At 68.7% G+C, this 114,040-nt stretch carries 109 protein-coding genes, 2 tRNA genes, 5 pseudogenes and 1 other annotated feature (2 of these 117 running past the window's edge); of the genes and pseudogenes, 68 read left to right on the top strand and 48 right to left on the bottom strand.

What is annotated here, in order from left to right:
* Positions 1-1,025, top strand: the 3' end of a protein-coding gene (locus tag OCU_RS43285; RefSeq protein ID WP_014380785.1) for an acyl-CoA dehydrogenase. Its footprint begins 1,153 nt before the window's first position; only the last 1,025 of its 2,178 coding nucleotides appear in the window; the start codon falls outside the window, past its left edge; the stop codon is at positions 1,023-1,025.
* Positions 1,026-1,034: 9 nt separating this feature from the next.
* Here OCU_RS43285 and OCU_RS43280 read toward each other — a convergent pair whose 3' ends face one another.
* Positions 1,035-1,370 carry a Zn-ribbon domain-containing OB-fold protein gene (locus OCU_RS43280; protein WP_014380784.1) on the bottom strand — a complete coding sequence of 112 codons (336 nt, stop codon included), beginning with the start codon at positions 1,368-1,370 and terminating at the stop codon, positions 1,035-1,037.
* A 62-nt stretch (positions 1,371-1,432) separates the two neighbouring features.
* Here OCU_RS43280 and OCU_RS43275 point away from each other — a divergent pair, with 62 nt between their 5' ends.
* The 3 genes from OCU_RS43275 to OCU_RS43265 all read left to right on the top strand — a co-directional run bounded on the left by OCU_RS43275 (position 1,433) and on the right by OCU_RS43265 (position 5,223).
* Positions 1,433-2,626, top strand: coding sequence for a thiolase family protein (locus OCU_RS43275; protein WP_026071258.1), 1,194 nt, complete (start codon positions 1,433-1,435; stop codon positions 2,624-2,626).
* Positions 2,627-2,644: 18 nt separating this feature from the next.
* Positions 2,645-4,102, top strand: coding sequence for a FadR/GntR family transcriptional regulator (locus OCU_RS43270; RefSeq protein WP_014380782.1), 1,458 nt, complete (start codon positions 2,645-2,647; stop codon positions 4,100-4,102).
* A 128-nt stretch (positions 4,103-4,230) separates the two neighbouring features.
* Positions 4,231-5,223, top strand: a complete 993-nt coding sequence (locus tag OCU_RS43265; protein ID WP_014380781.1) for a sensor histidine kinase — start codon at positions 4,231-4,233, stop codon at positions 5,221-5,223.
* A gap of 49 nt (positions 5,224-5,272) precedes the next feature.
* On the opposite strand, the gene OCU_RS50635 is transcribed toward OCU_RS43265, so the two are convergent.
* Positions 5,273-5,473 (bottom strand): hypothetical protein, encoded by a 201-nt coding sequence (locus OCU_RS50635; RefSeq protein ID WP_008259198.1) that lies wholly within the window; start codon positions 5,471-5,473, stop codon positions 5,273-5,275.
* Positions 5,474-6,186: 713 nt separating this feature from the next.
* On the opposite strand from OCU_RS50635, the gene OCU_RS43260 reads away from it, so the two are divergent.
* Positions 6,187-6,681, top strand: a complete 495-nt coding sequence (locus OCU_RS43260) for a 2-isopropylmalate synthase (RefSeq protein ID WP_009954729.1) — start codon at positions 6,187-6,189, stop codon at positions 6,679-6,681.
* Between the two features lie 119 nt (positions 6,682-6,800).
* On the opposite strand, the gene OCU_RS43255 is transcribed toward OCU_RS43260, so the two are convergent.
* Positions 6,801-8,279 carry a cytochrome P450 gene (locus OCU_RS43255; protein WP_009954730.1) on the bottom strand — a complete coding sequence of 493 codons (1,479 nt, stop codon included), beginning with the start codon at positions 8,277-8,279 and terminating at the stop codon, positions 6,801-6,803.
* 113 nt (positions 8,280-8,392) lie between these two features.
* Between OCU_RS43255 and OCU_RS43250 the strand changes: the two genes are divergently transcribed.
* Positions 8,393-9,028, top strand: a complete 636-nt coding sequence (locus OCU_RS43250; RefSeq protein WP_008259189.1) for a TetR/AcrR family transcriptional regulator — start codon at positions 8,393-8,395, stop codon at positions 9,026-9,028.
* 37 nt (positions 9,029-9,065) lie between these two features.
* Positions 9,066-10,007, top strand: coding sequence for an SDR family oxidoreductase (locus OCU_RS43245; RefSeq protein WP_009954732.1), 942 nt, complete (start codon positions 9,066-9,068; stop codon positions 10,005-10,007).
* Here the strand turns inward: OCU_RS43245 and OCU_RS43240 are convergent.
* Positions 9,942-10,985, bottom strand: coding sequence for a DNA polymerase IV (locus OCU_RS43240; RefSeq protein WP_009954734.1), 1,044 nt, complete (start codon positions 10,983-10,985; stop codon positions 9,942-9,944). The two genes, OCU_RS43245 and OCU_RS43240, sit on opposite strands and share 66 nt — an antisense overlap.
* Positions 10,986-10,993: 8 nt before the next feature.
* A complete protein-coding gene (locus OCU_RS43235; RefSeq protein WP_009954736.1) occupies positions 10,994-11,608 on the bottom strand; it encodes a TetR/AcrR family transcriptional regulator in 615 nt (204 codons plus the stop codon).
* Between the two features lie 91 nt (positions 11,609-11,699).
* Between OCU_RS43235 and OCU_RS43230 the strand changes: the two genes are divergently transcribed.
* From OCU_RS43230 to OCU_RS43200, 8 genes and pseudogenes are all read left to right on the top strand, one after another.
* Complete coding sequence (locus OCU_RS43230) at positions 11,700-12,254, top strand: NAD(P)H-dependent oxidoreductase (protein WP_008259185.1); 555 nt, start codon at positions 11,700-11,702, stop codon at positions 12,252-12,254.
* Positions 12,255-12,782: 528 nt separating this feature from the next.
* Positions 12,783-13,022: a redoxin NrdH gene (locus OCU_RS43225; protein WP_008259184.1), complete on the top strand. Its 240-nt coding sequence runs from the start codon at positions 12,783-12,785 to the stop codon at positions 13,020-13,022.
* A 31-nt stretch (positions 13,023-13,053) separates the two neighbouring features.
* Positions 13,054-13,506: a class Ib ribonucleoside-diphosphate reductase assembly flavoprotein NrdI gene (nrdI, locus tag OCU_RS43220; RefSeq protein WP_008259183.1), complete on the top strand. Its 453-nt coding sequence runs from the start codon at positions 13,054-13,056 to the stop codon at positions 13,504-13,506.
* A 17-nt stretch (positions 13,507-13,523) separates the two neighbouring features.
* Entirely contained in the window at positions 13,524-15,641 is a 2,118-nt protein-coding gene (gene nrdE / locus OCU_RS43215) for a class 1b ribonucleoside-diphosphate reductase subunit alpha (protein WP_014380779.1), read from the top strand.
* Positions 15,642-15,685: 44 nt separating this feature from the next.
* Positions 15,686-15,850: pseudogene (locus OCU_RS50625) on the top strand (helix-turn-helix domain-containing protein); the annotation flags it as partial.
* Positions 15,851-15,924: 74 nt separating this feature from the next.
* On the top strand, positions 15,925-16,653 hold the full coding sequence (locus OCU_RS43210; protein WP_008259177.1) for a TetR/AcrR family transcriptional regulator: 729 nt from the start codon (positions 15,925-15,927) through the stop codon (positions 16,651-16,653).
* 155 nt (positions 16,654-16,808) lie between these two features.
* On the top strand, positions 16,809-18,362 hold the full coding sequence (locus tag OCU_RS43205) for a flavin-containing monooxygenase (protein WP_014380776.1): 1,554 nt from the start codon (positions 16,809-16,811) through the stop codon (positions 18,360-18,362).
* Between the two features lie 51 nt (positions 18,363-18,413).
* Positions 18,414-18,872 (top strand): universal stress protein, encoded by a 459-nt coding sequence (locus OCU_RS43200; RefSeq protein ID WP_008259174.1) that lies wholly within the window; start codon positions 18,414-18,416, stop codon positions 18,870-18,872.
* A 14-nt stretch (positions 18,873-18,886) separates the two neighbouring features.
* Here OCU_RS43200 and OCU_RS43195 read toward each other — a convergent pair whose 3' ends face one another.
* Both OCU_RS43195 and OCU_RS43190 read right to left on the bottom strand, forming a co-directional pair.
* The gene (locus OCU_RS43195; protein ID WP_008259171.1) at positions 18,887-19,423 is read right to left on the bottom strand and encodes a TetR/AcrR family transcriptional regulator; all 537 of its coding nucleotides are present in this window, start codon (positions 19,421-19,423) and stop codon (positions 18,887-18,889) included.
* Complete coding sequence (locus OCU_RS43190) at positions 19,407-19,853, bottom strand: SRPBCC family protein (protein ID WP_009954742.1); 447 nt, start codon at positions 19,851-19,853, stop codon at positions 19,407-19,409. The genes OCU_RS43195 and OCU_RS43190 overlap by 17 nt, the downstream gene beginning before the upstream one ends.
* A gap of 208 nt (positions 19,854-20,061) precedes the next feature.
* Between OCU_RS43190 and nrdF the strand changes: the two genes are divergently transcribed.
* Positions 20,062-21,036 (top strand): class 1b ribonucleoside-diphosphate reductase subunit beta, encoded by a 975-nt coding sequence (gene nrdF, locus OCU_RS43185; RefSeq protein WP_009954743.1) that lies wholly within the window; start codon positions 20,062-20,064, stop codon positions 21,034-21,036.
* A 143-nt stretch (positions 21,037-21,179) separates the two neighbouring features.
* Complete coding sequence (locus tag OCU_RS43180; protein ID WP_008259162.1) at positions 21,180-21,530, top strand: DUF3349 domain-containing protein; 351 nt, start codon at positions 21,180-21,182, stop codon at positions 21,528-21,530.
* A gap of 4 nt (positions 21,531-21,534) precedes the next feature.
* Here the strand turns inward: OCU_RS43180 and OCU_RS43175 are convergent, their stop codons facing one another.
* Together OCU_RS43175 and OCU_RS43170 are read right to left on the bottom strand one after the other, a co-directional pair.
* Complete coding sequence (locus OCU_RS43175) at positions 21,535-22,575, bottom strand: NAD(P)-dependent alcohol dehydrogenase (RefSeq protein WP_008259160.1); 1,041 nt, start codon at positions 22,573-22,575, stop codon at positions 21,535-21,537.
* Positions 22,576-22,676: 101 nt separating this feature from the next.
* Positions 22,677-23,795, bottom strand: a complete 1,119-nt coding sequence (locus OCU_RS43170; RefSeq protein ID WP_008259159.1) for an iron-siderophore ABC transporter substrate-binding protein — start codon at positions 23,793-23,795, stop codon at positions 22,677-22,679.
* A gap of 286 nt (positions 23,796-24,081) precedes the next feature.
* On the opposite strand from OCU_RS43170, the gene ctaD reads away from it, so the two are divergent.
* From ctaD to OCU_RS43130, 8 genes are all read left to right on the top strand, one after another.
* Positions 24,082-25,827, top strand: a complete 1,746-nt coding sequence (gene ctaD / locus OCU_RS43165) for an aa3-type cytochrome oxidase subunit I (RefSeq protein WP_008259158.1) — start codon at positions 24,082-24,084, stop codon at positions 25,825-25,827.
* 24 nt (positions 25,828-25,851) lie between these two features.
* Positions 25,852-27,087 carry a phosphoserine phosphatase SerB gene (serB, locus tag OCU_RS43160; protein WP_008259156.1) on the top strand — a complete coding sequence of 412 codons (1,236 nt, stop codon included), beginning with the start codon at positions 25,852-25,854 and terminating at the stop codon, positions 27,085-27,087.
* 24 nt (positions 27,088-27,111) lie between these two features.
* Positions 27,112-27,972, top strand: a complete 861-nt coding sequence (locus OCU_RS43155; RefSeq protein ID WP_026071262.1) for an ABC transporter ATP-binding protein — start codon at positions 27,112-27,114, stop codon at positions 27,970-27,972.
* Positions 27,969-28,799, top strand: coding sequence for an NUDIX hydrolase (locus tag OCU_RS43150; RefSeq protein ID WP_014380772.1), 831 nt, complete (start codon positions 27,969-27,971; stop codon positions 28,797-28,799). The genes OCU_RS43155 and OCU_RS43150 overlap by 4 nt, the downstream gene beginning before the upstream one ends.
* The gene (locus tag OCU_RS43145) at positions 28,796-29,560 is read left to right on the top strand and encodes an enoyl-CoA hydratase (protein WP_026071263.1); all 765 of its coding nucleotides are present in this window, start codon (positions 28,796-28,798) and stop codon (positions 29,558-29,560) included. The genes OCU_RS43150 and OCU_RS43145 overlap by 4 nt, the downstream gene beginning before the upstream one ends.
* A gap of 10 nt (positions 29,561-29,570) precedes the next feature.
* On the top strand, positions 29,571-30,542 hold the full coding sequence (locus tag OCU_RS43140) for a class I SAM-dependent methyltransferase (RefSeq protein ID WP_014380770.1): 972 nt from the start codon (positions 29,571-29,573) through the stop codon (positions 30,540-30,542).
* Entirely contained in the window at positions 30,500-31,738 is a 1,239-nt protein-coding gene (locus OCU_RS43135) for a THUMP-like domain-containing protein (RefSeq protein ID WP_193375157.1), read from the top strand. Before OCU_RS43140 ends, OCU_RS43135 begins: the two co-directional genes overlap by 43 nt.
* 74 nt (positions 31,739-31,812) lie before the next feature.
* The gene (locus OCU_RS43130) at positions 31,813-32,496 is read left to right on the top strand and encodes an esterase (RefSeq protein ID WP_014380768.1); all 684 of its coding nucleotides are present in this window, start codon (positions 31,813-31,815) and stop codon (positions 32,494-32,496) included.
* A gap of 7 nt (positions 32,497-32,503) precedes the next feature.
* On the opposite strand, the gene OCU_RS43125 is transcribed toward OCU_RS43130, so the two are convergent.
* Complete coding sequence (locus OCU_RS43125; RefSeq protein ID WP_014380767.1) at positions 32,504-32,890, bottom strand: DUF6264 family protein; 387 nt, start codon at positions 32,888-32,890, stop codon at positions 32,504-32,506.
* Positions 32,891-32,908: 18 nt separating this feature from the next.
* Positions 32,909-34,243 carry an outer membrane protein assembly factor BamB family protein gene (locus OCU_RS43120; protein ID WP_014380766.1) on the bottom strand — a complete coding sequence of 445 codons (1,335 nt, stop codon included), beginning with the start codon at positions 34,241-34,243 and terminating at the stop codon, positions 32,909-32,911.
* A gap of 82 nt (positions 34,244-34,325) precedes the next feature.
* On the opposite strand from OCU_RS43120, the gene OCU_RS43115 reads away from it, so the two are divergent.
* Entirely contained in the window at positions 34,326-35,063 is a 738-nt protein-coding gene (locus OCU_RS43115) for an acyltransferase (protein WP_008259129.1), read from the top strand.
* Here OCU_RS43115 and OCU_RS43110 read toward each other — a convergent pair.
* The 4 genes from OCU_RS43110 to OCU_RS43095 all read right to left on the bottom strand — a co-directional run bounded on the left by OCU_RS43110 (position 35,060) and on the right by OCU_RS43095 (position 39,618).
* Positions 35,060-35,605 carry an anti-apoptotic protein gene (locus tag OCU_RS43110; protein ID WP_014380765.1) on the bottom strand — a complete coding sequence of 182 codons (546 nt, stop codon included), beginning with the start codon at positions 35,603-35,605 and terminating at the stop codon, positions 35,060-35,062. The genes OCU_RS43115 and OCU_RS43110 overlap by 4 nt on opposite strands.
* A 92-nt stretch (positions 35,606-35,697) precedes the next feature.
* A complete protein-coding gene (locus OCU_RS43105; RefSeq protein WP_014380764.1) occupies positions 35,698-37,026 on the bottom strand; it encodes a cryptochrome/photolyase family protein in 1,329 nt (442 codons plus the stop codon).
* A gap of 10 nt (positions 37,027-37,036) precedes the next feature.
* The gene (locus tag OCU_RS43100; protein WP_014380763.1) at positions 37,037-37,516 is read right to left on the bottom strand and encodes a TspO/MBR family protein; all 480 of its coding nucleotides are present in this window, start codon (positions 37,514-37,516) and stop codon (positions 37,037-37,039) included.
* Positions 37,513-39,618 (bottom strand): MMPL family transporter, encoded by a 2,106-nt coding sequence (locus OCU_RS43095; RefSeq protein WP_233425190.1) that lies wholly within the window; start codon positions 39,616-39,618, stop codon positions 37,513-37,515. The genes OCU_RS43100 and OCU_RS43095 overlap by 4 nt, the downstream gene beginning before the upstream one ends.
* A gap of 144 nt (positions 39,619-39,762) precedes the next feature.
* Here OCU_RS43095 and fni point away from each other — a divergent pair, with 144 nt between their 5' ends.
* Together fni and OCU_RS43085 are read left to right on the top strand one after the other, a co-directional pair.
* Positions 39,763-40,809, top strand: a complete 1,047-nt coding sequence (gene fni, locus OCU_RS43090) for a type 2 isopentenyl-diphosphate Delta-isomerase (RefSeq protein WP_014383022.1) — start codon at positions 39,763-39,765, stop codon at positions 40,807-40,809.
* 11 nt (positions 40,810-40,820) lie between these two features.
* Entirely contained in the window at positions 40,821-42,071 is a 1,251-nt protein-coding gene (locus OCU_RS43085) for a glycosyltransferase (RefSeq protein WP_008259121.1), read from the top strand.
* A gap of 15 nt (positions 42,072-42,086) precedes the next feature.
* Here the strand turns inward: OCU_RS43085 and OCU_RS43080 are convergent, their stop codons facing one another.
* From OCU_RS43080 to OCU_RS43070, 4 genes and pseudogenes are all read right to left on the bottom strand, one after another.
* A complete protein-coding gene (locus tag OCU_RS43080) occupies positions 42,087-42,653 on the bottom strand; it encodes a MarR family winged helix-turn-helix transcriptional regulator (protein ID WP_008259120.1) in 567 nt (188 codons plus the stop codon).
* A 135-nt stretch (positions 42,654-42,788) separates the two neighbouring features.
* Positions 42,789-43,121 (bottom strand): DUF3140 domain-containing protein, encoded by a 333-nt coding sequence (locus tag OCU_RS43075; RefSeq protein WP_014380760.1) that lies wholly within the window; start codon positions 43,119-43,121, stop codon positions 42,789-42,791.
* 20 nt (positions 43,122-43,141) lie between these two features.
* Positions 43,142-43,326 (bottom strand): annotated as a pseudogene (locus OCU_RS50615) (DUF2945 domain-containing protein).
* Complete coding sequence (locus OCU_RS43070; RefSeq protein WP_008259117.1) at positions 43,323-43,754, bottom strand: hypothetical protein; 432 nt, start codon at positions 43,752-43,754, stop codon at positions 43,323-43,325. The pseudogene OCU_RS50615 and the gene OCU_RS43070 overlap by 4 nt, the downstream one beginning before the upstream one ends.
* A gap of 153 nt (positions 43,755-43,907) precedes the next feature.
* Here OCU_RS43070 and OCU_RS43065 point away from each other — a divergent pair, with 153 nt between their 5' ends.
* Positions 43,908-44,129, top strand: a complete 222-nt coding sequence (locus OCU_RS43065) for a hypothetical protein (protein ID WP_014380759.1) — start codon at positions 43,908-43,910, stop codon at positions 44,127-44,129.
* Here OCU_RS43065 and OCU_RS50610 read toward each other — a convergent pair.
* The 10 genes from OCU_RS50610 to OCU_RS43015 form a co-directional block, all read right to left on the bottom strand.
* Positions 44,064-44,387 carry a DUF2784 domain-containing protein gene (locus tag OCU_RS50610; protein ID WP_373368556.1) on the bottom strand — a complete coding sequence of 108 codons (324 nt, stop codon included), beginning with the start codon at positions 44,385-44,387 and terminating at the stop codon, positions 44,064-44,066. The two genes, OCU_RS43065 and OCU_RS50610, sit on opposite strands and share 66 nt — an antisense overlap.
* Positions 44,388-44,514: 127 nt before the next feature.
* Complete coding sequence (locus OCU_RS43055) at positions 44,515-45,519, bottom strand: DUF5914 domain-containing protein (protein ID WP_014380758.1); 1,005 nt, start codon at positions 45,517-45,519, stop codon at positions 44,515-44,517.
* Positions 45,516-47,048, bottom strand: a complete 1,533-nt coding sequence (locus OCU_RS43050) for an FAD-dependent oxidoreductase (RefSeq protein WP_014380757.1) — start codon at positions 47,046-47,048, stop codon at positions 45,516-45,518. Before OCU_RS43050 ends, OCU_RS43055 begins: the two co-directional genes overlap by 4 nt.
* On the bottom strand, positions 47,045-47,770 hold the full coding sequence (locus OCU_RS43045) for a class I SAM-dependent methyltransferase (RefSeq protein WP_014380756.1): 726 nt from the start codon (positions 47,768-47,770) through the stop codon (positions 47,045-47,047). The genes OCU_RS43050 and OCU_RS43045 overlap by 4 nt, the downstream gene beginning before the upstream one ends.
* Positions 47,757-48,068, bottom strand: coding sequence for a lycopene cyclase domain-containing protein (locus OCU_RS43040; RefSeq protein ID WP_014380755.1), 312 nt, complete (start codon positions 48,066-48,068; stop codon positions 47,757-47,759). Before OCU_RS43040 ends, OCU_RS43045 begins: the two co-directional genes overlap by 14 nt.
* The gene (locus OCU_RS43035; protein WP_014380754.1) at positions 48,065-48,388 is read right to left on the bottom strand and encodes a lycopene cyclase domain-containing protein; all 324 of its coding nucleotides are present in this window, start codon (positions 48,386-48,388) and stop codon (positions 48,065-48,067) included. Before OCU_RS43035 ends, OCU_RS43040 begins: the two co-directional genes overlap by 4 nt.
* A complete protein-coding gene (locus tag OCU_RS43030; RefSeq protein WP_014380753.1) occupies positions 48,385-49,338 on the bottom strand; it encodes a phytoene/squalene synthase family protein in 954 nt (317 codons plus the stop codon). The genes OCU_RS43035 and OCU_RS43030 overlap by 4 nt, the downstream gene beginning before the upstream one ends.
* A complete protein-coding gene (gene crtI / locus OCU_RS43025; protein ID WP_036390014.1) occupies positions 49,335-50,855 on the bottom strand; it encodes a phytoene desaturase family protein in 1,521 nt (506 codons plus the stop codon). The genes OCU_RS43030 and crtI overlap by 4 nt, the downstream gene beginning before the upstream one ends.
* Before the next feature lie 28 nt (positions 50,856-50,883).
* Positions 50,884-52,005, bottom strand: coding sequence for a polyprenyl synthetase family protein (locus tag OCU_RS43020; protein ID WP_179300674.1), 1,122 nt, complete (start codon positions 52,003-52,005; stop codon positions 50,884-50,886).
* 268 nt (positions 52,006-52,273) lie between these two features.
* On the bottom strand, positions 52,274-52,705 hold the full coding sequence (locus OCU_RS43015; RefSeq protein ID WP_009955839.1) for an STAS domain-containing protein: 432 nt from the start codon (positions 52,703-52,705) through the stop codon (positions 52,274-52,276).
* Between the two features lie 329 nt (positions 52,706-53,034).
* Here OCU_RS43015 and OCU_RS43010 point away from each other — a divergent pair, with 329 nt between their 5' ends.
* The 3 genes from OCU_RS43010 (at position 53,035) to OCU_RS43000 (ending at position 55,633) form a co-directional block, all read left to right on the top strand.
* The gene (locus OCU_RS43010) at positions 53,035-53,775 is read left to right on the top strand and encodes an Rv1815 family serine proteinase (RefSeq protein WP_014380751.1); all 741 of its coding nucleotides are present in this window, start codon (positions 53,035-53,037) and stop codon (positions 53,773-53,775) included.
* 69 nt (positions 53,776-53,844) lie between these two features.
* On the top strand, positions 53,845-54,528 hold the full coding sequence (locus OCU_RS43005) for a hypothetical protein (protein WP_014380750.1): 684 nt from the start codon (positions 53,845-53,847) through the stop codon (positions 54,526-54,528).
* Between the two features lie 25 nt (positions 54,529-54,553).
* Positions 54,554-55,633 (top strand): NAD-dependent epimerase/dehydratase family protein, encoded by a 1,080-nt coding sequence (locus tag OCU_RS43000; RefSeq protein ID WP_009955841.1) that lies wholly within the window; start codon positions 54,554-54,556, stop codon positions 55,631-55,633.
* Here the strand turns inward: OCU_RS43000 and OCU_RS42995 are convergent.
* The 4 genes from OCU_RS42995 to OCU_RS42980 are packed head-to-tail and all read right to left on the bottom strand — an operon-like array spanning position 55,611 to position 60,675.
* Complete coding sequence (locus OCU_RS42995) at positions 55,611-56,993, bottom strand: TIGR01777 family oxidoreductase (RefSeq protein ID WP_009955842.1); 1,383 nt, start codon at positions 56,991-56,993, stop codon at positions 55,611-55,613. The genes OCU_RS43000 and OCU_RS42995 overlap by 23 nt on opposite strands.
* 22 nt (positions 56,994-57,015) lie before the next feature.
* On the bottom strand, positions 57,016-58,260 hold the full coding sequence (locus OCU_RS42990) for a glycosyltransferase family 4 protein (RefSeq protein WP_009955843.1): 1,245 nt from the start codon (positions 58,258-58,260) through the stop codon (positions 57,016-57,018).
* A gap of 13 nt (positions 58,261-58,273) precedes the next feature.
* Positions 58,274-59,854, bottom strand: a complete 1,581-nt coding sequence (locus OCU_RS42985; RefSeq protein ID WP_009955845.1) for a 1,4-alpha-glucan branching protein domain-containing protein — start codon at positions 59,852-59,854, stop codon at positions 58,274-58,276.
* Positions 59,851-60,675, bottom strand: coding sequence for a class I SAM-dependent methyltransferase (locus tag OCU_RS42980; RefSeq protein ID WP_014385494.1), 825 nt, complete (start codon positions 60,673-60,675; stop codon positions 59,851-59,853). The genes OCU_RS42985 and OCU_RS42980 overlap by 4 nt, the downstream gene beginning before the upstream one ends.
* A gap of 229 nt (positions 60,676-60,904) precedes the next feature.
* Between OCU_RS42980 and OCU_RS42975 the strand changes: the two genes are divergently transcribed.
* The 6 genes from OCU_RS42975 (at position 60,905) to mnmA (ending at position 67,010) form a co-directional block, all read left to right on the top strand.
* Positions 60,905-61,705 (top strand): electron transfer flavoprotein subunit beta/FixA family protein, encoded by an 801-nt coding sequence (locus tag OCU_RS42975; RefSeq protein WP_008259088.1) that lies wholly within the window; start codon positions 60,905-60,907, stop codon positions 61,703-61,705.
* 51 nt (positions 61,706-61,756) lie between these two features.
* Positions 61,757-62,713 (top strand): electron transfer flavoprotein subunit alpha/FixB family protein, encoded by a 957-nt coding sequence (locus OCU_RS42970; RefSeq protein WP_009955847.1) that lies wholly within the window; start codon positions 61,757-61,759, stop codon positions 62,711-62,713.
* Between the two features lie 332 nt (positions 62,714-63,045).
* Positions 63,046-63,888 carry a GNAT family N-acetyltransferase gene (locus tag OCU_RS42965; RefSeq protein ID WP_014380749.1) on the top strand — a complete coding sequence of 281 codons (843 nt, stop codon included), beginning with the start codon at positions 63,046-63,048 and terminating at the stop codon, positions 63,886-63,888.
* Complete coding sequence (locus OCU_RS42960; RefSeq protein ID WP_014380748.1) at positions 63,885-64,721, top strand: lysophospholipid acyltransferase family protein; 837 nt, start codon at positions 63,885-63,887, stop codon at positions 64,719-64,721. The genes OCU_RS42965 and OCU_RS42960 overlap by 4 nt, the downstream gene beginning before the upstream one ends.
* Positions 64,722-64,754: 33 nt before the next feature.
* A complete protein-coding gene (locus OCU_RS42955; RefSeq protein ID WP_009954359.1) occupies positions 64,755-65,933 on the top strand; it encodes a cysteine desulfurase family protein in 1,179 nt (392 codons plus the stop codon).
* Positions 65,934-67,010, top strand: coding sequence for a tRNA 2-thiouridine(34) synthase MnmA (mnmA, locus tag OCU_RS42950; RefSeq protein ID WP_009954358.1), 1,077 nt, complete (start codon positions 65,934-65,936; stop codon positions 67,008-67,010).
* Positions 67,011-67,017: 7 nt separating this feature from the next.
* Here mnmA and OCU_RS42945 read toward each other — a convergent pair whose 3' ends face one another.
* The gene (locus OCU_RS42945; RefSeq protein WP_179293501.1) at positions 67,018-67,608 is read right to left on the bottom strand and encodes a sensor domain-containing protein; all 591 of its coding nucleotides are present in this window, start codon (positions 67,606-67,608) and stop codon (positions 67,018-67,020) included.
* A gap of 153 nt (positions 67,609-67,761) precedes the next feature.
* Between OCU_RS42945 and OCU_RS42940 the strand changes: the two genes are divergently transcribed.
* From OCU_RS42940 to OCU_RS42915, 6 genes are all read left to right on the top strand, one after another.
* Complete coding sequence (locus OCU_RS42940) at positions 67,762-68,778, top strand: uroporphyrinogen decarboxylase/cobalamine-independent methonine synthase family protein (protein ID WP_009954356.1); 1,017 nt, start codon at positions 67,762-67,764, stop codon at positions 68,776-68,778.
* Between the two features lie 64 nt (positions 68,779-68,842).
* Positions 68,843-69,325 (top strand): SRPBCC family protein, encoded by a 483-nt coding sequence (locus tag OCU_RS42935; RefSeq protein ID WP_009954355.1) that lies wholly within the window; start codon positions 68,843-68,845, stop codon positions 69,323-69,325.
* Positions 69,322-69,657: an ArsR/SmtB family transcription factor gene (locus OCU_RS42930; RefSeq protein WP_008259061.1), complete on the top strand. Its 336-nt coding sequence runs from the start codon at positions 69,322-69,324 to the stop codon at positions 69,655-69,657. Before OCU_RS42935 ends, OCU_RS42930 begins: the two co-directional genes overlap by 4 nt.
* A 48-nt stretch (positions 69,658-69,705) precedes the next feature.
* On the top strand, positions 69,706-71,787 hold the full coding sequence (gene ligA / locus OCU_RS42925) for an NAD-dependent DNA ligase LigA (protein WP_009954354.1): 2,082 nt from the start codon (positions 69,706-69,708) through the stop codon (positions 71,785-71,787).
* A gap of 3 nt (positions 71,788-71,790) precedes the next feature.
* Entirely contained in the window at positions 71,791-72,897 is a 1,107-nt protein-coding gene (locus tag OCU_RS42920) for a cystathionine gamma-lyase (RefSeq protein WP_009954352.1), read from the top strand.
* Positions 72,898-72,931: 34 nt separating this feature from the next.
* Positions 72,932-73,543, top strand: coding sequence for a TetR/AcrR family transcriptional regulator (locus OCU_RS42915; protein WP_029384610.1), 612 nt, complete (start codon positions 72,932-72,934; stop codon positions 73,541-73,543).
* Here the strand turns inward: OCU_RS42915 and OCU_RS42910 are convergent.
* Positions 73,540-74,058, bottom strand: a complete 519-nt coding sequence (locus OCU_RS42910) for a pyridoxamine 5'-phosphate oxidase family protein (protein ID WP_009954350.1) — start codon at positions 74,056-74,058, stop codon at positions 73,540-73,542. The genes OCU_RS42915 and OCU_RS42910 overlap by 4 nt on opposite strands.
* 245 nt (positions 74,059-74,303) lie before the next feature.
* Between OCU_RS42910 and OCU_RS42905 the strand changes: the two genes are divergently transcribed.
* The 3 genes and pseudogenes from OCU_RS42905 to OCU_RS42895 all read left to right on the top strand — a co-directional run.
* A complete protein-coding gene (locus OCU_RS42905) occupies positions 74,304-74,708 on the top strand; it encodes an MmpS family transport accessory protein (RefSeq protein ID WP_009954349.1) in 405 nt (134 codons plus the stop codon).
* Positions 74,705-77,610: pseudogene (locus OCU_RS51535) on the top strand (MMPL/RND family transporter). The gene OCU_RS42905 and the pseudogene OCU_RS51535 overlap by 4 nt, the downstream one beginning before the upstream one ends.
* Before the next feature lie 80 nt (positions 77,611-77,690).
* Positions 77,691-77,933 (top strand): annotated as a pseudogene (locus OCU_RS42895) (DUF222 domain-containing protein); the annotation flags it as partial.
* Positions 77,934-77,955: 22 nt separating this feature from the next.
* Here OCU_RS42895 and OCU_RS42890 read toward each other — a convergent pair.
* Positions 77,956-79,196, bottom strand: a protein-coding gene (locus tag OCU_RS42890; protein ID WP_371286260.1) for an IS3 family transposase whose coding sequence is annotated in 2 segments (ribosomal slippage) — positions 77,956-78,909 and positions 78,912-79,196 — 1,239 coding nt in all. Because the reading frame shifts where the segments join, the coding sequence is not laid out codon by codon here.
* Positions 78,804-78,921: a sequence feature (AL1L pseudoknot), on the bottom strand. Its footprint overlaps the gene before it by 118 nt.
* Before the next feature lie 48 nt (positions 79,197-79,244).
* Between OCU_RS42890 and OCU_RS42880 the strand changes: the two are divergent.
* A pseudogene (locus OCU_RS42880) lies at positions 79,245-80,261 on the top strand (DUF222 domain-containing protein); the annotation flags it as partial.
* Between the two features lie 116 nt (positions 80,262-80,377).
* Here the strand turns inward: OCU_RS42880 and OCU_RS42875 are convergent.
* Complete coding sequence (locus OCU_RS42875; RefSeq protein ID WP_085977602.1) at positions 80,378-81,034, bottom strand: ACT domain-containing protein; 657 nt, start codon at positions 81,032-81,034, stop codon at positions 80,378-80,380.
* Positions 81,035-81,133: 99 nt separating this feature from the next.
* On the opposite strand from OCU_RS42875, the gene gatC reads away from it, so the two are divergent.
* From gatC to gatB, 5 genes are all read left to right on the top strand, one after another.
* The gene (gene gatC, locus OCU_RS42870; protein WP_009952003.1) at positions 81,134-81,433 is read left to right on the top strand and encodes an Asp-tRNA(Asn)/Glu-tRNA(Gln) amidotransferase subunit GatC; all 300 of its coding nucleotides are present in this window, start codon (positions 81,134-81,136) and stop codon (positions 81,431-81,433) included.
* Entirely contained in the window at positions 81,430-82,911 is a 1,482-nt protein-coding gene (gene gatA / locus OCU_RS42865) for an Asp-tRNA(Asn)/Glu-tRNA(Gln) amidotransferase subunit GatA (protein WP_014380741.1), read from the top strand. Before gatC ends, gatA begins: the two co-directional genes overlap by 4 nt.
* A 43-nt stretch (positions 82,912-82,954) precedes the next feature.
* Positions 82,955-83,986: an ATP-dependent 6-phosphofructokinase gene (locus OCU_RS42860; RefSeq protein WP_008259042.1), complete on the top strand. Its 1,032-nt coding sequence runs from the start codon at positions 82,955-82,957 to the stop codon at positions 83,984-83,986.
* A gap of 58 nt (positions 83,987-84,044) precedes the next feature.
* Complete coding sequence (locus OCU_RS42855) at positions 84,045-85,157, top strand: MinD/ParA family ATP-binding protein (RefSeq protein WP_225336823.1); 1,113 nt, start codon at positions 84,045-84,047, stop codon at positions 85,155-85,157.
* Between the two features lie 124 nt (positions 85,158-85,281).
* Positions 85,282-86,793, top strand: coding sequence for an Asp-tRNA(Asn)/Glu-tRNA(Gln) amidotransferase subunit GatB (gene gatB / locus OCU_RS42850; protein WP_008259040.1), 1,512 nt, complete (start codon positions 85,282-85,284; stop codon positions 86,791-86,793).
* 90 nt (positions 86,794-86,883) lie between these two features.
* Here the strand turns inward: gatB and OCU_RS42845 are convergent, their stop codons facing one another.
* Positions 86,884-88,014: a PQQ-dependent sugar dehydrogenase gene (locus OCU_RS42845; protein ID WP_080552487.1), complete on the bottom strand. Its 1,131-nt coding sequence runs from the start codon at positions 88,012-88,014 to the stop codon at positions 86,884-86,886.
* A gap of 253 nt (positions 88,015-88,267) precedes the next feature.
* Here OCU_RS42845 and OCU_RS42840 point away from each other — a divergent pair, with 253 nt between their 5' ends.
* Positions 88,268-89,128 carry a DoxX family protein gene (locus OCU_RS42840; protein WP_008259038.1) on the top strand — a complete coding sequence of 287 codons (861 nt, stop codon included), beginning with the start codon at positions 88,268-88,270 and terminating at the stop codon, positions 89,126-89,128.
* A gap of 12 nt (positions 89,129-89,140) precedes the next feature.
* Here OCU_RS42840 and OCU_RS42835 read toward each other — a convergent pair whose 3' ends face one another.
* Positions 89,141-89,497 carry a PH domain-containing protein gene (locus tag OCU_RS42835; RefSeq protein WP_008259037.1) on the bottom strand — a complete coding sequence of 119 codons (357 nt, stop codon included), beginning with the start codon at positions 89,495-89,497 and terminating at the stop codon, positions 89,141-89,143.
* A 405-nt stretch (positions 89,498-89,902) separates the two neighbouring features.
* On the opposite strand from OCU_RS42835, the gene OCU_RS42830 reads away from it, so the two are divergent.
* The 3 genes from OCU_RS42830 to ilvC are packed head-to-tail and all read left to right on the top strand — an operon-like array spanning position 89,903 to position 93,246.
* On the top strand, positions 89,903-91,705 hold the full coding sequence (locus tag OCU_RS42830) for an acetolactate synthase large subunit (protein WP_225324875.1): 1,803 nt from the start codon (positions 89,903-89,905) through the stop codon (positions 91,703-91,705).
* Entirely contained in the window at positions 91,705-92,211 is a 507-nt protein-coding gene (gene ilvN, locus OCU_RS42825; RefSeq protein ID WP_008259035.1) for an acetolactate synthase small subunit, read from the top strand. Before OCU_RS42830 ends, ilvN begins: the two co-directional genes overlap by 1 nt.
* A gap of 33 nt (positions 92,212-92,244) precedes the next feature.
* Positions 92,245-93,246 carry a ketol-acid reductoisomerase gene (gene ilvC, locus OCU_RS42820; protein WP_009952794.1) on the top strand — a complete coding sequence of 334 codons (1,002 nt, stop codon included), beginning with the start codon at positions 92,245-92,247 and terminating at the stop codon, positions 93,244-93,246.
* Between the two features lie 89 nt (positions 93,247-93,335).
* On the opposite strand, the gene wrbA is transcribed toward ilvC, so the two are convergent.
* Complete coding sequence (wrbA, locus tag OCU_RS42815; protein ID WP_009952793.1) at positions 93,336-93,938, bottom strand: NAD(P)H:quinone oxidoreductase; 603 nt, start codon at positions 93,936-93,938, stop codon at positions 93,336-93,338.
* Positions 93,935-95,362, bottom strand: a complete 1,428-nt coding sequence (locus OCU_RS42810) for a phytoene desaturase family protein (protein ID WP_014380738.1) — start codon at positions 95,360-95,362, stop codon at positions 93,935-93,937. The genes wrbA and OCU_RS42810 overlap by 4 nt, the downstream gene beginning before the upstream one ends.
* 29 nt (positions 95,363-95,391) lie before the next feature.
* Here OCU_RS42810 and serA point away from each other — a divergent pair, with 29 nt between their 5' ends.
* Both serA and OCU_RS42800 read left to right on the top strand, forming a co-directional pair.
* Positions 95,392-96,978: a phosphoglycerate dehydrogenase gene (serA, locus tag OCU_RS42805; protein WP_009952790.1), complete on the top strand. Its 1,587-nt coding sequence runs from the start codon at positions 95,392-95,394 to the stop codon at positions 96,976-96,978.
* A gap of 61 nt (positions 96,979-97,039) precedes the next feature.
* Positions 97,040-98,050, top strand: a complete 1,011-nt coding sequence (locus OCU_RS42800) for a 3-isopropylmalate dehydrogenase (RefSeq protein WP_009952789.1) — start codon at positions 97,040-97,042, stop codon at positions 98,048-98,050.
* Here the strand turns inward: OCU_RS42800 and OCU_RS42795 are convergent.
* Together OCU_RS42795 and OCU_RS42790 are read right to left on the bottom strand one after the other, a co-directional pair.
* Positions 98,047-99,237, bottom strand: a complete 1,191-nt coding sequence (locus OCU_RS42795; protein ID WP_014385483.1) for an MFS transporter — start codon at positions 99,235-99,237, stop codon at positions 98,047-98,049. The two genes, OCU_RS42800 and OCU_RS42795, sit on opposite strands and share 4 nt — an antisense overlap.
* Before the next feature lie 3 nt (positions 99,238-99,240).
* Positions 99,241-100,557 (bottom strand): MFS transporter, encoded by a 1,317-nt coding sequence (locus tag OCU_RS42790; RefSeq protein WP_009952786.1) that lies wholly within the window; start codon positions 100,555-100,557, stop codon positions 99,241-99,243.
* 286 nt (positions 100,558-100,843) lie between these two features.
* Between OCU_RS42790 and OCU_RS42785 the strand changes: the two genes are divergently transcribed.
* From OCU_RS42785 to OCU_RS42770, 4 genes are all read left to right on the top strand, one after another.
* Complete coding sequence (locus OCU_RS42785) at positions 100,844-101,650, top strand: fumarylacetoacetate hydrolase family protein (protein WP_014380735.1); 807 nt, start codon at positions 100,844-100,846, stop codon at positions 101,648-101,650.
* Positions 101,647-103,113 carry a glutamate--tRNA ligase gene (gene gltX / locus OCU_RS42780; protein WP_026071268.1) on the top strand — a complete coding sequence of 489 codons (1,467 nt, stop codon included), beginning with the start codon at positions 101,647-101,649 and terminating at the stop codon, positions 103,111-103,113. Before OCU_RS42785 ends, gltX begins: the two co-directional genes overlap by 4 nt.
* Before the next feature lie 151 nt (positions 103,114-103,264).
* Positions 103,265-103,336, top strand: a tRNA-Gln gene (locus OCU_RS42775).
* A gap of 73 nt (positions 103,337-103,409) precedes the next feature.
* Positions 103,410-103,482, top strand: a tRNA-Glu gene (locus tag OCU_RS42770).
* A gap of 15 nt (positions 103,483-103,497) precedes the next feature.
* Here the strand turns inward: OCU_RS42770 and OCU_RS42765 are convergent.
* Both OCU_RS42765 and OCU_RS42760 read right to left on the bottom strand, forming a co-directional pair.
* Positions 103,498-104,010: a pyridoxamine 5'-phosphate oxidase family protein gene (locus tag OCU_RS42765; protein ID WP_009952782.1), complete on the bottom strand. Its 513-nt coding sequence runs from the start codon at positions 104,008-104,010 to the stop codon at positions 103,498-103,500.
* Positions 104,011-104,060: 50 nt separating this feature from the next.
* Positions 104,061-104,762, bottom strand: a complete 702-nt coding sequence (locus OCU_RS42760) for an IclR family transcriptional regulator (RefSeq protein ID WP_014380734.1) — start codon at positions 104,760-104,762, stop codon at positions 104,061-104,063.
* 85 nt (positions 104,763-104,847) lie between these two features.
* Between OCU_RS42760 and leuC the strand changes: the two genes are divergently transcribed.
* The 3 genes from leuC to OCU_RS42745 all read left to right on the top strand — a co-directional run bounded on the left by leuC (position 104,848) and on the right by OCU_RS42745 (position 107,769).
* Positions 104,848-106,287: a 3-isopropylmalate dehydratase large subunit gene (leuC, locus tag OCU_RS42755; RefSeq protein WP_008259010.1), complete on the top strand. Its 1,440-nt coding sequence runs from the start codon at positions 104,848-104,850 to the stop codon at positions 106,285-106,287.
* A gap of 26 nt (positions 106,288-106,313) precedes the next feature.
* A complete protein-coding gene (gene leuD / locus OCU_RS42750) occupies positions 106,314-106,910 on the top strand; it encodes a 3-isopropylmalate dehydratase small subunit (RefSeq protein WP_008259008.1) in 597 nt (198 codons plus the stop codon).
* A gap of 211 nt (positions 106,911-107,121) precedes the next feature.
* The gene (locus OCU_RS42745) at positions 107,122-107,769 is read left to right on the top strand and encodes an HU family DNA-binding protein (protein ID WP_008259006.1); all 648 of its coding nucleotides are present in this window, start codon (positions 107,122-107,124) and stop codon (positions 107,767-107,769) included.
* Between the two features lie 113 nt (positions 107,770-107,882).
* Here the strand turns inward: OCU_RS42745 and mutT1 are convergent, their stop codons facing one another.
* From mutT1 to cofC, 3 genes are all read right to left on the bottom strand, one after another.
* On the bottom strand, positions 107,883-108,830 hold the full coding sequence (gene mutT1, locus OCU_RS42740) for an 8-oxo-(d)GTP phosphatase MutT1 (protein WP_008259004.1): 948 nt from the start codon (positions 108,828-108,830) through the stop codon (positions 107,883-107,885).
* 84 nt (positions 108,831-108,914) lie between these two features.
* On the bottom strand, positions 108,915-111,116 hold the full coding sequence (locus tag OCU_RS42735; RefSeq protein WP_014380731.1) for an RNA degradosome polyphosphate kinase: 2,202 nt from the start codon (positions 111,114-111,116) through the stop codon (positions 108,915-108,917).
* Between the two features lie 141 nt (positions 111,117-111,257).
* Positions 111,258-111,908, bottom strand: coding sequence for a 2-phospho-L-lactate guanylyltransferase (cofC, locus tag OCU_RS42730; protein WP_009952777.1), 651 nt, complete (start codon positions 111,906-111,908; stop codon positions 111,258-111,260).
* A gap of 155 nt (positions 111,909-112,063) precedes the next feature.
* Here cofC and OCU_RS42725 point away from each other — a divergent pair, with 155 nt between their 5' ends.
* Positions 112,064-113,107, top strand: a complete 1,044-nt coding sequence (locus OCU_RS42725) for an NAD(P)H-dependent glycerol-3-phosphate dehydrogenase (protein ID WP_009952776.1) — start codon at positions 112,064-112,066, stop codon at positions 113,105-113,107.
* A gap of 31 nt (positions 113,108-113,138) precedes the next feature.
* Positions 113,139-114,040, top strand: the 5' portion of a protein-coding gene (locus OCU_RS42720) for a D-alanine--D-alanine ligase family protein (RefSeq protein ID WP_014380729.1). 244 nt of this gene lie beyond the right edge of the window; only the first 902 of its 1,146 coding nucleotides appear in the window; its start codon is at positions 113,139-113,141; its stop codon lies off the right edge, out of view.

The following is a 114,040-nucleotide window of genomic DNA, read 5'->3' as shown; positions in this document are numbered from 1 at the left end:
ACGCCCAGCGCGACAAGCTGATCGAGACCGGCTACGTGATGCCCCACTGGCCCAAGCCGTGGGGACGCGCCGCCGACGCCGTCGAGCAGCTGGTCATCGAGGAGGAGTTCCGCGCGGCCGGTATCAAGCGGCCCGACTACGGGATCACCGGGTGGGTGATCCTGACCCTCATCCAGCACGGAACGCCTTGGCAGATCGAACGATTCGTGGAGAAGGCGCTGCGCAAGGACGAGATCTGGTGCCAGCTGTTCTCCGAACCCGACGCCGGCTCGGACGCCGCGTCCATCAAGACGCGGGCCACCCGCGTCGACGGTGGCTGGAAGATCAACGGCCAGAAGGTGTGGACCAGCGGGGCGCACTACTGCGCGCGTGGGCTGGCCACCGTGCGCACCGACCCCGACGCCCCCAAGCACGCCGGCATCACCACGGTGATCGTCGACATGAAAGCGCCCGAGGTCGAGGTGCGGCCCCTGCGGCAGATCACCGGCGGCTCGGACTTCAACGAGGTCTTCTTCAACGACCTGTTCGTGCCCGACGAGGACGTCGTCGGGGAGCCCAACTCCGGCTGGACGGTCGCCCGCGCCACGCTGGGCAACGAGCGGGTCAGCATCGGGGGCAGCGGGTCGTTCTACGAGGGCCTGGCCTCGCAACTGGTGCAGCTGACCCAGGAACGCCCGGATCGGTTGGCGGGCGGGCACGTTCGGGTCGGGAACTATCTGGCCGGGGAGACCGCACTGCGCCTGCTGAACCTGCGGCGCGCCGCGCGCAGCGTCGAAGGCGCGGGCCCGGGCCCCGAGGGCAACGTGACCAAGCTGAAGCTGGCCGAGCACATGGTGGAAGGCGCCGCGATCATGGCGGCGCTGCTGGGTCCCGAGGTCGCGCTGCTCGACGGCGCCGGCGCCCTGGCCGGCCGGCTGATGATGGGAGCGCGCGGCATGGCGATCGCCGGCGGCACCTCCGAGGTGACCCGCAATCAGATCGCCGAGCGAATCCTCGGCATGCCGCGCGACCCGCTGATCAACTGATTCCGCGGCTCACGCCGGCGCGAACTGCGGCGCACCGGCGGCGCCCCGCTCCGGGCGGAGCGTGACCGGCATCCCGCAGGTCACCGAATCGGGTTCGCAGTCAACGATATTGGCCGCCACCCGCAGGCCACGCTGCTCGGCCAGTTCGACGATGGCGATGACGTAGGGGGTGGGGATCTCCGGGTTGTACGGGTGGTGGTTGACCGTGTAGGTGAACACCGTGCCGCGCCCCGACACCTCGCGCGCCACCAGCGGGCCCCCGCACTCGCGGCATTCGCCGCTCGCCGGATGCACCCAGCGCGCGCAGCCGTCGCAGTACTCGATGAGCAGCGCCCCGTCTGACACGACGAATACAGTACACTCAATTGATTCGACGCGGCGACGGTGTGGTCTGACGGGCGGTGTACATGACGCATTTCGAAAAAGACGCGATCTTGTCCGGCATCGGGATCTCGCGGATCGGCCGTCGCACCGGCATTCCGGGCCTGGAGCTGACGATGGAGGCGGTGCGCGGGGCCATCGAGGACGCCGGATTGGCCGCGACCGACATCGACGGGATCGCCACGCTCGGCGACACACCCGCCGAAGACGTCAACGCGCAACTGCGCATCGACGCCGCGGACTGCGGATCCGGGTTCGGCACCGGCGGCCTGCTGTCGCCGGTGATGTCGGCCTGCCGCGCGGTCGCCGAACGCCGAGCCCGGCACGTGGTGGTGTACCGGACGATCCAGATGCTCGGCGGCACCGTCCCGGTCAAGCAGGAAGAGAACGCTCCCGCCCCTCCCTTGGCGCGGATGTTCGAGACACCCGAGGGCGAGCCGAAGCCCGCCGTCGGGGCGATGGACGACGTCAACGATCTGGTTGCGGCGCAGGCCTATTCGGCCGCCAACTGGCTGGCGCTGAACTGTCGTCGCCACATGGAGCTGTACGGGACCACCAAAGAGCAGCTGGGGTGGATAGCGCTCAACGGCAGGCGCAACGCCGCGCTGAATCCCCGTGCGGTGTACCGGGATCCGATGACGATGGCCGACTACCTGGGGGCGCGGCCGGTCTCCACCCCGCTGGGACTGCTGGACTGCGACGTCCCGATCGACGGCTCGATCGCGGTGGTGGTGTCCCACGCGGAGTACGGCGCCGACTGTCCGCACCGCGCGGTGCGGGTGGAGGCGATCGGCGGATCCGACGGCGCCGGTGGCTGGTTTCACCGCGACGACTACCCGAAGATGGCGATGTCGGACGCCACGGCGCAGATGTGGTCGCGGACGCAGCTGCGGCCCGCCGATCTGGACGTCGCCCAGTTGTACGACGGATTCACCTATCTCACGCTGGCGTGGCTGGAAGCCCTCGGTGTGTGTGGGGACGGCGAGGCCGGGCCCTTCGTCGAAGGCGGCGCGCGGATCGCCCGCGACGGCATGCTGCCGCTGAACACCTACGGCGGCCAACTCTCGGCGGGGCGCATGCACGGCTACTGGGCGTTGCACGAGGGGTGCCTGCAACTGCGCGGCGACGCGGGGGAGCGGCAGGTCGCCCGCCGCCCGGAGGTCGGCGTCGTTTCCGTCGGCGGTGGGCCCGTCGCGGGGTGCATGCTGCTCACCTGTTGAGCGTGTGATTGAGCTCAAATGAGTGAGGACCTGAAGGCCGGTCAGGCCGACAAACTGGCGTCGATCCTCGCCCGCGACATCGAGGCGGACATCGTCCGCCGCGGCTGGGCCGTCGGCGAATCGCTGGGATCCGAACTCGCCCTGCAACAACGCTTCGGCGTGAGCCGATCGGTGCTGCGCGAGGCCGTTCGCCTGGTCGAGCACCACCAGGTCGCAAGGATGCGGCGCGGCCCCAACGGCGGGCTGTACATCTGTGAGCCCGACGCCGGGCCCGCCACCCGCGCCGTCGTCATCTATCTCGAATATCTGGGCACGACGCTGGGCGATCTGCTCAACGCGCGTCTGGTGCTCGAGCCGTTGGCGGCCTCGCTCGCCGCCGAGCGCATCGACGAAGCCGGCATCGCCCGGCTGCGGGCCGTGTTAGACGCCGAGGAAAAGTGGAAGCCGGGCTTGCCGGCGCCGCGCGACGAGTTCCACATCGCGCTGGCCGAGCAATCGAAAAATCCCGTGCTGCAACTGTTTATCGACGTCCTGATGCGGCTCACCACGCGCTACGCGCTGGCGTCGCGAACGGACTCGGCGACCGAGGCCATCGAGGCCGTCGAACACCTGCACGCCCACCACTCCAAGATCGTCGCCGCGGTCACGGCCGGTGATTCCGCGCGCGCCAAGTCGCTGTCCGAGCGACACGTCGAGGCGGTGACGGGCTGGCTGCAACGGCACCATCCCGGCGAGAGGGTCCGCGGGCGCAGGCGGCGGCGGCGTCTCGATTCCGAGGTGCCCCGCGGCAAGCTGGCCGAGATGCTGGCCGTCACCATCGGCGACGACATCGCCGCCAGCGGCTGGCACGTCGGGTCGGTCTTCGGCACCGAGGCGGCCCTGCTGGAGCGCTACCGGGTGAGCCGCGCGGTGTTCCGCGAGGCGGTGCGCCTGCTCGAATACCACTCGATCGCCCACATGCGCCGCGGACCCGGGGGCGGACTCGTCATCGCCGAACCCGCGGCCCAGGCCAGCATCGACACGATCGCTTTGTACCTGCAGTACCGCGACCCGAGCCGCGAAGACCTACGGTGCGTCCGCGACGCCATCGAGATCGACAACGTCGCCAAGGTCGCCAAGCGGCTCGACGAGCCCGGGGTGGCGGCATTCCTCGCCGCGCATCGGTCACGGCTGCCGGACGCCGCGCAGCCGACGTCCGACGACGTTCGGCGGGCGATCGCGGAGGAATTCAATTTCCACGTCGGGTTGGCGCAGCTGGCCGGCAACGCGCTGCTCGACCTGTTCCTCCGGATCATCGTCGAGTTGTTCCGCCGGCATTGGTCGAGCACCGGGCAGGCGCTGCCCACCTGGTCGGACGTGCTGGCCGTGCACCACGCTCACTTGCGCATTGTCGAGGCGGTGGAGGCCGCCGACGAGAGCGTCGCCTGCTATCGCCTCCGGCGTCACCTCGATGCCGCCGCCTCCTGGTGGCTGTGATCGCGCCACCGGATGTCGCCCCGCGCGTGTGCGCGCAAATGTGATCTGTTGCGCGGCATAGCGAAGGCCCGTCTTGGGTACTGGAAGGGGGGATGGGCGACAGCCGATCCAGCAGGGGGTTGGCGCAAGTGATCGAAAGCGAGAGCGCTGAAGTGGCGGCGGATACCGAAACCAGACAATACGGTTTCGTCCACTCCGCACTGATTTATCACTCTCAGCAGGAGTTTTTGGACTTGGTGGGCCGCTTCGTCGGCGACGGTTTGGCGTCAGGCGAGGCGGTGCTGCTCGCCGTGCCTCCCGAGACCCTGGCCCTGCTGCGGGGCGAGTTGTACGACGGCGAGGCGTTGCCCGCCGACGTGTACATGACCGACGTCACCGAGGCCGCCCGGAACCCGAGCCGGTTCATGGCGATGGAGGGCGCGTTCATCGACGAGCACCCGGATCGGCGGGTGCGGATCGTCAGCCAGCTCGCGTGGCCGGGCCGGACCGAGGAGGAGTTCGTCGCCTGCATCGAGCACGAAGCACTGGTCAACACGGCGATGGACGCATACCCGGCGACAAGCCTGTGCCTCTACGACGCGAGCGCGATCGGCGACGAAGTCCTGATGGATGCCCGAGCGACGCACCCGTTGTTGTGGAAAAGCGGTGCGCTGCACCGCAGCCCGGACTACGCGCCGAACGAAGTGCTGCAGCGTTGCAACCAGCCGTTGGCCGCGAATCCCGGCGCCGTCACCTACATGGTGAGGAAGTCCGCGGATCTTCGGCCCGCCCGCTCGTTCGCCGTCGACTATGCGGGGTGGATGGGGCTTTCCCAGGAGTGCATCGAGGATCTGCAGTTGGTCGCCACCGAGTTGGCCACCAATAGCCTGATGTACACCGGGGGCGCCTGCCGGTTGGCCTTCTGGAAAGACGACGGATATCTGGTGTGCGAGGCCCGCGACACCGGACAGCTCGACGATCCGCTGGTGGGCCGCCTCGACCCGGGTCCGTGCGGCCCCGCCAGCCGCGGCCTGTACTTGGTCAACGCCATTTCGGACTTGGTGCGCACGCATACCGCCAGGACGGGAACGACAATTCAGGCGTACCTGCGGTTTGAGCCCGCACCCGAGCCGGCTGGGTAACAAACGACCCGCCGGCAAGGGGATCCGGCGGGTCGTTTGTGGTGAACGGCTAGGGGAGCAACCCGCCTACAATTCCGCCGACGTCGCCGATCACGCCACCCACCACACCGCCGACGGTGCCACCAAGGGTGCCGCCGCTGGCGGGTGCGTCGGCCGGGGTCATCGTGCATCCCGTGGGCAGCAGCAATACCGCGGCAAGCCCCGTGGCCGCCGCGGCAGTTTTAAAGGCTTTCGTCTTCAATGAGGTCATAATCGTCCCTTTCAGATGCGTTAAGGACTTATGGACACCTGTTACGTCTCACCAGTGTTAAGTGAGAAGTGGCTGGATATGTCACGAGCAGGCTGAATCGCCCGCTGCGCAATGGCATTGGAAACATGTTTCGACCGAGGCGGCGCTCGTGCGACATCGTTAGATGATGACGGCGTCGGGTGCCGGCTGCGATCGATCAAGCGTCATAGGTTGTCCCCGCTGAGGACAACGTCCGCTCGGTCCTCCCCAGCGGGCTACCCATCGTGACCCTTTAGAGCAAGCAGCCAACGACTCCATCGCAGCCAGTCGTGCTGGTGGTCGGCGCGCATCCCGTCAGTCCAAGCAAAGCTGCGGCCAGCCCGACGGCCGCGGCGACAGCTTTGAGGGTGTTCCGAGTGGGCGTTGACTTCATGATCGTGCCTTTCAGATGAGGGGATAGTTCAACAGCCGTCTAATTGACTGTTACCCGGCTTCTTACCCCCTGTCAACCCCGGCCAAACCAAACTATTCGTATTATTTCCTATATTTTTTTGTACGGTCGTATGGGAGTTGAAGGCGCGGAGCGAAGGGGGCTAATGTCAACGCTCATGCGTCTTCTCGCGCGTTTCGTAGTAGCTAGCACCCGCAGCGGGGTCTGATTCTGACCGACCCCCCGCTGTGGGTCGGAAGCTACTGCCGTCGGTCGCACCAGCTGACCAGAGAAGACCGGCACCATGACTTTTCCCGAGCGCAACCCGCTCCAACCTCTCGACCCCGCCACCGCGTGGTTCGGCGATCGTTTCGGCGTCTCGTTGCCCCGCGGGCTGCGGGAGCAGGCCGACGCCATGTCCTGGGAGACCTTCCTCGCGACCTACGGGCGCAGCACGGGACCGCTGCGGCTAGGCCAATGGGAGTGCATGGGCGCGGTGCGACCCGGCCCGCAGGCCCGCAACTTCCAGGCCGTGATCGCCCTGGGCGACCGCATCGGCACCGCGACCGTGGCCGCCAGCGGCCCGATCGCGGCCCTAACCGCGATGCTGCATCAGCGCGGGATCACCGTCGAAATCGTGAACTTTCATCAGATGCAGTCGCCCACCGGCACAGCCACTTTCATCCGCGGCAGCGACGGTGCCCGCGCCGAGTGGGCGATGGGCCTCTGGGACGATCCGACGCAGTCGGCGCTGCGCGCGGTCATCGCGTGCGCCAACCGGTTGCTCGCGGTCGACTGATGCCGCGCACCTCGCGCAACCAACTAGGGGAGTTTCATTTGCGCTAGCGCCGGTGGTAGCGCAAATGAAACTCGGTCTCTACCGCGCCGGCGGTGACGGTGACACGCCGTCGCGGAAGTTCAGAGCGGGCGCAGCACGATCGGCATGCCGTCCATCGGAATCGGCATGCCGCCGTAATCCCAGCGCGGCTGATAGCCCGGCCGGGCCAACTCGATGCGGTAGCGGCGCAGCAGCCGGTGCACCACGGTCTTGACCTCCAGCTGACCGAACACCATGCCGATGCACTTGTGCGCGCCGCCGCCGAAGGGTGCGAAGGCGTAGCGGTGATTCTTGTGCTCCGAGCGCGGTTCGGCGAACCGCTCGGGGTCGAATTTGTCTGGCTCCGTCCACAATTCGGGCAGTCGGTGGTTCATGCCGGGCCAGATGGTGATGTTGGTGCCGGCCGGGATGTAATGGCCCAGCAGCTCGGTGTCGCGCACCGCCATCCGCATGTTGAACGGCAACGGCGTCACCATACGCAGCGATTCGTTCATGATCAGTTCGAGCGTTTCCAGCTTCTCCAGCGACTCGATGTCGAGCGGCCCGTCGCCGAGCCTGGCCGACTCCTCGCGCGCCCGCTCCTGCCATTCCGGGTTGGCGGCCATGTTGTAGACCATCGTGGTGGTCGTCGACGTGGAGGTGTCGTGGGCGGCCATCATCAAGAAGATCATGTGGTTGACGATGTCTTCGTCGGTGAAGCTGTTGCCGTCGTCGTCCTCGGTGTGGCACAGCACCGTGAGCATGTCGTTGCCCGTGGCGTTGCGGCGCTCCTTGACCCGCTCGTTGAAGTAGTCCTCGAGCAGCTGGCGGGCGCGCAGGCCACGCCACCACTTGAACGGCGGAACCGGCTGCCGGATGATCGCCCCACCGGCGCGGGTCGTGGTGGTGAACGCCTGGTTGACCTTGGTGACGAGGTCGTGGTCGGACCCTGGCTCGTGCCCCATGAACACCAAGGACGCGATGTCGAGGGTGAGTTCCTTCATCGCCGGGTGGAACAGGAATCGGGCGTCGTTGGTCGGCCAGCCGGCGACGATGTCGGTCGCCACGCGGTCGATGTGCTCGACGTAGCCGGTCAGGCGGCTGCGGGTGAACGCCTCCTGCATGATGCGCCGGTGGTACATGTGCTCGTCGAAGTCCAGCATCATCAGCCCGCGGTTGAAGAACGGCCCGATCACCGGGTGCCAGCCCTTCTGCGAGAAGTCCTTGTTGCGGTTGGAGAACACGGCCTGGGTGGCGTCGGGCCCCAGCGCCGTGACCGCCGGCATGATTGGCGAATCCAGGTAGATCAGCGGGCCCTTGTTCCGGTAGAGGTACAACGCGTAGTCCGGGCCGCCGCGAAACAATTCGATGATGTGGCCGAGGATCGGGAGCCCGGCGTCGCCCATCACGGGCTTCAGGTCGCTGCCGGCGGGCGGTTCCGCCAGGACTTTCGTGTCCCACTCGTGGGCGAGCAGACGCTTCTCGATCGCCCCCATGCCGGGGATGGTGTTCAGCGTCGGGGTGAATCGGCGCCGCGCCTGATCCAGCAGGTAGTGCGGAGTGCTGATGGTGGCGGTCATAGACGCTCCTTTGCGTGCCCTCGGGGTGACAGCGGTCACTGATTATTACCTTCGCTGAAAAACTTGACGGCTGTCAAGTTTGCTTTTTGCGCGGCGTGGTGCAAGGTCAGGGAGTGAGCAGCCACCCCGCCAATCCGGAGCCGGGCGCGCGTCGGCGTGGCGACAAGCAACGCCAGGCGATCGTGGAGGCCGTGCGCGAACTGCTGCAGGAAAAACCGTTCGCCGAGTTGTCCGTCAGCACCATCAGCCTGCGCGCCGGGGTCGCCCGTTCGGGCTTCTACTTCTATTTCGACTCCAAATACGCCGTGCTGGCACAGCTGATGGCGGAGGCCACCGAAGAGCTCGAGGAACTCACCCAGTACTTCGCGCCACGCCAGGCGGGCGAGTCACCCGAGGAGTTCGCCAAGCGGATGGTCGGCAGCGCCGCCGCCGTCTACGAGCACAACGATCCGGTGGTGACCGCCTGCAACGAGGCCCGCCACACCGACGTGGAGATCCGCGACCTGCTCGACCAGCAGTTCGAGGTGGTGCTGGCGCAGATCGTCGCCATCGTCGAGGCCGAGATGAAGGCCGGGACCGCCAGGCCGATCAGCGACGATCTTCCGACGCTGATCCGCACCCTGACGGGTACCACCGCGCTGGTGTTGACCGGCGACCCGGTTCTGACCGGATCCGACAGCGATCGTGACCGACGGGTGCGCGTGCTCGAGCAGTTGTGGCTGCACGCCCTGTGGTCCGGCCGTCCCTAGCGCCGGTCTGGGTGATACCGGCGGTATCGTCACCGCCATGGCGAACAAGGCGTCCGGGCGGTATTTCGCGGGAAAGCGGTGCTTTGTCACCGGCGCGGCCAGCGGCATCGGCCGCGCGACGGCATTGCGGCTCGCCGCCCAGGGGGCCGAGCTCTATCTGACCGACCGCGACTCCGACGGCCTGGCACTGACGGTGGCCGACGCGCGCGCCCTGGGCGCGCAGGTCCGGGAGCATCGGGCGCTGGATATCGCCGACTACGACCAGGTGGCCGCGTTCGCCGCCGACATTCACGCCGCGCATCCGGCCATGGACGTGGTGCTCAACATCGCCGGCGTATCGGCCTGGGGCACCGTCGACCGGCTGACCCACGAGCAGTGGAGCAAGATGGTCGCCATCAACCTGATGGGCCCGATCCACGTCATCGAGACGTTCGTGCCGCCGATGGTGGCGGCCAAGCGGGGCGGCCATCTGGTCAACGTTTCCTCGGCGGCCGGGTTGGTCGCCCTGCCCTGGCACGCCGCCTACAGCGCCAGCAAGTACGGATTGCGTGGCGTCTCGGAGGTGCTGCGTTTCGATTTGGCCCGCCACCGCATCGGGGTGTCGCTGGTGGTGCCCGGCGCGGTGAACACCCCGCTGGTGGGGACCGTGGAGATCGCCGGTGTGGACCGCGAGGATCCCAACGTCGCCCGCTGGATACGGCGATTCGCCGGCCACGCCGTGTCGCCGGAGAAGGCCGCCGAGAAGATCCTGGCCGGGATCACCAAGAACCGATACCTGATCTACACCTCGGCCGACATCCGGGCGCTCTACGCGTTCAAAAGGCTTGCGTGGTGGCCCTATAGCGTCGCCATGCGCCAGGTGAACGTGATCTTCACCCGCGCGCTGCGGCCCGGCCCGCCCAACCCGGCGCCGCTAGTCCGGCATGAGCAACTCCAGCCGCACCCCGAGCAGGCGGACCGGCCGGTCGAGGGAGAATAAATCCAGGACGCGCAAGGCGGCGGCGACGATCGTGTCGCGATCGGTGGTGGGCGCGTCGAGTTTGCGAATCTTGGTGCGGGTGTAGAAGGTTGAGGTTCGCACGGTAACCGCCACCCGCGTCACCACCCGCGCTTCGGCCAGCACGTCGTCCAGCGCTTGTTCGGCCAAACCCGTTACGGCCGCGTTCATCTCGGCGCGATCGGTGAGGTCGCGGGGAAAGGTGACGACGTGGCTGCGCGAGCGCGGCACCCACGGCTCGGCGCTGACGTGGCTGTCACCCCCACCCTTGGCCAACAGCAGGAGCCACAGCCCGGTGCGCGCCCCGAACGTGGCCGTCAACAACTCGGCGTCGCTGCCGGCCAGTTGCCACACCGTCGTAATCTCAAGATCCGCAAGCTTTTTCGCCGTCTTGGGTCCCACGCCCCACAGCGCGTCGACCGGACGGTCGGCCATCAGCGCCATCCAATTCGCATCGGTGAGCACGAAAACGCCGTCGGGCTTGGCGAATCCGGTGGCGACCTTGGCGCGCTGCTTGTTGTCGCTGATGCCGACCGAGCAGGACAGTCCGGTTTCGGTGGAGATGACGCTGCGGATCTGTTGTGCCACCTCGCCGGGGTCCTCGGCGTGGACGGCGACGTAGGCCTCGTCCCATCCCCACACCTCCACCGGATGTCCCAGATCCCGCAGCAGGCCCATCACTTCACCGGAGGCCGCGTCGTAGGCGGCCGGGTCGGAGGGGAGGAAGGTCGCATCCGGGCAGCGGCGGGCCGCCGCGCGCAGTGGCATGCCCGCCCGCACACCGAATTCCCGGGCCTCATACGAGGCGCAGGTGACGACCTTGCGCGGTTCGCTGGGATCACCGCTGCCGCCGACGATGACGGGCAGCCCGGCCAATTCGGGGCGACGGCGCAACTCGACCGATGCCAGGAATTGGTCGAGGTCCACGTGCAGGACCCAGTCGCGTGCCGCCGCGGACATGCCGACGTTCACCTCCCACAAAGCTTGCGCGCCAAGCTTTCCCACGCGTCGCCCAACGTCTGCAGGGTGTGACCGCCGTCGTTCAGCTGATGCTCCACGTAGTCGGTGTCGAGGAGGGCGAGCAGGGCGTCGGCCTGGACCACGAGGTCGCCGGACGTCTCCGCCGAGGCCAGCAACACGCGCACGTGCCTGCGCAGGACGGCGGCCGGCGGCCCGTAGCGGGTCCGCGGGTCGCGGTTGGCCGCCGACAGCAGCGCGTGATGGGTGTGGGCGAAGCGCATCCGTTCCCGGCCGAAGGCCACCAGCCGATCCAACGGCGGGGCGTCGGGCCCCAGCGGCGGGGGACCGAACAGAAACGCCTCCTGGCTGGCGCGTTCGTCCTCGTCGAGCAGCACCATCATCAGGCCGGCCCGGCTGCCGAACCGGCGGAACAGGGTGCCCTTGCCGACGCCGGCGGCCGCGGCGACGTCGTCCATGGTGACGGCGTCGGCCCCGCGCTCGGCGACCAGGCGACGCGCCGCATCCAGCAACAGCGCGCGGTTGCGCAGGGCGTCGCCCCGCTCCTGCGCCGGCAGCTGCGGCACGCACATCGGCAACTCGCCCGACCGTTCGACGCCGCTCACCCCTGCACTTTAACGCCGGAGGAATAAATCGGACCACAGTCCGTTTAGGTCGTGCGAGGATGTATACCAACGACCGAAGGGAACTGCGAGAGTGGCAATCAAAATTTTGGCGTTAGTGGGAAGCCTGCGCGCGGCGTCGATCAACCGCCAGATCGCCGAATTGGCGGCGGCGGTCGCCTCCGACGGCGTCAGCGTCACGCTCTTCGAGGGGCTCGCCGACCTGCCGTTCTACAACGAGGAGATCGACGACGCGATGAACGCCGACGCGCCGCCACTGGCCCCGGTGGCCGCGCTGCGCGCCGCGGCGGCCGACGCCGACGCCGCCCTGGTGGTCACACCCGAGTACAACGGCAGCATCCCGGCGGTGGTCAAGAACGCGATCGACTGGCTGTCGCGCCCGTTTGGCGACGGCGCGCTGAAGGGCAAGCCGCTGGCCGTCATCGGGGGCTCCTTCGGCCAGTACGGCGGGGTGTGGGCGCACGACGAGACCCGCAAGTCCTTCGGCATCGCCGGTGCGCGGGTCGTCGATTCGATCAAACTGTCCGTGCCGTTCAAGACGCTGGAAGGCAGGCCGCCCGCCGAGCATGCCGAGCTGTCGGCGAACGTGCGCGACGTGGTGGGCAAGCTCGCCGCCGAAGCCGGCTGATTGGCGGAAGTCGACAAGCCGTCCGGGAGGTGACCAGCGGGGTTGCCGCCGACGAATAGCCAAAGCCGCCAGCACCGTCTGGCGGCTTTGCTAGCTGTCGCTGGGCCCGTCGCGGCCAGCGGTTCGAAACCGGGGTTGTCGGTGGCCGCTGCTATACCGATACCCGGAGGCGCCATGGCCTCGGCGTGTGATCTGCGACACGCCGGGGCGGGTTCCCGAATTTGTTCGACACAGGCCTTACGACCAGGGAATTTCAGAAATGTTATTCAGAACATCTTGTATCTCGACATCTTGTCAGCCACTAGGTGTAGTGTTTCGATGCACCGGCGGATCCCAGGATCGCCAAGCCAGCCAGGCTCGGTGAACCCCCCGAAATCGGCGCGAAGTGGTCGAAGACAGGTCTTCGGCACTGGTCGCCGCAGGACGGGAATCTGGGCGCCTGCCGGATCGCTGAACCTAGCAAAGACGCAGTCCAAAAGTAGTTGCCAGTCCATTGGGTCCCCCTCTTCCGCAAAGGAGCGGCATTCTATGAGCATCACCGTGTACACCAAGCCGGCATGCGTGCAGTGCAGCGCCACCTACAAGGCGCTGGACAAGCAGGGCATCGTCTACGACACGGTCGACATCACGCTGGACTCCGAGGCGCGTGATTACGTGATGGCGCTGGGCTATCTGCAGGCTCCCGTCGTGGTGGCCGGCAACGACCACTGGTCGGGTTTCCGGCCCGATCGCATCAAGGCGCTCGCCGCGGTGGAACTCAGCGCGTAAGGAAAGACGTTAGGTAAGGAGTTGCCGCACCATGGACACCACGGGGCGCAACCTGGTCTATTTCTCCTCCGTGTCGGAGAACACCCACCGCTTCGTGGAGAAGCTGGGAATTCCCGCCACGCGGATACCGCTGCACGGCCGTATCGAGGTGGACCAGCCGTACGTCCTGGTGCTGCCCACCTACGGCGGCGGGCGGGCCACTCCTGACCTCAACGCCGGCGGCTATGTCCCCAAACAGGTCATCGCCTTTTTGAACAATGAGCACAACCGTTCGTTGATCCGCGGCGTCATCGCCGCGGGCAACAACAACTTCGGCGCCGAATTCGCCTACGCGGGTGACGTGATCTCACGCAAGTGCGGCGTCCCGTACCTCTATCGCTTCGAACTCATGGGAACCCAGGACGACGTGGATGCCGTCCGCGCGGGCTTAGCCGATTTCTGGAAGGAACAGACGTGTCAACAACCGTCGCTGCAGAGCCTGTAACCACCGGAGCCCACGCGTTGCCGGGGGAGACGGATTACCACGCGCTCAACGCGATGCTGAATCTGTACGACGCGGACGGCAAGATTCAGTTCGACAAGGACCGCGAGGCCGCGCATCAGTACTTCCTGCAGCACGTCAACCAGAACACGGTGTTCTTCCACAATCAGGACGAGAAGCTCGACTACCTGATCAAGGAGAACTATTACGAGCGCGAGGTTCTCGACCAGTACAGCCGCAACTTCGTCAAGACGCTGCTGGATCGGGCCTACGCCAAGAAGTTCCGGTTCCCGACGTTCCTGGGCGCGTTCAAGTACTACACCTCCTACACGCTGAAGACGTTCGACGGGAAGCGCTACCTGGAGCGCTTCGAGGACCGCGTCGTCATGGTGGCGCTGACGCTGGCCTCCGGTGACACCATCCTCGCCGAGAAGCTCGTCGACGAGATCATCGACGGACGGTTCCAGCCGGCCACCCCGACGTTTTTGAACTCGGGCAAAAAGCAGCGCGGCGAGCCGGTGAGCTGCTTTCTGCTGCGCATCGAAGACAACATGGAGTCCATCGGGCGATCGATCAACTCCGCGCTGCAGCTGTCCAAGCGCGGCGGGGGAGTTGCGTTGCTGCTGAGCAACATCCGCGAGCACGGCGCCCCGATCAAGAACATCGAGAACCAGTCCTCGGGCGTCATCCCGATCATGAAGCTGCTCGAGGACTCGTTCTCCTACGCCAACCAGCTCGGGGCGCGCCAGGGCGCGGGCGCGGTGTACCTGCACGCGCACCACCCCGACATCTACCGATTCCTGGACACCAAGCGCGAGAACGCCGACGAGAAGATCCGCATCAAGACGCTGAGCCTGGGCGTGGTGATTCCCGACATCACCTTCGAGCTGGCCAAGAAGAACGAGGACATGTACCTGTTCTCGCCCTATGACGTCGAGCGGGTGTACGGCCTGCCGTTCGCCGACATCTCGGTCACCGAGAAGTACTACGAGATGGTCGACGACGCCCGCATTCGCAAGACCAAGATCAAGGCGCGCGAGTTCTTCCAGACGCTGGCCGAGCTGCAGTTCGAATCCGGCTACCCCTACATCATGTTCGAGGACACGGTGAACCGGGCCAACCCGATCGACGGCAAGATCACCCACTCGAACCTGTGCTCGGAGATCCTGCAGGTCTCCACGCCGTCGGTGTTCAACGATGACCTGTCGTATGCCAAAGTGGGCAAGGACATTTCGTGCAACCTGGGGTCGCTGAACATCGCCAAGACGATGGACTCGCCCGACTTCGCCCAGACCATCGAGGTGGCGATCCGCGCGCTGACGGCGGTGAGCGATCAGACGCACATCACCTCGGTGCCCTCAATCGAGCAGGGCAACAACGAGTCCCACGCGATCGGGCTCGGACAGATGAACCTGCACGGCTATTTGGCCCGCGAGCGCATCCACTACGGCTCCGAAGAGGGCGTCGACTTCACCAACATCTACTTCTACACCGTGCTCTACCACGCGCTGCGCGCGTCGAATCGCATTGCGATCGAACGGGGAAGCAAGTTCGGTGGCTTCGAGAGGTCGAAATACGCCTCGGGTGAGTTCTTCGACAAGTACACCGAGCAGGTGTGGGAGCCGGCCACCCCGCGGGTCCGCGAGATCTTCGCCGAGGCGGGCATTCGCATTCCGACGCAAGACGATTGGCGGCGGCTGAAGGAGTCGGTGCAGGAGCACGGCATCTACAATCAGAACCTGCAGGCCGTCCCGCCGACGGGGTCGATCAGCTACATCAACCACTCGACCAGCTCGATCCACCCGGTGGCGAGCAAGATCGAGATCCGCAAGGAAGGCAAGATCGGCCGCGTCTACTACCCGGCGCCGTATCTGACCAACGACAACCTGGAGTACTACCAGGACGCCTACGAGATCGGCTACGAGAAGATCATCGACACCTACGCCGCGGCCACCCAGCACGTGGATCAAGGGCTGTCGCTGACGCTGTTCTTCAAGGACACGGCCACCACCCGCGACGTGAACAAGGCGCAGATCTACGCCTGGCGCAAGGGAATCAAGACGCTGTACTACATCCGTCTTCGCCAACTGGCATTGGAGGGCACCGAGGTCGAGGGCTGCGTGTCCTGCATGCTGTAGGACACCGATTCACTCTCCGGGAGTGCTTTACAGGTTGTCGGCGCCGTTACCGCCTGCAGCAAGCTGCGTTGGCGATCGAGAGCGATCGACGCGTCGACTTCGCCGACCTGGCCGTCCGGCTCGGCTGGTATGACCAGGCGCATTTCACCAACGAGTTCCGGTCGATGCTCGGCTGCAGCCCGGGCGAGTACGCCCAGCGGCACCGTTAACCGCGGTGTCTTCGTCTGGGCCAGTCTGCCCAGGTCAGAAGCGACGACGGGGTAAAGTGCGTGAGGTGGTGAGAATGCCTCGACCTCCCAGGCCCCACCCGGCCGCCAAGCCGGGGGCCAAGGTCGACGCGCGCAGCGAACGCTGGCGCGAGCACCGCAAGAAGGTGCGCGGCGAGATCGTCGACGCGGCGTTCCGCGCCATCGACCGCCTGGGACCCGAGCTCTCCGTGCGGGAGATCGCCGAGGAGGCGGGCACCGCCAAACCGAAGATCTACCGGCATTTTCACGACAAGTCCGACCTGTTCCAGGCGATCGGGGAGCGGCTGCGCGACATGTTGTGGGCGGCGATCTTCCCGTCCATCGACCTGAAAACGGACTCGTCCCGCGAGGTGATCCGGCGCGCCGTCGAGGAGTACGTCAACCTGGTCGACAAGCACCCCAACGTGCTGCGGGTCTTCATTCAGGGCCGCTCGGCGGCGAGCCCTCAGATCCTCAACGAGGGACGCGGCATCACCCTGGCGGTGGCCGACATGTTCGACAACGAGTTGCGCGAGATGGAGCTGGACCACGCGGCCGTCGAGCTGGCCGGGAACGCGGCGTTCGGCTGCGCCGCCTCGGCCACCGAGTGGTGGCTGGGCCCCGACCCCGACAGCCCGCTTCGCATGCCGCGCGAGCAATTCGTCGCCCACCTCACGACCATCATGATGGGGGTCATCGTCGGCACCGCCGAGGCGCTCGGCATCCGCATGGACCCTGACGAGCCGATCCACAGCGTGGTCCCGGCCAACCGCGCCGCGGGCTGAGAACCTTCGGCACGTTGACATCGCCCTGGCGATCGTCAACACTCGTCCCAACCGATACCCTGGGTACTGGGTATCTGCGCCAGCCGGGCGGCTACGGCCGAGGATGCCGGCGAGCGCCGACCCGAGACTGGCCCGACTAGAAAGACCGATCGACCGTGACCGACGTCGTGACACACACCGAGACCGCCCCGGTTCCGGCGGCCAAGGCCTCCAAACCCGTCCACACCCGCGCCGTCATCATCGGGACCGGGTTCTCCGGCCTGGGGATGGCCATCGCGCTGCAGAAGCAGGGTGTGGGCTTCGTCATCCTGGAAAAGGCCGACGACATCGGCGGCACCTGGCGCGACAACAGCTACCCCGGGTGCGCCTGCGACATCCCGTCGCACCTGTATTCGTTTTCGTTCGAGCCCAAGCCGGACTGGAAGAACCCGTTCTCGTATCAGCCCGAGATCTGGGACTATCTCCAGGGCGTCACAGAGAAGTACGGGCTGTGCCGCTACATCGAGTTCAACTCGCTGGTGGATCGGGCCCACTGGGACGACGACGAGCACCGCTGGCACGTGTTCACCGCCGACGGGCGCGAATACGTCGCGCAGTTCCTGATCTCGGGCGCCGGCGCGCTGCACATCCCGTCCATGCCCGACATCGAGGGTCGCGACGAATTCGCCGGTCCCGCTTTCCATTCCGCGGAGTGGGACCACAGCGTCGACCTGACCGGCAAGCGGGTGGCGGTGATCGGTACCGGCGCCAGCGCGATCCAGATCGTGCCGGAGATCGTCGGGCAGGTCGCCGAACTTCAGCTCTACCAACGCACCCCGCCGTGGGTGGTGCCGCGCTCGAACCCCGAGATCCCGTTGGCGGTGCGCCGGGCCATGGAGAACGTGCCCGGCCTGCGCGCGCTCGTGCGACTTGTCATCTACTGGGGCCAGGAGGCTTTGGCCTTCGGCATGACCAAGCGGCCCAACCTGCTCAAGTTCATTGAGGCGTACTGCAAGTACAACATTCGCCGATCGGTCAAGGATCGGGAGTTGCGCCGCAAGCTGATTCCCAACTACCGCGTCGGGTGCAAGCGCATCCTGAACTCCTCCACCTATTACGGTGCGGTCGCCGACCCGAAGACCGAACTGGTCACCGACCACATCGCCCGGATCACCGCCGACGGCATCGACACCGTCGACGGCACGCACCGCCAGGCCGACGTGATCGTGTACGCCACCGGCTTTCACGTCACCGACTCCTACACCTACGTCCAGATCAAGGGCCTGCACGGCGAGGATCTGGTGGACCGCTGGAACCGCGAGGGCATCGGCGCCCACCGCGGGATCACCGTGGCCGACGTGCCCAACCTGTTCTTCCTGCTGGGCCCCAACACCGGGCTGGGACACAACTCGGTTGTGTTCATGATCGAGTCCCAAATCCGTTACGTCGCCGACGCGATCGCCACCTGCGACAAGCTGGGCGCGCAGGCGCTCGCCCCGACCCGGGCCGCCCAGGACGAGTTCAACGACGAGCTGCAGCGCCGGCTGGGCCCGTCGGTGTGGAACAGCGGCGGCTGCAGCAGCTGGTATCTGGACGAGCACGGCAAGAACACCGTGCTGTGGGGCGGCTACACCTGGGAGTACTGGCGGGCCACGCGCTCGGTCAGGCCCGCGGAGTATCAGTTCTTCGGGGTCGGCACGGGCAGGCACGCGGCCGCCGTGCAAAGTTGAGCCAATTCGTTTGGAGATTTGGCCGCCGCCGGGCGTTACAGTGACAGGGAAATGAGCGCCTATCAGACCGTCGTGGTCGGCACCGATGGCTCGGACTCGTCGCTGCTCGCGGTGGAGCGCGCGGCGGCGATCGCCGCGGACCACGGCGCGCGATTGATCGTGGTGACGGCGCATCTCCCCGTCCCCAAGGAACGCGGCCGCTACGCCATCCCGCCGGGGAGCGACCACGGCCAGGACTATCGGACGGTTGGGGAGGCCCCGTACTACAGGATCCTTCGCGACGCCACGGAACGGGCGCACCAAGCGGGGGCCAATAACGTGGAGGAACGGTCGATCGTCGGCGCGCCCATCAACGTGCTGGTGCAGGTCGCCGAGGAGGTCCGTGCCGACCTGATGGTCGTGGGCAACGTCGGGCTCAACAGCGTCGCCGGGCGGCTGCTGGGATCGGTGCCGTCCGAGGTCTCCCGCCGGGTCAAGACCGATGTCCTGATCGTGCACACCGCCAACTGAGGCACCGGTACGAATCAGCGGAGCAGTTCCGCAAAGGCGCGCGCGGCCGCGTCCACGCCGGCGTCATCGTCGGTGGCCACGAGATCCAGTAGCAGGCCTCGGATTACGGCCAGCCCGAGCCTCGCCAGGGCGGGGTCGACCGGGCCGTCGGCGGCCTCCTTGACCTCGCCCAGCCAGCCGTCGACGGCGCCGGGAACCATTCGCGCGAAAGGCTTTTCGCCCTGCGCGGCGCGGGCGTAACACTCGAAGAAGAGTCGCTCGAACTGTCGCAGTTCGGGCCGGCGGACATCGGCCCACATGGCGGCGAAGCCCTCGACCGGGTCGTCGGGCAACTCGGCCAGCAGTCCCATCTGGCGGCGCTCGACCTCCTCGACGATCGCTACCAGCAGTCCTTCCCGAGACCCAAAGTGGTGCAACAACATTCGGTGACTGGTGCCGACCGCGTCGGCCACCGCGCGCAGCGACCGATCGCCGACGCCGCCCGTGGCGAACTCGGTGACGAGGGCATCGAGGAGTTGGCGGCGCCGCTCGGTGTCAGGGGTGCGCGCCATCGGCGCGGCTGAGCTGCTCGGAGCGGGCCTTGAGGCCCTGGGCCTCGAGTTTGAGGTATCGCCGGGTCATCGATCGCATGAGCCGCCCGACAAGTGCGCCGAGCATGCCGTTCTGGTCGATGCGCTGGCGCACCAGGGTGCCGCCGCCGGGCTGCGCGATCACATCATGGCGGGCGCTGGCCCGCGCGCCGGGGGCGCGTTGCTCCCAGGTCCAGGACGTCCCCGGCTCGAGCTCGGTGATCTTCCAGACCAGCTTCGACATGCGTGGCTGCTTGATCGCGAACCGCTTGCCGACCGCGAGCCCGGGCCCGTCCACCGCGGCCAGCGACGTCACCGAGGCCGTCCACTCGGGCCAGCGCTCGACATCGCTGAACACCTTCCACACCACTTGCGCCGGCGCGTCGATCTCGACGCTGTCTTCGGTAATCATGTACCAAATGGTACATCCCGTCCCCGGTTGTGCCCACGAAACGCCGGCCCCGCCCGCATACTGGAGTGAAGAGGCAAATCCGGCGGCCCGCGGGCGTCCGCGACACGCAAAACACAACTTCTTGTGTTGCGCTCGGTTGTCGTACCCCAGGGGTAGTGTCTGGAGCCTGACGTCCCTCAGGCAAAACGGCGTGTGAAGCGGGGTTCTGGTGACCGAAAACATGAAGCTGATTGACCGCGTTTCGGCGATCAACTGGAACCGGCTGCAGGACGAAAAAGACGCGGAGGTGTGGGACCGGCTCACCGGCAACTTCTGGTTGCCCGAGAAGGTGCCGGTGTCCAACGACCTGCCGTCGTGGGGCACCCTGACCGCCCACGAAAAGCAGATGACCATGCGGGTGTTCACCGGCCTGACGCTGCTGGACACCATCCAGGGCACGGTCGGGGCGGTCAGCCTCATCCCCGACGCGCTGACCCCGCACGAGGAGGCCGTCTACACCAACATCGCCTTCATGGAGTCGGTGCACGCGCGCAGCTACAGCAACATCTTCTCCACGCTGTGCTCGACGGCCGAGATCGACGACGCGTTCCGCTGGTCGGAGGAGAACCCCAACCTGCAGCGCAAGGCCGAGATCGTCATGCAGTACTACAAGGGCGACGAACCGCTCAAGCGCAAGGTCGCCTCCACGCTGCTGGAAAGCTTCCTCTTCTACTCCGGCTTCTACCTGCCGATGTACTGGTCGAGCCGGGCCAAGCTGACCAACACCGCCGACATGATCCGGCTGATCATCCGCGACGAGGCCGTCCACGGCTACTACATCGGCTACAAATTCCAGCGCGGCCTGGCGCTGGTCGACGACGCACGCAAGCAGGAGCTCAAGGACTACACCTACGAGTTGCTCTTCGAGCTCTACGACAACGAGGTGGAGTACACCCAGGACCTCTACGACGAGGTCGGGCTCACCGAGGACGTCAAGAAGTTCCTGCGCTACAACGCCAACAAGGCGCTGATGAACCTCGGCTACGAGGCGCTGTTCCCGCGCGACGAGACTGACGTGAACCCGGCGATACTGTCGGCGCTCTCACCGAACGCCGACGAGAACCACGACTTCTTCTCCGGCTCGGGCTCGTCGTACGTGATCGGCAAGGCCGTCGTCACCGAGGACGAGGACTGGGACTTCTAGCAGGGCATTCAGCCAAGCGGTGTGTGAACGCCGCGTGAATTGTGGCGACCCCGCGGCGGCCCGGTGGCGCCGCCGGCCGGGTTGCCGGGAGACTGGTGGGCGTGGCGATTACCCCATCTTCTACGGCCGCTTTCTTCCGTTCAGTGATCCAGTGGCTGCAATGCGGCTACCCCGACGGCGTTCCCGGACCCGACCGTGTACCGCTGTTGGAGCTGCTGCGCAGCACCCCGCTGACCGAGGACCAGATCAAGGAAGTCGTCGACGCGATAGACGAGGAAACCAGGCCGGGCGAGGAGATCAACCGCGACGTGATCGCCGATTTCATCTCCGACATGACCCACTACGACGCCGGCCCGGAGAACATCGCGCGGGTGGCCGCCCGGCTGGCCGCGGCGGGCTGGCCGCTGGCGGGCATCACACACCCGCCCGAGGCGGCCGAAAATCCCGGCGCGGCCAACGGCAAGGCCGAGCCGGCCCCCCACACGGCGTCCTGAGCCGCTACAGCTTCGAGATGTCGATGACGAAGCGGTAGCGGACGTCGCTGGCCAGGACGCGCTCGTACGCCTCGTTGATGTAGTCGGGGTCGATGACCTCGATTTCGGGCGTCACGTTGTGTTCGGCGCAGAAGTCCAGCATTTCCTGGGTCTCGGCGATCCCGCCGATGTTCGACCCGGACAGGCTGCGGCGCGCCAGCGCCAGCGGGAACGCGCCCACCTCCATGGGGTGCTCGGGGATGCCCAATTCGACGAGGGTGCCGTCGACGTCGAGCAGGCTCAGGTAGTCGTTGAGATTCAGGTTCGCCGAGACGGTGTTGAGCATCAGGTCGAAGCTGCTGCGCAACTTCTTGAAGGTCTCGCGGTCGGCGGTGGCGTAGTAATGCTTGGCGCCCAACCGCAGCCCGTCTTCCATCTTCTTCAGCGACTGCGAGAGCACGGTGACCTCGGCGCCCATCGCCGCGCCCAGCTTGACGCCCATGTGCCCCAGGCCGCCCAGGCCGATGATCGCCAGCCGGGTGCCCGGCCCGGCCTTCCAGTGCCGCAGCGGCGAGAACAGCGTGATGCCCGCGCACAGCAGCGGCGCCGCCTTGTCCAGCGGCAGCGAGTCGGGGATGCGCAAGACGAAGTTCTCGTCGACGACGACCGCCTGGCTGTACCCGCCCTGCGTCGACGTGCCGTCCTTATCGATCGAGTTGTAGGTGAAGGTCGCGCCGTTCTTGCAGTACTGCTCGAGCCCGGCGTCGCAGCTGCTGCACCGGCCGCAGGAATTCACCATGCAACCCACGCCGACGTGGTCGCCCACCTTGAACTTGGTGACCTCGGCGCCGACCTCGGTCACGACGCCGGCGATCTCGTGGCCCACGACCACGGGGTAATTCGGCGTGCCCCATTCGCCCTTGGCGGTGTGGATGTCGGAGTGGCAGATGCCGGCGAATTTGATGTCGATCGCCACGTCGCGCGGGCCCGGGTCGCGCCGCTCGATGGTGGTCTTGGTCAGCGGTTCGGTCGCCGACGTGGCGGCGTATGCCGAAACAGTGCGCATGAATATTCCTCTTCGGTCCGATGGCTTCGACCAAAATTTTAGCTAGGGTAACGTTCTTCCGCCAACTATCGGGGCGAACATCACGTTCGACTGGCCCGGCCTCAGTTGATGGGGGCGTTCACCAGGCGCAGGTCGTCGACGATGCCGCGGGCCGCGATCAGCCCCTCGCCGGTTTGCCAGATCTCGTCGTTGACGACATAGACCCGGTTGTCGCGGTTGGCCGACAGCTTGCGCCACGGGCCGCTGTCGAGCACCGTGGCGGCACGGTCGGCGGCGGCCGGGGTGGCGCACGACAGGTACACCACGTCGGCGTCGGCGATGGACAGGTCGGGATCCTTCGCGAGGTCGGCGTCGGTGGCGCCGATCTCGACGTAGGGCTTGTCGGTGAACCGCTGCGTCGCCGGCCGGTCGACGCCGACCGAGCCGAGCACGCTGGCCGGGAAGTTGTTGGCGCCGTAGACCCGGATCGCCTCGGTGGTCAGTCGCACGATCGACGCCTGAAAGTGGGAGGCGTCGTGGCGCGCGCCTACGTCGGTCGCCCGTTTCGCGAACCCGCCGAGCAACCCGTCCATCTCGGTGCCGCGCGCGGTGGCGGCGCCGACGGCGCGCAGGTTGTCCTCCCACCCCGCGCCCGGCGCGCCGGTGAACACCGTCGGGGCGATCGCCGCCAGCTGCGGATACAGGGTGGGCGTCAACCCCTGGGAGCCCAGGATGAGATCGGGGTGGGCCGCCTCGATCGCCTTCACGTCCGGGTGGGAGCGCGTGCCGGCGCCGGGCACACCGTGCACCGCGCCACCGAGATACGCGGGCTGGGTCGGCGAGCCGTCCGGCAGCGCGGCGGCGACCACCCGCGATTGCAGGCCCAGCGCGCACAACGCGTCGAGCTGATCGCCGGAGAGCACCACGATGCGCTGCGGGTCGGCGGGCACCTGCACCACGTCCGGCTCGACGCCGGCGGCGTTGTGGACGCGCCGCTTCGCGGCCCCCGCGTCGGCCTCGGCGGCCTCGCGGGCGCACGAATCGTCGGGCCGGCGGTCGTTTCCGAGCACCCCGGCCCCCGCGATTTGCGTGGTGGGGGTGACCAGCGAACGGGCCGGGGGCGTGGCGGCGGGCCGGTGGGATCCGCAGCCGCCGCATGCCAGCACGACCGCGGCCGCCACGGCGCCGGCGACGGCGAACCCGGGGGCCAGCCGGGGGGGTCTGATCACGCCGAACGACACGCGTCAGACGCTAACATCGCCGACCCCCATGGCGATCGCGAGCGCGGCGGAGCCGGGCGAAGCGGGTCGCCACCATCGACCCGTGGCGATCGCGAGCGCGGCGGAGCCGGGCGAAGCGGGTCGCCACCATCGACCCCTCCCGGCGCCGCGACGAAGGACGCGGCGCCCCGCAGACCCATTTACGACAGTTTGTAGGACCAGCCCTGACGTCGCCATCATCGACGGCTAAGATTCGACTCAATAGTGATGTTGGGCCAGTGTCCGATCCGGATGTTTGGAGAAGCTGTTGACAGCCGAAGCGCCCCCCTTGGGAGAACTCGAGGCCGTTCGTCCGTACCCGGACCGCATGGGCCCCAAAGGGAACCTCGTCTACAAACTGATCACGACCACCGATCACAAGCTGATCGGCGTGATGTACACCGTCACCTGCTTCGCCTTCTTCTTCATAGGCGGGCTGATGGCGTTGCTGATGCGCACCGAGTTGGCCGCTCCCGGGCTGCAGTTCCTGTCCAACGAGCAGTTCAATCAGCTGTTCACCATGCACGGCACGATCATGCTGCTGCTCTACGCCACCCCGGTGGTGTTCGGTTTCGCCAACCTGGTGCTGCCGCTGCAGATCGGGGCGCCCGACGTGGCGTTCCCGCGGCTGAACGCCTTCTCGTACTGGCTGTTCTTGTTCGGCGGGCTGATCGCCGCGTCCGGCTTCATCGTCCCGGGTGGGGCCGCCGACTTCGGCTGGACCGCCTACACACCGCTGTCTGACGCCGTCCACTCGCCCGGCGCCGGGGGAGACCTGTGGATCACCGGGCTGATCCTCGCCGGTCTGGGGACCATCCTCGGGGCGGTCAACATGATCACCACCGTGGTGTGCATGCGCGCGCCCGGGATGACGATGTTCCGGATGCCGATCTTCACCTGGAACATCCTGGTGACTTCGATCCTGATCCTGATCGCGTTCCCGATCCTGACCGCCGCGCTGTTCGGACTGGCCGCCGACCGCCATCTGGGCGCCCACATCTACGACGCGTCCAACGGCGGAGTCCTGTTGTGGCAGCACCTGTTCTGGTTCTTCGGCCACCCCGAGGTCTACATCATCGCGCTGCCGTTCTTCGGCATCGTCACCGAGATCATCCCGGTGTTCTCGCGCAAGCCGGTCTTCGGCTACACCACGCTGGTGTACGCGACGCTGTCGATCGCGGCCTTGTCGGTAGCTGTGTGGGCGCACCACATGTTCGCCACCGGAGCCGTTCTGCTGCCGTTCTTCTCGTTCATGACGTACCTGATCGCGGTGCCCACCGGGATCAAGTTCTTCAACTGGATCGGCACAATGTGGAAGGGGCAGTTGACCTTTGAGACACCGATGCTGTTCTCGGTCGGCTTCCTGCTCACCTTCCTGCTCGGTGGCCTGACCGGCGTGATGCTGGCCAGCCCGCCGCTGGACTTCCACGTCACCGACAGCTACTTCGTCGTCGCCCACTTCCACTACGTGCTGTTCGGCACCATCGTGTTCGCGACGTATGCGGGCATCTACTTCTGGTTCCCGAAGATGACCGGCCGCCTGCTCGACGAGCGGCTGGGCAAGCTGCACTTCTGGTTGACGTTCATCGGGTTCCACACCACCTTCCTGGTGCAGCACTGGCTGGGCGACCTCGGCATGCCGCGGCGCTACGCCGACTACCTGCCCAGCGACGGCTTCCAGCCCTACAACATCGCGTCGACCGTGGGCGCCTTCATCCTGGGCGCGTCGATGTTCCCGTTCGTCTGGAACGTCTTCAAGAGCTGGCGCTACGGCGAGGTCGTCACGGTCGACGACCCGTGGGGCTACGGCAACTCCCTGGAGTGGGCGACCAGCTGCCCGCCGCCGCGGCACAACTTCACCGAGCTGCCCCGAATCCGTTCGGAGCGGCCGGCATTCGAGTTGCACTACCCGCACATGGTGGAACGGCTGCGCGCCGAGGCGCATGTGGGCCGGGCGCACGGGCCCGCGGACAAGGACGTCACCAGGCTGGACGACGTCCAGGTTCGCAGCTGATGGCCTGACGGGCGGCTGTCGCGAGTGAACTCACCACCCAAGGTGTCGGTGCTGATCACCGTCACCGGCGTGGACCAACCGGGTGTGACCGCGACCCTTTTCGAGGCGTTGTCGCGGCACGGGGTCGAGCTGCTCAACGTCGAACAGGTGGTGATCCGGCACCGGCTGACGCTCGGCGTGCTGGTGTGCTGCCCGGCGGCCGTCGCCGACGGCGACGAGCTTCGCCACGACGTCGAGTCGGCCATCCGCAAGGTGGGCCTGGACGTCAGCATCGAGCGCAGCGACGACGTGCCGATCATCCGGGAACCCTCGACGCACACCATCTTCGTCCTGGGCCGGCCCATCACCGCCGGCGCGTTCGGCGCGGTGGCCCGCGAGGTGGCCGCGCTGGGCGTCAACATCGACCTGATCCGCGGGGTCTCCGACTATCCGGTGACGGGGCTGGAGTTGCGTGTCTCGGTGCCGCCCGGGACCGACGGCCGGCTGCGGACCGCCCTGAACCGGGTGTCCAGCGAGGAGCACGTCGACGTCGCGGTCGAGGACTACACGCTGGAGCGGCGGGCCAAGCGGCTCATCGTGTTCGACGTGGACTCCACCCTGGTGCAGGGTGAGGTCATCGAGATGCTGGCGGCCAAGGCGGGCGCCGAGGGCAAGGTCGCCGCGATCACCGACGCCGCGATGCGCGGCGAGCTGGACTTCGCGCAGTCGCTCGAGCAGCGGGTCGCGACGCTGGCCGGCCTGCCCGCCACGGTGATCGACGAGGTCGCCGATCAGCTGGAGCTGATGCCGGGCGCGCGGACCACGCTGCGGACCCTGCGGCGGCTGGGTTACGCGTGCGGCGTGGTCTCCGGGGGCTTCCGCCGGATCATCGAGCCGCTGGCCGAGGAGCTGATGCTGGACTACGTCGCGGCCAACGAGCTCGAGATCGTCGACGGCACCCTCACCGGGCGTGTGATCGGCCCCATCGTTGACCGGGCCGGAAAAGCAACGGCGCTAAGGGAATTCGCGCAGCACGCCGGTGTTCCGATGGCGCAGACCGTCGCCGTGGGCGACGGCGCCAACGACATCGACATGCTGGCCGCCGCCGGGCTGGGGATCGCGTTCAACGCCAAGCCCGCGCTGCGCGAAGTCGCCGACGCGTCGCTGAGCCACCCGTATCTGGACACGGTGCTGTTCCTGCTGGGCATCACCCGCGGCGAGATCGAGGCGGCCGACGCGATCGACGGCGAGGTCCGCCGGGTGGAAATCCCGCCCGAGTAGGTTGCTTGTGTCGATCCGATGGGCATACGGCACCATGGTCGGGTGCCCGAAAACGGAAGCGAGGCAGCCGACCCCGATCTGCTGATCGAATTGCGCGAGGTGGCGCTGCAGCGCGGCGGCAACGTCCTGGTCGGGCCGTTGGATTGGGCGGTCGAACTCGACGAGCGCTGGGTCATCGTCGGGCCCAACGGGGCGGGCAAAACCTCGCTGCTGCGGATCGCCGCGGCCGCCGAACATCCCTCGTCCGGCGTGGCTTTCGTGCTCGGTGAGCGGCTGGGCCGGGTCGACGTGACGGAGTTGCGTTCCCGCATCGGCCTCAGTTCCTCGGCGTTGGCGCAGCGCGTCCCCGGCGACGAGGTGGTGCGCGATCTCGTGGTCTCGGCCGGCTACGCGGTCCTGGGCCGCTGGCGCGAGCGCTACGAAGACGTCGACTACCGCCGGGCGATCGACATGCTGGAGAGCCTGGGCGCGGAGCATCTGGCGGACCGCACCTACGGCACACTGTCGGAGGGCGAGCGCAAGCGGGTGCTGATTGCCCGCGCGCTAATGACCGACCCCGAACTGCTGCTGCTCGACGAACCCGCCGCCGGCCTGGACCTGGGCGGCCGCGAGGAACTGGTGGCGCGGCTGGCCGACCTGGCCGCCGACCCCGACGCCCCCGCCCTGGTGCTGGTCACGCACCACGTCGAGGAGATCCCGCCCGGGTTCAGTCACTGCATGCTGCTCGCGGAAGGTCGGGTGGTGGCCGCGGGATTGCTCACCGACGTGCTGACCGCGGAGAATCTGTCCACCGCGTTCGGCCAAGCGATCGCCCTCGACGTCGTCGACGGGCGCTACTTCGCGCGGCGAGTCCGCACCCGCGCAGCCCACCGGAGGCAACTATGACGTCACCCGAGGAAGCCCCGCTGGTCCCCAGGCCGGCGGCGACCGTGATGCTGGTCCGAGACACGGGTCCGGGACTGGGCGTCTTCCTGATGCGGCGGCACGCCAAGATGGAGTTCGCGGCCGGGACGATGGTGTTCCCCGGAGGCGGCGTCGACGACCGCGACCGCAACGCCGACATCGCCTGGGCCGGACCGCCGCCGGAGTGGTGGGCGCAGCGCTTCGGCATCGAACCCGACCTGGCCGAGGCGCTGGTCTGCGCCGCGGCCCGCGAGACGTTCGAGGAATCGGGGGTGCTGTTCGCGGGGCCGGCGGGCCGGGGCCGTTCGGCGCCGGACAGTATCGTTGGCGACGCGTCGGTGTACGGCGACGCCCGCCGGGCGCTGGCCGACGGGACGTTGTCGTTCGCGGATTTCCTGCGGCGGGAGAACCTGGAGCTGCGCTCGGACCTGTTGCGGCCGTGGGCCAACTGGGTCACCCCGGAGGCCGAGCGCACGCGGCGCTACGACACCTATTTCTTCGTGGGCGCCCTGCCGAAGGGGCAGCGCGCCGACGGCGAGAACACCGAATCCGACCGGGCGGGCTGGACGACGCCGGAGGCGGCGATCGAGGACTTCGCGGCCGGACGCAGCTTTTTGCTGCCGCCGACGTGGACGCAGCTGGACTCGCTGGCCGGGCGGACCGTCGCCGAGGTGCTGGCAGTGGAGCGCCAGATCGTGCCGGTGCAGCCGCACCTCGAAATCCAGGGCGACAACTGGGTTTTCGAGTTCTTCGATTCCGACCGCTACCACCAGGCGCGGGAAGCCGGCGGGCTGGGGTGGCGGCATTGAGCGAGTTCGTCAGCGTCGTGGTCAGCGACGGCTCGCAGGACGCCGGCCTGGCCATGCTGCTGCTGTCGCGGCCACCGACGAACGCGATGACCCGCCAGGTCTACCGGGAGGTCATCGCCGCGGTCGAGGAACTGGGGCGCCGGGACGACGTCGCCGTCGTGATCCTGTTCGGCGGCCACGAGATCTTCTCGGCCGGCGACGACATGCCCGAACTGCGGACGCTGCGGGGCGCCGAAGCCGAGACCGCGGCCCGGGTCCGGCAGGAGGCCATCGACGCGGTGGCGGCCATCCCCAAGCCGACCGTGGCCGCGATCACCGGATACGCGCTGGGCGCGGGGCTCACGCTGGCGCTGGCCGCCGATTGGCGCATCAGCGGGGACAACGTGAAGTTCGGCGCGACCGAAATCCTGGCCGGCCTGGTGCCCGGCGGCGACGCGATGGCCCGCCTGACCCGGGCCGCCGGGGTGAGCAAGGCCAAGGAACTGGTGTTCAGCGGGCGATTCTTCGACGCCGAGGAAGCCCTGGCGCTGGGCCTCATCGACGAGATGGTGGCGCCCGACGACGTCTACGACGCCGCCGCACGATGGGCGCGCCGTTTCCTCGACGGCCCCCGGCACGCGCTGGCCGCCGCCAAGGCCGGGATCAACGACGTGTTCGACCTGGAGCGCGCCGAGCGGCTCGCCGCCGAACGCCGCCGCTACGCGGAGGTGTTTTCCGCTGGTCAGGGCGGTGGCGATCGGGCGGATCCCGGCGGCCGTTAGGCTGCCCTGCATGACGAGTTCGACCGACGCCGTTCCGACGCCCCACGCCACCGCCGAGCAGGTGGAGGCCGCCCGGCACGACAGCAAGCTGGCCCAGGTGCTCTATCACGACTGGGAGGCCGAAACCTACGACGAGAAGTGGTCGATCTCCTATGACCAGCGCTGCATCGACTACGCGCGGGGCCGTTTCGACGCCATCGTGCCCGACTCGGTGCTGCGTGAGTTGCCCTACGACCGGGCCCTCGAATTGGGCTGCGGCACAGGGTTTTTCCTGCTGAATCTGATCCAGTCCGGGGTCGCTCGCCGCGGGTCGGTGACCGACCTGTCGCCGGGCATGGTCAAGGTCGCCACCCGCAACGGGCAGTCCCTGGGCCTGGACATCGACGGCCGGGTGGCCGACGCCGAGGGCATCCCGTATGAGGACAACACCTTCGATTTGGTCGTCGGGCACGCCGTGCTGCACCACATACCCGATGTCGAGCTTTCGCTGCGCGAGGTGATCCGGGTGCTGCGCCCGGGCGGGCGGTTCGTCTTCGCCGGCGAACCGACCAGCGCCGGCGACGTCTACGCCCGCGAGCTGTCCACGCTGACCTGGCGGATCGCCACCAACGTCACCAAGCTGCCGGGCCTGGGCAGCTGGCGGCGCCCGCAGGCCGAGCTCGACGAATCCTCCCGCGCCGCGGCGCTGGAGGCCATCGTCGACCTGCACACCTTCACCCCCGGTGACCTCGAGCGGATGGCCGCCAACGCCGGCGCCACCGAGGTGCGGACCGTCAGCGAGGAGTTCACCGCCGCGATGTTCGGCTGGCCGGTGCGCACCTTCGAGGCGTCGGTGCCGGCCGGGCGGCTGGGCTGGGGCTGGGCGAAATTCGCGTTCAACGGCTGGAAGGCCCTGAGCTGGGCGGATGCCAATGTGTGGCGGCGCGTGGTGCCGAAGGGCTGGTTCTACAACGTGATGGTGACCGGGGTCAAACCCTCCTGAGCGGTGGGCTGCGGTTCAGCGCCGACGACGTCGGCTACCTGCGGTCGCAAGCCGGCGCCGCGGCGCTGGCGGCCGTCGCCGAACTCGAGCTGACGGACGCCACCCGGGTCGCCGACGTCGCCGCGACCCGCGCCCGCTTCGGTGAGCGGGCGGCGGTGCTGGTGGAGACGGTCCTGTTGCGCCGCCGCGCCGCGGAGAAACTGAGCGGGCTGGGGTGCGCCGTGTCGGACTGGCTGTTCACCGACGAGGCGCTGCAGCAAGCCACCGCCGCGCCGGTGGCGGTGCACCGGGCCGGGCGGCTGGCCGAGGCCGCCGCGGACGCCGTCGTGCACGACGCGACGTGTTCGATCGGCACCGAGCTGGCCGCGCTGCGCGGCCGCGGGATCACGACGGTGGGCAGCGACGTCGACGCCGTGCGGCTGGCCATGGCCCGCCACAACGTGGGGGCGGCGGGGCTCTGCCGCGCCGACGCGCTGCACCCGGTGACCCGCGATGCCGTGCTCGTCGTCGATCCGGCGCGCCGCGCCGAGGGTCGGCGGCGCCTGCGCATCGACGACTATCAGCCCGGCCTGGCCGCGTTGCTGGACGCGTATCGAGGCCGGGATTTTGTCGTAAAGTGCGCTCCGGGAATCGATTTCGACGAGGTGCGGCGGCTGGGCTTCGACGGAGAGATCGAGGTGACGTCCTATCGCGGCTCGGTTCGGGAAGCCTGCCTGTGGTCGTCGGGATTGGCGCGGCCCGGCGTCACCCGGCGGGCGAGCGTCCTCGACCGCGGCGAACAGGTCACCGACGCCGACCCCGACGACTGCGGCGTGCGCCCGGTCGGGCGGTGGATCGTCGACCCGGACGGCGCCGTGGTCCGGGCCGGGCTGGTGCGCCACTACGGCGCGCGGCACGGGCTGTGGCAGCTCGATCCCGACATCGCCTACCTCTCGGGTGATCGGCTGCCGGCCGGGGTGCGGGGCTTCGAGGTGATCGAGCAGCTGGTCTTCGACGAACGACGGCTGCGGCAGGCGCTCTCGGCGCTGGACTGCGGGTCGCTGGAGGTATTGGTCCGCGGGGTGCGGGTCGACCCCGACGCGCTGCGCAAACGGATGCGGCTGCGGGGCCGCCGGCCGCTGTCGACGGTCATCACCCGGATCGGGTCGGGAACCTCGGGGCGCGCGACGGCGTTCGTTTGCCGGGCGTCCCGGTAGCGCCGGGTACGCTGGCGGCGGTTACTTTTCCGGTCGCACCCCCGCCCTGGCTAGTTTGCGAGGACAATTCCACGATGCGTTATCTGATAGCCGCTGCGCTGCTCGCAACGGCGGTGTTGTTGGGCTGGCCGGCCGCCGCCGAGCCGCCGTCGTGCGCGAGCCTCGGCGGCAGCGTCGAGGCCGGCCAGATGTGCCGCGTGCACGCCACCGGCCCCAACTACATGCTCACCATGACGTTTCCCACCGACTACCCGGATCAACAGGCGCTGACCGACTACATCACCCAGAACCGGGACGGCTTCGTCAACGTCGCGCAGAGTTCCGGGGGGCGCGACCAGCCGTACCAGCTGGAGGCCACCACCGACCAGCACAGCGCCGGTCAGCCGCCGCACAACACCCGCAGCGTGGTGCTCAAGTTCTTCCAGGACGTCGGGGGAACGCGGTCGTCGATCTGGTACAAGGCGTTCAACTACAACCTCGGGACGAAGCAGCCCATCACCTTCGACACCCTGTTCCCACCGGGGACGACGCCGCTGGACGCCATCTTCCCGATCGTGCAGCGCGACCTGGAACGTCAAACCCCTTTGGGCGCCGCGATTTTGCCGTCGACGGGCCATGATCCGTCGCACTATCAGAATTTCGCCATCACCGACGATCAGCTGATCTTCTACTTCGCCCCGGGCGAGATGCTGCCGGCGTTCGGGGGGCCCGCCCAGGCCCAGGTGCCGCGCAACGCGATCCCGCCGCTGGCAATCTGACCACGGCTCAGACCGGCCCGGCCCGCAATTCCATCGCCACGGCCAGCGCCGCCAGCGCCACCTGGGCGAGGCAACCGATGATCGGGACGAAGAAGGCCCTCCTCCCGCGCACCAGCAGGTACACGGCGACCACGACGTCGGCGACCAAGAGGGCGGCCCCGCCCCAGGTGCCCAGGTTCATGGCCCGGTCGATCCAGGCGGGATCGCCGCACTTCTGATAGCTGCACGGGTCGGTGCTCATCACCAGCAGGCCCAGGACCACAAAGGTCGCCCCGTAGAGGCCGCCATGGATGACCAGCAGGACGAGCGTCGCCACGATGTCCGCGGTGCTCGCGCGCCGGCCCTCCGCCGTGGTGGTCGCGGCGTCCTGCGCTGTGGGGTCGTCGATCGGCACCTAAGGAGTATGTCCCGGTCAGGCCGGCGCGAAACCGTAGACCTGGCCGTCGCTGGTGGCGGCCACCACCCGCCGGTCGGTGCCGACCGCAACCCCGAGCGGATACCCGGTGGCCGCCGGCAGCGGATAGCTGTTCAGCGTGTGGCCGTCACCGGGATCGAAGACCAGCACCGACATCCCGGGGGCGCCGTTGGCGGGCGGTCCGCCGACCACCGTGTAGCCGACCCCGGCGCCCGCGAGGCTCGACGACGACAGGGGGACGGCGTCGTCGCGGCGCCACACCTGGTCGGCGTGATCGCCGGCGTCCTTGAACGCGACGAGCCGCGTGTCGGGCCCGCCACCGGAGACGATCAGCCCCTGCGGGGTGATCGCCGGGGGAGTCTGCGCCAGAAATCCCAGCGGCGCCGACCACTTCACCTTCGCGTCCGCTGTGCGCAGCGCCCACAGGCGTTCGTCGCGGCCGTTGACGTAGACGGTCGACCCGTCGGCCGAGAGCACCGGGCTGGCGATGGCGCCGGCGCCCACGGCGTCGCTGGTCCACTCCTTGGTCAGCAGCGGCGTCTGCCCGGGGTGGTACTTCAGGCCCACCAGCACAGCGGCCGGTGCCCCCGGCTGCCAGACGCCGAGCACCGCCATCCCGTTGGCGGCCGAGAAGGCGGGGGCCGCCGCCACCGGGCAGCCCTGGCGCGCCGGCGCGCAGTCGGCGAGCCCGCGCGTCGCATCGGTGGGATCGATGCCGTCCACCAGATCGAGCGGGCTGCTCACCACCTGGCCGCGATGTGAGTCGAAAACCAGCACCTGCCCCAGGTGCGTGGCGACGAGTAACTCGCCGCTACCGAGGAACCGCGGCGTCGTGGGCATGCCGATCACCGGCTGGCGCCACCGCGTCCACTGCGTCACCGGGAACGACAGGAAGGCGCCGGGCTGGCCGACGTAGAGGTTGTCGAAGCCGTCGAGCAGCGGCCCGCCGAAGCCGCCGCCCTGGAACAACCGCACACACCAGCGCTGGCGTCCGTTGTGGTTGTTCTCCCACTCCATCAGCGAACAACCCGCCGAGGTCTGGGCGTTCAGTGCCAGATAGCCTCGCGCGCTCAGCGCCGGTCCGGCGGCCAGGCTCCCCTTGACCGACCGGGTCCACTGCAACGACAGCTTGGTGGCCCCGCCGGTGGGGGTGTAGCTGGTGTTGGCGGCGTCGGCGTATTGCGCCGGCCAGCCTTGTGCGGCCGATGCGTCCACCCACGAGTCGGTGGTGCCGCAGCCGCCGACCCCGGCCACGAGCGCCGCCGCCAGCAGCGCGGATGAGCAACGCCGAAGCCCACTGACGAGGTGTCGGGCAAGCACGTCGGTTTCCAAGTCCTTCCCCAGGGCGTGCGCAGGTGCGGCGGTCGAGTACACGTGAGGGTATCGCTTGGGCTCTCGACTAGGCTTTCCGGCCATGACGAGCATGTGGGGCGCCCCGGTCCATCGCCGCTGGCGTGGATCGAACCTGCGCGACCCGCGCCAGGCCAGGTTCCTCACGCTGGCCTCGCTGAAGTGGGTGCTGCGCAACCGCGCATACACCCCGTGGTACCTGGTGCGCTACTGGCGGTTACTGAAGTTCAAGCTGGCCAACCCGCACATCATCACCCGCGGCATGGTCTTTCTCGGCAAGGGTGTGGAAATCCATGCCACGCCCGAGCTCGCGCAGCTCGAGATCGGGCGCTGGGTCCACATCGGTGACAAGAACACCATCCGCGCGCACGAGGGTTCGCTGCGGTTCGGCGACAAGGTGGTGCTGGGCCGCGACAACGTCATCAACGCCTACCTCGACATCGAGCTCGGCGATTCGGTCCTGATGGCCGACTGGTGCTACGTCTGCGATTTCGACCACCGCATGGACAACATCGACATGCCCATCAAGGACCAGGGCATCGTCAAGTCCCCGGTGCGGATCGGCCCGGACACCTGGGTGGGGGTCAAGGTGTCGGTGCTGCGGGGCACGTCGGTCGGGCGCGGTTGCGTGCTGGGATCGCATGCGGTGGTGCGCGGGGTGATTCCGGACTACTCGATCGCGGTCGGCGCGCCGGCCAAGGTTGTCAAGAACCGCCAGCTCGCCTGGGAGAGCTCGGCCGCGCAGCGTGCCGAACTCGCCGCCGCCCTGGCCGACATCGAACGGAAAAAGGCCTCCCGCTAGCTGTCCGGTTGCGGCCGGTCGTCGACCTTGAAATGGAAGTTGACGTCGCCCGCGGCGACGTTCGTGACGGTCACCAGCACGCCGTATTTCTGGCCGCGGTCGGTGAGCTGACACCGAAGTGTCGCGCCCGCAACGCCTCTCAGATTGTCGGGGCAGGTCACCGAGTCCGGCTTTCTGCCCACCCGCTGGCCGAGCTGGGTGCTGATCGCGGCGGCGACCTGCTCCTTGCCGACCATCTCCACCATGTCGAACTTGACGTCGCCGCCCTCGACGCTGGTGACCGTGACGTTGACGCCGAACGGCCGGTTCTTGACCTTCATTTCGCAGGTCACCTGCGCGCCGAGGGTTGCGGGCAGGTCGTTCGGGCAGTTCACCGACTCGGGCTTGTTGCCCGCGGCGTCGGTCATCTTCGCGGAGATTTGGCCGGCGACCTCGCTCCTGCTCACCGCGTGCGACGAACCGATCGAGCAGGAACAGCCCGCGACGGCGGTGATGAGGCCGGCGGCAGCGCACGAAACCGGCAGCGCACAGATGACGGTCATTGTCGCCTCCCGAATGGCTTGACCAGCTGAATCGGCCGATCATGGCATGCCCATCGGCTACGGGTGCACGATTGGGCAAACGAGCGCCGAGATCAGATGCTCTGATAGCGCCGCAGCGCTTCGGCCCGTTCGGCGGCGTGGTCGACGATGGGCTGCGGGTAGTTGTCCGGCCGCCGGCCCCTGCGCAGGTGCGCGTCATCGGCCGAGCGCAGCTCGGGCACCCAGCGGCGGATGTAATCGCCTGTGGGGTCGAACTTTTCGCCCTGTGTCGTCGGGTTGAACACCCGGAAGTAGGGCGCGGCATCGGTGCCGCAGCCCGCACACCACTGCCAGCCGTGCTGGTTGTTCGCCATGTCCCCGTCCACGAGCTGGTCCAGAAACCATTCGGCGCCCCACTGCCACGGCAGATGTAGGTCCTTGACCAGAAACGACGCGACGCTCATCCGCACCCGGTTGTGCATGAACCCCGTCTCGCGCAGCTGCCGCATCCCGGCGTCGACGAAGGGAAAACCGGTCTCACCGGCCTTCCACGCCGCGAAGCGGCGCTCGGCCTCGGCGCCGGAGTCGGTCGGGATGCCGTCGAAATCTTTGTTCCAGTTGCGCCACGCGCTCGCGGGCCAGTGGTGCAGCACGTCGGCGTAGAAATCGCGGAAAGCCAACTCCCGCAGGTACGCCTGCGCCCCGCCGCCGCGCAGGTCCAGGTCGGCGGCCAGGGTGCGGGGGTGGACGGTGCCGAATTTCAGGTGCGCCGACATCCGGCTGGTGCCGCGCAGGTCGGGCCTGTTGCGGTCGTCGGCGTAGCTTCTCAATCCGTTGTCGAGGAAGGACTTCCACTGGGCGCGCGCCGCCGCCTCGCCGGCGGCGACATCGAGCGAGACACCGGGGTCGGGGATTTCGCAGGGCTCGACTCGCAGGCGCGCAGGATCGAGCCAGCGCGCGGACGCGGCGCCCGATGTGGCCGGGGCCCGCCAGCCGACTTTGTGCCACTGCCGCAGAAACGGTGTGAACACCTGGTACGGGGAGCCGTCCGGCTTGGTGACGCGTCCGGGCGAGACGAGGTACGGCGAGCCGGTCGCCACCAGCGGGACCGCGCCCAGTGCGGCGCGCACCCGTTCGTCGCGGCGCGTGCCGAACGGCGCGAAGTCCTCCGAGATGTGCACCGACGTCGCGCCGATCTCCTTGGCGATGCGGGGAATCTGGGTGTCGGGCCGCCCGCGGGTGACGAGCAGCCGCCCGTCGAGGTCCGCGCGCAGCCGCCGCAGCGAGTCACCCAGGAACTGCAGCCGGCGCTGTCCCGACGAGCTTTCCAGCCGCGGATCGAGCACAAAGCAGGCGAGCACCTCGCCCCCCTCGGCCGCGGCGAGCAGCGCCGGATGGTCACGCAACCGCAGATCGCGGCGAAACCACAACAGGGCGGGCATGATTCGACCCCTAACGGTTGAGCCGCCAGATGTGGGTGGACAGGACGGTCGCGAAGCCGCACCACATCGGGTAGGGCAGTAGCGCCGGCCCGCCCCGCGGGCCGGCTTGCGCGGTGCGCCTCACCAGGTCGGCGCTGCTGGCCGTCAGCGCCGCGGCACCGACCGCGGCCGCACCGAGCTTGTGGTACCGAAAGAAGAGCCAGCTCCACCCGGCGTTGAGGAGCAGATTCACTACCAGGGCAGCGGCGTAGCTGCGCGCCTGGTCATGGCGCCCGGTGGCGCGAAACCGGTCGATGGCCACCGCCGACGTGACCGCGATGTCCGCGTAGAGCGTGGTCCACGCGACGGGGAAGGCGGCGCGCGGCGGCTGGTACGCGGGCTTGCGAAGCCGCGCGTACCACGGCGAGGCGGCGTTGGCGCTGGCGACGCTGCCGGCGGCGGCGGCCGCGGCGACGCCCAGGGCCGTCGCACCTAAGATCGATTTGTTCACGGCGTGCTCCGTTCGCGTTGGGCCTGATCCGCTTGTTGTTCAACGGGTTCGGTATTGGCGGGGCTGGTGGGCCACCAGATTCGGTCGCCGATGAGGGCGAACAACGCCGGGATGACCAGGGTGCGCACCACGAAGGTGTCGAGCAGGATGCCCAGGCCGACGATGATCCCCAACTGCGTCAGGACGATCAACGGCAGCACCCCGAGCACGCAGAACACGGCGGCCAAAACGATTCCCGCGCTGGTGATTACGCCTCCGGTCGCCGACACCGCGCGCACCATCCCATCGCGCGCGCCGTGCCGTGCGGCCTCCTCGCGGGCGCGGGTGACCAGAAAGATGGTGTAGTCCACGCCGAGGGCGGCCAAGAACAGGAAGGCGAACAGCGGGGTGGTGTTGTCCAGTGCCGGAAAACCGAAGATATGGATGCTCGCCCAGCCGCCCATGCCCAACGCGGCCAGGGCACCCAGAATCGTCGCGGCCAGCAGGGTCGGCGGCGCGAGGGCGGATCGCAGCAACGCATACAGGACGACCAGGATGACGGCCAGGATCGCCGGGATCAGCAGCACGCGGTCATGCGCGGCCGCGTCCCGGACGTCGAGGGCCTGCGCGTCGGCGCCGCCCACCAGCGCGCCGGGGTCGGCGGCCCGGGTCGAATCCCGCAGTGCGGCAACGATGCCGAACGCCCGGTCGGACGACGGCGGTGCGTCGATCACCACCGACCACTTCGTCAGCCCCGTTTCCGAGCGGCCGGACTCGGTCACCGAGACGACGCCGGGCGTGGCCCCGATCGCCTGCCGCACCGACGACGCGTGGGCGGTGGGCGCGACAACCAGCGTCGGGTTGGCCAGGCCGGCCGGGAAGTGTTCGGCCACCACGGTGTAACCGGACACCGAATCCGCGCGCACGCGGAACTGCTCGGTCTGCGACAGCCCGATCCGGGTCCCCCACAAGCCCGTGCCCAGGGCGGCCAGCACCGCGATCGCTACCACCGCAACCAGCGCGGGACGGCGTGCGACCGATTCCGCGATGCGCCGCCAGGCACCGGAATCCCGGTCCTCGGCGTCGTCGGCGTGCGGGATGAACGGCCAGAACAATCGGCGGCCGCACACGGCCAGCATCGGCGGCAGGATGACCAGCACCGACACCGCGGCGACCACGAGGCCGCACGCCGCCAGCGCGCCCAGACTGCGTGTGCTCGGAGTGGCCGCGAACAGCAGCGTGAGCAGCGCCAGCACCACGGTGGCATTGCTGGCAACGATGGCCGGCCCCGCGCGGCGCACGGCGTGCCGCAGCGCGACGCGGTGCCCGGAATGGCGCCGTAGCTCTTGGCGATACCGGGAGATCAACAACAGCGCGTAATTGGTGCCCGCCCCGAACACCAGCACGCTGGTGATGCCCGAGGTGGCGCCGTCGAAGCTCAGCCCGGTCAGCGACGCCACCGCCGTACCGACCGCGGCGGCGACCCGGTCGGCGAATCCGACGACGAGCAAGGGGACCAGCCACAGCACCGGGGACCGGTACGTGGCGATCAGCAGCAGCGCCACCACCGACGTCGTCACGGCGAGCAAGGTGATGTTGGCGTTGGTGAAGGCGCTGGCGATGTCGGCGCCGAACGCCGGCCCGCCCGTGACGTGCACCTGCAGATCCGTGGGCAGTCCGCTCGCCGCGGCCGTGCGCAGCGCCGTGACCGTGCGGTCGAGGTCAAGCCCCGACAGGCCGCCGCTGATCGGCACGATGCCCGAGGCGGCCTTCCCGTCGGTCGACGGCAGCGCGGGCGCCGCGCCATCCCCGCCGGGCGGCGCGGCGGCCTGGGCCCGATCGCGGGCCGCGCGTGCGGCCGAAACGTCCGAGGGGCTGAGCACCGCGCCGTCGGTCCGGCTGACCACGACAATCACCGGGGCGCGGTCGCCGCCGGGGAACTGCCGCGACAGCGCGTCCACCTCGGCCGACGCGGAGTCGTCGGGCAGCGATTTCGGTGACTGGCCCGCCGCCGCGTTCTCGCCGATGAGAACCATGAAACCGACCCCCAGCAGGGCCGCGACCAGCGCGAGCAGCCACGAACGTCGACCCGTCACAGCGGTGGCCAAGGGCTCCCACACCACGAACACAACCCTTTCAGTCAGTTAAACATTAATCAACTGAAACGACGCAGCACCACGGAGTCGGCATAGCGCTGCGCGAAAGGGGGCACTATGAACATTATGGACGCGATGCGGAGACATTGATGGACGCGAGGCTTGCCGGCGATGACCGCTGACCGTGGCGCGATGAAGAATCGCAAGCGGCGGCACATCGACGTGTGCCTGAGCGAGCCGGTCGGTTATGCCGGGGTCAGCACCGGCCTGGACCGGTATCACCTGCCCTACAACGCGCTCACGCAGACCAGCCTGGGCGACATCGACATGTCCACCACGTTTTTCGGTGCCAACCTGCGCTCTCCGATCCTCATCGGCGCGATGACCGGGGGCGCAGAGTTGTCCGGGACGATCAACCGCAATCTGGCGGCCGCCGCCCAACAGCTCGGCGTCGGCATGATGCTCGGCTCGCAGCGCATCATGCTCGACAGCGCGCTGGGGGACTGCGCCGCGGACAGCTTCACGGTTCGCGACGTCGCCCCAGATGCGTTGCTGTTCGGCAACATTGGGCTATCCCAGCTGGCGAAGGCGGCCGTGCCGGACCTGGCCAAGGCCCTCGATCGGGTGGGCGCCGACGCGCTTGCCGTGCATACCAATCCGTTGCAGGAAGCGATGCAACACAACGGCGACACCGACTTCTCCGGCTCGGTGGACCGGCTGCGCGAAGCGGCCGACGCCCTCGGCTACCCCGTGTTGCTCAAGGAGGTCGGCCACGGGATCGGCGGCGCCGCGGTGGCCGAACTCCTTGGGGCCGACGGCACGCTTCCGGTTGCCGGAATCGACGTGGCGGGCGCCGGCGGCACGTCGTGGTCGCGGGTCGAACAGTTCGTGCGTTACGGCGAACTGCGCCATCCGGAGTTGGCCGACTGGGGAATCCCCACCGCGCGTGCGGTCGTGGAGGTGCGCGAGGCGCTGCCGGAGATCCCGCTGGTGGCGTCCGGTGGCATTCGAACCGGGATGGACGCGGCCAAGGCGATCGCCCTGGGGGCCGACGTCGTGGCGGTGGCCCGGCCGCTGCTGCCGGCCGCGATCGAATCCACTGCGGCGGTGGTGGATTGGCTGCAGCCGTTCATCGATGAGCTTCGGGTATGCCTGCACGGCTGCGGTGCGGCAAACCTCGCGGCGCTGCGCGACGTCGACCTCGTCCGCGAGACGTAGCTTCGCGCGACGTGGCTGTCATCCTGGCGTACGGCTCGCCGGCACTCGGACATCTGCTGCCGGTCGGCGCCCTGCTGGCCGAACTCGCCCGGCGGGGTCACGACGTTCATGTGCGCACCATGGCGGGCGGCGTCTCGACGATGCGCTCGGTTGGCGTGCACGCCGCGCCCGTCGATCCGCGAATCGAGGCGATTGCCGGGAAGGACTGGCGGGCGCGAAACGCCTTGGAGGTCTTGACCTCGTCGGTCGACGTGCTGTGCCGGCGAGCGGTGTTCGAGGTCGACGACCTGCGTCGGGCCGTGGCCGAGGTTCGGCCGGATGCGGTCATCGTGGACGCGAATTGTTGGGGCGCCTTGTCGGCCGCAGACGCCGGGGAGATTCCGTGGTCGCTGTTTTCGCCGTTCACCCCGTACCTGCGCTCCCGGGGCGTGCCGCCGTTCGGTCCCGGGCTGCGGCCTCTGCCGGGCGTCGTCGGTGACCTGCGGGACGCCACGGTACGCCCGATCGTGAGGTACCTGTTCGACCGGCCAATGCTGCCGCGCGTCAACGCAATTCGCGTGCAGCTGGCGGTGCCACCGGTAACGTCGGTGGACGGCTTCATGCGCCGCGCGCCGCTGCTGCTGGCCGTCGGAGGCGAGCCTTTCGAGTATCGGCATCCGGGATGGCCCGATGTGTTGCACCACATCGGCGCGTGCGTATTCGAGCCGACCGAAACCGTGACAGCGGGTTGGATCGATGACCTCGACCGGCCCGTCGTGCTGGTGAACACGTCGTCGTTGCGGCAGGCCGACGAACCGCTGGGGCGAATCGCCTTGCACGCGCTGGCCGATGAGGACGTGCACGTCGTGGCGACGTTTCCGGCGGGCATACCCACCGATTTGCCGCGCCCCGACAACGCGACGGTATGCCGTTTCGTGCCGCACACCGCCGTCCTGGAGAAGGCCGCCTGCGCGATCACGCATGGCGGAATGGGGACCACACTGAAGGCTCTCGACCGGGGTGTACCGGTCTGCGTCGTTCCCTTCGCCCGCGATCAGGCCGAAGTCGCCCGGCGGGTGGAGGTCGCTCACTGCGGCACCCGGCTGAGGGCGAAAAAACTCACACCGGCGCGGCTGAGAGCGAAGGTGCGTCAGGCAATGACGATGGCGGACGGTGCGCGACGGGTGGCCGCCGGGTTCGCGGCCACCGGAGGTGTGGCCCGCGGAGCGGATCTCATCGAGCAGCGGCTGTTGGGATGCACCGTCGAGCGCCCGGTGCACTAACCGGCCCGGTGCGTCTCAGCGCACGGCGCCGCCGCGGCCTTTCGCCGGGGTGCGCTTCCCCTCGGGGGTGGCGGGCCGTTTGGGAGCCGGTGCGGTGAGCGTGGATTCGAAGGCGGACATCGCCTCGATCATCGCCGTGAAAACCCGATGAGCGGCCGCCAAGTCGCGGTCGGGAAGCTCGGCGAGGGCGGTATGCAGTTCGGCGCCCAACGGCGTGAAAAATGAGCGCGCCAGCGCCATTCCAGGTTTCTCGTAGCGCAGCAGCGTCTTGCGGCGGTCCTGCGGGTCCGGTTCGCGCCGGAGGTGCCCTGCGTCGATCATGCGGTCCACGAGATAGGTGATGGCGGCGGGCGATACGTCCATGCGCCTCCGCAATTGCGCCGCCGTCAACGGCGTTCCGGCAGTCTCGGCGACCATGATGTGCAGCAGGGCGTGGAAGTCGGTGCCGCTGACCTCGTTTTGCCGCGCGAAGTGCCGGCCGATGCGGTCGGACTGCGCCGTGATCGCGCGCATGTCCGCCGACATCAACTTCTCGAGTTCGGCTCGGTCCATTCGCCGGTCAGCGGCGCCGCGCTTGGTCACTTACCCGCATCCTCTTGCAAGATAGGCCGACCAGCGTTCGGGACCGCTGCGCGCGGCCCCCGGTCCGGTCGGTGGCCATCAGCCTACGGCACCCCTACCGGATCATCGTGGCTTAGCCGGTGGGTCGAGGCGGTGTCACGACTTCGCGGGGTCGTGACCCCAGTTCATCAACGAGTAGCGCCGGGGGCTCTCGTCGATGTTGCCCTGTGGACGTTGCGCCAGATGGCGCTTGGCGTACCCGACAACCTTGCGCATGTGCGCGTAGTCGGCCTCGGTGAGGTCTTTTCGCTTCGCCCTGAGTATCTCGACGATGCGGCGCCCGCTGGCATGACCGGTCGACTCGCTCTCGCCCTGCTTTTGTCCCACGGCGTTCGACTCTTCTGTGGCGAGCCACTTTTCCAGCTCACCGGCGGTCATGTTCACCGCGTCGTGGAAGCGGGCCCAGGTGGTGTCCTTGTCCTCTGTCATCGGATGACCCTCGACACGAATCAGTCCGCGCGGCGCAGCGCGTCCGGCTTGTGCACCGCATCTGCGGCTGGTCCGCGGAGGCGCGCACCGTGCGCCCGGCGGCCTCGGTATCCGAGGTGATCTCGCCCTCGACGGTACCGCGGACCGTCGTGCCGTGGCTTTGCCACTCGACCGCGTCGCCCTTGTCGAATTCTCTGTTGCTCATAGGTTTTCACCATTCGTCGATTCGTCGTTGGGCGACGCGGTGTGGGCGGGGTGACCCGCGGTGCGCCGCTCCTCTTTCATCGCCATCTCGTAGCGGTGGCGCTGTCCGCCGGCGAGTCGCATTCGCACCAGCTGTTCGATCTCCTTGAAGCAGCGGTAGTAGCCGTCGTCGTAGTCTTCGACCACCTGAAAGCTCCAGCGCCCCGGGAGGACGTTGCGCCCGATCAGCTCGCGGCTGATGTGTTGGGCCAGACCGGCGTGCCCGAGTTCGTGCAACCGCGACACCGCCTCGTCGAGTTGGAGGTCGGCATGGCCGGTGAGTTGGTGGAAGGAGTACAGGTGTCCCCGGGCGCGCTCGATGGTTTCCAGCGCCTCGGTGACTTTTCCCACCGCCTGCGTGGCGCCCTCGCCGGTGTTGTCGAAGCTCATGGTGTTCCTTCCCCCGTATTCCGTTATGGCATTCCCGCTGAGCAGGGCGCCGAATCGCGGAGACGTTTCATGTATTCAATAGTCAAATGCTTGTGGCTACAGACCGCGGCGTCCTGCGGTTTGAACAGGTGCTCCTCGGGTATGTGATGGCGGATGACCGTGCACGAGACGTCGCAACGCCTGCGGGGCGCCCAGCGCAAAGTGCTGCGCCTGCAACGGCGTGTGTGGCTTGCCGAACTGGCCCTGTGGCCGGCCGCGATCGTGTTCGCGGCGCTGGTGCTGGGCACCGTATGGCTGCTGTGGCGGCGCTCAGCCGTTCGCGCCGACGGGCCGCCTCCGGGGATGAAGGATCCGCCGCGCCAGGACGCACCATGAGACGCCGGCCGCGCTGAACGCCAACGCCTGTGCGGCACCAATGCGCCCGGTCGGCACGAAATGACCTGCGACATAACGCTCGATGAAGCCCGCGGTCGGCAGCGGATTCATCCCCGCGCTGCGGCGGGCCCACGATTCCAGGATGGTCAACGGGCAGGGGAGTCTGAGCGTGACGACGGCGATACCCCAACCCACCGCCGGCACGTGCAGCGCCATGGTGCGCGGCCAGCGCAATGCGAGAAAGCCGCCGCTGGGCACGTAGAGCAGGTACGCAAGGTGCGCGCCGACGGTCACTGCGACCGCGACTGCGTAGTGCCTCGTGACGGCCGAGGCGGACTCGGGTGCGGAACTGATCCGACGATTCTTGCATGCGCACCGCTGTGGGTCATCCGCGTGCGGCGCGTACCTGGTAACGACGCTCGGCGTAGGCGAGGTCGTCGCGCCAGAGCCTGCTGGACGCGAAGCGCATGAGCGGCGTGATCAGCGGCGCCACCCGGGATGCCCGCTTGAACCCGGGCCGCCCCGAGTGCGCGATGGTGGCTTCCAGGACGGCAGTGCGGGGGCGGCCATCGGGGCCCAAACCGATTGGGGTGGCGTGGGTTTCGACGACGCTGCCTGCCCCCTCCCCGTCCACGATGCGCATGACGATGGTGCGGGCCTCCGGGCAGCTGAACTCCGCGACGACCGGCACCCCCAGGCGTCCCATCCGGAACGTCACGGCCACCAAGAAGCGGTCGGCGTGTTCGGTCGGTGTGGTGAGCACCTCGAGGCGGGTGAACGAGTACGGGTGAAACCAGGCGCCATGCCACGGATCGAGCCGGTTGGCGATGACGTCGATCGGCTCGCAGACGCCCTCCGTGCGGGCGACTGCGGCCAGGGTGTCGCCGGTCGGCCGGTCCGGAATCACCGGAAGCTCCAGCGGCGGCTCCCGTCCGACCGCATCGAGGCGCACCCAGACCAGGGTGCCGTCGTCGTGACCGGGCAACGGGCTCCAACCGAATTCGCGGGCGCGCCCGTCCAGGGTCAGCCCGTGCCACCGGCACACCAGCGTGCCGCGGTGCACCGTGCCGGTGGCGAGGTCGGCCCCCAGGTGCGGGCAACTGCGCGGTCCCACGCACAGGCGGTGCTGCTCGTCGCGCCAGGCGACGACCTCGACGCCGGCGACGAGCGCGCCGAACGGCCGCCCGCCGACCACCTGCCGGCTGGCGGCGAACGCGTACCAGTTGCCGGTGGGGCGGTGCTGTGAGCGGCGCAGCGCGGCGTCGATGACGGCGGGTTGTGCGTCGCGATAGGTCGGGCGCTGATCGGCCCACGACACACGTGGGATCACCTGCAGGGGCCAATCTTTGGGCCACGTCCGCAGGCTTTGCAGCTGGTCGCGGATCTTCATCGCCGGGCGGCTCCCTCGCGGGTGGCAAGCCATCGCAGCAGTGGTGAGCGGCCCCGGGTGGGCACCGTGGACAACGGGTGTCCGGCCAGTCCCCAGCGTTTCAGCAGTTGGTTCGCGGCGCACCACCCGGTGGTGGCGGCGCGCTCCATCAGCGCCACCGGCAGGTCGATCCGGATGGCGTCGCCGGCCAACACCAGGCCCGGTGTCGGGGTGATCACCGCGGGGCGGTCCGTATAGGTGCCCGGCGCGAAAAGCGGGCAGTCGCTGCGGTGCAGCAGCCTCTCGTGAACGATCTGTGCCGCCGCCGTTTCCGGGTACACCGCGTGCAGCCGGCGGAGCGCGGCGGCGCGCGACGGCGCCGAATCCAATGCGTAGGAATGCAATTCGACCACCGAACCCTGATGCGCGCACGCCCACGCGCGGGCTTCGCGTTCGTAGCGTTCCAGCACGCTGATGTTGTCCAGCGGCTTGTGCCCGGCCGTGCCCAGAAACGCCGGGCGCCGCGCCGAGACGGGGCGATCGAGCCAGAACCGATGCACGGCGAACGGCGGCGCGGTGCGCAGCCGCGAGATCCGGGCCCGCCAGTCATCGGTGCCAAGGCCGCTCGATCCCGCCACGATCCGCTGCAGACCCGCGACGTCGGTGGCCAGCACCACCGCGTCGACGTCGAGCCGCTCGCCGGAATCGGTGTGCACGCGAAAGCGCCCCGCCGAATCCCCCTCGATGCCCAGGGCGGCGGTGCCGAGCCGAAACCGCACCCCGCGCCCCTCGAGGTAGCCGCACAACGGCTGCCACAGCGCGCCGTCGTAGTTCGCGCACGGGACGTCGAAGATCAGGCCCTCGGCCGATCCCAGGAAGTAGATGTGGAACATGGTCGCCAACTCGGCCGCGGACAGCTTGGCGGGGTCGGCGAAGAAGCTGCGGGAGAACACCTCGAAGGCCAGATGCCGTGCGGCCTCGGGGAATCGGATGTTTTCGAGGAACGCCGCGGCGTCGATGTGGTCGAGGCGCTCGTAGGTGCCCGGCACCGACACCGCGGCCAGCGGCGCGGCGGCGCGGGCATCGATGCGGGTGAAGTCGCGAAGGCGGAACGTCGGGCTGCGCGCGGCGAAGGCGACGGCGTTCCACGGCGGGGTGCGCGGCAGCCCGCGGAAGCTGTCGCGCCGCCCCGCGCCGTCGATGAGCGGGTAATCCTCGACGGGAGCCAGCATCCGCAATCGCGGGTCGATCCGGGCCAGCAGGGCGCGCAGGTTGTAGTACTGCCGGAAGAACGCGTGGAAGCCGCGGTTCATCGCGAGGTCGACGCCGCCGTCGCGCTCGGTCCAGCCGCCGACCCGACCGCCGAGGTAGGGTTCGCGTTCGATGACCTCGACCGCGACGCCGCGCTCGGCGAGTCCGGTGGCGGCGGCCAGTCCGGCGATCCCGCCGCCGACGACGGCGACCCGGGGCCGCGACGGCAGCGCGCCGGCGTCCGGCAATCCCGTTGGTGCGGGCAATGTTCGGCGGCGACGGTCGGCGTGCGCGGTCATGACGGCGCGTCCGCCAGGAAGGTGTGCACGATGTTGGCTTCCCAGCCGGGCATCGTCTCGCTGTGCACGGCGGTGAAGCCGGCGTCGGCGAGGCGGGTCCGGAACCGCGCGGCGCCGTCGAATGCGAGCACGCTACGCCACAGGTAGCGATAGAGCGCGGTGTCGCGGGTGCGCCACCACCCGGACGGGATGATGATGCCCCAGCAGACCGCGTGCCAGATGCGGGTGGCGGCCCGGGAGTCGCGCACCGAATACTCGTGCACGGCCAGGGTGCCGCCGGGCCGCAACAGCGTGCGGAACTTGCGCAGTTGGTCGTCGCGGTCGGCGACGTTGCGGATCAGGTACGCGGCCAGGATGGCGTCGAAGGGCCCGGTGATCCCGTGCTCCGCCAATTGTTCGACGGGGGTGTGGACGAAGCGCACCGTGGCGGGCCAGTCCTTCGCGCGCGCCGCGTCGAGCATTCCGCGCGACGCGTCCACGGCGACGATGTCGGCGTGCGGCGCGACGGCGAGCAGTGCGGCCGTTGAGGCGCCCGTCCCGCAGCCGGCGTCGAGCAACCGTAAGCCCTTGCCGCGGGCCGGAATCCGCATCCGGCGCGCCGACAGCAGCAGTTGCGCGTGGTAGCCCGGGCTGGCGCCGACCAGCCGGTCGTAGGCCGCGGCACCCGCGTCGAACGCGGCTGCCAGGTCGGCGGGGGCGGGGCCCGCATCACTGACGCGCATGTTGCCGTTCCCACAGCAGCAGCACCGCGGTGACCAACGCGAAACCGAACAGAAAGTCTTCGACCGGAATGTCGAACGGGAAGCGCAGCCCGCTCAGCTGCCGATCGTCGTAGCTGACGATGGGCGAGCTGAGCTTTGTCAGCCATCCGTCGACCGGGATCTGGAATCCCAGGACGATCACCATCGACAGCCAGTAGGCCGGCCGGCGAAACAGCCCGGTGCGCAGCACCGCCAATTCCAGTGCGCAGACGGCCAATACCGCCAGCACGGCGGGCAGGGTGTAGCCGAGACCGCTCACCGCCGGTGCACCCTTGCCAGGATGGCGCCCACGGCGTTGTAGGTCAGCAGCGCGCACGCCGGAATGACGAGAAAGAACAGCACCTCTTCGATCGGCACCCGAAACGGGATGCTCAGGCCGCTGAGGTACGCGCCGTCGTAGGTCCACACGCGCGCGGCGACGGCGATCTCATCCCAGATCAGGAACACCGCGGCGACCGGCAGCACCGCCTTGAGGAAGCGTCGCCACTGTCGGTAGACGCCGGGGCCCAACGCCTCCAGCGGCGCCGTGATCAGCAGGCATGCGGCCAGGACCAGAAGGTATTGCCACCGATCGCTCATGCGGCCCCCGAGTTGAGATCGTCCCGCTCGCCATTTCGCGCCCGCCACGACCGTATCAGTCCCGCACCGGCGACCCGAAGCCGTCGAGCCCGGCCCACGGTGGCCCGGTGGTCGAACACCGCGAACTCGCTTCTTTCGATGCAGTCCAGGATCTCGGCGTACAGGGCGGCCGCGGTTGCCACGCACGGCCGTGAGCGACGCGCCAGCGTGGCGATCCCCGCCGCGGCGAATCGGTAAGTCTGACGCGCGATTTCGTGCTGCGCGGCCAGGGCGCGGCGCACCCGGGGGTCGGTGCGGCGATGCGCATGACACCACGTCAACAGCTCACGATCCACGCCGTCGGCCGCGAGTTCGTCGGTCGGCAGGTAGACCCGGCCGCGCACCAGATCTTCGTCGACATCGCGCAGGAAGTTGGTGAGCTGGAAGGCCCGGCCCAGCGCCGCGGCATACGGCGCGGCCTCCTCCATCGGCGTCACGGTTCCCAGGATCGGGAGTACCTGCAGCCCAATGGCTTCCGCGGAGCCCCGCATGTAGAGGTTGAGCGCTTCGCGGTCGGGATAGTCGGTGACCGTGAGATCCATCCGCATCGAGTTCAGGAAGTCCTCGAAGAGCCCGGCGCTGATCCGGTAGCGCCGCGCGGTGTGAGTCACCGCCGCCACCAACGGATCGTCGAGGTGGGCGCCGTCGGAGAAGAAGCGCTCGGACAGTTGCTGCAGCCGCCTGCCACGACTGCAAGGGTCCAGCCGCGGATCGAGATCGTCGAGGATGTCGTCGGCGTAGCGGGCGAAGCCGTACAGCGCGTGCACGGGCGGCCGTTGGTCGGGCGCGAGCAGCCGGGTCGCCAGGAAGAAGGTGCGGCCATGGGCGGCATTGAGTTCCCGGCACTGGCGATATCCCTCGCGCAGCCGCGGATCGTCGATTCCGGCCGCGGCCAATTCGCTGCGTATCATGGCAAACCGGCTTTCGTGTCGAGGACGGCGATGGCCCTCGTGGCGGCCCCGGTGATGCGGTCCGCGGCGAGCCGCCCGGAAATCAGGGTGGTCGGCACGCCGACGCCGGGCACCGTGGAGGAACCGGCGAGCACCGCGTTGTCGATGCCGCGCACCATGTTGGCCGGCCGGAACGGCCCGGTCTGACCGAACGTGTGGGCCAGCGCGAAGGGGCTGCCGGCCGCCATGCCCTGACGGGCCCAGTCGGCGGGTGTGACGACGTCGAGAACCGCTGCGTCCTCCCGCAATCCGGGGAGCAACCGGTCCGCGACGTGTGCGACGAGGCCCTCGGCGTAGGCGGCGCCGGCCCGCGACCAATCGATGGTGCCGCGCTCCAGGTTCGGCGCGGGGGCCAGGACGTAGAGCAGATCGCGGCCCTCGGGAGCCAGCGCCGGGTCGCCGGCCGTCGGGCGGGTCACCAGCAACGACGGATCGGTCATCAACCGGCCGTCGCGGATGATGTCGGTGAAGGTCTGATCCCATGCCTCGCCGAACAGGATGGTGTGGTGGGCCGTGTCGCGAGCGACCGCGGGGCAACCCAGGTGCGCCACCACCGCCGACGGGGAGGCCCGCAACCGCACGGCGCGGCGGGGTGTGCGGCCCAGCAGCGCGTAGGTCTGGGGCAGTTCGGTGGTCAGCACGATCGCGTCGCACGAGATGTGCCCGGCCTGTTCGGTGAGTACGGCCCTGACCCGGCCGCCGGATTGTTCGAGGGCGGTAACGGTTGCGCCGTAACGGAATTGGACGCCGGCGTCGGTGGCCGCCGCGGCCAGCGCGTCGGGCAGCGCGCGCACGCCGCCCCGCGGGAACACCACGCCCGCGATGGTGTCCATGTAGGCGATGACCGCGTAGACCGCCAGGGCGTCGCGCGGCGCCACCCCGGCGTACAGCGACTGGAAGGTGAAGATCCGCTGCAGCCGCTCATCGCTGATGTGCCGCTTGACCATGCGATCCCACCTGCGGAAGCCGCCGATCGCCGTCAGCTGCGCCAGCCGCGGCGTGAGCAGCGAGAGCGGGGAATCGAAATTGGCACCGATGAACCCGTCGAATTCGGTGCGGTACAACCTGGTCAGCCACGTGCGCAGCCGCCGGTAGCCCGCCGCCTGCCCGGAACCGGCGAAGTCGGCGATTGCGTCGGCCATCCGGTCTGCGTCACTGTGCACATCGAGCGCGCTGCCGTCGGCGAACACGGCGCGGTAGGCGGGATCAACCGGCGAGAGCTCCAGCCGGTTGGACCTTGTCTCGCCGACGGCCGCGAAGGTCTCGTCGATGATGTCCGGCATCGTGAGCACCGTTGGCCCGGTGTCGATCCGGTACCCGTCGATGTCGAGGCGCCCGGCCCGCCCGCCCGGCCATGGCTCACGTTCCACCACGGTGACCGCGCGCCCCCGCCCGGCCAGGTGCAGCGCCGCGGACAGGCCGGCCAGGCCGGCGCCGACCACCACGACGTGATCGGTGCGTCCGTCGATGGTCCGCATGGTCAACGCGCTCCCGACTCGGTACCGGTCATACGGCGCGATCCGTACAAGCCGCCGCCATTTCGGCCAGCGCGATGCGAACGGGCTCCTCGATCGGCAGGTCCCCGAGGTGGGCGCGCGCGGACGCGACGCGGTCGCCGATCATCTCTTCGATCAGCCCCACGGCCCCGGTCCCGATGATCAGCGCCTTCCACCTGTCGATCGCGTCACGCCCGAGGGCTTCACGATTCGCCAGCTCGGTGAGTTCACGGCGGGTCGCGGGATCGGCCAGCTGGTGGGCGGCCACCACGACGCTGGTTGCCTTGCGCTCGAGCAGGTCTATCGCGCTGGCTTTACCCGTTACCGCGGGTGAACCGAAGACGCCGAGCACGTCGTCGCGGAGCTGAAACGCCTCGCCGACGGCGCGGCCGTAGCGGCCCAGTTGGCACAGCGTGTGAGCGCCGCAGCCGGCCATGGCCGCCCCGATCTCCAGGGGTCGGCGCACGGTGTAGTTGCCCGATTTGCGCCGTGCCACATCGAGAACGAATTCCAGCCCGGGCGCCTGCCGCGCGTCGTTGATCAGGTCGGCGAACTGTCCCACGGCGAGCTCGGTGCGCATCGCGTCGTAGCGCGGCCACGCCAATTGCAGCCGCCGGGGATCGATTCCGCTGTCCCGCAGCATTTGTTCGGCCCAGATCAGGCACAGATCTCCGAGCAGGATGGCCGCGGACTCGCCGAATCGCCGTGAGGCGCCGGGCAATCCGCGTTCCCGGTGCCACCGCCCGAATTGCCGGTGCGCCGACGGGCGGCCGCGCCGCACGTCGGAGCCGTCCATGACGTCGTCTTGCAGCAGCGCGAAGGCGTGCACCAACTCAAAGCTCGCCGCGGCCCGCAACGCCGCGGGGTCGGCCGGCGCGCCGCACAGCCACCCCAGGTACACGAACGTCGACCGCAGGCATTTACCGCCGGAGACGAAGTCGGCCAGGATGTCGCCGACCGCTTCGATGCCCGCCCCGTCCAGGTCGGCGGCGCGTCGCTGCGCGACGAACTCGGCGACCTCGACCAAAACCCTCCGCCGGACCTCCGACCGCCACTCGCCGAAGTCGTCACCGCCCGAGGAGCCCGTCACGGGCGGTGATGCGCCCGCGGGCGAAAACGACAAAGCTCCCATGGTGCCCAAGCGCTCCCTCCCGGACGGCTGGGAATGGCCGGGCCTGCGCTGGCCCGGCACACGCGGTCATACCCGCCGACGAGGCGGGCAAACCACGGCACGAGCCGCCAGGCCCCGCCCCGCGCCGCCCGGTGGGAGATACCACGTTGTTCAATAACTTAAACATTCACTTGATGAAGGTGATCCGTGTTTGCCGAGTCACGCTGGGCCCGAAACCGAGCACGGAGCCGAAACGCCAACCCGTGCGGTGTTTTAACCCCCATCGGGGTCACGACGCGGCGCTGCGGGGGACCCGGCTACGCGGCTGTCTCGGGCGGGCGAGTTCGGAGACGAAACGCCGTCGCGCCGCAAGGATGTCTTCGATGGTTTGAAAGGCCTCCGGTACCGAGTCGGTGGTCGCCAACCCGTTGTCGTGCACGATCCGCAGCAGCGGCCGGATCGCCTTGCCGGTGACCACGCTGCAGTGCACGCGGGCTTTACGGAGCTCGTCGTTGACGAACAGCAGCGCCCGAAAGCCCTCGACGCTGAGGAAGCGCAGTCGGCTCAAATCGAGGACCACCGGGGTCTTGAGCCGGGCGAAGCCGCGGATGGCTTCGGTGAGGTCTCTCGCATTCGCGGCATCGATCTCGCCGTCGACGCGCACCACCGTGGCGAGGCAGCGCGCATAGACGAACACGTGCGCCCTGGCGAATTGGGCCATGTGGCGGCCGCGTGTGGGATGTTGTTGGTCCGCCGAATCCGCGGAGTGAAGAGCAGCCATTGAAGCGCCTATCGATTGTGGTGAGAAGGGAGTGACCAGTGTTTGCACACCGCTCCCGCTAAAGACGCAGCTGTGAACTCAACCTGACAGCAGCCTAGCGTCCCCGCCGTCGCGCGGTAGCAAAGTTTCGTTTTCTGGACGGTGAGCAACGACGCCGATGAACCCGGTGGTGAATGCGTGTTTGGCGGCGTAACCGCGGGGTATACGCGGGCCACGTAACAAACGCGACGAATCCCTTGACGGACGGACGCGAGGGGTGGTGCGGCCCAATGGAAAAGCTCGGCCGCCGCTGGTGCCGGTTAGCGCTTGCGCCCGCTGCCATCATGATGTTTATCGGCGCACCGGGATGGGCTGGCGCCGACCCGGGGATCACGGTGTTTCCGGGAATGGAGATTCGTCAGGGCAACACGGTATGCATGCTCGGAATGGTCGAGCCGCGGCTGCGGGTCGCGCTGACCAGCGGGCAGTGCGACGGTGGGCAGTCGATGGTGACCGACCGTGACCGCAAGCCGATCGGCGATGTGGTCCTCGGCCGTAGGCAGGTCGACACGGACTCGGCTGCGGACACGTCGATGCTGCCGGTCGAATACGAAGTCATCGCTCTTGCAGGCAATGTCACGGCCTCGGACGTGTTGCCCACGGGCCGGCAGTTGCGGTCGACGCCCGGGCTGCGCGCGCAGCCGGGCCTGCCCGTGTGTCAGCTGCGCCGCTCGACCGGGCAGCGCTGCGGGCCGGTCGGCACGGTCACCAACGGCCGTTTCGCCATCCCCGACATGGTCGTGGACGGTCGCGACTTCGGCGGCCCGGTCTACGCGCTGACCGACGACAACAAGGCCGTCATCGTGGGGCTCTACGAGGGCATGTGGAGGGCCTCACCCCAGTTCGAGTCGTGGCAGGCGGTCATGGCGCAGGTCTACATCGACAGCCACTCCTACAGCGGGCAACAACAGCTGCCCGCTCTGCGCATGATCAACTGGCGCACCGCCGCTCGCGCTGTGGCGGCGCCGTAGCCGTCCCGTCGTCACCCAGGGACGTCGCGCGGCGTGTTTCCCCCGACACAGAACGGGAATCCGCCGCCGGTGAATGTTTTCGATCTTGTGGCGCTGCCCTTCCAGTGGGGCTCCGCGATCCGGGGCAAACGGATCTTTCATCCGAGCGGGGTGCTGGCGAGGGGCTTCATCGAACGCATCGCCCCGGCGGGTCAGGGCTTGCCGATCCCCTCGTCGGAGATCGTTGCCCGGGTATCCAAGGCCAGCGGCACACCGGGCGCGCTGCCCGACTTCGTCGGCCTGGCTTTCCGGTTGACGCCCCCGGAGCCGGCGGGAAAGCCGTGGGACATCTTGCTCGTGTCCGCCGGGTCGGGGGTGCTGTCCCGGGCGGTGGCGCTGCGGCCGACCGCGTCGTGGAACGGACAGACACTGACCACCCTGATGCCGTTGCACTATCAGAACCACAATTGGTGGCTGCGGGCCCGCACCCCGAGCGACATCGACGGCCTCGGCTTGTCGCTGGCCAACGTCCGCAACCGTCTCGAACGCGGCAATATCGAGATCGCGCTCGACCAAGCCTGCGGCAGAGGGCATTTCACCCCGGTGGGCCACTTGACGCTGACCGCGGTCGTCGACGACGAACAGCATCGCGACGTGTCGTTCGATCCCGTCGTCAACACCGCGCCGGGCCTGAGCCTGCACCCGCGGTGGCTCGCCGACCTGCGCGCCCGCGCGTATCGGCAGAGCCGTGACGGCAGGGATGCCGATGAGTAACCGGGCGTAGGAAAGGGGGTAGCCGGTGCCCAAGCGCATCGTGATCACCGGGGCCAGCGGCAACGTCGGCACCGCCTTACTGCGCCGGCTCACCGCCGACGACTCGGACTATGAGATCGTCGGAATCAGCCGGAGGCGACCGCCTTCGGACGACGTGTACCGGTCCGCCCACTGGCACGAGCTGGACCTGGCCGACTCGGGCGTGGAGCTCGAGCTGCTCAAGGTCTTCCGCGGGGCCGCGTGCGTGGTCCATCTGGCGTGGGGTTTCCAGCCCACACGCAACAGGCGTTATTTGGACGCGGTCGGGGTCAACGGCAGCGCGGCGGTATTGAGCGCGGCACACAACGCGAAAGTGCCGCACCTGCTGCACATGTCGTCGGTGGGGACCTACGCCGCCGGGCGATACGGGCAGAAGGTCGACGAGACCTTCTCGACCGCGGGCATACCATCCTCCGCGTACAGCAGGGCGAAATCCGCGGTGGAGCACATGCTCGACGGCTACGAGGGGCACAACCCCGACGGGGTCGGAATCACCCGGATGAGGCCCGGTTTCATCCTGCAGCGCGACGCCGCGTTGGGCCTGCGACGCTACACCCTGCCCGCCTACGTGGACCCGCGTTGGGTGCGCTGGTTGCCGCTGCTACCGCTGGACCGCTCGCTGAGCGTGTCCATCGTGCACGCCGACGACGTCGCCGACGCGTGCGTCAAGGCGATCGAGCGCCGCGCACTCGGGCCCTTCAACCTGGCCGCCGAACCGCCGGTCGGCCGCGATGACATCGCAAAGGCGTTGCGGGCACGCCCGATTCACGTGCCCTCCCCGCTACTGGGGCTGTTGGTGGCGGCGTCGTGGCGGGCCAGGTTGCAACCCCTCGATCGTGGCTGGCTGGACATGGCGTTTTCGTTGCCGCTGCTGGGCACCGACCGCGCGCGTAACGTTCTCGGATGGTCGCCGCGGTGGAGTTCCGAGGCTGCGCTGGCCGACCTGGTCGACGGGTTCTTGCATACCTGGGGAACCCAGAGCCCCGTCCTTCGTGCGCGTTCGTGCGCCGAGGCCATCAGCCGCGACCTTCACGAAGGCCCGCTCACCGTCCGCCGGGTGCCCTAACCGTTGACTGCCCGCGGCCCAACAGGTGACGCAGCGCCTGGGTCAGGTCGGGTTGACGGAACCGGTGCCCGGCCGCGACGAGCTTGCGGGGTGCCACCCGCTGGCTCGCGCAGGCCAGTTCGCGGGCGCCCTGCCCCCCGAGCAGGAGGCGAGGCCCCAGCGACGGCACCGGCAACACGGCCGGCCGATGCAGCACCGCCGCCAGGGTCGACGTGTACTCCGCGTTGCGGACGGGTTGCGGCGCAACGGCATTCACGGGCCCCGACAGCGCCGTGTCCCACAGCGCGCGGTGATACACATCGACCAGGTCGTCGATTCCGATCCAGGACAGCCATTGCCTGCCGTCGCCCAATCGCCCCCCGAGCCCGGCGGCAAACAGCGGACGCATCAGCCTCAGCGTGCCGCCGCGCGGTGACTGGACGATGCCGGTGCGCACCCGCACCACCCGCAGCCCCGCCTCCTGCGCGGGTGCGGTCGCCTCCTCCCAGTCGGCCACCACGTCGGCCAGGAATCCCTCCCCACGGTCGCTGTCCTCGCTCAGCGTGTCGTCGCCGCGGTCGTATCCGTAATAGCCGACCGATGACGCCGAGATCAGCACGGCGGGCCGGGGGTCGGTGCGGGCCAAGAGTTCGGCGAGGCGCCGGGTGGGCCCAATCCTGCTGTCCCGGATGGCATCCCGGTGCTTGTCGGTGAACCGTCCGGCGATGGAGGCGCCAGCCAGATGGATGACCGCGTCGACTCCGGCCAACAGCTGCGGGTCGGGATCCTCGGGGTCCCAACGCCGTTCGTCGGTGTCGCGTGCGTCGCGCCTGACCAGCAGGATGACCCGGTGCCCGCCGGTGCGCAGAAACGCCGTCAGCGCCGAACCGACCAGCCCCGACGATCCGGTGACGGCGATCGTCGATCGCTTCAGACCGTTCTCGGCGGCCAACCGGTGGGCAGCCAAGTCGTCGGCCAGCTGGCGGTGCCGGTAGTCGAACATGGGCCGCAACAGCGATCCCGGCACCGCGGTCTCGACCCGGTCGATCACCCGCGTGCGGTCATCGCCGATGTCTACGAACTCGTGGGTGTGGCGCCAGCGCAACGCCATTCGCGCCGGAAGCGTGGCCAGGCCGTCACCACCGAGGGCGTCGACGAACCGGCGCGGGGGATCGTAGCCGTCCGGCTGATGCACGGCGATCCAGCGCAGGCCGCCGGGCAGCGCCAGCGTCGCCCGCCCGTCCTCGAGCGAGGATGCCTCGGCGATGAGGCGCATCGGCTGCCACGGCGGCGAGAGGCGGTGGAAGGCACCCGGCCTGGCATGCCAATCGAAGACGTCCGTGATCGGCGCGTGCACCACGCTCGAATAGTCCAGGCCCATGCCTGAAACGTTAGAAAGCTCGCTACCGGTCCGGCAAGGCGTGTTCGACGATGGGGAGTCGCGCCTGCGGCTGCCGCTCGCCGCGCTTGGCCGACAGATAGACCTGCGCGGTCTTGTCGGCCACCGTATGCCAATCGAAGTCGGACGTGAGGCGTTCGCGGGCGGCCCGGGCGCGTTGTTGCGCGGCGCGCGGATCGTCGAGGACGGTGCGAATCGCCGCGGCCAGCCGGGTCACGTCCCGGGGCGGGCACGATACGCCGGTCCGACCGTCGATCACCGCCTCGCCCAGCCCGCCGATGTTCGACGTCACCAGGGGAGTGCCGGCCGCGGCCGCCTCGAGCGCCACGATGCCGAACGGCTCGTAGTGGCTGGGCAACACCGCGGCGTCGGCGCGATGCAGTACGGCCAACAGCTCCGCGTGCTCGAGGTGCCCGACGAACCGAATCGCCTTGAACACCCGGTGTTTACGGGCTTGCTCGATGAGCCAGCCCTGCTGGGTGCCCTCGCCGGCGATGGTCAGCGTGGTGCCCGGGTGGGTGCGCCTGACCCGCGGGAGCGCGGCGATGACGTCGTGCACCCCCTTTTCGTACTCCAGCCGCCCCAGGTAAAGCAGTTCGGCCGGCCCCGTGCGCGGCCGCCGCGCCGCGAACGGCCACCGCGCCGTCTCGATGCCGTTGCAGATCACGGTGATCTCGGCCAGCCCCGGACCGAACAGTTCGGTGATCTCGTCGGCCATCGACCCCGAACAGGTGATCAGCGAATCGGATTCGCGCACCAGCCAGGACTCGACCGCGTGCACCTGACGGCTGAGCGCGCCGCTGACCCAGCCGGAATGCCGACCGGCCTCGGTCGCGTGGATCGTGGAAACCATTGGCACGTCATAGAATTGGGCCAGCGCGATCGCCGGATGGGCCACCAGCCAGTCGTGGGCGTGCACGACGTCGGGCCGCCACGCGTGGCTGCTGCCGGGTTTCTTCAGGCTCAGCCCGGCGCGGACCATGGAATGCCCCATCGCGAGCGTCCAGGCCATCATGTCGGTGCCGAAGGTGAACTCGTGCGGATCCTGCGCGGCCGCGATCACCCGAACACCCTCGCTGATCTGGTCGGACGACGGATGGCTGCGGGGATCGGTCCCGGTGGGTCGGCGTGACAGCACCACGACGTCGTGACCTGCGGCCGCCAGCGCGGTGGACAGGTGGTGGACGTGCCGGCCGAGCCCGCCGACGACCACCGGCGGGTACTCCCACGACACCATCAGGATCTTCACTTCGTGGTCCACCTCATCGGGGCAACCTGCGGGCGTCGAGGGCGCCGAAGAGTCCGTCCGCGCGGTTCCACCCCTCCGCCAGGCGCTGCGCGGTGTCGCGCCGCCCGGACGCCAGCGCCCCCGCGATCTCACGGGTGGCGTGCGCGTGCAGGTGGGCGCGGTAGCGGGCGTAGTCGGCGGCCGAATCCTTGCTCACCATGAACGGCCAGTCGCTGGAGACCGTCAGCAAGGTTTCGCGCAGGATCTGGTCGGCGACGTGGTCGCGGGGGATGGGCCCGTCCAGCGTCGCGGTTTGGGACAGCGCCTTGTCGACGGTGCTCAGCGCGGTGTCGACCACTTCGTTGTTGAGCTGCACCAGGTCGGCGACCTGGTCGCCGGCCCACACCTGCCAGTCCTTGCCCGAACCCCACGAGCTGGGCGGCAGGGCCACCGGGCTACCGACGAAGCCGTCGGCGATCGCGTCGGTCAGGGTGCCCACCCGCACGCCGGCCTCGGGCAGGGCGCGCAGCACCCGCTCCAACCAGGTCGGGCCCTCGTACCACCAGTGGCCGAACAGCTCGGTGTCGAAGGCGGCGATCACATGCGCGGGCCGCCCGATGCGCGCGGACTCGCTCGTCAGGCGGTTGCGGACCGTCTCGACGAAGTCGGCGACGTGAATGTCGACGGCGTGGTCGGCCCGCTCGGGGTCGTAGGGCGCCTTGCCTTCCGAGGGCACGTTGCGGCCGGTGACCCTGGCCGGCTTGAGCCCGGTGAGGTGGTCATAGGTGTGGAAATCGCGATAGGCGGCGTGCCCGGGGTAGCCGGACTTCGGCGACCACACCCGGTAGCTGACCTGCAGGTCGCGCCCGAACGCCACCACGTCGGTGTCGCCGACGGGCCGGCCCAGCGCAGTGTCGCCGTGCAGTGACGGGCCGTCGACCATGAAGTGCGTGACCCCGGCGGCGGCGTAGTCGTGTTCGAGCCCGGGCGCGTACGCGCATTCGGGCGCCCAGATGCCGGTGGGGGTGTGCGCCAGCCGCTGCCCGGCGTCGGCCAGCCCCTCGCGCAGGGCGAACTCGCGCAGGCGGGGGGCGAGCAGCGGTTGGAACGGGTGGGCCAGCGGCCCGCCGAGCAGCTCCACCGTGCCGGCGTCGAGCAACCCGCGCAGCGGCGCGCTGCCGCCGTGCCGCCATAGGGTGGCGAAGTCCTCAAGGGCGTTCTCGGCCTCCGCCTCCTCGCGAATCCCCAAGGCGCGCAACGCCTCCGGCGTGCACGACTGATAGCCGGCCGACTTCGATCGGGGAATCGACCGCACACTGGCCGCCTCGGCTGCGCGCAGCCGCCAGTTCGCCAGCCAATGATGCATGCCGCCAAGGCAATACGGGTCGTCGAGTTGCGCGTTCACCACCGGCGTGACGCCGAGCGTGATCAGTCCCTGGCGGTCCTCGCCGGCCAGCGTGTTCAGCACGCGCATCAGCGGCAGGTAGGCCGCCGCCCAGGATTGATACAGCCATTCCTCACCGACCGGCCAGCGGCCGTGGTGGGCCAGCCACGGAAGATGGGTGTGCAAAACCAGGGTGAACAGGCCGGGGACCCGGTCTGGCGTCGAGTTCACGGCGCTACCGCGATTGCGATCAGGTCGAGGCTGTCGTCGATGTGCCGGCCGGTCGCCGCGCCGGATCCGCTTTCTACGAGTTCGAAGTCGTCGGTGGTGACCGCGGCGACGTCCGCCGCCAGGTCGGGTGGCCACGGGGCGTCGGTTACCGCGCGCGCGATCTGCGCGTCGATGATCGAACCGCCGTGCCGGGCGTCCATCTCCTGCAGCCGCGGACCGTGGAACAGGCCGCTGATCGACACGTCCGAAAAACCGCCGGCGATGAGCAGCTCAGCCATCTCGTCGGCGTTGAGTTCGCGGGTGTGGAACGGGTTGATCGGGGTGTCGCGCCCGGGCGAGAAGGTGATCCGGTTGGGCGTCGACATCATCAGCAGCCCCGACGGTCGCAGCACCCGCGCGCACTCGGCGACGAATTGTGTTTGGTCCCACAGATGCTCGATGACCTGGAAGTTGACCACAATGTCCACCGACGAATCGGGCAGCGGGAGCCGCGCGAGGTTGGCCTGCATGACGTCCACCCGGGGGTAGCGGGCGCGGACGTGGGCCACGGCGGACTCGTCGTAGTCCACCGCGATGACGCGGCGAGCGACGCCGGCGATCAGGTCGGCGCCGTATCCCTCGCCGCAGCCCGCCTCGAGCACCTCGCGGCCCACGCAGCGCTCGGCAAGCCGCTGGTAGACCACCTCGTGGCGCCGAAACCAGTAGTTTTCGATGTCCAAACCCGGGATGGTGCGCTCGCCCGTCAGCATCATCACCGCGTCGCCCACCGACGCGGTGACGCCGGGGGTGTGCGGGGGGAGGTCAGGTACCGGTGCGCTCATTGCATAGGCAGGCTAACGCGAAGTGTCGGATTCGCGAACCACACAAGTGGGTAACCCCGCGCGCGCAGGGGGAGGCGGGCCGCAAGAACCTGCAGCACTACCAGCTATGGTGTGAAGGCATACCGCACAAAGTTACCGGGTAGTAACACGGCTGTGCGTTGCGAAAAACGCGTACCGAGGTCTCGCAGTCGAGCGCTGCGGACCCCTTCGAGGAGGACGAACCACACTCATGACGAACATCGTGGTCCTGATTAAGCAGGTCCCAGACACTTGGTCAGAGCGCAAGCTGACAGACGGCGATTACACGCTGGACCGCGAGGCCGCCGACGCGGTGCTGGACGAGATCAACGAGCGCGCGGTAGAAGAGGCCCTGCAGATCCGGGAGAAGGAAGCCGCCGACGGCGTCGAGGGGTCGGTGACCGTGCTGACCGCGGGTCCCGAGCGCGCCACCGAAGCGATCCGCAAGGCCCTGTCGATGGGCGCCGACAAGGCCGTCCACCTCAAGGACGACGGCCTGCACGGCTCCGACGTGGTGCAGACCGGGTGGGCGCTGGCCCGCGCGCTGGGCACCATCGAGGGCACCGAGCTGGTGATCGCCGGTAACGAGGCCACCGACGGCACCGGCGGGGCGGTCCCGGCCATCATCGCCGAGTACCTGGGCCTGCCGCAGCTCACCCACGTGCGCAAGCTCTCCCTCGAGGGCGACAAGGTGACCGGCGAGCGCGAGACCGACGACGGCGTCTTCAACCTCGAGGCCACGCTGCCCGCGGTCGTCAGCGTCACCGAGAAGATCAACGAGCCGCGCTTCCCGTCGTTCAAGGGCATCATGGCCGCCAAGAAGAAAGAGGTCACGGTGCTGACCTTGGCCGAGATCGGGGTCGAAAGCGACGAGGTCGGGCTGGCCAACGCCGGATCCACCGTGCTGTCGTCGACGCCGAAGCCGCCGAAGACCGCGGGTGAGAAGGTCACCGACGAGGGCGAGGGCGGCAACCAGGTCGCCCAGTACCTGGTCGCCCAGAAGATCATCTAATTCGAGCACCCCATCGAAGACCATTCCTGAGACGAGAAGAGCGATATAACCATGGCTGAAGTATTGGTGCTCGTGGAGCACGCCGAAGGTGCGCTGAAGAAGGTCACCTCCGAATTGATCACCGCCGCCCGCGCGCTGGGCGAGCCCTCCGCCGTCGTGGTCGGGGCGCCGGGGACGGCCGCCCCGCTGGCCGACGGGCTGAAGGAGGCCGGCGCCGCCAAGATCTACGTCGCCGAGTCCGACGACGTGGACAAGTACCTGATCACCCCGGTGGTCGACGTGCTTGCCGCGCTGGCCGAGTCGAACGCGCCCGCGGCCGTGCTGCTGGCCGCCAACGCCGACGGCAAGGAAATCGCCGGCCGGCTCGCGGCCCGGATCGGTTCCGGTCTGCTGGTCGACGTGGTCGAGGTCAAGGAGGGCCCCAAGGCCATCCACTCGATCTTCGGTGGCGCGTTCACCGTCGAGGCCCAGGCCAACGGCGACACCCCGGTGATCACCCTGCGCGCCGGCGCCGTCGACGCCGAGCCGTCCGCCGGAGCCGGCGAGCAGGTCACCGTCGAGGTCCCGGCCCCCGCCGAGAACGCCACCAAGATCACCGCCCGCGAGCCCGCGGTCGCCGGTGACCGCCCCGAGCTGTCCGAGGCCACCATCGTGGTCTCCGGCGGTCGCGGCGTGGGCAGCGCGGAGAACTTCAGCGTGGTCGAGGCCCTGGCCGACTCGCTCGGCGCGGCCGTCGGCGCGTCTCGTGCCGCCGTCGACTCCGGCTACTACCCGGGCCAGTTCCAGGTGGGCCAGACGGGTAAGACGGTCTCGCCGCAGCTCTACATCGCGCTGGGCATCTCCGGTGCGATCCAGCACCGCGCCGGGATGCAGACGTCCAAGACCATCGTCGCGGTCAACAAGGACGAAGAGGCACCCATCTTCGAGATCGCCGACTACGGCGTGGTGGGCGACCTGTTCAAGGTCGCCCCGCAGCTGACCGACGCGATCAAGGCACGCAAGGGCTGAGCTTCTCGGCCTCGAAGAGCCCCCGGCGCCGCGGCGCCGGGGGCTTTCTTGTGTGCCACGCCCGTCCGGTGCGTCACACCGGCCCCACCAGTCCCCGGCCCAGGGGGATGTGCCGTTGTGCCCACCTCCGAGCGACAACCGCAACGGCGGCCGTCGTTGTCGCTCGGAGGTGGGCACAAAGCTCCTCCCGCCTTCCAGTGATCCGAGTGACGGATGGGACGACGGCGCCCCCGCGTCGTCGGTTGGCTCGGTCTCATTTCGTCATCTGACGTGCACCGACACGTCACAGCGCCGATGCCGACCCGCTCACCGGCTACGCCACGTTGTGTCTCATGAGCATCGCTTCTGTCCTCATCCCCGCCGACAAGCTCAGCGGCGCGTCGACCACGCCGCGCTACTCGCTGTTGCTGTCCACCGATCCCGGCCTGATCGAAGCGGCGCAGCGACTCCGGTATGACGTCTTCACCAGCACCCCCGGCTTCGCCCTGCCGCCGGACGGCGGGCACGGATCGGACCGGCGCGACGAGGACCGCTTCGACGAGTTCTGCGACCACCTGCTGGTCCGGGACGACAACACCGGTGAGCTGGTGGGCTGCTACCGCATGCTGGCGCCGGCGGGCGCCATCGCGGCCGGCGGGCTCTACACCGCCACGGAATTCGACATCCGCGCGTTCGACCCGCTGCGGCCGTCCCTGGTCGAGATGGGGCGCGCCGTGGTGCGCGACGGGCACCGCAACGGCGGCGTGGTGCTGCTGATGTGGGCGGGCATCCTGGCTTACCTCGACCGCTACGGCTACGACCACGTCACCGGGTGCGTGTCGGTGCCCATCGGCGACGAGGCCGACGATCAACCGCCGGGCAGCCGGCTGCGCGGCGTCCGCGACGTCATCCTGGCCCGTCACGGCGCGCCCGCGCACCACCGGGTGCGGCCACACCGCCCCGTCGTCGTCGACGGGACCGCGCTCGACGACATCCCGGCGCCCGCGCGGCCCTCGGTTCCGGCGCTGCTGCGCGGCTACCTGCGGCTGGGCGCGCGGGTGTGCGGGGAGCCCGCGCACGACCCGGATTTCGGTGTCGGTGACTTCTGCGTGCTGCTGGGCAAACAGCACGCCGACACCCGATACCTGAAACGCCTCCGCTCGGTGTCGGCCGCCGCGGAGATGGCGGGGAAATGACCGGCATCGCGCACTCCTGGCTACCGCGCGCCTCGTGCGGCGCCGGCTGCGTGCGCCCCGGCGACGCGGTCGCCTGCCCGCCGCCGCTGGTGGCGCTGCGGGTCACGCTTCGCCTGCTGCTGGCGCTGCTGCTCGCGCCGGGGCTGCCGCTGCTGGCCCTGCCACTGCCGGGCCGCACCCGCGTGCAGCGCATCTATTGCCGGCTGGTGCTGCGCTGCTTCGGTGTCCGGATTGCGGTGTCGGGCAACCCGATTCGCAACCTGCGCGGTGTGCTGGTGGTCAGCCCGCACATGTCGTGGCTCGACGTCTTCGCGATCGGCTCGGTGTTGCCCGGGTCGTTCGTCGCCCGTGCCGACATGTTCAGCGGGCCGGCGACCGCGATCGTGGCCCGCGTCTGCAAGGTCATCCCGATCGAGCGGTCCAGTTTGCGGCGGCTGCCCGGCGTGGTGGACGCCGTCGCCCACCGGCTGCGCGCCGGGCAGACGGTGGTGGCGTTTCCGGAGGGCACCACGTGGTGTGGTCGCGACTGCGGGGCGTTCTATCCGGCCATGTTCCAGGCCGCGATCGATGCCGGACGGCCGGTGCAGCCCCTGCGGCTGACCTACCACCACATCGATGGCGGCCTCTCGACGGTGCCGGCCTTCGTCGGCGACGAGACCCTGCTGGGCTCGATCCGCCGGCTGCTCGCGCAGCGCCGCACGCTGGCGCGGGTGCACGTCGAGTCGCTGCAGCTCCCGGGGACCGATCGGCGTGCCCTGGCCGGCCGCTGCCAGTCGGCGGTGGGCGCCGGAACGGCCCGGGGCGCTGGTCACGGGCGCGTGCTGGTGGCCTGAGCCCACCGGTGGGCCGGTATCGTGGGTCGCGTCATGGTCTATTTGGATCACGCCGCCACCACCCCGATGCACCCCGCCGCCGTCGAGGCGATGACGGCTGTGCTGGGCACGGTGGGCAACGCCTCCTCGCTGCACACCAGCGGCCGGGCGGCGCGGCGCCGCATCGAGGAATCCCGAGAACTGATTGCCGACAAGCTGGGGGCGCGTCCCTCGGAGGTGATCTTCACCGCCGGCGGCACCGAGAGCGACAACCTGGCCGTCAAGGGCATCTACTGGGCCCGGCGCGACGCCGAGCCGCGGCACCGGCGCATCGTCACCAGCGAGGTCGAACACCACGCCGTGCTGGACTCGGTCAATTGGCTCGTCGAGCACGAGGGAGCCGAAGTGACGTGGTTGCCGACCGCGCCCGACGGCTCGGTGTCGGCGGCGGCGCTGCGCGAGGTGCTCACCCACCACGACGATGTCGCGCTGGTCTCGGTCATGTGGGCCAACAACGAGGTCGGCACCGTGCTGCCCGTCGCCGAACTCGCCGCCGTCGCAGCCGAATTCGGGGTGCCGATGCACAGCGATGCCATTCAGGCGGTGGGGCAGTTGCCGGTGGACTTCGCCGCCAGCGGGCTGTCGGCGATGAGCGTGACCGCGCACAAGTTCGGGGGCCCCGCGGCCGTGGGTGCGCTGCTGTTGCGCCGCGACGTCGCGTGCGTGCCGCTCGCACACGGCGGCGGCCAGGAGCGCGACATCCGTTCGGGGACGGCCGATGTCGCCGGTGCGGTCGGAATGGCCGCGGCGGCCCGGATCTCGATCGACGGGCTCGAGGTCAACAGCGCCCGGCTGCGGGCGCTGCGGGACCGGCTGGTCGACGGGGTGCTCGGCGGCATCGAGGACGTCAGCCTCAACGGTGCCCGCGACCCGCTGCGCCTTCCCGGCAACGCGCACTTCACGTTCCGCGGTTGCGAGGGCGATGCGCTGTTGATGCTCCTGGACGCCAACGGAATCGAGTGCTCGACCGGTTCGGCGTGCACCGCCGGTGTCGCGCAGCCCTCGCACGTGCTGATGGCCATGGGAGCCGACCCGACCAGCGCCCGCGGGTCGCTGCGACTCTCATTGGGGCACACCAGTGTTGACGCCGACGTCGATGCGGTGCTGCGGGTGCTGCCCGGGGCGGTGGAGCGGGCGCGTCGGGCGGCCCTGGCCGCGGCGGGGGCGTCCTAAGTGAAGGTGCTTGCAGCCATGAGCGGTGGCGTCGACTCGTCGGTCGCCGCGGCCCGGATGGTCGACGCCGGACACGACGTGGTGGGCGTGCACCTGGCGCTGTCGTCCTCGCCCGGCACGCTGCGCAGCGGCTCGCGCGGCTGCTGCTCGAAAGAGGACGCCTCGGACGCGCGGCGGGTCGCCGACGTGCTCGGAATACCGTTCTACGTCTGGGATTTCGCGGAAAAGTTCCAGGCGGACGTCATCGACGAATTCGTGTCGTCCTATGCGCGCGGCGAGACGCCCAACCCGTGCGTGGTGTGCAATCAGAAGATCAAGTTCTCGGCCCTGTCGGCGAGAGCCGTTGCGCTCGGGTTCGACACGGTGGCCACCGGCCACTACGCCCGGCTTTCCGGCGGTCGGCTGCGCCGCGCCGTGGACCACGACAAGGACCAGTCCTACGTGCTGGCCGTGCTGAGCGCCGAGCAGCTGCGCCACGCCGCGTTCCCGATCGGCGACACCCCCAAGTCACAGATCCGCGCCGAAGCCGCCCGCCGCGGCCTGGCCGTCGCCGAAAAGCCGGACAGTCACGACATCTGCTTCATCCCGTCGGGCGACACCCGAGCCTTTTTGGGCTCACGCATCGGGGTTCGCCGCGGTGCCGTGGTCAATGCGGACGGGACGGTGCTCGCCGAGCACGACGGCGTGCACGGCTTCACCATCGGGCAACGCAAGGGTCTCGGCATCGCCGGGCCCGGCCCCGACGGTCGCCCGCGCTACGTGACCGCGATCGACGCCGAGACCGCGACCGTGCGGGTGGGGGACGTGGCCGAACTCGAAGTGCGCGAATTGACCGGGCGGGCACCGGTATTCACCTCGGGTGTGACGCCGTCGGGGCCGATCGAGTGCGCGGTTCAGGTGCGCGCGCACGGTGAGACGGCCGACGCCGTGGCCGAACTCGTCGGCGGCGAACTCGTCGTGCGGTTGCGCGTCCCGCTGCGCGGTGTCGCGCCGGGCCAGACGCTGGTGCTGTACCGGCCCGACCCCGACGGGGACGAGGTGATCGGCAGCGCCGTCATCGCCGCGACGTCGCGCTGATCGCGAACTAGCGCGGCACGTTCGCGGCGATGTTCGTCATCACGATGTCGGACACCGATTGCGCGAAGCCGCAGAACGTGACCTCCAGCATGGCCACCGACAGGATCCGGTAGTCGCGGCCGCAACCGCCGGGCCGCAGGTGCAGCGAGGTGCCGTCGGCGTTCCACTCGCCGACGTAGAGCTGCCCACCCGAGCCGTTCGCGCAGTCCCCGACGGTGCCCACCAGGGCGTTGAAGGCGGTCCGCGCGATCTCGGCGTCGCGATAGGCCGCCGCGCCCTCCGAGATCAACGCGCCGTCGGGCGGGTCCTGAAAGGTCGTCTTGTGAAACGCCTCGAGGTCGGTCCCGAAGGTCGCGGTCTCGTCGTAGATGAACCGGCACTCCCGCGGCGCGGTCTGGGCCAGCGCGTCGATGTTCACCGGGCTGGTGCCGTCCATCGAGGGAATGATGGTCAGGTGCTCACCGGCGCCGGTGATCGCACGCATCCGCGACTGGTCCAGCAGGATCGTGTCGACGTTGATGCCCTGCACCACCCTGCGGTTGGTGTCGGGACCCGCGAGCGCCGCGCCGTCCACCACCCGGGTGCACGACACCGCCATCAGCACCGCCCCGCACCACAGCGGCAGCCTCGCCCACTTCGTCCTCTGCGACACCGTTTTTGCACCCCTCTGCGGTTGAACCTACCCGCGGGGACCCTCGGCACACAGCCCCTGCCGACCGGCGGCCCGGGCGACGTCGAATACGGTTGGCCGGTGAGTGTTTTCGCGGGGCCCAGTGGCGTCGGTTCCTGGCCGGGCATCGCGGCGCGGGAGGCCGCCGCCGTGATCGTCGGCGAATTGGCAGGGGCGCTGCCGCACATCGTCGAACTGCCCGCCCGCGGGGTGGGCGCCGACCTGCTGGGCCGGGCCGGGGCGCTGCTGGTCGACGTCGCCATCGACACGGTGCCGCGCGGGTACCGCCTCGTCGCCCGTCCGGGCGCGGTCAGCCGCCGCGCCATCAGCCTCCTCGACGAGGACATGGACGCGCTGGAAGAGGCCTGGGAGGCCGCCGGCCTGCGCAATGACGGCCGCGTGGTCAAGGTGCAGGCGCCGGGCCCCATCACGCTGGCCGCCGAGATCGAGCTGGCCAACGGGCACCGGGCGATCACCGACCCCGGCGCGCTGCGCGACCTCACGTCGTCGCTGGCCGAAGGCGTCGCCGCGCATCGTGCTCAGCTGTCGCGGCGCCTCGAGACGCCGGTGGTCGTCCAGTTCGACGAGCCGTCGCTGCCAAAAGCGTTGGGGGGCGCGTTGAGCGGGGTGACGGCGCTCAGTCCGGTCGCGCCGCTCGACGAGGCTGTGGCCGGCGGCCTGCTCGACGCCTGCGCCGAGACGGTGGGCGGCGAGGTGGCGCTGCACTGCTGTGCACCCGGCGTGCCCTGGGACCTGTTGCAGCGCAGCGCATTCAGCGCGGTCTCGGTCGATCCGGGCGCCTTGAGCGCGGCGGATCTCGACGGCATCGCCGCGTTCGTCGAGTCCGACCGCGCCGTCGTGCTGGGCGTCGTCCCCGCTAGCGCCCCGGCGCGGCGGCTGTCGGCGGAGGAGGTCGCCGGTGGTGTGGTCGCGGTGACCGATCGCCTCGGCTTCGCCCGCTCGGCGCTGCGCGAACGCATCGGCGTCACCCCGGCCTGTGGTCTGGCCGGCGCCACCCCCGCGTGGGCCCGCACCGCGATCGAGCTCGCCCGCAAGGCCGCCCAGATGTTCGCCGAGGATCCCGACGCCATCAAATAGGCAACCGAGGGGTTGCGTTTCATACCGCGCCGTGCTGAACTAATAGGCAACCAGGAGGTTGCATATGAAGATCGAGAAGCAGGTGGTGCTGCGCGCGCCGCTGGAGCGGGTGTGGCGGGCCATCAGCGACGCCGAGGAGTTCGGCCGCTGGTTCGGGGTGCGCTTCGACGGGCCGTTCGTCGCCGGGACATCGGTGACCGCGGCGATCAGCCCGACCACCGTCGACGGCGAGGTCGCCAAGCGCCAACAGTCGCACGCGGGCGTGACGAGCACCTGGCAGATCGTCGCCGTCGAGCCGCGGCGGCGGTTCGCCTACCGCTGGCATCCCTTTGCCATCGACCCGGAGGTCGACTATGAGGGCGAGCCGACCACGCTGGTCGAGTTCACCCTCGCCGAGCAGTCCGACGGGGTGCTGCTGACCATCACCGAATCCGGTTTCGAGGCCATTCCGGAGGCCCGCCGCGGCGCGTCGTTCGAGGCGAACGGCGAAGGCTGGGCGATCCAGACCACGCTGGTGCGCAAGTACATCGAGGGCGTCCGGGTATGAGCGGACGAGTCGCCGTCGGCGCCCCGATCTTCGGTGCGCTCGGTGACCCGAACCGGCTGCGCATCATCGTGCGGCTCTGCGATCAGGGCCCGAGCTCGACGTCGCAGGTCACCAGCGTCGTCCCGGTCACCCGGCAGGCGGCGAGCAAGCACCTGCAGCTGTTGGAGTCGGTCGGGCTGGTCACCAGCAGCCGGCGGGGGCGCGAGCGCGTGTGGACGGTGCAGACCGGGCCGTTGGCGTCGGCCAGCGACTACCTCGACCAGTTGTCCCGCCGGTGGGATGCGGCCCTGGATCGGTTGCGGTCCTTCGTGGAAGACGGAGTGGAGGATTGAGTCGAGCGCGCCGGGTTTTGCGTCGGTGTCCTCGGATAGCCTGCCAAGGTGAGCTCAGCAGAAGCTGATTCGGTAGCGCCCGAGGTCCGGCGGCAGTGGCAGGACCTGGCCGAAGCGGTCCGGGAACACCAGTTCCGCTACTACATCAAGGACGCGCCGATCATCTCGGACGCCGAATTCGACTCGATGTTCAACGAGCTCCTCGCGCTGGAGGAGCGCCACCCGGAGCTGCGGGTCGCCGATTCGCCGACCCAGCTGGTCGGCGGCGCGGGCTTCGCCACCGACTTCGCCGAGGCGCAGCACCTGGAACGCATGCTGAGCCTCGACGACGTCTTCGACCGCGACGAGCTGGTGGCCTGGAGCAACCGCGTCGAGAACGAGGTCGGCAAGGAACCGCATTACCTGTGCGAACTCAAGATCGACGGGGTCGCGCTCTCACTGGTGTACCGCGACGGCCGGCTGGAACGCGCCGCGACCCGCGGGGACGGCCGCGTCGGTGAGGACGTGACGCTCAACGCGCGCACCATCGACGACGTGCCCGAGCGGCTGTCCGCCGGCAAGGACTTCCCGGCGCCGTCGCTGCTGGAGGTGCGCGGCGAGGTGTTCTTCCTGCTCGCCGATTTCGAGGCGCTCAACGCCAGCCTGGTCGAGGACGGCAAGGCCCCGTTCGCCAACCCGCGCAACAGCGCCGCCGGGTCGCTGCGCCAGAAGAACCCGGCCGTCACCGCCCGGCGCAAGCTGCGGATGATCTGCCACGGCATCGGCCGCACCGAAGGGTTCGCCCCGAAGACCCAGCACGAGGCCTACGCCGCGCTGAAGGCCTGGGGGCTGCCGGTGGCCGAACAGACGGCACGCGTGCGCGGCCTCGCCGCGGTCGAGGAGCGGATCGGCTACTGGGGAGAGCATCGCTACGACCTCGAGCACGAGATCGACGGCGTGGTGGTCAAAGTCGACGACGTCGCGTTGCAGCGCAGGCTCGGCACCACGTCGCGCGCGCCGCGCTGGGCCGTCGCCTACAAGTACCCGCCCCAGGAGGCGCAGACCAAGCTTCTTGACATCCGCGTCAACGTCGGGCGCACCGGGCGCGTCACGCCTTTTGCCTTCATGACGCCGGTGAAGGTGGCCGGGTCCACCGTCGGGCTGGCCACCCTGCACAACGCCGCCGAGGTCAAGCGCAAGGGCGTGCTGATCGGCGACACCGTGATGATCCGTAAAGCCGGCGACGTCATCCCGGAGGTGCTGGGCCCCGTCGTCGACCTGCGCGACGGCTCCGAACGCGAATTCGTCATGCCCACAACGTGTCCCGAGTGCGACACCCCGCTGGCACCGGCCAAGGAGGGCGACGCCGACATCCGCTGCCCCAATGCCCGGTCCTGTCCGGCGCAACTGCGGGAGCGGGTGTTCCACGTCGCCGGTCGCGGGGCGTTCGACATCGAGGGGCTCGGCTACGAGGCCGCCATCGCGCTGCTCAAGGCCGAAGTGATCGCCGACGAGGGCGACCTGTTCACGCTGACCGAGGACGACCTGTTGCGCACCGAGCTCTTCCGGACCAAGGCGGGCACCTTGTCCGCCAACGGCAGACGGCTGCTCGACAACCTGGACAAGGCCAAAAAGGTTGCGCTGTGGCGAGTTTTGGTGGCGTTGTCCATCCGCCACGTCGGGCCGACGGCGGCGCGCGCCCTGGCGACCGAGTTCGGCGACCTGGACGCCATCGTGTCGGCCTCGACCGAGCGGCTCGCGGCGGTCGAGGGTGTGGGCCCGACGATCGCCGCCGCGCTCACCGAATGGTTCACCGTCGACTGGCACCGCGCGATCGTCGACAAGTGGCGCGCCGCCGGCGTGCGGATGGCCGACGAGCGCGACACCAGCGTGCCGCGCACCCTGGAGGGCCTGACGGTGGTGGTCACCGGGTCCCTCGCCGGCTTTTCGCGCGACGACGCCAAGGAGGCGATCCTGGCGCGCGGGGGCAAGGCCGCCGGGTCGGTGTCGAAGAAGACCGACTACGTCGTGGCCGGGGATTCGCCGGGGTCGAAGTACGACAAGGCCGTCGAGCTGGGGGTGCCCGTCCTCGACGAGGACGGCTTCCGGCGGCTGCTGGCCGACGGTCCGCAAAAAACACCGGCGGAATAACCGATGAGCGGCCGGTACGGCGATTCCACCCGCAGCCTCAAAGCCGTGAATTCCCAAGCGGTTTCGGGCCAGCCCGTCGCGCCGCAGCCGGTGCTCGCCGCCACGTATCACCTTTCGGCCGACGAAACCCTGGACAGCTACGGCCGCGGCTCCAACCCGACGTGGCGGCAACTGGAATCGGCGCTCGCCGAGCTGGAGGGGGCGGCGGGTGCGGTGGTGTTCGGCTCGGGGATGGCGGCCGTCAGCGCGGTGTTGCGGGCCTGGGCGCCGCCCGGGGCGACGGTGGTGGTGCCGGCCGACGGCTACTACCAGGTGCGCCGTCACGCCGCCGAGGACCTGGCGCTTGCGGGGGTCACGGTCGTCGCGGCGTCGAGCTCGCAGATCTATGACGCCGCCGCGCAAGCCGACGTGGTGCTCGCCGAGACCCCCACCAATCCGGCGCTCGACGTGGTCGACCTGCACCGGCTGGCCACCATCTGCCACGGCCGCGGCGCACGCCTGGTCGTCGACAACACCGCCGCCACGCCGCTGGGTCAGCAGCCGCTGTCGCTGGGCGCCGACGCGGTGGTGGCCAGCGCCACCAAGGCCCTGTCCGGTCACAGCGACCTGCTGGCCGGCTATGTCGCAACCAGTCAGCCCGAGTTACTCGCCGCCGCCGAGCGCCAACGCCTGCTCGCCGGCGCGGTCCTGGGCGGGTTCGAGGCGTGGCTTCTGTTGCGCAGCCTGGAAACTGCCGGACTGCGATTCGAGCGCCAATGCCAGAACGCCCGGGCGGTGGCGACGATGCTGGCCGGCCACCCGGCGGTGCGGGCCGTGCGCTACCCGGGGTTGGCGCAGGATCCGGCGCATCCCGTCGCCATGGCGCAGATGCGCCGATTCGGCGGCCTGCTCTCGGTCGAACTGGCCGACGCCGCGGCGGTGCACGCCCTCGTCGACGCCAGCGAGCTGCTGATCGCCGCCACCAGCTTCGGGGGCCTGCACACGTCGGTGGATCGGCGGGCCCGCTGGGGCGACCCGGTCGCCGACGGGTTCGCGCGCATCTCGCTGGGCATCGAGGACACCGACGACCTTGTCGCCGACATCGAACGCGCGCTCATGACCTCCCGATAACGACATATACATGCCGCACCGCCCGGGCGGCTCTATCGTGGGTTCTATGACCCAGACGGCCGAGGAGTGCGCGCAGGCATCGCCGTGGTCGCCGCGCGAGGCCGAGATCCTGGCGGTGACCCTGCGGCTGCTGCAGGAACACGGCTATGACCAGCTGGCGGTGGACGCGGTGGCCAATGCCGCCCGCGCCAGCAAGGCCACGGTGTACCGGCGCTGGCCGTCCAAGGCCGAACTGGTGTTGGCCGCCTTCATCGAAGGCGTCCGCCAGGTGGCCGTCCCGCCGAATACGGGCACGTTGCGCGGCGACCTGCTGAGCCTGGGGGAGACCATCGCCGTCGAGTGCGGGCAGCACGCCAGCACCATCCGCGCGGTGATGGTCGAGGTGTCGCGGCACCCCGCACTCAACGAAGCCCTGCAGCATCAATTCCTCGACCAGCGCAAGGCGATGATTCAGCACGTGCTGCACCAGGCCGTCGACCGCGGCGAGATCACCGAGGACGTCATCACCGACGAACTCTGGGACCTGTTGCCCGGCTACCTCATCTTCCGGTCGATCATCCCCGGACGTCCGCCCACCCGACGCACCGTGCAGGCGTTCGTCGACGGGTTCCTCATCCCGGGCCTGACCGCGGGGCCCGGCGCCTAGGGCGCGAACCGCCAACGCGTCGCCCCGTGGGGCTCGGCGGTTGCGACACCGACAGCGCCCCGGGCCACGAATCGGTACAAATACCACGGCGGCGGCCCCGCGCTCTGGGCGCTGTACGGGGCGGTGACGGCGTCGCCGTCGCGTTCGCAGGGCCAGCCGGAGTCGCGATAGCGCGCCGTGACCTCGTCGAGTTCGCGCACATCGGTGGTCCGGTGGGTTACGCCGTCGAGGACCAGGTCGACTCCGGGAAGGCGGAACGACAGGGTGCAGGCCGGATTGGCGGCCAGGTTGCGGGATTTCAGCGTCGCGGGGCCGCTGGTGAAATAGATGTGGCCGCCGTGTTCGATCGAGCCGATACCCGCCGAGTGGGGGCTGCCGTCCGCCCGGACCGTCCCCAGAAACTGTGGCGTCTCCTCGGACGGCAGGGCCTTCATCGCGTCAAGGGCCCTGGCCCACGGCAGCTCGGCGTCGCCGTAGATGTTCAGGTCGGTTGCCGAAATCGGGTCGGGCAGCATGGTTACTCCTCGCAGGATTGCTCGTACGGAGACTGACCGGTGACGGCGCCGGAATTCATCGCCCGACATGACCAGGGGAAAAATTTCCCCTTGTAAGTACGGTCCCGTACCGTACTGTCATAGCTGTCGATCACGCTGACGACGTTGGCAGCCGCGCTCGCATCGGGCGCGTCCCTGTCACCCGATTTTCGAAAGGCTAACGGGTGAAAGGCTTTTCGTTAGCACCCCTGGTGAGGCGGGGGTGGATGGTGATCGTCAGCGTGCTCGTCGTCGCGCTCGCGGGGTTCGGGATCTATCGGCTACACGGCATCTTCGGCTCGCACGACAACACGACGGCCAACAGCGGCCTGGCGGCCGAGATCGTCCCGTTCAACCCCAAGCAGGTGGTCCTCGAGGTTTTCGGCGCCCCCGGCGCGGTGGCCACCATCAACTACCTGGACGTCAACGCCCAGCCGCAGCAAGTCAAGGACGCGCCCCTGCCATGGTCGTTCACCATCACCACCACGGAGCCCGCGGTCATCGGCAACGTCGTCGCGCAGGGCAACGGGGACACCCTCGGCTGCCGCATCACCGTCAACGGTGAAGTGAAAGACCAACGCACGGTTCACAAAGTCGACGCCTACACCTTCTGTCTGGACAAATCTGGATGAGCAACGAACAACAGCCGCGGACCTTTGTGCCGCGCACCATTCGCCGGCTCGCGCTGCCGATCCTGCTGTTCTGGGTCGGGCTCGCCGCCCTCACCAACATCGCGGTGCCGCAACTGGAAGACGTTGGGAAAACCCATAATGTGGCGCTGAACTCGCCCGACGCCCCGTCGCTCAAGGCGATCAAGCGCATCGGTGAAAAATTCCACGAGTTCGACACCGACAGCTCGGCCATGATCGTGCTGGAAGGTGACAAGCCGCTCGGCGCGGACGCCCACCGCTTTTACGACGAGATGATCCGAAAGATCGAGCGGGACAAGAAACACGTCCAGCACGTCCAGGATTACTGGGGCGACACGCTCACCGCGGCGGGTTCGCAGAGCAGCGACGGCAAGGCCGCCTACGTTCAGGTCAACCTCGCCGGCAATCAGGGCTCGGCGCTGGCCAACGAGGGCGTCGGCGCCATCCGCGACATCGTCGAACACATGAAGCCGCCCCCCGGCGTCAAGACCTATGTGACCGGCGCGGCGCCGCTGATCTCCGATCAGTTCGACGTCGGGAGCAAGGGGACCGCCAAGGTCACCGGGATCACGGTGGGGGTGATCGCGGTGATGTTGTTCTTCGTCTACCGCTCGGTGCTCACCACGTTGCTGGTGCTCGCCACGGTCCTGATCGAAATGTCAGCCGCCCGAGGCCTTGTCGCGTTCCTCGGCAACGCGGGAGTCATCGGGCTGTCGACCTATGCGACGAATCTCCTGACGCTCTTGGTGATCGCCGCGGGAACCGACTACGCGATATTTTTCGTCGGCCGCTATCAAGAAGCGCGCGGATCCGGTGAGGATCGCGAAACCGCGTTCTACACGATGTATCACGGCACCACGCACATCGTTCTGGGGTCGGGTCTCACCGTTGCGGGTGCGGTGGCCTGCCTGAGCTTCACCCGGCTGCCCTACTTCCAAAGTCTGGGTGTGCCGGCCGCATTGGGCATCCTCGTTGCGCTGTTCGCCGCGCTCACCCTGGGGCCGGCGATCCTCACTTTGGGCGCCAAGGTGGGGATCTTCGACCCCAAGCGGGCGATCCGGACGCGAGGTTGGCGGCGCATCGGCACCGCAATCGTCCGTTGGCCCGGCGCGGTTTTGGCGTCGGCGTGTGCGCTGGCCCTGATCGGTCTGCTCGCCCTACCCGGATACAAGACGAGTTACGACACCCGGCCGTACATGCCCGCGAGCGCACCGGCCAACATCGGTTACACGGCCGCCGAGAAGCACTTCTCGCGGGCCCGGCTCGAGCCCGAATTGCTGATGGTCGAAACGGATCACGACATGCGTAATCCGGAGAGCATGCTCATCCTGGACAAGGTGGCCAAGGCGGTGTTCCACGTTCCCGGCATCGCCCAGGTGCAGTCCATCACCAGGCCGTTGGGAACCCCGCTGGTCCACAGCTCGCTTGCCTTCGTGGTCAGCAATCAAAGTGCGGCGCAACAGCAAAACCTGACCTACCAACGCGATCGGGCCGACGACGCCCTCAAGCAGGCCAATGAGCTGTCCAAGACCATCAACATCTTGAAGCAGCAGTACGTATTGCAGCAGCAGCTCGCCGGCACCACCCACGAGGAAACCGAAAGTTTCCGCGACACCCTCGGCACGATTCGGGACCTGCGCGACAAGATCGCGAATTTCGACGATTTCTTCCGGCCGGTGCGCAGCTATTTCTATTGGGAAAAGCATTGTTACGACATTCCCGCCTGCTTCGCGTTCCGCTCTCTCTTCGATGCGATCGACGGCATCGATCAACTCACCGAGAAGTTCGAAAACCTCACGGCTTCCCTCGACAAGCTTGACGCGTTACAACCGAAACTGACGGCGCTGATCCCGCCGCAGATCGAGAGCCAGCAGACCAATCGCGATCTGACGTTGGCCAATTACGCGACGCTGTCGGGCATTTACGCGCAGACCGCCGCGGCGATCGACAACGCGACGGCGCTGGGGCGAGCCTTCGACGCGGCCAAGAACGACGACACCTTTTACCTGCCGCCCGAGGTGTTCAACAATCCCGACTTCAAACGCGGGCTGAAGCTGTTCCTGTCACCGGACGGCAAGGCCGCCCGCATGATCGTCACGCATGAGGGCGATCCCGCTACGCCGGAGGGCATTTCGCACATCGATCCGATGGCCAAGGCCGCGCACGAGGCCCTGAAGGGCACGCCGATGGCCGGCGCGCAGATCTATCTCGGCGGCACCGCCGCGACGTACAAGGACATCCCATCCAGGACGGTGCCAAGTACGACCTGATGATCGTGGCCTTCGCGGCGCTGAGCCTCATCCTGCTGATCATGATGATCATCACGCGCAGCCTGATCGCCGCGCTCGTCATCGTGGGTACCGTGGCCCTGTCGCTGGGCGCCTCGTTCGGGCTATCGGTTCTGGTGTGGCAGTACATCTTCGGCGTCCAGCTCTATTGGGTGGTGCTGGCGCTGGCCGTGATCCTGCTGCTCGCCGTCGGATCCGACTACAACCTGCTATTGATCTCGCGATTCAAGGAAGAGATCCATGCGGGCATCAATACCGGCATCATCCGGGCGATGGCCGGCTCGGGCTCGGTGGTCACCTCGGCCGGCGTCGTGTTCGCCGTCACCATGTGTGCGTTCGTCTTCAGCGGTTTCCAGGTCCTCGGCCAGATCGGTACGACCATCGGACTCGGCCTGCTGTTCGACACGCTGATCGTGCGGTCGTTCATGACGCCTTCTGTCGCAAGGCTTCTCGGGCGCTGGTTCTGGTGGCCGCAGCGGGTGCGGCCACGACCGGCCAGCACCATGCTGCGCCCCTACGGCCCGCGCCCGGCGGTTCGTCAGCTGCTGCTGTGGGAGGACGACGACCCGGTGGCGATGTCGTCGGGTGCCCGCTGATCTGGTTGCGGGGGGTCGCGCCCTCCTAGCGCGACATGACTTGGCCCTAACTTGTCGGTGGTGGCTGTGATGATGACAGCATGTCGTCGATCGCGTCCGCTGAGGCTGTGGCTGTGGTGGTCACTGCGAGTGACCGTCTTGAGGTGTTGTTTGGGGAGTTGGCGGAGTTGGCGGGTCAGCGCAATGCGATTGATGGGCGCATTGTGGAGATCGTGGCCGAGATTGATCGTGACGGGTTGTGTGGTGTGACCGGGGCGCGGTCGGTGCCGGCGTTGGTGGCCTGGAAGCTGGGGTGTTCGTCGGGCAACGCGCACACGATCGCTTGAACTACCCCAGGTTTAGTTCCTACTCGGTTGCGAGGGCCGGGGTCGGCTGGCTCGCATGGTGTGAGGTGCCGGTGAGGGCGGCCTCGTACTCGGCGGGTGGAACGTAGCCGAGGCCTTCGTGCAGGCGTTCCTGGTTGTACCAGGCCACCCATTCGGCGGTCGAGAGTTCGACATCATCGATGCACCGCCAGGGCTTGCCGCGGTTGATGAGCTCGGTCTTGTAGGCGGCGTTGACCGCTTCAGCGAGGGCGTTGTCATAACTATCGCCACGCGACCCGACCGAGGGCGCGATCCCCAGTTCAGCCAGCCGGTCGGTATAGGCCAGCGATAGGTACTGGGATCCGCGGTCGGAATGATGAACCAACTCGGATAGATCGGTATTCGACTGCCACACAGCGTGATTGAATGCTTGAAGTGGGAGGTCTTCGGTGCGCATCGTGGCCGAGACCGCCCAGCCAACGATCTTCTTCGTGCACGCATCAGTGACGAACGCGGTGTAACAGAACCCCTGCCAGGTCCGCACGAACGTGATGTCGGCGACCCATAGCCGGTTCGGTGCAGCAGCCCGGAATTGGCGGTTGACCAGATCGGCCGGCCGGATCGCGGCCGGGTCGCTGATCGTGGTGAACACCGGCTTGCCCCGCTGGGCGCCGCGCAACCCGGCCTTGCGCATCAACCGGCGGGTTTGTTCACGGCCCAGCTGCCAACCACGCCGTGTCATCGCCGCGTGCATCTTCTTGACCCCATACACCGAGTAATTCTGCCGGTGCACCGCCTCAAGGTCGGCGATCAGCTGCTCATCGCGGATCTCCCGGTCCGACGGTGGTCGGGTCCGCGCGGCCCGATAACCCCGCGAGGTGAGGAATCCGGGGATAGCTGCCCGCAGCACTCGGCAGATGAGCTCGACCCCGAACTGATCGCGATGAGCATCGATGTAGGCGATCATTTCGTCGCGGGGCGGTCGAACTCCGCGGCAAAAAACGCAGACGCTGACTTCAAAATCTCGTTAGCCCTGCGCAGTTCAGCGTTCTCGCGCTTGAGCTTACGGATCTCGGCATGCTCAGAGCTGGTCATGCCCGGCCGTTCACCAGCATCGACTTGGGCCTTGCGTCGCCACCGACGCACCGACTCCTCCGAAATATTGAGTTTGCTGGCCACAGACTTTATGGCCTCGAACTCCGACACTTCCGAGGCTTCCATCACAGTGTCCAACAACCGCAACGCACGCTGCCGAAACTCCGGCGAATACTGACGGGGCATAGCTTCCAATCCTCCTATAAGGATCGGAACTAAACCCGGGGTAGTTCAGCTGCGATTGCGGCCCGGCTCGAGGAGTTTCCGCGCTGTGTTGAGGGTCTGCGGGAGGGTCGGTTGTCGGCCGATCAGGTCGGGGTGATCGCCGCCCGCGCGGGTGAGGGATCCGATGAGCATTATGCGGAGCTGGCCGCGGTCGCGACGGTCGGTCAGTTGCGTACCGCGGTCAAGCTGGAACCACGACCCGACCCCGGCCCGCGGCCCGAGCCCGAGCCTTCGATCACCAAGTCCTGCGATGAGTGGGGCGGTTGTTATCGGATCACGCTGGGCCATCATGATGCGGCGAAGTTCGATGCGGCGCTGGCCGCGCATCGTGAGGCGCTGATCGCCGAGTGGAAACACGACCACGCAAACGGCGAGGGTTCATCCGATCAGCGGCCCCCGTTGCCGAGCACGGTCGATGCGTTGATGCGCCTGGTCGAGGCGGGTTGGGACGCCGAGGCCACCCGCCGCCCCCATGGGCAGCACACCACCGTGGTGGCCCACCTCGACGTCGGGCAGCGCGCGGCAACCCTGCATTTGGGTCCGCTGCTGTCCGATGCCGAACGTCGCTTGTTGACCTGTGATGCCACCTGTGAGGTCTGGTTCGAACGTGACGGGCAGGTTATTGGGGCGGGCCGGACCACGCGGGTGATCAATCGGCGGCTGCGCCGCGCGCTGGAGTACCGCGACCGCTCGTGTGTGGTGCCCGGTTGTGGGGCCAGCCGTGGCCTGCACGCGCATCACCTGTGGCATTGGGGAGACGGTGGCCCCACGGAGTTGGCCAACCTGGTGCTGGTCTGCCCGTATCACCACCGGTTGCATCACCGGGGCGTTATCACCCTCACCGGACCCGCCGACGCCCTGACCGTGACCGACGAGGCCGGCCGGGTACTGAGCCCGGGATCGTTGGCGCGTCCACCCACTGGGCCCCCGCCCGCGGTGCCACCGTGTCCGGGACCTACCGGCGAGCGGGCCGACTGGTGGTGGTATGACCCCTTCCAACCCCAACCACCACCGACAAACAACTAGCCCGGTCAGTGCTGGCGATCAAACACGTTGGTGCATAACGGAATTCATTCCTACCACACTCGCACCGCCGCCCGCCCGGAACCCCAAGGCCTAGGCTTCGACGGGGTTGCGGCCGATCAGCGCAGCATGGTGGCGACGATCCCGGCGAGGTAGCCCAACCGGGCGACCTCGGACGGCCGGAATTCGGGGCCCGGCCGGCCGAGCACCACGGCGGTGTGCGGGTCTCCCAGCGGGGCCGCGACCATCGTCATGTCCATGTCGCGCCATGCCTTGGGCACCCAGTCGGCGCTGCTGTCCAGCGGCACGGCCCGCTCGAGGGGCAGCCACGGGGCCGTGTCCGCCTTGGTTTCGGGGGCGCCGCGACTGCCGGCGAGGCGCTGCAGCTCGCCGCCGGCACTGCGCAACACCGTGCACCAGCTGACGCGCAGCACCCTGGGCGCCTCGTTGGCCAGCACCTGCAGCCTGGACGCCGTGTCGCCGGCCGCGGCGATGTGGTCGAGCAGCTCGAGCTCGCGGTGCGCCTCCAGCAGACCGGTGTGCGGGCGCACACTGTCCACCCGGACCCCGGACAGTGATTCGGCGGCGGTGATCAGCGAGTCCGGCATCGCCCCCGGCGGCAGCTCGATGACCAGGTCGTCGATCGCGTACCCCGAGCTCCGCTCCACGACGTCGAGCGACAAGATGTCGGCGCCCACCGAACCGAGCGCGACCGCCAGCGACCCCAGGCTTCCCGGACGGTCGACGAGCTCGATGCGCAACAGATAGGAGGGCACGGCCAACACTGTTGCACAGCGATGTGTCGGCGGCATTTCGGCTCGAGCCGGCTCGGGCCCCCTCCGCCGGCAGCGGGCCCGCGGCTAGGCTTTCGGATCGTGTCCCAGATCTCCCGCGACGAGGTAGCGCACCTGGCCCGGCTGTCCCGGCTGGCGTTGACCGACAGCGAGCTCGACAGCTTCGCCGGCCAACTCGACGCCATCCTGACGCACGTCAGCCAGGTACAGGCGGTCGACGTCACCGGTGTCGAAGCGACGGACAACCCGCTCAAGGACGTCAACGTCACCCGCCCGGACGAGCCGGCGCCCTGCCTGACCCAGGCCGAAGCGCTGGCCGAGGCGCCGTCGGCCGTCGACGGCCGCTTCGCGGTCCCGCAGATCCTGGGAGACAGCGAGTGAACGAGATCATCCGGTCCGACGCCGCCACGCTGGCAGCCCGGATCGCCGCCAAGGAGCTGTCGTCGGTCGAGGTCACCCAGGCGTGTCTGGACCAGATCGAAGCCACCGACGATCGCTACCACGCCTTCCTGCACGTGGCGGCCGACGAGGCGCTCGGCGCGGCCGCCGTCGTCGACGAGGCGGTGGCCGCGGGGGAACGGCTGCCGTCGCCGCTGGCCGGGGTGCCGCTGGCGCTCAAGGACGTCTTCACCACGGTCGACATGCCCACCACCTGCGGATCCAAGATCCTCGAGGGCTGGCGCGCCCCCTACGACGCCACCGTCACCTCGCGGCTGCGCGCCGCCGGCATCCCGATCCTCGGCAAGACCAACATGGACGAGTTCGCGATGGGCAGCTCGACCGAGAACTCCGCGTACGGGCCCACCCGCAACCCCTGGAACGTCGACCGGGTGCCCGGCGGCTCCGGTGGCGGCAGCGCGGCGGCGCTTGCCGCGTTCCAGGCGCCGCTGGCCATCGGGACCGATACCGGCGGCTCCATCCGGCAGCCCGCCGCGCTGACCGCGACCGTCGGCGTCAAGCCGACCTACGGCACGGTGTCGCGCTACGGCCTGGTGGCGTGCGCGTCGTCGCTGGATCAGGGCGGCCCGTGCGCGCGCACCGTGCTGGACACGGCGCTGCTGCATCAGGTGATCGCGGGGCACGACACCCGCGACTCGACATCCGTCGACGCGGCGGTGCCCGACGTCGTCGGCGCGGCGAGGGCCGGGGCGGCCGGTGACCTCAAGGGCGTGCGCGTCGGCGTGGTCAAGCAGCTGCGCGGCGAGGGGTATCAGCCCGGGGTGCTGACCTCGTTCGAGGCCGCCGTCGAGCAGCTGACCGCGCTGGGCGCCGAGGTGAGCGAGGTCGACTGCCCGCACTTCGAGTACGCGCTGTCCGCCTACTACCTGATCCTGCCCTCGGAGGTGTCGAGCAACCTGGCGCGCTTCGACGCGATGCGCTACGGGCTGCGGATCGGCGACGACGGCAGCCACAGCGCCGAGGAGGTGATGGCGCTGACCCGCGCCGCGGGCTTCGGCCCGGAGGTCAAGCGGCGCATCATGATCGGCACCTACGCGCTCTCGGCCGGCTACTACGATGCCTACTACAACCAGGCTCAGAAGGTGCGCACCCTGATCGCCCGCGATCTGGACGAGGCGTACCGGTCGGTCGATGTCGTGGTGTCACCGGCGACGCCGACCACCGCGTTCGGGCTCGGTGAGAAGGTCGACGATCCGTTGGCGATGTACCTGTTCGACCTGTGCACGCTGCCACTGAACCTGGCCGGTCACTGCGGCATGTCGGTGCCGTCGGGCCTGTCGCCGGACGACGACCTGCCCGTCGGATTGCAGATCATGGCGCCCGCGCTGGCCGACGACCGCCTGTACCGCGTCGGGGCCGCCTACGAAGCGGCGCGCGGGCCGCTGCCGGCCGCGATCTGACGTCTGCTCGCGCCGGTAGCCCGCCGCCCGGCAAGATAGGGCTATGCGGATCGGAGTGCTCACCGGAGGCGGCGACTGCCCCGGGCTCAACGCCGTCATCCGGGCGGTGGTGCGTACGTGCGACTCCCGGTACGGCTCGTCGGTGGTCGGATTTCAGGACGGATGGCGCGGGTTGCTGGAGAACCGGCGCGTCCAGCTGCACAACGACGACCGCAACGACCGCCTGCTGGCCAAGGGCGGAACGATGCTGGGGACCGCGCGCGTGAATCCCGACAAACTTCGGGCCGGGCTGAACCAGGTCAAGCAGACCCTCGACGACAACGGGATCGACGTCCTCATCCCGATCGGGGGGGAAGGCACGCTGACGGCCGCGCACTGGCTCTCCGAGGAAAACGTTCCCGTGGTCGGCGTGCCGAAGACCATCGACAACGACATCGATTGCACGGACGTGACTTTCGGCCACGACACCGCGTTGACCGTCGCCACCGAGGCAATCGACCGGTTGCACAGCACCGCCGAGTCCCACCAGCGCGTGATGCTGGTCGAGGTGATGGGCCGGCACGCGGGTTGGATTGCGCTGAACGCGGGCCTGGCTTCCGGCGCGCACATGACGCTGATCCCCGAGCAGCCATTCGACGTCGAAGAGGTCTGCCGGCTCGTCAAACGTCGCTTCCAGCGCGGAGATTCGCACTTCATCTGCGTGGTCGCCGAGGGCGCCAAACCCATACCCGGCTCGATTGCGTTGCGGGAAGGCGGGATTGACGAGTTCGGCCACGAGAAATTCACCGGTGTGGCCGCGCAGCTGGGCGCCGAGGTGGAAAAGCGCATCAACAAGGACGTCCGGGTGACCGTCTTGGGTCACGTCCAGCGCGGCGGCACCCCGACGGCATATGACCGGGTGCTGGCCACCCGGTTCGGCGTGAATGCGGCCGACGCGGCGCATGCCGGCGAATACGGCCAGATGGTGTCGCTGCGCGGCCAGGACATCGGCCGGGTGCCGCTGGCCGATGCCGTCCGCCAGCTCAAGCTGGTGCCCGACAGCCGCTACGACGACGCCGCGGCCTTCTTCGGCTAGGCCCGCCGGGCAGATAACCGGTGGTTTCCGGACCCGTGCATAACGGCTATACCGGGGTATGAGCAACCGTGGTGAGAGTCGCGGAGTCGTTCAGCATTCCGTCGGATCGGCGGGCCCACCGGGCCCGGCACCCCACCACCCGCGCCCGCCCAGCTGGCGCGCCGACGCCCGCCCGTCGGCGACCACGGTGCCCCAGCCTCGCGGGCCCGGCCGCCGTCCGCCGGTCCCGCCGCGCCCCGGGCCGGTGCTGGGCGAGACGGCGCTGGATCGCTTCGACCACCCCGAGACCGACGCCAGGCTCAACTGGCGAGGGTTGATCCACCGCGTCACCGGGATCGATCTCGGCCCGGGCAAAAACGCCGCCTACGAGACGGAGTTGCGGGAGCGCATCCGCGCGACCGTGGGCAGTGCTTTTCCGATCGCCGTCCTCAACCTCAAAGGCGGGGTGGGCAAGACCGCGGTAGTCGAGGCCCTCGGGTCGACTTTCGCCGCGGTGCGCAACGACCGGGTGCTCGCACTCGACATCGACGCGGGGGACCTGGCCGAGCGCCACGGCCGTCACAACCCGCACAGCATGGCCGACCTGCTCCGCGGCGGCCCGGCAACGAGCTACGAGGACATCCGGGCGCTGACCTACATGAACGGCTTCGGGCTGGAGGTGCTCGGGCTGCCGGACTACGCCAGCACCGACTGGCGCCTGGAGCGCCGTGACGTTCTGCGGGCGTTCTCGATGCTGAGAAACCAGTATTCGGTGGTGCTGGTCGATTGCGTCAAAGCGCTCAATTCCAGTGTGATGGAGGCTGTTCTGCCGGAGTCGCGGGCCCTCGTCGTGGTCACGAGCACCTCGATCGACGCGATACGCAAGACCCACACCACCCTGGAGTGGCTGTGCCACAACGGGTATCAACGATTGATGGCGTCGACCGTGCTCGCGGTCAATCACGTCGAGCCGGCCAAGGTGGAAGGTGTGGCCGTGACGGAACTCGACCGGCTGTCCGCACGCGTCGCCGCCACCGTGGTGCTGCCGTTCGACCGGCACGTGCACGAGGGCAGGAAGATCGCGCTGGACCGAATGAGCAAGGAGAGCCGGCGCAGCTACCTCGAGATGGCCGCCGTGCTGGCCGGGATGTTCCCGGGCAGGGGAGGAGAGCGCGCTCGCGATCACCACTAGTCTTGATCGGTGGTGACCCGCTTCGCCCGGCTCCGCCGCGCTCGCGATCACCACTAGTCTTGATCGGTGGTGACCCGCTTCGCCCGGCTCCGCCGCGCTCGCGATCACCACTAGGATCGAGCGCATGAGTGTTGCCGCCAGCGCCGACCTGATGGAGTACGACGACGTCATCGCGCGTTTCGATCCGGTGCTCGGCCTCGAGGTGCACGTCGAGCTGTCGACCGTCACCAAGATGTTCTGCGGCTGCACGACCGCATTCGGCGCCGAGCCCAACACCCAGGTGTGCCCAGTGTGCCTCGGGCTGCCCGGCTCGCTGCCGGTGCTCAACCAGACCGCGGTGGAGTCGGCCATCCGGATCGGGCTGGCGCTCAACTGCGAGATCGTGCCCTGGTGCCGCTTCGCCCGGAAGAACTACTTCTACCCGGACATGCCGAAGAACTACCAGATTTCGCAGTACGACGAGCCCATCGCCATCAACGGCTACCTCGAGGCCCCGCTGGAAGACGGCAGCACCTGGCGGGTGGAGATCGAGCGCGCGCACATGGAGGAAGACACCGGCAAGCTCACCCACATCGGCAGCGAGACCGGCCGCATTCACGGCGCGACGACGTCGCTGATCGACTACAACCGCGCCGGGGTACCACTGATCGAGATCGTCACCAAACCCATCGTCGGGGCCGGGGACCGGGCACCGCAGATCGCCCGGGCCTACGTGACCGCGTTGCGGGACCTGTTGCGCGCCTTGGACGTATCCGACGTCCGGATGGATCAGGGCTCCATGCGCTGCGACGCCAACGTGTCGCTGAAGCCGACCGGCCAGGCCGAATTCGGCACCCGCACCGAAACCAAGAACGTCAACTCGCTGAAAAGCGTCGAGGTGGCCGTGCGTTACGAAATGCAGCGCCAGGCCAGCGTCCTGGCCTCCGGCGGCCAGATCACCCAGGAAACCCGGCACTTTCACGAGGCGGGCTACACCAGCCCGGGCCGCGTCAAGGAGACCGCCGAGGACTACCGCTACTTCCCCGAGCCCGACCTGGAGCCCGTGGCGCCCAGCCGCGAGCTCGTCGAGCGGCTGCGCCAGACCATCCCCGAGCTACCGTGGTTGAGCCGCAAGCGAATTCAGGAAGAGTGGGGGATCTCCGACGAGGTGATGCGCGACCTGGTCAACGCCGGCGCGATCGAACTGGTCACCGCCACCATCGAACACGGCGCGTCCAGCGAACAGGCGCGGGCCTGGTGGGGGAACTTCTTGATGCAGAAGGCCAACGAAGCCAACGTCGCGCTCGACGAACTGGCCATCACGCCGGCCCAGGTCGCCGCGGTGGTGGCGCTGGTCGACGAGGGCAAGCTGTCCACCAAACTGGCGCGCCAGGTCGTCGAGGGCGTGCTGGCCGGGGAGGGCGAACCCGAAGAGGTCATGTCCGCGCGCGGCCTGGCGCTGGTGCGCGACGACTCGGTCACCCAGGCGGCCGTCGACGAGGCGCTGGCCGCCAATCCCGATGTGGCGGAAAAGATCCGGGGCGGCAAGGTGGCCGCGGCGGGCGCGATCGTCGGAGCGGTGATGAAGGCCACCCGCGGGCAGGCCGACGCCGCCCGGGTGCGCGAACTGGTCCTGGCGGCCTGCGGCCAGGGCTAGCCCCACCCCAAAGTCGCGAGAGTGCAGTTGTCGACGGCGCGTCTCGGCAGATGCATCGCCAGTTGCACTTTCGCGCAAACCCGGCGCGCGCTACGTCTTGTCGTCGTTGTTGCGCGGGAAGCCGCCGCCCTGCGGGAAGAGCGGGAACACCACGTCGTCCAGTTTCTCGGCGTCGCCCGCCGTCTTGTTTACGGTTGCGCCCCAGACGTTTCCATCCGGTGACATGCGCAGCGCCCACGCGTGCGCGTGCGTGTCCTTGCGCACGACGTCGGGTTCACCGGTGACCGCGCCCGTCGTCGGAGCCAGCCGGACCGCCACCGTCAGCTTGGTGTTGATCAGGTTCACCAGCACGGTGCCGTCCATCGCCGCGCAACCGGCCACGCCGGGTTTGTCCGGCCAGGTCCACACCGTGGAGACGTCCGACGTTTTGGTGATGCGCTGCAACCGATCCGCGGTCGGGGTGCGGTCGGCGACATACAGCGAGCCGTCGACCGGGTCGGTGCACAAGCCGCCGCCCGAACCCACGCCGGACAGCGCCGTGGTGGGCGGGGCCTGACCGACGGTGGTCGGCTGCTCGATGCGCAGCACCTTGCCGGCCAGCGAATTGGGGTCCGCGGCCATCGCCGGGTTACCGGCGTCGCCGGTCAGCACGACCAGCGTGGTGGGGCTGGTGAAGATCAACGCCCCGGTGTTGCCGGTGGCGCCCTTGGGGATCCCGGTCAGGATGTCCTTGGGGATGTCGCCGTCGGCGATGCGAATGACCCGGTTGTCGGTCGGGGTGCTGACGTAGGCGTACATCAGGCGGTCTTGGGTGTAGGTGGGCGACAACACGATGTCCATCAACCCGCCATCCCCGGACGGGTCGACCGGGATGACCATCTTCACCTTCGGCTCGGCGCTGACCGAGATCTCCTTGACCGCTCCGGTGGTGCGCTCGGCGACCAGCGCGGTTTTGCTGTCGGGCCCCATAATCAGCCCGCTGGTGCTCTCCAGGCAGCCCTGCATGACCCCCGGCGCCGGGCAGGCCTTCGGGAACGGGGTGGGCGGCAGCGGCGGCGGCGGGGGCGGCGTCGAGCTCGGCTGCGGCTTCAATTCCGGGGCGGTCGTGAACGGTTGTGATTGCGCGTCGTTGAAGCGCGCGCACCCGCTCGTCACCAGCACGAGGGCACACAGCGCGGCGAACCCGCGCCGCACCGACCGCCCCGATCGCCCTAGTCGCATGACCGTCAGGCTACGGACACCGCCGCCGCCGCCGCCACACGCGTCCCGCTCGCCCGCCGCCGGACCCGCGATCGGATCCCGCTTTCCACCGGGTGCCGACGGGCCCCGAATCGTGCCTTCCGGCCCCTCCAGACGGGCTCGCAGGCCGATTTCGGACCGATCCGGGCGTTTTTGGCGGGCAAACCGTCGATTGCCTGGCGAAAGCGCCGCTCAAATCCCCAATTCGGGGCCAACTGCCCTTACCCTGACACCCGTGACCAGTCAACCGAATGACGCAGATTGGCAGCGGCCGGGCGAATCCCCGGAGTCGACCCCGGGACGCCCCGCCTCGGCGCGCCTGGTCGACCCCGAAGACGATCTGACCCCAGTCGGCTACCCCGGTGACTTCAACCCGTCCACGGGAACCACCACCGTCATCCCCTACGGCGCCGCCGCGGCGATGGCCGGCTCCGGGGCCTCGGGTTACAACCTGCTCGAACACCAGGAGCCGCTGCCGTACGTCCAGCCGCATTCGGCGGCCCGGCACGCGGCGCCGGAGTCCACCGACATCGACGACGACGAGCACGACGACCGGTTGCACGACGTCGGGCGGCGCGGAACCCAGCATCTGGGTTTGCTGGTGTTGCGGGTCGGGCTTGGCGTGGTGCTCGGCGCCCACGGGCTGCAGAAGTTGTTCGGCTGGTGGGGCGGTTCGGGAGTGACCGGGTTCAGGAACTCGCTGTCCGACGTCGGCTACCAGCACGCCGACATCCTCGCCTACGTGAGCGCCGGCGGCGAGCTCGTGGCCGGTGTGCTGCTGGTGCTGGGCCTGTTCACGCCGCTGGCCGCGGCCGGCGCTCTTGCGTTTTTGATCAACGGCCTGCTGGCCACCGTCTCGGCGCGGCCGCACACGCACACCTTCTCGTACTTCCTGCCCGAGGGGCACGAATACCAGATCACCCTCATCGCCGTGGCCGCCGCGGTCATCCTGTGCGGACCCGGCCGCTACGGTCTCGACGCGCGCCGCGGCTGGGCCCACCGGCCGTTCATCGGGTCGTTCGTCGCCCTGCTGGCCGGCATCGCCGCCGGCATCGGCGTGTGGGTGGCGCTCAACGGCGTGAACCCGATCGGCTGAGCTGGGCCGCCGTCACTGATAGGGGTTGGGAACCCGCCCCGCGCTGGCCGCGGTGAGCTCCGGCAGCGTCGAGAAGCTGACCGCCGGCAATCGCAGCTCGGCGCCGCTCTTGAGGCGCGCCCGTGCCCAGGAACCGCGATGGAAACGCAGCCCGTCGATGTCGTCCCAGCGCACCGTCTGGCTGCCCAGCAGCGTGCGGACGGTGACACCGCGGTCGTCGGCGACGGTGCGTAACCGGACGATCATCGCCGACAGCACCACCGGAATGATCAACAGCGGCGCGGACGGCGGCCACAGCATCACCGGGATCAGCAAGCCCAGGGCCAGGAATCCGACCGCGAGGTGCGCGATGGGGGACAGCTTGATCACGAGAGGTGTTCGGGAAGACGAACCGGTAGCCACCCGACCATCATTTCACCCGGGGCGCCCGGCGGATCCCGCGAGCGGCCAGGCGGCGGCGCGCGCCCAACCCGGCTGGTGACGGTGACGGATTTGACTGCTGAGCTGTGCGAAGACTACCGTCGAGCGCTATGGATACCGCCGGAAAGCCCGGGATGCTCGTAGTAATTAGGCGCGTTGGTGCCTGACTTGCCTTTGAGCATTTGAAGCAATCCAGCACCAACGCGCAACCCTCGTGCAGCAGATGAGCTGTCGGGGGTTTTTTGTTGCCCCCGCGAGATTCCCAGAGTGAATAAGGACTGAACGACAGTGAGCGCTCCCACCAGGCGGCCCGCCCCCGACACACCGGGCGCCGCCGACATCGCCACCGACGCGGTGAAGCCGGCCGCGAAGTCTGCCAACGGCAAGCCGAAACGCATTGGGCCCGAGCAACTTACCGGCGCGCAGTCGGTGATCCGGTCGCTGGAGGAACTCGACGTCGACGTCATCTTCGGCATCCCCGGCGGCGCGGTGCTGCCGGTCTATGACCCGCTGTTCGACTCAAAGAAGCTGCGCCACGTGCTGGTCCGCCACGAACAGGGCGCGGGTCACGCCGCCAGCGGCTACGCGCACGCCACCGGCAAGGTCGGTGTCTGCATGGCGACTTCCGGCCCCGGGGCCACCAACCTGGTCACCGCGCTGGCCGACGCCCAGATGGACTCGATCCCCGTCGTCGCGGTCACCGGCCAGGTGGGGCGCACGCTGATCGGCACCGACGCCTTCCAGGAAGCCGACATCTCGGGCATCACGATGCCGATCACCAAGCACAACTTCCTGGTCCGCTCCGGTAACGAGATCCCGCAGGTGCTCGCCGAGGCCTTCCACATCGCCTCCTCGGGCCGCCCCGGCGCGGTGCTCGTCGACATCCCCAAGGACGTGCTGCAGGGCCAGTGCACGTTCAGCTGGCCGCCGCGCATCGATCTGCCCGGATACAAGCCGACCGTCAAGCCGCACAACCGGCAGATCCGCGAGGCCGCCAAGCTGATCGCCGCGGCCCGCAAACCGGTGCTGTACGTGGGCGGGGGTGTCATCCGCGGGGACGCGACCGAGCAGCTGGCCGAGCTGGCCGAGCTGACCGGCATCCCGGTGGTGACCACGCTGATGGCGCGCGGCGCGTTCCCGGACAGCCATCGTCAGCACATGGGCATGCCCGGCATGCACGGCACCGTCGCCGCGGTGGCGGCCCTGCAGCGCAGCGACCTCCTGATCGCGCTGGGCACCCGCTTCGACGACCGGGTGACCGGGAAGCTGGACACCTTCGCGCCCGAAGCCAAGGTCATCCACGCCGACATCGACCCGGCCGAGATCGGCAAGAACCGCCACGCCGACGTGCCGATCGTCGGTGACGTCAAGGCCGTCATCGCCGAGCTGGTCGAGCAGCTCCGCCACGACGGGGTGCCCGGCAAGATCGACATGACCGAGTGGTGGGCCTACCTCGACGGGGTTCGGTCCACGTATCCGCTGAGTTACGGACCGCAGAGCGACGGCAGCCTGGGCCCGGAATACGTCATCGAGAAGCTCGGCCAGATCGCCGGCCCGGACGCCATTTACGTCGCCGGCGTCGGCCAGCACCAGATGTGGGCGGCCCAATTCATCTCCTATGAGAAGCCGCGCACCTGGCTCAACTCCGGCGGCCTGGGCACCATGGGGTTCGCCATTCCGGCCGCCATGGGCGCCAAGATGGCCCGCCCGGACGCCGAGGTCTGGGCGATCGACGGCGACGGCTGTTTCCAGATGACCAACCAGGAGCTGGCCACCTGCGCGATCGAAGGCGTGCCGATCAAGGTGGCGCTGATCAACAACGGCAACCTGGGCATGGTCCGCCAGTGGCAGACGCTGTTCTACGAAGAGCGTTACTCGCAAACGGATCTGGCCACGCATTCGCACCGCATCCCGGACTTCGTGAAGCTGGCGGAGGCGCTGGGCTGCGTCGGGTTGCGTTGCGAGCGTGAGGAAGACGTCGCCGACGTGATCGAGCAGGCGCGGGCGATCAACGACCGACCGGTCGTGATCGACTTCATCGTCGGCGCGGACGCGCAGGTGTGGCCGATGGTCGCCGCCGGCACCAGCAATGACGAGATCCAGGCGGCCCGCGGGATCCGCCCGCTGTTCGACGACGAGAGTGAAGGGCACGCCTGATGAGTCCGCAAACCCACACTCTGTCGGTGCTGGTCGAAGACAAACCCGGTGTCCTCGCCCGCGTGGCCGCGCTGTTCTCGCGGCGCGGCTTCAACATCGAGTCCCTGGCGGTCGGCGCGACCGAGCAGAAGGACATGTCCCGGATGACGATCGTGGTCTCCGCCGAGGAGACCCCGCTCGAACAGATCACCAAGCAGCTCAACAAGCTGATCAACGTCATCAAGATTGTCGAGCTCGACGACGACAACTCGGTGTCGCGGGAATTGGCGATGATCAAGGTGCGCGCCGACGCCGGCACCCGCAGTCAGGTGATCGAAGCGGTGAACCTGTTCCGCGCCAAGGTGATTGACGTTTCCACGGAGGCGCTGACGATCGAGGCGACGGGCGACCGCGGCAAGATCGAGGCGCTGCTGCGGATCCTGGAACCGTTCGGCATCCGTGAAATCGTGCAATCGGGAGTGGTGTCGTTGTCTCGCGGTCCACGCGGAATCGGCACGGCCAAGTAACACACAAGGAGATATTCAACAGTGGCACTAGAAATGTTCTATGACGACGATGCGGACCTGACCATCATTCAGGGTCGCAAGGTCGGGGTCATCGGATACGGCAGCCAAGGGCACGCGCACTCGCTGAGCCTGCGCGACTCCGGCGTGCAGGTGAAGGTGGGCCTGAAGGAGGGTTCGAAGTCGCGGCCCAAGGTTTCCGAGCAGGGCCTGGACGTCGACACCCCCGCCGAGGTCGCCAAGTGGGCCGACGTGATCATGCTGCTGGCGCCCGACACCGCGCAGGCCGACATCTTCAAAAATGACATCGAGCCGAACCTGAAGCCCGGTGACGCGTTGTTTTTCGGTCACGGCCTCAACATCCACTTCGACCTGATCAAGCCGCCCGCCGACGTCACCATCGCCATGGTCGCGCCCAAGGGGCCCGGTCATTTGGTGCGCCGGCAGTTCGTCGACGGCAAGGGTGTGCCCTGCCTGATCGCGGTCGACCAGGACCCGTCCGGCAAGGGTGAGGCGCTCGCCTTGTCCTACGCCAAGGCCATCGGCGGTACCCGCGCCGGCGTCATCAAGACCACCTTCAAGGACGAGACAGAGACCGACCTCTTCGGTGAGCAGGCCGTCTTGTGCGGTGGCACAGAGGAATTGGTGAAGACCGGTTTCGACGTGATGGTCGAGGCGGGCTACCCGCCGGAGATGGCGTACTTCGAGGTGCTGCACGAGCTCAAGCTGATCGTCGACCTGATGTATGAGGGCGGCATCGCCCGGATGAACTACTCGGTGTCCGACACCGCGGAATTCGGCGGGTATCTGTCGGGGCCCCGCGTCATCGACGCCGGCACCAAGGACCGGATGCGGGAGATCCTGCGCGACATCCAGAACGGCGACTTCGTCAAGAAGCTGGTCGCCAACGTCGAGGGCGGCAACAAGCAGCTCGAGCAGCTGCGCAAGGAGAACGCCGAGCACCCCATCGAGGTCACCGGCAAGAAGCTGCGCGACCTGATGAGCTGGGTCGACCGGCCGATCACCGAGACGGCTTAGCTTTTCGGCGCCGAGCGTGCACTCAGGGCGAGTTTTCGTCGATTTTCTCGCCGTGAGTGCACGTTCGGCGGGCTAAGAGGCGAGGCGGCTCAGGACGAGGCGAGGCGATCCGCCGTCTCGACCACCCGGCGGGCCAGGTGCTCGAGGGCTTTGTCGGTGGGCTCGTCGAATTCGTTGATGTTGTCGTGGGTGGTGACCAGGCTGACCCCGTACGGGTTGCCGTCGACGAACTTGCACGCATCCGTGTAGCCCGGCGGCACGATGATGCCGCCGAAATGCATCAGCGTGATGTACAGGGAGAGCAGGGTGGTTTCCTGACCGCCGTGCACGGTGTTGGACGACGTGAAGCCCGCATACACCTTGTCGGCGAGCTTGCCCTGTGCCCACAGCCCGCCCAGCGAGTCGAGGAACGCGCGCAATTGCGCTGCGGGAGAGCCGAACCGCGTCGGTGAACCGAAGATCACCGCGTCGGCCCAGACGATGTCGTCGCCGGTTGCCACCGGAAGGTCCTTGGTGGCCTCGTAATTCGCCGTCCAGGCCGGGTTGTGGGCGAACGAGGCGGGATCCTGGGTTTCGGCGACGTGGCGCAGGCGGACATCGGCCCCTGCCGACTCGGCCGCCGCGGCGACGCGCTGCGCCATCGTGGTGCCGTGTCCGGTGGCCGAGTAATAGATGATCGCGAGTTTGGTCACGGGGCCAGCTTAGGCATGCCGATCCCGAATTCGCGGCGCAACAGCGTGCGCGCGGCGTAGTAGCCGGCCATGCCGTGGACGCCGCCGCCCGGTGGCGTGGCCGCCGAACACAGGTACACCTTGGGAATGGGTGTGCGCCAAGGGTTTAGCCGCGGAGTCGGTCCCGCGATCGCTCGCCAGGCCGAATTGCCGCCCATCCCGATGTCGCCGCCCACATAGTTGGCGTTGTGGTCGCACAGCCGCGCGGCGGGCACCGCGCGTGCGGCCACCACGACGTCGCGGAAGCCGGGCGCGAAGCGCTCGACCACCGCGGTCACGGCCTCCGTCGGATCGACGGTGGACCCCGACGGCACGTGGGCATAGCTCCAGAACGGGCGGCGTCCGTTCGAGTCGATGCGGCCCGGGTCGGCGACGTGCGGAGAGGCGGCCAGCACCATCGGCCATTGCGCGTGCCGGCCGGCGGCGATCTCGGCCTCGGCGCGGGCCATCTGGGCCCGGGTGCCGCCGAGATGCAGGGTGGGGGCCTTTCGTAGCCGCGGGTCCGCCCAGGGGATCTCGTCGGCCAGGACGAAGTCGACCTTGGCCACCCCCGGGCCAAACGTGTAGCGCCGCAACGCTTTGGCGTAGCGCCTCGGGAGGGAGTCGCCGTAGATCCGCAGCAGCGCGGTCGGCGCCGTGTCGAAGGCGACGACCCCGCCAGGCGGCGAAGTGACCTCCGTGCCCGCCGTCAGCTCGCCGCCGTGAGCGCGCAGGTCGGCGATCAGTGCGTCGGTGATCGCCTGGCTGCCCCCCACCGGAATCGGCCAGCCCACCGAATGCGCGAGGGTGGCCAGCATCATCCCGGCACCGGCCGCCGTCAACGACGGCATCCGCGAAATGATATGGGCGGCAACACCGGTGAACAGGGCGCGGGCGTCCTCGCCGGTCAGCGAACCCCACGCCGGGGTGCCCTGGGCCAGCATCCGCACCCCGAGCCGCCACGCCGACGGCACGGAGTTCGGCACCGACCGCTTGTCGCCCAGCAGCAGGGCCACCACGTCGTCGGAGCGCTCGACCAGCGGGCCGAGCAGGCGCCGGAATGAGGCGCCGCCCTCCAATTCGGCGCAGGTGCGGTCCAGGTCGCGGTACGCGATGGCCGCCGGGCGGCCCGGCAACGGGTTGGCGTACGAAATCTCGGGGACCGCCAATTGCACGCCGCGCGCGGGCAGGTCGAACTCCATGAAGAACGGCGATGCCAGCGCCAACGGGTGCACCGCCGAGCAGATGTCGTGCACGACGCCCGCGGAATCGGGATCGGTCGCGGTGCGCGCACCCCCGCCAAACGTCGGTTGAGCTTCGACGACCTGCACTTTCAGGCCGGCCCGGGCGCAGATTACGGCGGCGGTCAACCCGTTGGGTCCGCTGCCGACGATGGTGACGTCCACCCGTCAATTACAGCCGATAGGCTGGCCGGGTGAATTTGCCTGTTGTACTCATTGCCGACAAGCTCGCTGAATCAACCGTCGCGGCCCTGGGCGACCAGGTCGAGGTGCGCTGGGTAGACGGGCCCGATCGCGAGAAACTGTTGGCGGCCGTGCCTGAGGCCGACGCGCTGCTGGTGCGCTCGGCCACCACCGTCGACGCTGAGGTGCTCGCGGCGGCCCCCAAGCTGAAGATCGTCGCCCGCGCCGGGGTCGGCCTGGACAACGTCGACGTGGACGCGGCCACCGAGCGCGGTGTCCTGGTGGTCAACGCGCCGACGTCGAACATTCACAGCGCCGCCGAGCACGCGCTGGCGCTGCTGCTCTCCGCGGCCCGCCAGATCCCGGCGGCCGACGCCTCGCTGCGCGAGCACACCTGGAAGCGGTCGTCGTTCTCGGGCACCGAGATTTTCGGCAAGACGGTGGGCGTCGTCGGGTTGGGCCGCATCGGGCAGCTGGTCGCCCAGCGGCTCAGCGCCTTCGGCACCCACCTGATCGCGTATGACCCTTACGTGTCGCCGGCCCGCGCCGCGCAGCTGGGCATCGAGCTGTTGACGCTCGACGAACTGCTGGCCCGCGCCGACTTCATCTCGGTGCACCTGCCCAAGACGCCCGAAACGGCCGGACTGATCGGCAAGGACGCGTTGGCGAAAACCAAGCCGGGCGTGGTCATCGTCAACGCCGCCCGCGGCGGCCTGGTCGACGAGGCGGCGCTGGCCGACGCGGTCCGCAGTGGCCACGTGCGCGCGGCCGGCCTTGACGTGTTCTCCAAGGAGCCGTGCACCGACAGTCCGCTGTTCGAGCTGCCGCAGGTGGTGGTCACACCCCATCTGGGGGCCTCGACTGAGGAGGCCCAGGATCGGGCCGGCACCGACGTCGCGGCGAGCGTGAAGCTCGCGCTGGCCGGGGAATTCGTTCCCGACGCCGTCAACGTCGGCGGCGGGGTGGTCAACGAAGAGGTGGCGCCGTGGCTGGACCTGGTGCGCAAGCTCGGCGTGCTGGCGGCCACCCTTTCCGACGGTCCGCCGGTGTCGTTGTCGGTGCAGGTGCGCGGCGAGCTCGCATCCGAAGACGTTGAGGTGCTGAAACTTTCGGCTCTGCGGGGGTTGTTCTCGGCCGTCGTCGAGGGTCCGGTGACGTTCGTCAACGCTCCGGCGCTGGCCGAGGAACGCGGCATCACCGCCGAAATCGGCACGGCGTCGGAGAGCCCGAACCACCGCAGCGTGGTCGACGTGCGCGCGGTCGCGCACGACGGCAGCGCGGTCAACGTCGCCGGCACCCTGTCCGGGCCGCAGCTGGTGGAAAAGATCGTGCAAATCAACGGCCGCAACTTCGACCTGCGCGCCCGCGGCATCAACCTGGTGATCAACTACGTCGACCAGCCCGGTGCGCTGGGCAAGATCGGTACCCTGCTGGGCTCGGCCGGGGTGAACATCCAGGCCGCGCAACTGTCCGAGGACGCCGAAGGTCCGGGAGCGACGATCCTGTTGCGCCTGGATCGGGACGTGCCGGGCGACGTGCGGGCGGAGATCGGTGCGGCCGTCGGCGCGAACAAGCTTGAGGTGGTTGATCTTTCATGAGGCGCGCCGGCGACCCGACCACGCGCCGCATGAGCGGCGCCAATGAGGAGGAGCGGCGCCCATGAAGCTGGCGGTGATCGAGGGCGACGGTATCGGGCCCGAAGTTGTGGCCGAGGCCGTCAAGGTCCTGGACGCGGTGCTGCCCGGCGTGGAGAAGACCAGCTACGACCTGGGGGCGCGGCGTTACCACGCCACGGGTGAGCTTCTGCCGGACTCGGCGGTCGACGAGCTGCGCGCGCATGACGCCATCCTGCTCGGCGCCATCGGTGACCCGTCGGTGCCCAGCGGCGTGCTGGAGCGAGGTTTGTTGCTGCGCTTGCGTTTCGAGCTGGATCATCACATCAACTTGCGGCCCGGGCGGCTGTACCCGGGTGTGAACAGCCCACTGGCCGGCAACCCCGACATCGACTTCGTGGTGGTGCGCGAGGGGACCGAAGGTCCCTACACCGGCACCGGCGGCGCCATCCGCGTCGGAACGCCCAACGAGGTCGCCACCGAGGTCAGCCAGAACACGGCTTTCGGCGTGCGACGCGTGGTGGCCGACGCGTTCGAGCGGGCTCAGCGACGCCGAAAGCACTTGACCCTGGTGCACAAAACCAACGTGCTGACCTTCGCCGGAAGGTTGTGGTCGCGCATCGTGGCCGAGGTCGGCCGGGACTATCCCGACGTCGAGGTGGCGTATCAGCACATCGACGCGGCCACCATCTTCATGGTGACCGATCCCGGTCGGTTCGACGTGATCGTCACCGACAACCTGTTCGGCGACATCATCACCGACCTGTCGGCGGCGGTGTGTGGCGGAATTGGCTTGGCCGCCAGCGGAAACATCGACGCCACGCGGACCAACCCCTCGATGTTCGAGCCCGTTCACGGCAGCGCACCGGATATCGCCGGGCAGGGCATCGCCGATCCGACGGCGGCGATCATGTCGGTGGCGTTGCTGCTCGCCCATCTCGGCGAGGACGACGCCGCCGCCCGGGTGGACCGGGCCGTCGAGCGCCACCTGGCAACGCGCGGGAGCGAACGGCTCGCCACCCGCGAAGTCGGCGAACGGATCGCCGCCGGGCTCTAGTCGCGGGCGGCCGCGCGCGAGCGCGCCTCCGACGGCACCACCGGCAGGGCCAGCAACGGAAACAACGCGCACACCGCGAAGGCCAGCGGGTATCCGGTCGCGTCGATCATCTCGCCGAAAACCGGGGGCCCGACCGCCGCGGTGAGTCGCTGAGTGGTGTTCTGCGCGCCCATGGCGCGCCCGCTCCAAAATCGGCCGGCCACTTCCGGAATGGCGGTGAACGCCAAACCGTTGTCGAGCACGGTGATCACCGACGCGGCGACCATCAGCGTCACCGCCATCGCGGAGTGCGCATGATCCGCGATCGCCAGCAAGACCATCACCACGGCGGCGGCCATCGCGATGATGCGGATCGGGCGCATTCGCGATCCCAGGCGGTCGGACCATCTGCCGACGGCGATGCGTCCCAGCGCGCTCAACAGCTGCGAGAAGCTCACCAAGACGCCGGCCGTCGCGATCGACCAATGCTGGTTTTTCATCAACCAGACGAGCATGAACGTCAAGACCACGGTTTGGGGCACCATGAGCAGCGCCGACGCGAAGTGAATGCGCCACAGCACCGTCGTGCCGCGGTACGGGCTGGCCAATTCGGCCTTGTCGGCCGTCGACCGTTCGGGGCGTGCGGGATCGCGCACCCACACGGCGCACAGCACCGCGGACACCGCGCACACCGCCGCGGGGAACAACAGCGCGACCGAGATGTTGCGTTCGCCGAGCTCGGGAAGTACCAAGGCGGCCAACGCGATTCCCAACGGTTGCGCGGTCTGTCGAATCCCCATCGCCAGGCCGCGCTGCTGCGGCGGGAACCACCCCGTCACCAGGCGGCCACTGGCGGTGTTGGCGCTCGCCGCGGCCATGCCGCCACCGAACAGGGCGATCCCTTCCGTCAGCATGGATTCCGGCACCGCCGCAGCGATGAGCGCCGCCGCCGCGGTGAGGGCCAAGCCCGCCGTGAGCACGATCCGCTCGCCGACGATGTCGAGTATGTAGCCCCAGGCGATCAGCGTGACCACCATGCCGAAGCTGGGCATCGCCGAGAGCAGCGCCGCCTCGGCCAGATTGATGCCGCGTACGTCGTTGAGGGCGGGGATCAGAAAGGCGATGCCGTTGATGAAGACCGTCGCGCTCAACGTCGCGATCAGTCCCGTCCCCAGCATCACCCATCGACGCGTCGATGTCGTCTGCACCTATTAATAGTTCTCACCGGATCGTTGCGGCAAACGTCGCTCCGGCCTATTCGGCATTGCGTGGGAACGGATGGCACGCCACCAACGAACGCGACGGACGGTTTGCCGCCGGGCCCTGGTCTCCAAACCGGGCGGCAGCAACCGCGTCGGCACCAGCGGCACCGCCGCCAACGGGAACAAGGCGCACAAGAGCCACGCCGGTGGATATTTCGCGGCCGCGATCAAGGCGCCGAACAGCGGGGGTCCGGCCGCCGCCATCATGCGCTGGGTGGTGTTCTGAATGCCCAGGGCGCGGCCGCTCCAATACGGGCCGGCGAATTCGGTGATGGCAGTGGCCTCCAGCCCGTTGTCGAGCACGGAGATCACCGCGATGACCACCATGAGCCCCGCCTGCCACCGCGAATTCATGTAGTCGGCCCACGCCAGCAAGAGGAGCGCCAACACCGCGACCGCCGCGATGTAGCGCACGGGACGCATCCGCGACCCGACGCGATCGGACAGGCGGCCCACGGCAACCCGGCCGAGCGCGCCCAACAGCTGCGAGAGGGTGACCAACCCGCCCGCGGCCGTAACCGACCAGTGCAGGTTCCTGATCAGCCACACCAGCATGAACGTCACCGTCACCGTTTGCGGCATCATCATCAGGCCCGCCACAGCGTGAATCCGCCACAGCGTCAACGACTTTCGATAGGGACTGGCGAGTTCCTGATGACTCGCGCTCGCGCGCGGTTTCCGGGGCGGGTCGACGATTCCGATCACGCTCGCTATCGCCCCGACCGCGCATGCCAGGGCGGCGAACCTGAGGCCGTGCTGCGGTCCGTGTTCGGCGAGCTCGGGAATTACCATCGCGCCCAAGGCGATTCCCAGGGGTTGCGCGGTCTGGCGGATGCCCATGGCCAGGCCGCGTTGCTGCGGCGGGAACCAGGCGGACACCAGCCGCCCGCCCGCCGTGTTGCAACTGGCGGCGGCCATGCCGCCGAGAAACAGATACACCGACATCAGCACCAACGAATGCGCGGACGCCGCGGCGTAGGCCGCCGCCGCGGTCAGCGCCGAGCCCGTGGCCATCACCACCCGTTCGCCCACCCGGTCGAGCACATAGCCCCACAACACCAGCGTCACCACCATGCCCCAGCTCGGCATCGAGGCAAGCAGGGCGGCTTCGTCCAGCCGGACTCCGCGCACTCGCAGCGACGGGATCAAAAATGCGACGCCGTTGATGAAGAGGAACGAACTCGCCGTCGCCAGCAGCGAAACGACCATGATCGACCAGCGCACGCCCGCGCCGATTTCGGGCGTATCGGTCGAGTCGGTCTGCATTCCCCATGCTTGCATACCACCGGGAAATTTGGCCGCAGGACGTGTGCCGTTGCTGGTCATCGCCTGGCCCGCCACGCCCGGCTTCGCCGCGCTCGCGACCCTGGCTAGGCGGGATCGTCCGGCTCCTCCTCGGGCCGTCCCGGCCCGAATCGTCGCCAGACTAGGTCGGATGGTGACGGCCCGCCACGCCCGGCTACGCCGCGCTCGCGACCCTCACTGGGTCGGATGGTGAGGGCCCGCCACGCCCGGCTTCGCCGCGCTCGCGACCCTCACTAGGCTCAACCGAATGCGCCTTGGTCGAATCGCCAGCCCCGACGGTGTCGCCTTCGTCAGCATCGAAGGCGAACTCGACGACCCCGCCGAGATGATCGCCCGCGAGATCGCCGAGCATCCATTCGGCACGCCGAACTTCACCGGCCGGTCATGGCCGCTCGCCGACGTCCGGCTGCTCGCCCCGATACTCGCCAGCAAGGTGGTCTGTGTCGGCAAGAACTACACCGGTCACATCGCCGAGATGAAGGACATGACCGGCCCCGCGCCGGCCGAGCCGGTGATATTCCTCAAGCCGAACACCGCCATCATCGGGCCCAACGTACCGATTCGCCTGCCGGCCAACGCATCACCGGTTCACTTCGAGGGCGAGCTGGCCGTGGTCATCGGCCGGCCCTGCAAGGACGTCTCGGCCGCCCAGGCCGCGGACAACATCCTCGGCTACACCATCGGCAACGACGTGTCGGCGCGCGATCAACAAAAAGCCGACGGCCAGTGGACGAGGGCCAAAGGCCACGACACCTTCTGCCCGGTCGGGCCGTGGATCGTGACCGACCTCAAGCCGCTGGACCCGGGCGATCTCGAATTGCGCACCGAGGTCAACGGCGAGGTCAAGCAACACAGCCGCACGTCGCTGCTGATCCACGACATCGGCTCCATCGTCGAGTGGATCTCGGCGGTGATGACCTTGCTGCCCGGCGACATCATCCTCACCGGAACCCCGGCGGGCGTCGGCCCCATCGAGGACGGCGACACCGTCTCCATCACCATCGAGGGCATCGGCACCCTGACCAATCCCGTGCTCCGCAAAGGAAAATCGTGACTGCACCCGCGAACGTACGCGTCCGATTCTGCCCGTCGCCCACCGGCACCCCGCACGTCGGCATGGTCCGCACGGCGCTGTTCAACTGGGCCTACGCCCGGCACACCGGGGGCACCTTCGTCTTCCGCATCGAGGACACCGACGCCCAACGCGACAGTGAGGAAAGCTATCTGGCGCTGCTGGACGCGCTGCGCTGGCTCGGCCTGGACTGGGACGAGGGGCCCGAAGTGGGCGGCCCCTACGGCCCGTACCGCCAATCTTTGCGCGGCGAGATCTACCGCGACGTGGTGGCCAAGCTGGTCGAGGCGGGAGAGGCCTACTACGCCTTTTCGACGCCGGAGGAGGTCGAGGCGCGGCACCTCGCCGCGGGCCGTAATCCCAAGCTGGGCTACGACAATTTTGACCGGCAGCTGACCGACTCGCAGCGCGCGGCATTCCTCGCCGAGGGCCGCCAGCCGGTGGTGCGGCTGCGGATGCCCGACGGCGACCTCAGCTGGGACGACCTGGTGCGGGGAACCACCACCTTCGCGGCCGGGTCGGTGCCCGACTTCGCGCTGACCCGCGCCAACGGAGATCCGTTGTACACCTTGGTCAATCCGTGTGACGACGCGCTGATGAAGATCACCCACGTGCTGCGCGGCGAGGACCTGCTGCCGTCGACACCGCGCCAGCTCGCTCTGTATCAGGCGCTGATCCGCATCGGCGTCGCCGAGCGCACCCCGCAGTTCGCGCATCTGCCAACGGTATTGGGGGAGGGCACCAAAAAGCTGTCCAAGCGCGACCCGCAGTCGAACCTGTTCGCGCACCGCGACCGCGGCTTCATCCCCGAAGGGCTGCTCAATTACCTGGCGTTGCTGGGCTGGGCCATCGCCGACGACCACGACGTGTTCAGTCTCGATGAGATGGTGGCCGCGTTCGACGTCGTCGACGTCAACTCCAACCCGGCCCGCTTCGACCAGAAAAAGGCCGACGCGCTCAACGCCGAGCACATCCGGATGCTCACCGTCGAGGACTTCACCGCCAGGCTGCGCGATTACTTCGGCGTGCACGGTCATCGCCTCGAGCTCGACGACGCCGGCTTCGCCACGGCCGCCGACCTGGTGCAGACCCGGATCGTGGTGCTCGGTGACGCCTGGGACCTGTTGAAGTTCCTCAACGACGACGAGTACGCGATCGACCCCAAGGCCGCGGCCAAGGAGCTGGGGCCGGACTCGGCCACCGTGCTCGATGCGGCGCTGGGCGCGCTGGACGGCGTCGCGGACTGGACGACGCCACAGATCGAAGCCGCCCTCAAGGCGGCGCTCATCGACGAGCTGGGCCTCAAACCGCGCAAGGCGTTTGGCCCGATCCGGGTGGGCGCCACCGGCACGACGGTCAGCCCGCCGCTGTTCGAGTCGCTCGAGCTGCTGGGCCGCGACCGCAGCGTGCGGCGGCTGCGCGCGGCGCGCGCGACGATCGGTTAGGGGAGACCCAGACCACGCATGCGGACTGCCCCGCGAGACTTTGGTAGTCTGCACTGCGGTTTACCAAAGCCGACAACGACTGGCAGTGGCGGTCCCCAAAGAGCTTGCAAAGGCCCGCAATCGGCGCTGACCAGCAGTTTTAGGCGGCCAATGGGGTATGGTGTAATTGGCAACACAGCTGATTCTGGTTCAGCCATTCTAGGTTCGAGTCCTGGTACCCCAGCAAAATCCGCACCGTTTCAAGCGATTAGGTGGGCTTAGCGCGGTGAGCTATGCTGACTGCTCGGATCGTTTCTGGCCCCGTCGTCTAGCGGCCTAGGACGCCGCCCTCTCACGGCGGTAGCGTGGGTTCGAATCCCATCGGGGCTACAAACTAAACCGCAGTTACTGGTCGTTCCCCAGGACGGCCGGAGCGGTCGATCCACCCACCGGCATCGGCGCCAGGCCCAGTTTGCGGTGATCCCACGAACGAGCGCGGCGGGCCACGATGCGAACACAGACCCGCTTGTTCATCATCTGCTCGACGAACGGCTTCATGTCCTCGGTGTAAGGGCCGGTGTAGCGCTCCCAGACGCTGACCCCTACCCGGTGTGAGACGTCGGGGTCGTCCACGATCTCCGCGACGCCCTCGAAGGACACCCCGCGAAGCGTGTCGTAGGTGTGGCCGTCCTCGATCAAAAAGCTCACCCGCGGGTCCCGCTTGAGGTTGACGGCCTTCTGCGACTTCGCCTTGGTCTCCAGCCAGATCTCGCCGTCGACCACGGCGTACCACATGGCGGTCAGGTGAGGCTGGCCGTCGGGGCCGACGGTGGCCAGCGTTCCGGTGCGGCTCTTGACGACGAAATCGGCGATCTCGTCTTCCGACATGACGATGCTCGCGCGCTGATTGGTTCCCATGCCGGTCAGTCTGTCAGGCCCGCCGCGGCGCTCGCGGAAGGACCTGGGAACTAGAGCCGGCGGGCCATCGCATCGGCGGCGGACAGCAGATCGGCGGCCCAACGCGCGCCCGGACGCCGGCCGATCCGATCGATGGGGCCCGACACCGAGATGGCGGCGACGACGGTGCCGCGGCCGTCGCGCACCGGGGCGGACACGCTCGCCACACCGGGCTCGCGCTCGGCCACGCTCTGTGCCCAGCCACGGCGGCGCACCTCGGCCAGCGTTCGTTCGGTGAATTTGGCCGTCGCCAGCACCGCCTTCTGGGTGGCCGCGTCGCTATGTGCCAGCAGCACTTTGGCGCCCGACCCCGCCGTCATGGGCAGTCGCGCCCCGACCGGAACCGTATCGCGAAGGCCCGCAGCGGGTTCCAGGGCGGCCACACAGACCCGGTCGGTGCCCTCACGCCGGTACAGCTGCACGCTTTCGCCGGTGGTCTCGCGCAACAGGGGCAGCACCGCGCTGCTGGCGGCCAGCAGCGGATCGTTGACGTGCGCCGCGAGTTCGGTGACGGCCGGGCCCAGCCGCCAACGCCCTTCGTCGTCGCGCGCCAACAGGCGATGGACTTCCAGGGCCGCCGCCAACCGATAGGCCGTGGCCCGGGGCAGCCCGGTCCGCTCACACAGTTCGGCCAATCCGCAGGGGGATTGGGCGACGCTGTGCAGGACACCCACGGCTTTGTCCAGGACGCCGATACCGCTATGCTGTCTCACAAGAAGATACTAGCGTCTCGCATTCTGAGATCACAGCCCGAATGATCGGCGAGCCGCGGATGACGCGAATTGAGGCGAGTTCGATATGGGGAGCGACGCAGGGGCGGCCGCCAAGCCGCGCACGCTGGCCGAAAAGGTCTGGGACGACCATGTTGTGGTCTCCGGGGGTGCCTCGGGGCAGGGGGCCCCCGACCTGATCTACATCGATCTGCACCTGGTGCACGAGGTCACCAGCCCGCAGGCTTTCGACGGCCTGCGCCTGGCCGGCCGGCCGGTGCGACGCCCCGATTTGACGCTGGCCACCGAGGATCACAACGTTCCGACCATCGACATCGACAAGCCGATCGCCGACCCGGTGTCCCGCACGCAGGTCGAGACATTACGGCGAAATTGTGCCGAATTCGGTGTGCGGCTATATCCGATGGGCAACCTCGAGCAGGGCATCGTTCATGTCGTGGGGCCACAACTGGGCCTCACCCAGCCGGGCATGACGATCGTCTGTGGGGACAGTCACACCTCGACCCACGGCGCATTCGGCGCGCTGGCCATGGGAATTGGCACCTCGGAGGTCGAGCACGTGCTCGCGACCCAGACGTTGCCGCTGCGGCCGTTCAAGACGATGGCGGTCAATGTCGACGGGAAATTGCCCCCCGGCGTGACGGCCAAGGACATCATCCTCGCGCTGATCGCCAAGATCGGCACCGGCGGCGGGCAGGGGCATGTCATCGAATACCGCGGCAGCGCCATCGAATCCCTGTCGATGGAAGGCCGGATGACCGTCTGCAACATGAGCATCGAAGCCGGCGCCCGGGCGGGAATGGTGGCTCCCGACGCCACCACCTACGAATTCCTGTGTGACCGCCCGCACGCCCCGAAAGGCGCGCAATGGGATGCGGCCATGCGTTATTGGCAGCAGCTGCACACCGACCCGGGCGCCGAATTCGACACCGAGGTCTACCTCGATGCGGAGTCGCTGAGCCCGTTCGTGACGTGGGGCACAAACCCCGGCCAGGGCGTGCCGCTGGCCGCCGCCGTGCCCGACCCCGAACTGATGGCCGACGACGGCGAGCGCCAGGCCGCTGAGAAAGCGTTGGCATACATGGACCTTCGACCGGGTACCCCGATGCGTGACATCGCCGTCGACGCGGTGTTCGTGGGCTCTTGTACCAACGGTCGTATCGAAGATCTCCGCGCCGTGGCCGACATTTTGCGCGGGCGCAAAATCGCCCCGGGGGTGCGGATGCTCGTCGTGCCGGGGTCGATGCGGGTGCGCGCGCAGGCCGAAGACGAAGGGCTGGGCGAGGTTTTCACCGCCGCGGGCGCCGAATGGCGGCAGGCGGGCTGCTCGATGTGCCTGGGGATGAATCCGGACCAGTTGGCGCCGGGCGAGCGGTGCGCGGCGACGTCCAACCGCAACTTCGAAGGGCGCCAGGGTAAAGGCGGCCGCACGCATTTGGTGTCTCCGGCCGTTGCCGCGGCGACAGCAGTTCGGGGCACATTGTCCGCTCCGGCCGATTTGAGCTGACGTATCCGACGTCTGAAGGGATGAGCATGGAAGCTTTTCACACCCACACCGGTATCGGTGTGCCGCTGCGGCGCTCCAACGTCGACACCGATCAGATCATTCCGGCGGTGTATTTGAAGCGTGTAACCAGAACCGGTTTCGAGGACGGCTTGTTCGCGAGCTGGAGGTCGGATCCGTCATTCGTGCTCAACCTCAGCCCGTTTGATCGGGGGTCGGTCCTGGTCGCAGGACCCGATTTCGGGACCGGCTCGTCGCGCGAGCACGCGGTGTGGGCGCTGATGGACTACGGGTTCCGAGTGGTCATCTCGTCTCGATTCGGTGACATTTTCCGGGGCAACGCCGGCAAGGCGGGGCTGCTGGCGGCCGAAGTTTCTCAGGACGGGGTGGAGCTGCTCTGGAAGCTGATCGAGCAGAGCCCCGGCTTGGAAATCACTGCCAATCTTCAAGATCGAAATATCACCGCGGGAACGACGGTGCTGCCGTTCAAGATTGACGACCACACCGCGTGGCGGCTACTCGAAGGTCTCGACGATATAGCCCTTACGCTGCGGAAACTCGATGAAATCGAGTCTTTCGAGGCGGCCTATCCGGACTGGAAACCTCGCACTCTGTCCACCTCCTGAACGGTCGGACGGAGCCGAATTTCTGCTCGATCGGCTAACTAAACCGGGCCGATTTTACGATCCCCCACCGGTCAAGGGCGGCAACCGGATTGCGAAAACGCCGTACCCCTTGCGGTGAAATTGCGCGTGGCTCTTGGAAATTTGCTGGGTGAGGGTTTACCGTGTCCACTAGTCGGTTCAAAATCGAGGACCACTAGTGTCGGAGGGATTGATGAATAAGGCAGAGCTCATTGATGTGCTCACACAGAAATTGAACACGGACCGTCGGCAGGCGACCGCAGCGGTCGAGAACGTTGTCGACACCATTGTGCGTGCGGTACACAAGGGCGACAGCGTCACCATTACCGGGTTCGGTGTGTTCGAACAGCGGCGCCGCGCAGCGCGCGTGGCTCGCAACCCGCGTACCGGTGAGACGGTGAAGGTGAAGCCGACTTCCGTCCCCGCGTTCCGTCCCGGTGCCCAATTCAAAGCGGTTGTGTCTGGCGCACAGCGTCTCCCGTCGGACGGCCCGGCCGTCAAGCGCGGTGTGGTAGGTGGCACGGGCGCGGCCAAGAAGACCGCGGCCAAGAAGGCTCCCGCCAAGAAGGCTGCGGCCAAGAAGGCTCCCGCCAAGAAGGCTGCGGCCAAGAAGGCTCCCGCCAAGAAGGCCGCAGTGAAGAAGGCTCCGGCCAAGAAGGCCGCAGTGAAGAAGGCTCCGGCCCGCAAGGCCGCGACCAAGGCTCCGGCCAAGAAGACTGCGGCAAAGAAGGCCCCGGCCCGCAAGGCCGCGACCAAGGCCCCGGCTAAGAAGGCCGCGAGCAAGTCGACGGCCCGCAAGGCTCCCGCCAAGAAGACGACCGCGCGTCGCGGCCGCCGGTAGGCAGAGCACGTTCTAGACACGAATACCCTTCGGCGGCAGCGGTGCCCCGGAGGGTATTCGTGTGCTAGCGGCGGGCCGCCGCCATCGAGCTGCGGTCGGCCGTCGCTCTTTCGCTAGGCGCGCACGTTGGCGGCCAGCGCACCGCCGAGGTGATCGGCGGCGACCAGCCGGCCGCCCGACAACGACAGCACCCAGGTGCTGCCCTTGTGATTGCGCGATTTGTCCGGCCGCACCCCATCGCGGGCACACCACCACGCAATCAGGTCCGGAATCACCTTGCCCTGCGTGCAGACAACCGGTGTGCCGTGCTCGCCGGCGATGTCCAGCATCCGGTGGCGGCCGCGTTTGGCGTTCTTGGCGTAGGCCTCTTCGGTGAGGGTGGGCTCGTTGTGCACGGTCGAGCCGAGTTCCTCGGCGAGTGGTTCCACGGTCTGATGACAGCGGACCCGGTCGGCCGCATACACCCGCGAAGCACCGAAGGCGAGCAGCTGGGGAACCAGCGCCTTGGCCTGCGCGCGCCCCCGTTTGTCGAGCGGCCGCTTGGTGTCATCGCCGGAGAAGCGCGACTTGCGTCCCGCGGTCGCGTGCCGGACCACCAACACGGTGTGGGTGTCCGCCGGCTTTTTGTTGAAGTGGCGCAACACTTTTCGGTCCTGGGCGTAATCGAGTTTCCGCATGGCTTCGGCCGCCGGTAACCAGAGCAACCGGTCGACCTCGTCGCCGGGAACGAACTCGCCGCCCACGGCGCGCGCCGACCAGTAGGAGACTTTTTTGACGCCCGCGTCGATCGGATAGCTCACCGCGTTGAGCCGCCTGCCCAGGACGGCGTGTTGGCCGGTCTCCTCGTACACCTCCCGCACCGCCGCCACGGGCGCGGTCTCGCCGGGGTCCACTTTGCCTTTGGGCAGTGACCAATCGTCATAGCGGGGGCGGTGGATGACGGCGATCTCGACATCGTGGTCGGCGGTGTCGGCATCGCCCGGCCGCCACAGGACCGCGCCGGCGGCATGGACGATTCGGCTTCCAGAGCGCCGGGCGCTAGACGAGCTCGAAGGCGGCACCTCAACTCCTGCAGGTCAATTCGGTCAGAGTCGCACGTTCAATCACGCTGCGGCCCGGGAACAACCGGAAATCACCGCACAGGTCTAGGGACTGCGATGCCGCTCCATCAACGATACTTGGTGGTCGCGCACCGTATGGCCCTCTTGCGGCGACGCGGTCCACTGCCCGTCGGACCCGAGTTCCCAGCAGCGCGTGGACGGATCCAGTGCGGACTCGAACAATTCATCCAGCTGCGCGGTGAGCTTGGGGTCCTTGACCTGAGCCAGCACCTCCACGCGGCGATCGAGGTTGCGGTGCATCATATCGGCGCTGCCGATCCAGAATTCGTTGATGTTGCGGAAATGGATGATCCGCGAGTGCTCGAGGAAGCGCCCGAGAATGGAGCGCACAACGATGTTTTCGGAGTAGCCCTGTGCACCCGGGCGCAGCGCGCAGATGCCACGCACCACCACCTCGACCCGCACGCCGGCCTGCGACGCCCGGTACAGCGCATCGATGACCTGCTCGTCCACCAGCGCATTCATCTTGAGACGAATTCGCCCGTCCCCGCGTTCGCGGTGCGCCGCGATCTCACGTTCGACGCGTTCGATGATCCCGGTGCGAATTCCGTGCGGCGCCACCAGCAGATTGCGGTAGGAGACCTTACGCGAATAGCCGGTAAGCGAATTGAACAAATCGGTGAGGTCGGCGCCGATGTCGGGGGCCGCGGTCAGCAGGCCGACATCCTCATAGAGACGGGCGGTCTTGCTGTTGTAGTTGCCCGTTCCGATGTGGCAGTAGCGCCGGATCGCCGAGCCTTCGCGACGCACCACCAAACAGGTCTTGCAGTGCGTCTTGAGCCCGACGAGTCCGTAAACCACGTGCACGCCCGCCTGTTCGAGTGCGCGCGCCCAGCGGATGTTGGCCTGTTCGTCGAAGCGCGCCTTGATCTCCACCAGTGCCACGGCCTGCTTTCCGGCCTCGGCCGCTTCGATCAGCGCGCGAACGATCGGCGAATCACCGGAGGTGCGGTACAACGTCTGTTTGATCGCCAGCACGTTGGGGTCGGCGGCGGCCTGCTGGATGAATCGCTGCACGCTGGTGGAGAACGAGTCATACGGGTGATGCACCAGCACGTCGCCCTCGCGCAGCGTCGCGAAGATGCTCTTGGGGGATTCGCGATCGGCGAAGGCCGGATGCGTGTCGGGGACGAACGCGGGGTCCTTGAGCGCCGGGCGGTCCAGGTCGTAGATCTGCCACAGCGACGAAAGATCCAAAAGGCCGGGGACTTCGATGACGTCGCCGGGATGCACATCGAGTTCGCGCAGCAGCAATTCCAGCATGCCCTCGGTCATGTCGTCGGCGATCTCGAGTCGCACCGGCGGGCCGAACCGCCGGCGCGCCAGTTCGCGTTCCAGGGCCTGCAGCAGGTCTTCGTCGCGGTCTTCTTCGACCTCCATGTCGGCGTTGCGGGTGATGCGGAAGGCGTGGTGCTCCACGATTTCCATGCCGGGGAAGAGAAGAGGAAGGAAGGCCGCGATCAGTTCTTCCAGCGGCAGATAGCGCACGATGGACCGGGCTTCGCCCGCGGCGCTGTCCCGGCCCGACCTGGGGGCGGCGAGTTCGACGAAGCGATCGACGTTGTTGGGCACCTTGACTCGCGCGAAGTGCTGGCCACCATCCTCGGGCTGGCGGACCATGACCGCCAGATTCAGGCTCAGCCCGCTGACGAATGGGAACGGGTGCGCGGGGTCGACGGCCAGCGGCGTCAGGACGGGAAAGACTTGTTCGGTGAAATAGGCCGAGAGTTCGTCGCGTTCGGCCTGATCGAGGTCCGCCCACGTGACGATGTGGATGCATTCCTCGGCCAGCGCGGGCCGCACCGAATCGAGGAACACCCGCGCGTGCCGGGTCGCGATCCGCTGGGTCTGTTCCCCGATGAGGGCCAGCTGCTTGCGCGGCGTCAGACCGTCGGCGGAGCGCACCGACAGGCCCATCTCGTCGCGGCGCTTGAGGCCGGCGACCCGCACCATGTAGAACTCGTCGAGGTTGGAGGCGAAGATCGCCAGGAATTTCGCCCGTTCCAGCAGCGGCAACGAATTGTCGTCGGCCAGCGCCAGCACGCGGGCGTTGAAGTCCAGCCAGCTCAGTTCCCGGTTGAGGTAACGCTCGTCGGGCAGATCGGTCATCGCGGTGGGCGTCGCAGCCGGGGGCGCCGCCACGGCCGAGTCGCCGGAATGCCACAAATTCTCGTCGGGTCGCGCCTCAGCTTCGATTTCAGTCACCCTGCGATCATCGCTCATCACGCGCGGGTGCTGCCAGTGGTGATCGCGAGCGCGGCCGTGGCGGGTCGCCACTACAGGCCGTCACCGGGCGCAGCGCGCACGGGAATCATTCGCCGTTGGGCCGACGTTCGCTTTCCGGACATCGACCGCTCGTGAGGCAAATCAGTGCGCGGCGATGGCGCGGGCGGTCGCGGCGCCCACCCCCAGGCGGCGGGCGGCAGCGAGGTCGGTCGGAGTGTCGACGTCACAGCGCAGGCCGGGCCACGCGCCGGTCAGCTCGATCGCACCCGAACTGCGGTGCCGCGCCGAGGAATCGGAACCGAACCGGGGATCGAGCGGACCCCCGAACGCGAAGAGCGCCGCGGTTCCGGTCGCCAGCCGGTCGGCGACGAAGCTGCGCCGGTGCTGGCGGGCGGCGGCGACGGCCTCGGCCAGCTCCTGGGTCTGCAGCGCCGGCAAATCACCTTGCAGCGCAACGACATTGGAGAACGAAGTTGCCACCGCGCGCGCCGCGGTGGCGATCGCGTTGTTCAGGGGATCGGGGTGGCCCTCGGGCGTCGGGTCGACCAGCACGTCGGCACCCAGCTCGGCGGCCGCAGCGGCCGCCGCGTCGTCGGGGGTGATGACGGTGATCGAGCCCAGCGATTCCACGCGTCCCGCGGCGGTCAGGGTGTCCATCAACATCGCCAGCACCACGCTCTCGCGGGTGCGCGCCGAGAAAACCGGCGCCAGTCTTGTCTTGGCCGCGGCCAACCTCTTGACGGCGATGATCAACGCGACATCGCCCGCGCCGTCGGCTCGTATGCCGCTCATGAGATGTCATCCTGCCAGCGCGGCCCCGCGCGCCGGCGTCATGGCCCCGGCGCGCGGGACACGCTGGCGCGCGTGACGCCCGGTCCGTCGCTGATCTAGGGTGTAGCGGCTGCACGTGCCGCATGAGCAACGCCGACCACGACAGGGGGTGACACATGACCAGCACGCATGCCGGTTCGACCGGCGCCGTCACGGTCATGGGCGCCGGGGCGTGGGGCACGGCGCTGGCGAAGGTGCTCGTCGAGGCGGGCGGGCCGGAAACACAGGTCACGTTGTGGGCCCGCAGGCCGGAGCTCGCCGAGCGGATCAACGCCACCCGATCGAACCCGGACTATCTGCCCGGCACGTCGCTGCCGCCGGGCATCCGCGCCACCGCCGACGCCGCCGAGGCGCTCCAGAACGCGTCCACGGTGCTGCTCGGCGTGCCGGCGCAGACGATGCGGAGCAACCTCGAGCGCTGGACGCCGCTGCTGCGCGAGGGCGCGACCCTGGTCAGCCTGGCCAAGGGCATCGAGCTGGGCACCCTGATGCGGATGAGCCAGGTGATCGTCGCGGTGACCGGCGTCGACCCCGCTCACGTCGCGGTGATCTCGGGGCCGAACCTGGCCAGCGAGATCGCCGGATGCCAGCCGGCCGCGACCGTGGTCGCCTCCGGCGACTCGGGCCGGGCCGTCGCCCTGCAGCGCATGCTGAACAGCGGATACTTTCGCCCCTACACCAACAGTGATGTGGTGGGCACCGAGATCGGCGGGGCGTGCAAGAACGTGATCGCGCTCGCCTGCGGGATGGCCGCCGGCGTGGGGCTCGGCGAAAACACCGCGGCGGCGATCATCACCCGGGGCCTGGCCGAGATCATGCGGCTGGGGATCGCGCTGGGCGCCAAGGGCGCGACGCTGGCCGGGCTCGCCGGCGTGGGCGACCTGGTGGCCACGTGCAGCTCCCCGCATTCGCGCAACCGGTCGTTCGGTGAACGGCTCGGCCGCGGAGCAACCGTCGAGTCGATTCTTTCCGGCACGCCCGACGGCGGCGACGGGCACGTCGTCGAGGGTGTGACGTCCTGCGAGTCGGTGCTGGCGCTGGCGGCCAGTTACGACGTCGAAATGCCGCTCACCGATGCCGTGCACCGGGTCTGCCACAAGGGGCTGTCGGTCGATGAGGCGATGGCGCTGCTGTTGGGCCGTCGCACCAAGCCCGAGTGAGACCCCACCTACCCGGTAGCCTCTTGAGATTGTGAATGCCAGCGATCGGTCGACGCCGCACCCCGGCTCGGGGGGCGGCGAGCGGGCGCGCGTGGCCGTCGTCTTCGGGGGGCGCAGCAACGAGCACGCCATCTCGTGCGTCTCGGCGGGCAGCATTCTGCGCAACCTCGACCCCGAGCGTTTCGAGGTGGTCGCGATCGGCATCACCCCGGAAGGTTCCTGGGTGCTCACCGACGGCGACCCGGCCGCGCTGGCGATCACCGACCGGCGGCTGCCCGAAGTCACCGCCGAGTCGGGAACCGAACTGGCGCTGCCGGCCGATCCGCGGCGCGGCGGCCAATTGGTCGCCCTGCCGCCCGGCGCCGGTGAGGTGTTGGCGTCCGTCGACGTGGTGTTCCCCGTGCTGCACGGCCCCTACGGCGAGGACGGCACCATCCAGGGTCTGCTCGAACTCGCCGGCGTGCCGTATGTGGGCGCCGGTGTGCTGGCCAGCGCCGCCGGCATGGACAAGGAGTTCACCAAGAAGCTGTTCGCCGCCGAGGGATTGCCGGTCGGCGACTACGCGGTGCTGCGCCCCTCGCGCGCGCGGCTGCGGCCCGAGGAGTGCCAGCGGCTGGGGCTGCCGGTGTTCGTCAAACCCGCCCGGGGAGGTTCCTCGATCGGTGTGAGCCGGGTAGCGAGCTGGGACCAGCTGGACGCCGCCGTCGCCGCGGCGCGCCGCCACGATCCCAAAGTCATCGTCGAGGCCGCGATCGTCGGCCGCGAGCTGGAGTGCGGTGTGCTCGAAATGCCCGACGGCACAGTCGAAGCCAGCGCGCTCGGCGAGATCCGGGTGGCAGGCGTGCGGGGCCGCGAGGATTCGTTCTACGACTTCGCCACCAAATACCTTGACGACGCAGCCGAATTGGACGTGCCCGCAAAGGTCGACGACGA

Source organism: Mycobacterium intracellulare ATCC 13950 (genome assembly GCF_000277125.1).
GTDB classification, from domain to species: Bacteria; Actinomycetota; Actinomycetes; order Mycobacteriales; family Mycobacteriaceae; genus Mycobacterium; species Mycobacterium intracellulare.
This window is presented reverse-complemented; position numbering and strand designations above follow the sequence as displayed.

Bases quoted from the DNA above. Each gene is read 5' to 3' on its own strand.
- OCU_RS43275 (WP_026071258.1), top strand. From the start codon at position 1,433: ATGACGCATTTCGAAAAAGACGCGATCTTGTCCGGCATCGGGATCTCG.
- OCU_RS43270 (WP_014380782.1), top strand. From the start codon at position 2,645: ATGAGTGAGGACCTGAAGGCCGGTCAGGCCGACAAACTGGCGTCGATC.
- OCU_RS50635 (WP_008259198.1), bottom strand. From the start codon at position 5,473: ATGACCTCATTGAAGACGAAAGCCTTTAAAACTGCCGCGGCGGCCACG.
- OCU_RS43260 (WP_009954729.1), top strand. From the start codon at position 6,187: ATGACTTTTCCCGAGCGCAACCCGCTCCAACCTCTCGACCCCGCCACC.
- OCU_RS43255 (WP_009954730.1), bottom strand. From the start codon at position 8,279: ATGACCGCCACCATCAGCACTCCGCACTACCTGCTGGATCAGGCGCGG.
- OCU_RS43245 (WP_009954732.1), top strand. From the start codon at position 9,066: ATGGCGAACAAGGCGTCCGGGCGGTATTTCGCGGGAAAGCGGTGCTTT.
- OCU_RS43240 (WP_009954734.1), bottom strand. From the start codon at position 10,985: ATGTCCGCGGCGGCACGCGACTGGGTCCTGCACGTGGACCTCGACCAA.
- OCU_RS43225 (WP_008259184.1), top strand. From the start codon at position 12,783: ATGAGCATCACCGTGTACACCAAGCCGGCATGCGTGCAGTGCAGCGCC.
- nrdI (WP_008259183.1), top strand. From the start codon at position 13,054: ATGGACACCACGGGGCGCAACCTGGTCTATTTCTCCTCCGTGTCGGAG.
- OCU_RS43210 (WP_008259177.1), top strand. From the start codon at position 15,925: ATGCCTCGACCTCCCAGGCCCCACCCGGCCGCCAAGCCGGGGGCCAAG.
- OCU_RS43200 (WP_008259174.1), top strand. From the start codon at position 18,414: ATGAGCGCCTATCAGACCGTCGTGGTCGGCACCGATGGCTCGGACTCG.
- OCU_RS43195 (WP_008259171.1), bottom strand. From the start codon at position 19,423: ATGGCGCGCACCCCTGACACCGAGCGGCGCCGCCAACTCCTCGATGCC.
- OCU_RS43190 (WP_009954742.1), bottom strand. From the start codon at position 19,853: ATGATTACCGAAGACAGCGTCGAGATCGACGCGCCGGCGCAAGTGGTG.
- OCU_RS43175 (WP_008259160.1), bottom strand. From the start codon at position 22,575: ATGCGCACTGTTTCGGCATACGCCGCCACGTCGGCGACCGAACCGCTG.
- OCU_RS43150 (WP_014380772.1), top strand. From the start codon at position 27,969: ATGACGTCACCCGAGGAAGCCCCGCTGGTCCCCAGGCCGGCGGCGACC.
- OCU_RS43140 (WP_014380770.1), top strand. From the start codon at position 29,571: ATGACGAGTTCGACCGACGCCGTTCCGACGCCCCACGCCACCGCCGAG.
- OCU_RS43130 (WP_014380768.1), top strand. From the start codon at position 31,813: ATGCGTTATCTGATAGCCGCTGCGCTGCTCGCAACGGCGGTGTTGTTG.
- OCU_RS43115 (WP_008259129.1), top strand. From the start codon at position 34,326: ATGACGAGCATGTGGGGCGCCCCGGTCCATCGCCGCTGGCGTGGATCG.
- OCU_RS43110 (WP_014380765.1), bottom strand. From the start codon at position 35,605: ATGACCGTCATCTGTGCGCTGCCGGTTTCGTGCGCTGCCGCCGGCCTC.
- OCU_RS43105 (WP_014380764.1), bottom strand. From the start codon at position 37,026: ATGCCCGCCCTGTTGTGGTTTCGCCGCGATCTGCGGTTGCGTGACCAT.
- fni (WP_014383022.1), top strand. From the start codon at position 39,763: ATGACCGCTGACCGTGGCGCGATGAAGAATCGCAAGCGGCGGCACATC.
- OCU_RS43075 (WP_014380760.1), bottom strand. From the start codon at position 43,121: ATGACAGAGGACAAGGACACCACCTGGGCCCGCTTCCACGACGCGGTG.
- OCU_RS43070 (WP_008259117.1), bottom strand. From the start codon at position 43,754: ATGAGCTTCGACAACACCGGCGAGGGCGCCACGCAGGCGGTGGGAAAA.
- OCU_RS43065 (WP_014380759.1), top strand. From the start codon at position 43,908: ATGACCGTGCACGAGACGTCGCAACGCCTGCGGGGCGCCCAGCGCAAA.
- OCU_RS43055 (WP_014380758.1), bottom strand. From the start codon at position 45,519: ATGAAGATCCGCGACCAGCTGCAAAGCCTGCGGACGTGGCCCAAAGAT.
- OCU_RS43050 (WP_014380757.1), bottom strand. From the start codon at position 47,048: ATGACCGCGCACGCCGACCGTCGCCGCCGAACATTGCCCGCACCAACG.
- OCU_RS43045 (WP_014380756.1), bottom strand. From the start codon at position 47,770: ATGCGCGTCAGTGATGCGGGCCCCGCCCCCGCCGACCTGGCAGCCGCG.
- OCU_RS43035 (WP_014380754.1), bottom strand. From the start codon at position 48,388: ATGAGCGATCGGTGGCAATACCTTCTGGTCCTGGCCGCATGCCTGCTG.
- OCU_RS43030 (WP_014380753.1), bottom strand. From the start codon at position 49,338: ATGATACGCAGCGAATTGGCCGCGGCCGGAATCGACGATCCGCGGCTG.
- crtI (WP_036390014.1), bottom strand. From the start codon at position 50,855: ATGCGGACCATCGACGGACGCACCGATCACGTCGTGGTGGTCGGCGCC.
- OCU_RS43020 (WP_179300674.1), bottom strand. From the start codon at position 52,005: ATGGGAGCTTTGTCGTTTTCGCCCGCGGGCGCATCACCGCCCGTGACG.
- OCU_RS43015 (WP_009955839.1), bottom strand. From the start codon at position 52,705: ATGGCCCAATTCGCCAGGGCGCACGTGTTCGTCTATGCGCGCTGCCTC.
- OCU_RS43010 (WP_014380751.1), top strand. From the start codon at position 53,035: ATGGAAAAGCTCGGCCGCCGCTGGTGCCGGTTAGCGCTTGCGCCCGCT.
- OCU_RS42995 (WP_009955842.1), bottom strand. From the start codon at position 56,993: ATGGGCCTGGACTATTCGAGCGTGGTGCACGCGCCGATCACGGACGTC.
- OCU_RS42980 (WP_014385494.1), bottom strand. From the start codon at position 60,675: ATGAGCGCACCGGTACCTGACCTCCCCCCGCACACCCCCGGCGTCACC.
- OCU_RS42975 (WP_008259088.1), top strand. From the start codon at position 60,905: ATGACGAACATCGTGGTCCTGATTAAGCAGGTCCCAGACACTTGGTCA.
- OCU_RS42970 (WP_009955847.1), top strand. From the start codon at position 61,757: ATGGCTGAAGTATTGGTGCTCGTGGAGCACGCCGAAGGTGCGCTGAAG.
- OCU_RS42965 (WP_014380749.1), top strand. From the start codon at position 63,046: ATGAGCATCGCTTCTGTCCTCATCCCCGCCGACAAGCTCAGCGGCGCG.
- OCU_RS42960 (WP_014380748.1), top strand. From the start codon at position 63,885: ATGACCGGCATCGCGCACTCCTGGCTACCGCGCGCCTCGTGCGGCGCC.
- OCU_RS42955 (WP_009954359.1), top strand. From the start codon at position 64,755: ATGGTCTATTTGGATCACGCCGCCACCACCCCGATGCACCCCGCCGCC.
- OCU_RS42945 (WP_179293501.1), bottom strand. From the start codon at position 67,608: ATGGCGGTGTCGTGCACCCGGGTGGTGGACGGCGCGGCGCTCGCGGGT.
- OCU_RS42935 (WP_009954355.1), top strand. From the start codon at position 68,843: ATGAAGATCGAGAAGCAGGTGGTGCTGCGCGCGCCGCTGGAGCGGGTG.
- OCU_RS42930 (WP_008259061.1), top strand. From the start codon at position 69,322: ATGAGCGGACGAGTCGCCGTCGGCGCCCCGATCTTCGGTGCGCTCGGT.
- OCU_RS42920 (WP_009954352.1), top strand. From the start codon at position 71,791: ATGAGCGGCCGGTACGGCGATTCCACCCGCAGCCTCAAAGCCGTGAAT.
- OCU_RS42910 (WP_009954350.1), bottom strand. From the start codon at position 74,058: ATGCTGCCCGACCCGATTTCGGCAACCGACCTGAACATCTACGGCGAC.
- OCU_RS42905 (WP_009954349.1), top strand. From the start codon at position 74,304: ATGGTGATCGTCAGCGTGCTCGTCGTCGCGCTCGCGGGGTTCGGGATC.
- OCU_RS42860 (WP_008259042.1), top strand. From the start codon at position 82,955: ATGCGGATCGGAGTGCTCACCGGAGGCGGCGACTGCCCCGGGCTCAAC.
- OCU_RS42855 (WP_225336823.1), top strand. From the start codon at position 84,045: ATGAGCAACCGTGGTGAGAGTCGCGGAGTCGTTCAGCATTCCGTCGGA.
- gatB (WP_008259040.1), top strand. From the start codon at position 85,282: ATGAGTGTTGCCGCCAGCGCCGACCTGATGGAGTACGACGACGTCATC.
- OCU_RS42845 (WP_080552487.1), bottom strand. From the start codon at position 88,014: ATGCGACTAGGGCGATCGGGGCGGTCGGTGCGGCGCGGGTTCGCCGCG.
- ilvN (WP_008259035.1), top strand. From the start codon at position 91,705: ATGAGTCCGCAAACCCACACTCTGTCGGTGCTGGTCGAAGACAAACCC.
- ilvC (WP_009952794.1), top strand. From the start codon at position 92,245: ATGTTCTATGACGACGATGCGGACCTGACCATCATTCAGGGTCGCAAG.
- OCU_RS42800 (WP_009952789.1), top strand. From the start codon at position 97,040: ATGAAGCTGGCGGTGATCGAGGGCGACGGTATCGGGCCCGAAGTTGTG.
- OCU_RS42790 (WP_009952786.1), bottom strand. From the start codon at position 100,557: ATGCAGACCGACTCGACCGATACGCCCGAAATCGGCGCGGGCGTGCGC.
- OCU_RS42785 (WP_014380735.1), top strand. From the start codon at position 100,844: ATGCGCCTTGGTCGAATCGCCAGCCCCGACGGTGTCGCCTTCGTCAGC.
- OCU_RS42765 (WP_009952782.1), bottom strand. From the start codon at position 104,010: ATGGGAACCAATCAGCGCGCGAGCATCGTCATGTCGGAAGACGAGATC.
- leuC (WP_008259010.1), top strand. From the start codon at position 104,848: ATGGGGAGCGACGCAGGGGCGGCCGCCAAGCCGCGCACGCTGGCCGAA.
- leuD (WP_008259008.1), top strand. From the start codon at position 106,314: ATGGAAGCTTTTCACACCCACACCGGTATCGGTGTGCCGCTGCGGCGC.
- OCU_RS42745 (WP_008259006.1), top strand. From the start codon at position 107,122: ATGAATAAGGCAGAGCTCATTGATGTGCTCACACAGAAATTGAACACG.
- cofC (WP_009952777.1), bottom strand. From the start codon at position 111,908: ATGAGCGGCATACGAGCCGACGGCGCGGGCGATGTCGCGTTGATCATC.
- OCU_RS42725 (WP_009952776.1), top strand. From the start codon at position 112,064: ATGACCAGCACGCATGCCGGTTCGACCGGCGCCGTCACGGTCATGGGC.